The organism is Candidatus Kuenenia stuttgartiensis (assembly GCF_900232105.1).
In the GTDB taxonomy this organism is placed as follows: domain Bacteria; phylum Planctomycetota; class Brocadiia; order Brocadiales; family Brocadiaceae; genus Kuenenia; species Kuenenia stuttgartiensis_A.
Map to the genome: position 1 here is coordinate 1,672,170 of NZ_LT934425.1, position 115,343 is coordinate 1,787,512.

General features: G+C 41.8%; 106 protein-coding genes, 9 pseudogenes and 1 riboswitch (2 of these 116 cut by a window edge). Of the genes and pseudogenes, 61 read left to right on the forward strand and 54 right to left on the reverse strand.

From position 1 onward, the window contains the following. From KSMBR1_RS23275 to KSMBR1_RS07655, 3 genes and pseudogenes are all read right to left on the reverse strand, one after another. A pseudogene (locus KSMBR1_RS23275) lies at positions 1 to 220 on the reverse strand (glycine--tRNA ligase subunit alpha); it reaches 475 nt to the left of the window's first position. A gap of 583 nt (positions 221 to 803) precedes the next feature. Further along, entirely contained in the window at positions 804 to 935 is a 132-nt protein-coding gene (locus tag KSMBR1_RS22685) for a hypothetical protein (RefSeq protein WP_261341088.1), read from the reverse strand. 111 nt (positions 936 to 1,046) lie between these two features. After that, positions 1,047 to 1,247: a hypothetical protein gene (locus KSMBR1_RS07655; protein ID WP_157820451.1), complete on the reverse strand. Its 201-nt coding sequence runs from the start codon at positions 1,245 to 1,247 to the stop codon at positions 1,047 to 1,049. 843 nt (positions 1,248 to 2,090) lie between these two features. Between KSMBR1_RS07655 and KSMBR1_RS07660 the strand changes: the two genes are divergently transcribed. From KSMBR1_RS07660 to KSMBR1_RS20885, 5 genes and pseudogenes are all read left to right on the forward strand, one after another. Then, a complete protein-coding gene (locus KSMBR1_RS07660) occupies positions 2,091 to 2,441 on the forward strand; it encodes a hypothetical protein (RefSeq protein WP_099324791.1) in 351 nt (116 codons plus the stop codon). A gap of 10 nt (positions 2,442 to 2,451) precedes the next feature. Beyond that, complete coding sequence (locus KSMBR1_RS22690) at positions 2,452 to 2,742, forward strand: hypothetical protein (RefSeq protein WP_099324792.1); 291 nt, start codon at positions 2,452 to 2,454, stop codon at positions 2,740 to 2,742. 16 nt (positions 2,743 to 2,758) lie between these two features. After that, positions 2,759 to 2,932, forward strand: a complete 174-nt coding sequence (locus KSMBR1_RS23280) for a hypothetical protein (RefSeq protein ID WP_157820452.1) — start codon at positions 2,759 to 2,761, stop codon at positions 2,930 to 2,932. Next, positions 2,926 to 3,541: pseudogene (locus tag KSMBR1_RS22695) on the forward strand (hypothetical protein). The gene KSMBR1_RS23280 and the pseudogene KSMBR1_RS22695 overlap by 7 nt, the downstream one beginning before the upstream one ends. Continuing rightward, positions 3,538 to 3,714 (forward strand): hypothetical protein, encoded by a 177-nt coding sequence (locus KSMBR1_RS20885; RefSeq protein WP_157820453.1) that lies wholly within the window; start codon positions 3,538 to 3,540, stop codon positions 3,712 to 3,714. Before KSMBR1_RS22695 ends, KSMBR1_RS20885 begins: the two are co-directional and overlap by 4 nt. A gap of 349 nt (positions 3,715 to 4,063) precedes the next feature. Here KSMBR1_RS20885 and KSMBR1_RS23285 read toward each other — a convergent pair. After that, a pseudogene (locus tag KSMBR1_RS23285) lies at positions 4,064 to 4,906 on the reverse strand (tyrosine recombinase XerC). Positions 4,907 to 5,174: 268 nt separating this feature from the next. Between KSMBR1_RS23285 and KSMBR1_RS23290 the strand changes: the two are divergent. From KSMBR1_RS23290 to KSMBR1_RS07730, 8 genes and pseudogenes are all read left to right on the forward strand, one after another. Next, positions 5,175 to 5,588, forward strand: coding sequence for a hypothetical protein (locus KSMBR1_RS23290; RefSeq protein WP_099324797.1), 414 nt, complete (start codon positions 5,175 to 5,177; stop codon positions 5,586 to 5,588). Further along, the gene (locus tag KSMBR1_RS07700; protein ID WP_230408056.1) at positions 5,513 to 5,833 is read left to right on the forward strand and encodes a hypothetical protein; all 321 of its coding nucleotides are present in this window, start codon (positions 5,513 to 5,515) and stop codon (positions 5,831 to 5,833) included. The genes KSMBR1_RS23290 and KSMBR1_RS07700 overlap by 76 nt, the downstream gene beginning before the upstream one ends. A gap of 13 nt (positions 5,834 to 5,846) precedes the next feature. Continuing rightward, complete coding sequence (locus KSMBR1_RS22700; RefSeq protein ID WP_099324799.1) at positions 5,847 to 6,080, forward strand: chorismate-binding protein; 234 nt, start codon at positions 5,847 to 5,849, stop codon at positions 6,078 to 6,080. An 82-nt stretch (positions 6,081 to 6,162) separates the two neighbouring features. Beyond that, positions 6,163 to 6,372: pseudogene (locus KSMBR1_RS23295) on the forward strand (chorismate-binding protein); the annotation flags it as partial. Between the two features lie 2 nt (positions 6,373 to 6,374). Further along, a complete protein-coding gene (locus KSMBR1_RS22705; protein WP_261341094.1) occupies positions 6,375 to 6,542 on the forward strand; it encodes a chorismate-binding protein in 168 nt (55 codons plus the stop codon). A 79-nt stretch (positions 6,543 to 6,621) separates the two neighbouring features. Further along, a pseudogene (locus KSMBR1_RS23300) lies at positions 6,622 to 6,792 on the forward strand (aminotransferase class IV); the annotation flags it as partial. 397 nt (positions 6,793 to 7,189) lie between these two features. Beyond that, the gene (locus KSMBR1_RS07725; RefSeq protein WP_157820456.1) at positions 7,190 to 7,351 is read left to right on the forward strand and encodes a hypothetical protein; all 162 of its coding nucleotides are present in this window, start codon (positions 7,190 to 7,192) and stop codon (positions 7,349 to 7,351) included. Between the two features lie 514 nt (positions 7,352 to 7,865). Further along, positions 7,866 to 8,258, forward strand: a complete 393-nt coding sequence (locus tag KSMBR1_RS07730; protein ID WP_099324803.1) for an anaerobic ribonucleoside-triphosphate reductase — start codon at positions 7,866 to 7,868, stop codon at positions 8,256 to 8,258. Between the two features lie 187 nt (positions 8,259 to 8,445). Here the strand turns inward: KSMBR1_RS07730 and KSMBR1_RS07735 are convergent, their stop codons facing one another. Together KSMBR1_RS07735 and amrS are read right to left on the reverse strand one after the other, a co-directional pair. Beyond that, the gene (locus KSMBR1_RS07735; RefSeq protein WP_099324804.1) at positions 8,446 to 8,901 is read right to left on the reverse strand and encodes a universal stress protein; all 456 of its coding nucleotides are present in this window, start codon (positions 8,899 to 8,901) and stop codon (positions 8,446 to 8,448) included. A 127-nt stretch (positions 8,902 to 9,028) separates the two neighbouring features. Then, entirely contained in the window at positions 9,029 to 10,039 is a 1,011-nt protein-coding gene (amrS, locus tag KSMBR1_RS07740) for an AmmeMemoRadiSam system radical SAM enzyme (RefSeq protein WP_099324805.1), read from the reverse strand. A gap of 542 nt (positions 10,040 to 10,581) precedes the next feature. Here amrS and KSMBR1_RS07750 point away from each other — a divergent pair. Further along, a pseudogene (locus tag KSMBR1_RS07750) lies at positions 10,582 to 11,175 on the forward strand (DUF6444 domain-containing protein); the annotation flags it as partial. A gap of 34 nt (positions 11,176 to 11,209) precedes the next feature. Here KSMBR1_RS07750 and KSMBR1_RS23305 read toward each other — a convergent pair. Genes KSMBR1_RS23305 through KSMBR1_RS20890 form a run of 5 tightly spaced genes read right to left on the reverse strand, consistent with a single transcriptional unit; the run spans position 11,210 to position 14,189 of the window. Continuing rightward, complete coding sequence (locus KSMBR1_RS23305) at positions 11,210 to 11,512, reverse strand: CHC2 zinc finger domain-containing protein (RefSeq protein ID WP_099323524.1); 303 nt, start codon at positions 11,510 to 11,512, stop codon at positions 11,210 to 11,212. An 11-nt stretch (positions 11,513 to 11,523) separates the two neighbouring features. Further along, positions 11,524 to 12,315: an ExeA family protein gene (locus KSMBR1_RS07760; protein ID WP_099323525.1), complete on the reverse strand. Its 792-nt coding sequence runs from the start codon at positions 12,313 to 12,315 to the stop codon at positions 11,524 to 11,526. 2 nt (positions 12,316 to 12,317) lie between these two features. After that, a complete protein-coding gene (locus KSMBR1_RS07765) occupies positions 12,318 to 13,373 on the reverse strand; it encodes a Mu transposase C-terminal domain-containing protein (protein WP_230408029.1) in 1,056 nt (351 codons plus the stop codon). A 52-nt stretch (positions 13,374 to 13,425) separates the two neighbouring features. Then, on the reverse strand, positions 13,426 to 13,878 hold the full coding sequence (locus tag KSMBR1_RS23310) for a helix-turn-helix domain-containing protein (protein ID WP_164994994.1): 453 nt from the start codon (positions 13,876 to 13,878) through the stop codon (positions 13,426 to 13,428). Between the two features lie 38 nt (positions 13,879 to 13,916). After that, positions 13,917 to 14,189 (reverse strand): hypothetical protein, encoded by a 273-nt coding sequence (locus KSMBR1_RS20890; protein ID WP_131493604.1) that lies wholly within the window; start codon positions 14,187 to 14,189, stop codon positions 13,917 to 13,919. A gap of 105 nt (positions 14,190 to 14,294) precedes the next feature. On the opposite strand from KSMBR1_RS20890, the gene KSMBR1_RS07780 reads away from it, so the two are divergent. The 7 genes and pseudogenes from KSMBR1_RS07780 to KSMBR1_RS07805 all read left to right on the forward strand — a co-directional run bounded on the left by KSMBR1_RS07780 (position 14,295) and on the right by KSMBR1_RS07805 (position 20,046). Beyond that, positions 14,295 to 14,705 (forward strand): hypothetical protein, encoded by a 411-nt coding sequence (locus tag KSMBR1_RS07780; RefSeq protein WP_099323529.1) that lies wholly within the window; start codon positions 14,295 to 14,297, stop codon positions 14,703 to 14,705. Positions 14,706 to 14,962: 257 nt separating this feature from the next. After that, a pseudogene (locus KSMBR1_RS07785) lies at positions 14,963 to 15,370 on the forward strand (IS66 family transposase); the annotation flags it as partial. 136 nt (positions 15,371 to 15,506) lie between these two features. Further along, positions 15,507 to 15,600: riboswitch (cyclic di-GMP riboswitch) on the forward strand. A 379-nt stretch (positions 15,601 to 15,979) separates the two neighbouring features. Further along, positions 15,980 to 16,618: a type II secretion system protein gene (locus KSMBR1_RS07790; protein ID WP_099324808.1), complete on the forward strand. Its 639-nt coding sequence runs from the start codon at positions 15,980 to 15,982 to the stop codon at positions 16,616 to 16,618. 118 nt (positions 16,619 to 16,736) lie between these two features. After that, complete coding sequence (locus KSMBR1_RS07795; protein WP_099324809.1) at positions 16,737 to 17,207, forward strand: type II secretion system protein; 471 nt, start codon at positions 16,737 to 16,739, stop codon at positions 17,205 to 17,207. 33 nt (positions 17,208 to 17,240) lie between these two features. After that, positions 17,241 to 17,366 carry a hypothetical protein gene (locus tag KSMBR1_RS20895; RefSeq protein ID WP_157820457.1) on the forward strand — a complete coding sequence of 42 codons (126 nt, stop codon included), beginning with the start codon at positions 17,241 to 17,243 and terminating at the stop codon, positions 17,364 to 17,366. Between the two features lie 206 nt (positions 17,367 to 17,572). Next, positions 17,573 to 17,974, forward strand: a complete 402-nt coding sequence (locus KSMBR1_RS07800; RefSeq protein WP_157820458.1) for a hypothetical protein — start codon at positions 17,573 to 17,575, stop codon at positions 17,972 to 17,974. 335 nt (positions 17,975 to 18,309) lie between these two features. After that, positions 18,310 to 20,046 (forward strand): IS1634 family transposase, encoded by a 1,737-nt coding sequence (locus KSMBR1_RS07805; RefSeq protein ID WP_099323573.1) that lies wholly within the window; start codon positions 18,310 to 18,312, stop codon positions 20,044 to 20,046. A 447-nt stretch (positions 20,047 to 20,493) separates the two neighbouring features. Here KSMBR1_RS07805 and KSMBR1_RS07810 read toward each other — a convergent pair whose 3' ends face one another. Then, entirely contained in the window at positions 20,494 to 21,171 is a 678-nt protein-coding gene (locus tag KSMBR1_RS07810) for an IS1096 element passenger TnpR family protein (protein WP_099324811.1), read from the reverse strand. Between the two features lie 152 nt (positions 21,172 to 21,323). Between KSMBR1_RS07810 and KSMBR1_RS07815 the strand changes: the two genes are divergently transcribed. Further along, on the forward strand, positions 21,324 to 22,979 hold the full coding sequence (locus tag KSMBR1_RS07815) for an IS1634 family transposase (protein WP_420886551.1): 1,656 nt from the start codon (positions 21,324 to 21,326) through the stop codon (positions 22,977 to 22,979). 216 nt (positions 22,980 to 23,195) lie between these two features. Then, positions 23,196 to 23,360: a hypothetical protein gene (locus KSMBR1_RS20900; protein WP_157820459.1), complete on the forward strand. Its 165-nt coding sequence runs from the start codon at positions 23,196 to 23,198 to the stop codon at positions 23,358 to 23,360. A 124-nt stretch (positions 23,361 to 23,484) separates the two neighbouring features. Here KSMBR1_RS20900 and KSMBR1_RS07820 read toward each other — a convergent pair whose 3' ends face one another. The 3 genes from KSMBR1_RS07820 to nadD all read right to left on the reverse strand — a co-directional run bounded on the left by KSMBR1_RS07820 (position 23,485) and on the right by nadD (position 25,171). Further along, positions 23,485 to 23,859: a thiol-disulfide oxidoreductase DCC family protein gene (locus tag KSMBR1_RS07820; RefSeq protein WP_099324812.1), complete on the reverse strand. Its 375-nt coding sequence runs from the start codon at positions 23,857 to 23,859 to the stop codon at positions 23,485 to 23,487. Positions 23,860 to 24,007: 148 nt separating this feature from the next. Continuing rightward, positions 24,008 to 24,553, reverse strand: a complete 546-nt coding sequence (locus tag KSMBR1_RS07825; RefSeq protein ID WP_099324813.1) for a hypothetical protein — start codon at positions 24,551 to 24,553, stop codon at positions 24,008 to 24,010. Then, positions 24,554 to 25,171, reverse strand: coding sequence for a nicotinate-nucleotide adenylyltransferase (nadD, locus tag KSMBR1_RS07830; protein WP_099324814.1), 618 nt, complete (start codon positions 25,169 to 25,171; stop codon positions 24,554 to 24,556). 134 nt (positions 25,172 to 25,305) lie between these two features. Between nadD and larC the strand changes: the two genes are divergently transcribed. Genes larC through KSMBR1_RS07840 form a run of 3 tightly spaced genes read left to right on the forward strand, consistent with a single transcriptional unit; the run spans position 25,306 to position 28,436 of the window. Beyond that, positions 25,306 to 26,508: a nickel pincer cofactor biosynthesis protein LarC gene (larC, locus tag KSMBR1_RS07835; protein ID WP_099324815.1), complete on the forward strand. Its 1,203-nt coding sequence runs from the start codon at positions 25,306 to 25,308 to the stop codon at positions 26,506 to 26,508. 4 nt (positions 26,509 to 26,512) lie between these two features. Beyond that, on the forward strand, positions 26,513 to 27,694 hold the full coding sequence (locus KSMBR1_RS20905) for a hypothetical protein (RefSeq protein WP_157820461.1): 1,182 nt from the start codon (positions 26,513 to 26,515) through the stop codon (positions 27,692 to 27,694). Next, positions 27,669 to 28,436 carry a tetratricopeptide repeat protein gene (locus tag KSMBR1_RS07840; RefSeq protein ID WP_157820462.1) on the forward strand — a complete coding sequence of 256 codons (768 nt, stop codon included), beginning with the start codon at positions 27,669 to 27,671 and terminating at the stop codon, positions 28,434 to 28,436. Before KSMBR1_RS20905 ends, KSMBR1_RS07840 begins: the two co-directional genes overlap by 26 nt. Positions 28,437 to 28,465: 29 nt before the next feature. Here the strand turns inward: KSMBR1_RS07840 and KSMBR1_RS07845 are convergent, their stop codons facing one another. Continuing rightward, entirely contained in the window at positions 28,466 to 28,690 is a 225-nt protein-coding gene (locus KSMBR1_RS07845; RefSeq protein ID WP_099324817.1) for a hypothetical protein, read from the reverse strand. Between the two features lie 178 nt (positions 28,691 to 28,868). Between KSMBR1_RS07845 and KSMBR1_RS07850 the strand changes: the two genes are divergently transcribed. After that, positions 28,869 to 30,122, forward strand: a complete 1,254-nt coding sequence (locus KSMBR1_RS07850; RefSeq protein ID WP_099324818.1) for an MFS transporter — start codon at positions 28,869 to 28,871, stop codon at positions 30,120 to 30,122. On the opposite strand, the gene KSMBR1_RS23315 is transcribed toward KSMBR1_RS07850, so the two are convergent. Together KSMBR1_RS23315 and KSMBR1_RS22425 are read right to left on the reverse strand one after the other, a co-directional pair. After that, positions 30,100 to 30,255 carry a TRAM domain-containing protein gene (locus KSMBR1_RS23315; RefSeq protein WP_099327009.1) on the reverse strand — a complete coding sequence of 52 codons (156 nt, stop codon included), beginning with the start codon at positions 30,253 to 30,255 and terminating at the stop codon, positions 30,100 to 30,102. The genes KSMBR1_RS07850 and KSMBR1_RS23315 overlap by 23 nt on opposite strands. After that, positions 30,249 to 30,806: pseudogene (locus KSMBR1_RS22425) on the reverse strand (putative transposase); the annotation flags it as partial. The pseudogene KSMBR1_RS22425 and the gene KSMBR1_RS23315, both read right to left, overlap by 7 nt. 443 nt (positions 30,807 to 31,249) lie before the next feature. Here KSMBR1_RS22425 and KSMBR1_RS07860 point away from each other — a divergent pair. Beyond that, entirely contained in the window at positions 31,250 to 32,452 is a 1,203-nt protein-coding gene (locus KSMBR1_RS07860; RefSeq protein ID WP_099324819.1) for an efflux RND transporter periplasmic adaptor subunit, read from the forward strand. A gap of 62 nt (positions 32,453 to 32,514) precedes the next feature. After that, positions 32,515 to 35,859, forward strand: coding sequence for an efflux RND transporter permease subunit (locus tag KSMBR1_RS21935; protein WP_197705376.1), 3,345 nt, complete (start codon positions 32,515 to 32,517; stop codon positions 35,857 to 35,859). A 274-nt stretch (positions 35,860 to 36,133) separates the two neighbouring features. Here the strand turns inward: KSMBR1_RS21935 and KSMBR1_RS07875 are convergent, their stop codons facing one another. From KSMBR1_RS07875 to KSMBR1_RS07890, 5 genes and pseudogenes are all read right to left on the reverse strand, one after another. Then, positions 36,134 to 38,017, reverse strand: coding sequence for a DUF5069 domain-containing protein (locus KSMBR1_RS07875; RefSeq protein WP_099324820.1), 1,884 nt, complete (start codon positions 38,015 to 38,017; stop codon positions 36,134 to 36,136). Between the two features lie 207 nt (positions 38,018 to 38,224). Next, complete coding sequence (locus KSMBR1_RS07880; protein WP_099324821.1) at positions 38,225 to 39,439, reverse strand: ISAs1 family transposase; 1,215 nt, start codon at positions 39,437 to 39,439, stop codon at positions 38,225 to 38,227. A gap of 216 nt (positions 39,440 to 39,655) precedes the next feature. Continuing rightward, complete coding sequence (locus KSMBR1_RS07885) at positions 39,656 to 41,461, reverse strand: PA14 domain-containing protein (RefSeq protein ID WP_230408057.1); 1,806 nt, start codon at positions 41,459 to 41,461, stop codon at positions 39,656 to 39,658. A gap of 102 nt (positions 41,462 to 41,563) precedes the next feature. Beyond that, positions 41,564 to 42,637, reverse strand: a pseudogene (locus KSMBR1_RS23320) (ArnT family glycosyltransferase); the annotation flags it as partial. Positions 42,638 to 43,920: 1,283 nt separating this feature from the next. Next, positions 43,921 to 44,691, reverse strand: a complete 771-nt coding sequence (locus KSMBR1_RS07890; protein WP_099324823.1) for a DUF4159 domain-containing protein — start codon at positions 44,689 to 44,691, stop codon at positions 43,921 to 43,923. Positions 44,692 to 45,065: 374 nt separating this feature from the next. Here KSMBR1_RS07890 and KSMBR1_RS07895 point away from each other — a divergent pair, with 374 nt between their 5' ends. The 6 genes from KSMBR1_RS07895 to rsfS all read left to right on the forward strand — a co-directional run bounded on the left by KSMBR1_RS07895 (position 45,066) and on the right by rsfS (position 51,632). Continuing rightward, positions 45,066 to 45,914, forward strand: coding sequence for an ABC transporter ATP-binding protein (locus tag KSMBR1_RS07895; RefSeq protein WP_099324824.1), 849 nt, complete (start codon positions 45,066 to 45,068; stop codon positions 45,912 to 45,914). A gap of 21 nt (positions 45,915 to 45,935) precedes the next feature. Further along, positions 45,936 to 47,216, forward strand: coding sequence for an ABC transporter permease family protein (locus tag KSMBR1_RS07900; RefSeq protein ID WP_099324825.1), 1,281 nt, complete (start codon positions 45,936 to 45,938; stop codon positions 47,214 to 47,216). Between the two features lie 109 nt (positions 47,217 to 47,325). Then, positions 47,326 to 48,060, forward strand: a complete 735-nt coding sequence (locus KSMBR1_RS07905; protein WP_157820464.1) for a hypothetical protein — start codon at positions 47,326 to 47,328, stop codon at positions 48,058 to 48,060. Positions 48,061 to 48,340: 280 nt separating this feature from the next. After that, on the forward strand, positions 48,341 to 50,551 hold the full coding sequence (locus tag KSMBR1_RS07910; protein ID WP_099327011.1) for a sodium-translocating pyrophosphatase: 2,211 nt from the start codon (positions 48,341 to 48,343) through the stop codon (positions 50,549 to 50,551). Between the two features lie 446 nt (positions 50,552 to 50,997). Beyond that, on the forward strand, positions 50,998 to 51,240 hold the full coding sequence (locus tag KSMBR1_RS07915; protein WP_099324827.1) for a zinc ribbon domain-containing protein: 243 nt from the start codon (positions 50,998 to 51,000) through the stop codon (positions 51,238 to 51,240). A gap of 77 nt (positions 51,241 to 51,317) precedes the next feature. Then, on the forward strand, positions 51,318 to 51,632 hold the full coding sequence (gene rsfS / locus KSMBR1_RS07920) for a ribosome silencing factor (protein ID WP_197705413.1): 315 nt from the start codon (positions 51,318 to 51,320) through the stop codon (positions 51,630 to 51,632). Positions 51,633 to 51,644: 12 nt separating this feature from the next. On the opposite strand, the gene rpsU is transcribed toward rsfS, so the two are convergent. After that, positions 51,645 to 51,893 (reverse strand): 30S ribosomal protein S21, encoded by a 249-nt coding sequence (rpsU, locus tag KSMBR1_RS07925; protein ID WP_099324829.1) that lies wholly within the window; start codon positions 51,891 to 51,893, stop codon positions 51,645 to 51,647. Positions 51,894 to 52,184: 291 nt separating this feature from the next. On the opposite strand from rpsU, the gene trpD reads away from it, so the two are divergent. The 3 genes from trpD to argJ all read left to right on the forward strand — a co-directional run bounded on the left by trpD (position 52,185) and on the right by argJ (position 55,233). Then, positions 52,185 to 53,201 carry an anthranilate phosphoribosyltransferase gene (gene trpD / locus KSMBR1_RS07930; RefSeq protein WP_099327012.1) on the forward strand — a complete coding sequence of 339 codons (1,017 nt, stop codon included), beginning with the start codon at positions 52,185 to 52,187 and terminating at the stop codon, positions 53,199 to 53,201. 184 nt (positions 53,202 to 53,385) lie between these two features. Continuing rightward, on the forward strand, positions 53,386 to 53,928 hold the full coding sequence (locus tag KSMBR1_RS07935; protein ID WP_169703198.1) for a pyruvoyl-dependent arginine decarboxylase: 543 nt from the start codon (positions 53,386 to 53,388) through the stop codon (positions 53,926 to 53,928). A gap of 69 nt (positions 53,929 to 53,997) precedes the next feature. After that, positions 53,998 to 55,233: a bifunctional glutamate N-acetyltransferase/amino-acid acetyltransferase ArgJ gene (argJ, locus tag KSMBR1_RS07940; protein WP_099324830.1), complete on the forward strand. Its 1,236-nt coding sequence runs from the start codon at positions 53,998 to 54,000 to the stop codon at positions 55,231 to 55,233. A 475-nt stretch (positions 55,234 to 55,708) separates the two neighbouring features. Here argJ and miaB read toward each other — a convergent pair whose 3' ends face one another. Next, a complete protein-coding gene (gene miaB, locus KSMBR1_RS07950; protein ID WP_099324832.1) occupies positions 55,709 to 57,052 on the reverse strand; it encodes a tRNA (N6-isopentenyl adenosine(37)-C2)-methylthiotransferase MiaB in 1,344 nt (447 codons plus the stop codon). 227 nt (positions 57,053 to 57,279) lie between these two features. On the opposite strand from miaB, the gene KSMBR1_RS07955 reads away from it, so the two are divergent. After that, positions 57,280 to 57,822, forward strand: coding sequence for a cysteine hydrolase family protein (locus KSMBR1_RS07955; protein WP_230405728.1), 543 nt, complete (start codon positions 57,280 to 57,282; stop codon positions 57,820 to 57,822). A 40-nt stretch (positions 57,823 to 57,862) separates the two neighbouring features. Continuing rightward, complete coding sequence (locus tag KSMBR1_RS07960) at positions 57,863 to 58,999, forward strand: cation:proton antiporter (protein WP_099324834.1); 1,137 nt, start codon at positions 57,863 to 57,865, stop codon at positions 58,997 to 58,999. A gap of 177 nt (positions 59,000 to 59,176) precedes the next feature. Here KSMBR1_RS07960 and KSMBR1_RS07965 read toward each other — a convergent pair whose 3' ends face one another. From KSMBR1_RS07965 to mazG, 4 genes are all read right to left on the reverse strand, one after another. After that, on the reverse strand, positions 59,177 to 59,791 hold the full coding sequence (locus KSMBR1_RS07965) for a 3'-5' exonuclease (RefSeq protein WP_099324835.1): 615 nt from the start codon (positions 59,789 to 59,791) through the stop codon (positions 59,177 to 59,179). Between the two features lie 183 nt (positions 59,792 to 59,974). Further along, the gene (locus tag KSMBR1_RS21940; RefSeq protein WP_230405727.1) at positions 59,975 to 60,280 is read right to left on the reverse strand and encodes a solute carrier family 23 protein; all 306 of its coding nucleotides are present in this window, start codon (positions 60,278 to 60,280) and stop codon (positions 59,975 to 59,977) included. A 94-nt stretch (positions 60,281 to 60,374) separates the two neighbouring features. Beyond that, entirely contained in the window at positions 60,375 to 60,830 is a 456-nt protein-coding gene (locus KSMBR1_RS21945; protein WP_197705379.1) for a hypothetical protein, read from the reverse strand. Further along, a complete protein-coding gene (gene mazG / locus KSMBR1_RS07975) occupies positions 60,811 to 61,620 on the reverse strand; it encodes a nucleoside triphosphate pyrophosphohydrolase (protein ID WP_099327014.1) in 810 nt (269 codons plus the stop codon). The genes KSMBR1_RS21945 and mazG overlap by 20 nt, the downstream gene beginning before the upstream one ends. A 610-nt stretch (positions 61,621 to 62,230) precedes the next feature. Between mazG and KSMBR1_RS07985 the strand changes: the two genes are divergently transcribed. From KSMBR1_RS07985 to tyrS, 6 genes are all read left to right on the forward strand, one after another. Further along, a complete protein-coding gene (locus tag KSMBR1_RS07985) occupies positions 62,231 to 63,295 on the forward strand; it encodes a porin (protein ID WP_169703197.1) in 1,065 nt (354 codons plus the stop codon). Positions 63,296 to 63,478: 183 nt separating this feature from the next. Continuing rightward, on the forward strand, positions 63,479 to 65,053 hold the full coding sequence (locus KSMBR1_RS07990; protein WP_099324838.1) for a sensor histidine kinase: 1,575 nt from the start codon (positions 63,479 to 63,481) through the stop codon (positions 65,051 to 65,053). A 7-nt stretch (positions 65,054 to 65,060) separates the two neighbouring features. Further along, the gene (locus tag KSMBR1_RS07995; RefSeq protein ID WP_230408058.1) at positions 65,061 to 66,407 is read left to right on the forward strand and encodes a sigma-54-dependent transcriptional regulator; all 1,347 of its coding nucleotides are present in this window, start codon (positions 65,061 to 65,063) and stop codon (positions 66,405 to 66,407) included. A 319-nt stretch (positions 66,408 to 66,726) separates the two neighbouring features. Beyond that, complete coding sequence (locus KSMBR1_RS08000; protein ID WP_099324840.1) at positions 66,727 to 67,125, forward strand: secondary thiamine-phosphate synthase enzyme YjbQ; 399 nt, start codon at positions 66,727 to 66,729, stop codon at positions 67,123 to 67,125. Further along, positions 67,118 to 67,897, forward strand: coding sequence for a CPBP family intramembrane glutamic endopeptidase (locus KSMBR1_RS08005; RefSeq protein WP_157820465.1), 780 nt, complete (start codon positions 67,118 to 67,120; stop codon positions 67,895 to 67,897). The genes KSMBR1_RS08000 and KSMBR1_RS08005 overlap by 8 nt, the downstream gene beginning before the upstream one ends. A gap of 85 nt (positions 67,898 to 67,982) precedes the next feature. Further along, on the forward strand, positions 67,983 to 69,197 hold the full coding sequence (gene tyrS / locus KSMBR1_RS08010) for a tyrosine--tRNA ligase (RefSeq protein ID WP_099324842.1): 1,215 nt from the start codon (positions 67,983 to 67,985) through the stop codon (positions 69,195 to 69,197). Between the two features lie 203 nt (positions 69,198 to 69,400). Here the strand turns inward: tyrS and KSMBR1_RS08015 are convergent, their stop codons facing one another. The 8 genes from KSMBR1_RS08015 to KSMBR1_RS08050 form a co-directional block, all read right to left on the reverse strand. Then, positions 69,401 to 69,757, reverse strand: a complete 357-nt coding sequence (locus tag KSMBR1_RS08015; protein WP_099324843.1) for a DUF5615 family PIN-like protein — start codon at positions 69,755 to 69,757, stop codon at positions 69,401 to 69,403. After that, positions 69,757 to 69,996: a DUF433 domain-containing protein gene (locus tag KSMBR1_RS08020; RefSeq protein WP_099327015.1), complete on the reverse strand. Its 240-nt coding sequence runs from the start codon at positions 69,994 to 69,996 to the stop codon at positions 69,757 to 69,759. The genes KSMBR1_RS08015 and KSMBR1_RS08020 overlap by 1 nt, the downstream gene beginning before the upstream one ends. Positions 69,997 to 70,309: 313 nt before the next feature. Next, positions 70,310 to 70,813 (reverse strand): SH3 domain-containing protein, encoded by a 504-nt coding sequence (locus tag KSMBR1_RS08025; RefSeq protein ID WP_099324844.1) that lies wholly within the window; start codon positions 70,811 to 70,813, stop codon positions 70,310 to 70,312. 83 nt (positions 70,814 to 70,896) lie between these two features. Further along, positions 70,897 to 72,384 carry a restriction endonuclease gene (locus KSMBR1_RS08030; protein WP_157820466.1) on the reverse strand — a complete coding sequence of 496 codons (1,488 nt, stop codon included), beginning with the start codon at positions 72,382 to 72,384 and terminating at the stop codon, positions 70,897 to 70,899. Continuing rightward, positions 72,374 to 72,604 carry a hypothetical protein gene (locus tag KSMBR1_RS08035; RefSeq protein WP_099324846.1) on the reverse strand — a complete coding sequence of 77 codons (231 nt, stop codon included), beginning with the start codon at positions 72,602 to 72,604 and terminating at the stop codon, positions 72,374 to 72,376. Before KSMBR1_RS08035 ends, KSMBR1_RS08030 begins: the two co-directional genes overlap by 11 nt. A 109-nt stretch (positions 72,605 to 72,713) precedes the next feature. After that, a complete protein-coding gene (locus KSMBR1_RS08040) occupies positions 72,714 to 73,118 on the reverse strand; it encodes a hypothetical protein (RefSeq protein ID WP_099324847.1) in 405 nt (134 codons plus the stop codon). A gap of 121 nt (positions 73,119 to 73,239) precedes the next feature. Then, complete coding sequence (locus KSMBR1_RS08045; protein ID WP_099324848.1) at positions 73,240 to 73,671, reverse strand: hypothetical protein; 432 nt, start codon at positions 73,669 to 73,671, stop codon at positions 73,240 to 73,242. A gap of 437 nt (positions 73,672 to 74,108) precedes the next feature. After that, positions 74,109 to 76,253 carry a TonB-dependent receptor plug domain-containing protein gene (locus tag KSMBR1_RS08050; RefSeq protein ID WP_169703196.1) on the reverse strand — a complete coding sequence of 715 codons (2,145 nt, stop codon included), beginning with the start codon at positions 76,251 to 76,253 and terminating at the stop codon, positions 74,109 to 74,111. Between the two features lie 327 nt (positions 76,254 to 76,580). Between KSMBR1_RS08050 and KSMBR1_RS08060 the strand changes: the two genes are divergently transcribed. The 6 genes from KSMBR1_RS08060 to KSMBR1_RS08085 all read left to right on the forward strand — a co-directional run bounded on the left by KSMBR1_RS08060 (position 76,581) and on the right by KSMBR1_RS08085 (position 82,674). Continuing rightward, positions 76,581 to 77,456 (forward strand): PhnD/SsuA/transferrin family substrate-binding protein, encoded by an 876-nt coding sequence (locus tag KSMBR1_RS08060; RefSeq protein WP_157820467.1) that lies wholly within the window; start codon positions 76,581 to 76,583, stop codon positions 77,454 to 77,456. Further along, positions 77,453 to 78,448, forward strand: a complete 996-nt coding sequence (locus KSMBR1_RS08065; RefSeq protein WP_157820468.1) for an ABC transporter substrate-binding protein — start codon at positions 77,453 to 77,455, stop codon at positions 78,446 to 78,448. Before KSMBR1_RS08060 ends, KSMBR1_RS08065 begins: the two co-directional genes overlap by 4 nt. A gap of 391 nt (positions 78,449 to 78,839) precedes the next feature. After that, complete coding sequence (cmk, locus tag KSMBR1_RS08070) at positions 78,840 to 79,511, forward strand: (d)CMP kinase (RefSeq protein ID WP_099324853.1); 672 nt, start codon at positions 78,840 to 78,842, stop codon at positions 79,509 to 79,511. A 56-nt stretch (positions 79,512 to 79,567) separates the two neighbouring features. Next, on the forward strand, positions 79,568 to 81,322 hold the full coding sequence (locus tag KSMBR1_RS08075; RefSeq protein ID WP_099324854.1) for a 30S ribosomal protein S1: 1,755 nt from the start codon (positions 79,568 to 79,570) through the stop codon (positions 81,320 to 81,322). Beyond that, positions 81,323 to 82,159, forward strand: a complete 837-nt coding sequence (locus KSMBR1_RS08080) for a sigma-70 family RNA polymerase sigma factor (RefSeq protein WP_261341096.1) — start codon at positions 81,323 to 81,325, stop codon at positions 82,157 to 82,159. It abuts the gene before it with no gap. Beyond that, the gene (locus tag KSMBR1_RS08085; protein ID WP_099324856.1) at positions 82,159 to 82,674 is read left to right on the forward strand and encodes an adenine phosphoribosyltransferase; all 516 of its coding nucleotides are present in this window, start codon (positions 82,159 to 82,161) and stop codon (positions 82,672 to 82,674) included. Before KSMBR1_RS08080 ends, KSMBR1_RS08085 begins: the two co-directional genes overlap by 1 nt. Before the next feature lie 188 nt (positions 82,675 to 82,862). Here KSMBR1_RS08085 and KSMBR1_RS20910 read toward each other — a convergent pair whose 3' ends face one another. The 4 genes from KSMBR1_RS20910 to KSMBR1_RS08100 all read right to left on the reverse strand — a co-directional run bounded on the left by KSMBR1_RS20910 (position 82,863) and on the right by KSMBR1_RS08100 (position 87,461). Further along, the gene (locus KSMBR1_RS20910) at positions 82,863 to 83,021 is read right to left on the reverse strand and encodes a hypothetical protein (RefSeq protein WP_157820469.1); all 159 of its coding nucleotides are present in this window, start codon (positions 83,019 to 83,021) and stop codon (positions 82,863 to 82,865) included. Positions 83,022 to 83,121: 100 nt separating this feature from the next. Further along, positions 83,122 to 84,609, reverse strand: coding sequence for an anthranilate synthase component I (trpE, locus tag KSMBR1_RS08090; protein WP_099324857.1), 1,488 nt, complete (start codon positions 84,607 to 84,609; stop codon positions 83,122 to 83,124). 16 nt (positions 84,610 to 84,625) lie between these two features. Next, the gene (locus KSMBR1_RS08095; protein ID WP_099324858.1) at positions 84,626 to 85,606 is read right to left on the reverse strand and encodes a PD-(D/E)XK nuclease family protein; all 981 of its coding nucleotides are present in this window, start codon (positions 85,604 to 85,606) and stop codon (positions 84,626 to 84,628) included. 184 nt (positions 85,607 to 85,790) lie between these two features. Next, positions 85,791 to 87,461: an alginate export family protein gene (locus tag KSMBR1_RS08100; protein ID WP_099324859.1), complete on the reverse strand. Its 1,671-nt coding sequence runs from the start codon at positions 87,459 to 87,461 to the stop codon at positions 85,791 to 85,793. A gap of 1,016 nt (positions 87,462 to 88,477) precedes the next feature. Here KSMBR1_RS08100 and KSMBR1_RS08105 point away from each other — a divergent pair. Further along, on the forward strand, positions 88,478 to 89,662 hold the full coding sequence (locus tag KSMBR1_RS08105) for an SPFH domain-containing protein (RefSeq protein WP_099324860.1): 1,185 nt from the start codon (positions 88,478 to 88,480) through the stop codon (positions 89,660 to 89,662). A gap of 85 nt (positions 89,663 to 89,747) precedes the next feature. Then, positions 89,748 to 90,983 carry an SPFH domain-containing protein gene (locus KSMBR1_RS08110; protein WP_099324861.1) on the forward strand — a complete coding sequence of 412 codons (1,236 nt, stop codon included), beginning with the start codon at positions 89,748 to 89,750 and terminating at the stop codon, positions 90,981 to 90,983. 415 nt (positions 90,984 to 91,398) lie between these two features. On the opposite strand, the gene KSMBR1_RS08115 is transcribed toward KSMBR1_RS08110, so the two are convergent. Then, a complete protein-coding gene (locus KSMBR1_RS08115; RefSeq protein ID WP_099324862.1) occupies positions 91,399 to 92,190 on the reverse strand; it encodes a formylglycine-generating enzyme family protein in 792 nt (263 codons plus the stop codon). Position 92,191: 1 nt separating this feature from the next. Continuing rightward, a complete protein-coding gene (locus KSMBR1_RS08120; RefSeq protein WP_099324863.1) occupies positions 92,192 to 93,265 on the reverse strand; it encodes a coiled-coil domain-containing protein in 1,074 nt (357 codons plus the stop codon). A gap of 289 nt (positions 93,266 to 93,554) precedes the next feature. Between KSMBR1_RS08120 and serA the strand changes: the two genes are divergently transcribed. After that, entirely contained in the window at positions 93,555 to 95,135 is a 1,581-nt protein-coding gene (gene serA / locus KSMBR1_RS08125; RefSeq protein ID WP_099324864.1) for a phosphoglycerate dehydrogenase, read from the forward strand. A 134-nt stretch (positions 95,136 to 95,269) separates the two neighbouring features. Here serA and KSMBR1_RS08130 read toward each other — a convergent pair whose 3' ends face one another. Next, entirely contained in the window at positions 95,270 to 96,073 is an 804-nt protein-coding gene (locus KSMBR1_RS08130; RefSeq protein WP_099324865.1) for an ABC transporter permease, read from the reverse strand. 147 nt (positions 96,074 to 96,220) lie between these two features. Here KSMBR1_RS08130 and KSMBR1_RS08135 point away from each other — a divergent pair, with 147 nt between their 5' ends. Further along, positions 96,221 to 97,087: a ParB/RepB/Spo0J family partition protein gene (locus KSMBR1_RS08135; RefSeq protein WP_169703195.1), complete on the forward strand. Its 867-nt coding sequence runs from the start codon at positions 96,221 to 96,223 to the stop codon at positions 97,085 to 97,087. Between the two features lie 26 nt (positions 97,088 to 97,113). On the opposite strand, the gene KSMBR1_RS08140 is transcribed toward KSMBR1_RS08135, so the two are convergent. The 10 genes from KSMBR1_RS08140 to KSMBR1_RS08185 form a co-directional block, all read right to left on the reverse strand. Further along, positions 97,114 to 98,709, reverse strand: coding sequence for a CTP synthase (locus KSMBR1_RS08140; RefSeq protein ID WP_099324867.1), 1,596 nt, complete (start codon positions 98,707 to 98,709; stop codon positions 97,114 to 97,116). After that, entirely contained in the window at positions 98,702 to 99,460 is a 759-nt protein-coding gene (gene kdsB, locus KSMBR1_RS08145; protein WP_099324868.1) for a 3-deoxy-manno-octulosonate cytidylyltransferase, read from the reverse strand. Before kdsB ends, KSMBR1_RS08140 begins: the two co-directional genes overlap by 8 nt. A 188-nt stretch (positions 99,461 to 99,648) precedes the next feature. Continuing rightward, positions 99,649 to 101,520, reverse strand: a complete 1,872-nt coding sequence (locus KSMBR1_RS08150) for a TIGR03960 family B12-binding radical SAM protein (RefSeq protein WP_099324869.1) — start codon at positions 101,518 to 101,520, stop codon at positions 99,649 to 99,651. A 12-nt stretch (positions 101,521 to 101,532) separates the two neighbouring features. Continuing rightward, on the reverse strand, positions 101,533 to 102,624 hold the full coding sequence (rodA, locus tag KSMBR1_RS08155) for a rod shape-determining protein RodA (protein ID WP_099324870.1): 1,092 nt from the start codon (positions 102,622 to 102,624) through the stop codon (positions 101,533 to 101,535). 49 nt (positions 102,625 to 102,673) lie between these two features. Continuing rightward, the gene (mrdA, locus tag KSMBR1_RS08160) at positions 102,674 to 104,602 is read right to left on the reverse strand and encodes a penicillin-binding protein 2 (protein ID WP_099324871.1); all 1,929 of its coding nucleotides are present in this window, start codon (positions 104,600 to 104,602) and stop codon (positions 102,674 to 102,676) included. Positions 104,603 to 104,605: 3 nt separating this feature from the next. Then, on the reverse strand, positions 104,606 to 105,103 hold the full coding sequence (mreD, locus tag KSMBR1_RS23325) for a rod shape-determining protein MreD (protein WP_099324872.1): 498 nt from the start codon (positions 105,101 to 105,103) through the stop codon (positions 104,606 to 104,608). Positions 105,104 to 105,442: 339 nt separating this feature from the next. Next, entirely contained in the window at positions 105,443 to 106,150 is a 708-nt protein-coding gene (gene mreC / locus KSMBR1_RS08170) for a rod shape-determining protein MreC (protein WP_157820471.1), read from the reverse strand. A gap of 103 nt (positions 106,151 to 106,253) precedes the next feature. Then, the gene (gene mreB / locus KSMBR1_RS08175; protein ID WP_099324874.1) at positions 106,254 to 107,309 is read right to left on the reverse strand and encodes a rod shape-determining protein; all 1,056 of its coding nucleotides are present in this window, start codon (positions 107,307 to 107,309) and stop codon (positions 106,254 to 106,256) included. A gap of 109 nt (positions 107,310 to 107,418) precedes the next feature. Further along, positions 107,419 to 109,032 carry an apolipoprotein N-acyltransferase gene (lnt, locus tag KSMBR1_RS08180; RefSeq protein ID WP_099324875.1) on the reverse strand — a complete coding sequence of 538 codons (1,614 nt, stop codon included), beginning with the start codon at positions 109,030 to 109,032 and terminating at the stop codon, positions 107,419 to 107,421. Further along, positions 109,026 to 110,234 (reverse strand): molybdopterin molybdotransferase MoeA, encoded by a 1,209-nt coding sequence (locus KSMBR1_RS08185; protein ID WP_099324876.1) that lies wholly within the window; start codon positions 110,232 to 110,234, stop codon positions 109,026 to 109,028. Before KSMBR1_RS08185 ends, lnt begins: the two co-directional genes overlap by 7 nt. A gap of 400 nt (positions 110,235 to 110,634) precedes the next feature. Between KSMBR1_RS08185 and KSMBR1_RS08190 the strand changes: the two genes are divergently transcribed. From KSMBR1_RS08190 to KSMBR1_RS08210, 5 genes are all read left to right on the forward strand, one after another. Continuing rightward, positions 110,635 to 111,153 (forward strand): hypothetical protein, encoded by a 519-nt coding sequence (locus KSMBR1_RS08190; protein WP_099324877.1) that lies wholly within the window; start codon positions 110,635 to 110,637, stop codon positions 111,151 to 111,153. Between the two features lie 620 nt (positions 111,154 to 111,773). After that, a complete protein-coding gene (locus tag KSMBR1_RS08195) occupies positions 111,774 to 113,510 on the forward strand; it encodes an IS1634 family transposase (protein WP_099323573.1) in 1,737 nt (578 codons plus the stop codon). Between the two features lie 194 nt (positions 113,511 to 113,704). After that, on the forward strand, positions 113,705 to 114,028 hold the full coding sequence (locus KSMBR1_RS22890; RefSeq protein WP_157820472.1) for a Druantia anti-phage system protein DruA: 324 nt from the start codon (positions 113,705 to 113,707) through the stop codon (positions 114,026 to 114,028). Beyond that, positions 113,935 to 114,327, forward strand: a complete 393-nt coding sequence (locus KSMBR1_RS22895; RefSeq protein ID WP_099324879.1) for a Druantia anti-phage system protein DruA — start codon at positions 113,935 to 113,937, stop codon at positions 114,325 to 114,327. Before KSMBR1_RS22890 ends, KSMBR1_RS22895 begins: the two co-directional genes overlap by 94 nt. Continuing rightward, positions 114,324 to 115,343, forward strand: the 5' portion of a protein-coding gene (locus KSMBR1_RS08210; RefSeq protein ID WP_099324880.1) for an IS4 family transposase. It continues 405 nt past the right edge of the window; only the first 1,020 of its 1,425 coding nucleotides appear in the window; its start codon is at positions 114,324 to 114,326; the stop codon falls past the right edge of the window. The genes KSMBR1_RS22895 and KSMBR1_RS08210 overlap by 4 nt, the downstream gene beginning before the upstream one ends.

The following is a 115,343-nucleotide window of genomic DNA, read 5'->3' on the forward strand; positions in this document are numbered from 1 at the left end:
AGTAGTGTTGTAATCTGTTTGGGTTCTCTCCATATCTGCCGTCTGTCGGGCGCGGGAAGGTTCGACATAGGCGCATTTCCATGGTTCGCCGACCTAGTACCTTAAGGAACGTTGCGGGATTAAAGGTTCCCGCCCCTTTTCCGTATATATGGCTGCCAAAGATACACCCATAATCAGCCCAGTATTTTTGTAACGTTAAAATAATCTCTTGAAATGTCATTGCGTTCACGCATATTTTTAAGTGATGAAAATTATTGAAACTTCTCCCTGCTAAAACAGTTTTCGGAGTCTATCACCACACGTTTTCTTGTCAAGAAATTACCCTATCACCGAATTTTACAGTAATCCAAAACTCCTGAAGTACTTTTTTTGTCAAAAAATATTTAATTGAATGGTAACACCTTCATGAGGATGTAAAGCGGTGGTAGATGATATTTCAACATCAAATTCATAGCGCAGCAAAGCCGTAACCGAAAATGAAGAGGCCGTGCGTCTCTACTTTAACCACAAAGAAAAACTTACAAAAAAAAGAAGTTTTTACTGGGGAATACTATACGCAGGGACGAAGCATTGCAATAAACAGTTGTGCTCGTTCCTCTCTTGATATCTAAGCCACTAAATCATGCAGTGCGACGAGGTTCGTCGCACTACAAATGGCAATTTCCGGTTTCAAAAGACTAAAATGTTACAATATTTCAGTCTACTATCTTCCTCTTTTTTCTGCGTGATCATATAAACCATAAAGAACCGCATCAAGTCCCTTGTTATCCTGTTTCCATCCTGGTCATCGTAAAGAATGTTTTTTATGCGATACGCCGCGTCGACGGTTTTAGTGCAAAAACAATCAACCCTTGCACTTCTTCTTTGTTCCAGTCTGTAATTTGAGAGCGGTCCTGTGCTGCAGATATAATCGTCAATCGACAGGGTAAATCCATTATGGTAATTGCCTTGAAATGTGCCGGGTCTACTTTTATTGTCTTGTCAGTCTTGTTAATAAGCCAAACCCTTACGATTGCGGCGTGTTTTCCGGTATTCTATAAAAATCATCAGAACCAAGCAACTTCTTTCCCATAGTCAACAGAGGTTGAAATGTCTTTGATCACTATACCCAGCGTATCCCCGGTCTTATATGTTTTTGCCTTTTCCAGTTTAGCAGTTTGCCCAATTGCGGGTCTAATTGCAATAATAGGTATCGTAAGGTAAACGAGAGCAACAAATAAAATGAAAAATATCACATTAACTTTCACAAAATCTCCCCTATTAATATTTTTTTCGCGAATTTTCCCCAATATCAAGATGCTTGAGGGATAACAGAAACATCAAAAATTAACTTAGCGTTGCCTTAAGAAATGAGTCCATTGCTTATATTTGTAACTTTTTTCCCTTAGAGCACAATTTACTTTTTACAACAGGAATATCCCACAAGATCAACAATCAATTCGGTATATGAGAAAAAAGGGGACAAGCCAGTGTTCGGCTGTAATGTTTACGCTTAATAGTTACAAATTGCAAAGAGATAATTTTCAAGGTACTAAGCAATTTTGAGTTTTCCACCACATATTTTCATTGTCGGGAAATTACCATATCATTAAATCGTCAATAAGTTACGGTTTGCTTGACAATCTGAACAGCATGTGTTAGCTTTTATTACTATCAAAAGTAGGGGCGAAGCATTTGCCCGTTTAGGTATGAACTTATTTATGGCAATTTACAGCAAATGCTTCGCCCCTACAACGTGCGGCAAACATCGCTATTATTTGATTTTTTCAAAAAACAACATTATTACGCATAAATAATTAGTCAGATAGTTTATTCTTATAGGAGAGGTATATGGCAGAAGAGTCGAAAAAGAGAAGGCTTTGAATTTCAGGCGGAAATAAAAAAATTACTTAACATACTTTCACATCTTTTATACACGCACAAAGAAATATTCCTGCGGGAACTCATTTCCAATGCGTCAGACGCACTTACGAAGCAGCGCTTTCATTCGCTTACCAATGAAGATTACGAAGGAAAAGAGCTGCCACTCGAAATCAATATTGAGATGACGAACAAAACAAAACCCTTACCATAATCGATACCGGCATGGAATGACGAAGGATGAAGTGGTAAAGAACGTGGGAACCATTGCAAAATCAGGGTCACTGGAATTTATTACCAATTTATCCGAGGAGGCAAAAAAAGATTCAAACGTAATCGGACAGTTTGGAGTGGGTTTCTACTCTGTTTTTATGGTTGCCGATGAAGTACGGATCAGAACAAAGTCCTATAAAAAGGGAGAACCTGCTTATGAATGGAGATCTGACGGTACCGGGAAATATTCTGCATCAGATGAAAAGGAAAGGCGCGGTACGGAAATAATCGTCCATTTAAAGGAGGAAGAAAAAGAGTACACTGACAAACAAGGATTTCCTCCATCTCAGAATATTCAAACTTTGTAAGTTTTCCGATATGGTCTGCGGCGAAAAGGCAAATCAGGTCACCGCCCTGTGGAAAGAGCCAAAAAAAGATGTTACCGCGGAACAATACGAGGAGTTTTACAAATTCATTGCGAACGTTGAAGAAGCGCCTCTTTTCCATTTGCAACCTCCGCGAGGCGCCTATTCAGTTTACAGTATACTATATTGCCCGAAGGTAAATTATGAATCTGTTATTTTAAAAAAACTGGAACACGGCATTCAACTGTTTGCAATAAAATCCTCATACAGGCAGACTGCAAGGCGCTTTTGCCGGAATACATGAGATTTATTCGGCGGTAGTGGACTCTTCCGATATTCCATTGAATATTTCGAGGGAAACATTTCAGGACAACCGGGTTATCCAGAAGATGAAGAACATACTTATCAAACAGGTTCTGGGTCTTTTGCAGGATATCGCAAAAAACATAAGGAAAAGTATGAAATCTTCTGGAAGCAATTCGGAAGAATATTAAAGGAAGGGGTGCACTTTGATTTTGAGAACAGGGAAACAATTGCGCAATTAATGCGGTTTAATTCTTCGCAGTGCAAAGATGCCGGTGAGCTTGTTTCGCTGGGAGAATACACGGAAAGAATGAAACCCGAACAAAAAGAAATAACTATATTACCGCCGTAAGCCGGGACACTATCGAGAAAAGCCCTCATCTGGAAATATTCCGGAAGAAAGGCGTCGAGGTGTTGTACTTAACCGACCCCAACGATGAATTCTCCTTTCAGGCCTCGGAGAATTCGAAAAAAGACCCATCCGTTCAGCAGATCAGGCAAATTTAGACGTATTGAAAGATGCCGAAAGGGAATTGTCGATACGTCTTCAGAACCGCAAAACTATGACGCGATATTTAACCATCTTTAAAGACCAGAAGGTCTGCCTGGCAGACAATGTAACAGACGTCACGGAATCACACCGGTTGAGCGAAAGCCCATGTTGTCTGGTAAGTCCTGATACTTCGCCAAGCGTTCACGTCCAGAAACTCATCCACATGATGGACAAAAATTATCAAATGCCAAAAAAGATTATGGAAATTAACAGAAAAAACAAGATATTCAAAACCTGGCAAGGATGAACGAAATACCGGACAATCAGCAGATCGTCGGTAAAATAATCACACAGTTATACGAAAACGCGCTGATGCAGGACGGCGTAGTCTTTGACCACAGCGATGTACCACGGGTAAATGAACTCCTTGAAGAATTAACCAATGCAAAACTGGGAGAAGGGAAGAAGATTATTATTTAAACAAGCTTTGCAGTATACGCGTATAGGAATTGTATGGTAGAGACAACACCCTGCCAAATGCAGAGGGAATGAGGTAGTACCGCACTACCGACTACCTAACATGACTTAGCCAGGACCAAACAAGTCTGAGATAAAAAATACGATGCACGAAATCTGAAACAAATTCTAATGACAAAATGATTTGAAATTCTAAACAAGTGCATCTTTTGTATTTCGTGTTTCGGATTCCACAATTAAAGGTACCATACCCAATCAGACTGAAGCCAGCGGTTTCAGTTTGATTGGGTATATACATTATATTTATGCCCTTGGATGGTTTTATCATACACCTGTTTCAGGCGCTCCGTGGTTACATGGTGTAAATTTGTGTTGTAGAGAGGCTGCTGTGCCCTAAAAATTCCTGTACCGCCCGCAAGTCTGCGCCGTTATCCAGCAGATGGGTGGCAAAGCTGTGCCGGAAAGTGTGCGAGAAACGCGAAGATGCATGGCGGCTTTTTTCATGTACTTTTCGATCATTCTTGCAACACTACGTTCTGTAAGACGTCCGTGAAATTTATTTAAAAACAACGCCTCGTATCCGCCTTTCTTTTCTCCAATACAATTGTATTGCATTTAAAGCGTGATTTCCAACCGGGAGTATGCGTTCTTTACTTCCCTTGCCACGCACCTTTACTATCCCGCTGTGAAAATCTATGTCCGCAATATTAATTCCCACGAGTTCGCTAACCCGCATACCTGTGCTGTAAAAGGTTTCCATGATTGCTTTATCACGCAAGCCTGATAAATTGCAAGTGTCTGGCTGATTCAGGAGTATCTCTGTGTCGTTAACACTCATAAAACCGGGAAGTTTTTTATCTGTCTTCGGAGTCTTAATCTGTTCGACCGGATTATATTCTAAAATTCCGTGTTGACATAAAAATTTGTACAGAGAACGTATGGAGGCCAGTTTTCTTGCTACAGTAGTTTTGGAAGGATTCTTTTTTTTTAAAAAGCAAAGATACTTCCGTAATTGCAGGCGGGGAACACCGGCAAGGTCTGTACACCCCTCGCCTTTAAGAAATGAAAGATATTGGCCAAGATCGTTTCGGTAAGCCCGCAGTGTTTGCGGCGAATAGTTCCTGTCATTCTCAATATAGGCAAGATATCTGTCGATAAATCTTTGTATGTTATCGTTTGATGGCAACATTTTCATTTCCGTTAAAAAAAATTGTTCGAGATAGCGGCGATGTTAGCAAAGTCAGAATTGAATAACAAGGGCAAAAGGACGCCGTATTATGTCTGTGAATTGCCTTGACAAAAATTTCCAACCCCCCTAGAATTGCTTTTCCGGTGAAATATCGTGTTGTCACCCGTATTCTGCAATAGCTGCAAAAAATATACTCATGAGGTTCAAAGATAATTATCATGAAGTTGGATACATGCGTTACTGGCAAAGTTACTGCCTTTGAGGTGAAGGAGGCATGCGCTCCTCTGGAAGCGTTTTGCCGGTTTTTAAAAAACCCAAATGTTTTCTTCCTGACAGCGCATTGCCAACGGTGAGATTTCAAGGTATTCCTTCCTTGGTTTTAGCCCGTTTTAACAATAAAAACGAAACACCAAAAATACTTATAAAAGACAAAGATGGAAGTCAGGAGTGCGAGGGAAGTCCATTTGAATATCTTCGAAAAATATTGAACCGGTATTCTTTGGGAAATATCAGTAATTCCCTGCCTTTTCAGGGTGGGGCTGTAGGATATTTTGGGTATGACCTCTGTCATTACATAGAGAAATTGCCCAAAACTCTGTGGGTGACCTTGAATTGCCTGATATATATATGGGGTTTTACGATATTATTATCTCCTATGATAATCTTCTTGAAAAGTTCTTTGTGGTAGTAATTGACTTTGGCATGGATAATACATTGAATGACAGGATAGGGCAGATAACGGAAGTATTGTGCGGAAAATCTGAAGAGCCTGGAGAAGTGTTAATGACCGGATACGACAGGGTTGTTGCTACGGAATTAAGGTCTAACTTTACGAAAGACTCCTATATGAAAGCCCTCCGGCAAATAAAAAAGTATATTTCGGCGGGAGATGTGTATCAGGTAAACTTATCACAAAGGATTGAGGCGCGTTAAGACATGCCTGCGTATGAATTATTACAAAAGATTGCGCAAAATCAACCTGCTCCGTTTGCATGTTATCTTGGCTTTGATGACGTTCTATAATCAGCTCTTCTCCGAAAGATTTCTTCGTGTTTGTAATCGTCAGGTACAAACACGCCCGATAAAAGGCACACGGCCAAGAGGTAAGAACGCATTGGAAGATGAAGAGATGAAACAGGCCTTGCTGTCCAGCCAAAAAGACAATGCGGAGCTACCATGATAACAACCTTGAACGTAATGATCTCGGACGGGTCTGCAATTATGGTCTATTAAGGTCATAGAAGAAAAAGCGTTGGAAAACATATCCTACTGTTCATCATCTGGTATCAACGGTAATAGGAGAATTGCACGAGAGATACGACAATAATAGACCTGCTCAGGGCGACTTTTCCCGGGGATCTATTACCGGAGCCCCTAAGATCCGCGCCATGCAAATTATTGATGAACTTGAACCATACCAGAGAAGTGTATATACAGGCTCTATAGGGTATATTGGGTTTATGGAAATTTAGACCTGAATATTGCAATACGTACCTTTATTATGAAAGGAGAAACAGTGTATTTCCAGGTTGGCAGCGGCATTGTTGCAGACTCTGACGCAGAAGATGAATATGAAGAAACATTGCACAAGGCCAAAGCCTTGATTGAATCACTTAACCCATGCCTGACGCTATCTTCTTAAACGATACAATAGTTGATGCGACGAAAGGTGTTCTCAGCACCTTTGACCGGGGTTTCTTTACGGTGATGGCCTCTTCGAGACCATTCGGGCGTATAATAAAAACCCCTTTAAACTGGAAGAGCACATAGCCCGCCTTTCAGATTCGGCGCAATTTCTTTGCATACCTTTCCGATACACCTGCGATCAAATAAGGCATATTATCGGTCAGCTTCTTGCAAAAAATCATTTATCCGACAGTATATACGCTTAACACTCTCCCGCGGTTATAATGCCAATGGATTTATCCCCGTGCGCGAGACCAACCCTACTTTTGTAATTCATACAAAACACTTGGTCCCTTATCCGGCACTATGTATAAAACAGGGTTAAAAACTCATTGTTTCACAGACACGAAAAAATGCCAGTTGTCCTATTTCAAGGCATAAAACACTCAATTATTTAACACATTATCTCATCAGGAAAGAGGCATGGAAGCGGGGGCGCATGACGCACTGATTTTAACCACAGAAGGCAACGTGGCGGATGTTCCGTCAGCAATGTTTTTGTGTGGAAAGACCAGCGCAGTCTTTACCCTCAACTAATGCAAATATTTTGCCGGGCATTACCAGGCGGGTTGTTATTGATTTATGCAAGGAAACCGGCATTCAGTGACAGAAAAACTCTTTGATCTCCATGAAATAGCCACGGCAGATGAAGTCTTTATTACAAACTCTCTTATGGAGATCATGCCTGTTTCATCAATAAACGGAAATGTCTTCGGAGATGCTCTTCCCGGGGAAATTACCGGAATACTCTCGGCGAAAATATAAATGCTGACTAGCTGAAGACAGCCACGGCAAAACCCCATTTTAGTACTTAATTATTTTATCAATTGCAGTTACGACAATTTGTTGCGGTTGTCTTTTGTTATTTCTTCCTGTCTATTGAGTTGATTGCATAAAATGTCGGTTTAACCGCCACAATAAATTGATTTCTTTGAAATCTTAAAAAAAATCGTAAGTCCCTGTTAAAAAAAAGCTTATTTTTTTCAATATATTGTATAACACCGAAAACACAATACAATGTATTGTGTTTTCGCTTGACAATGCCTTTTTTTTTGGTACAAATATCCTTCTATCTGTCTGTGTACTGCACGCAGAAAGATTCAGTATGCTATTGAAGAGGGTTTTATCGTATTTTTATTTCAGGAATCTTCAAATGAGAGGAGGTGTAGCGGGCAAAATAAGAAATTTGTTATTTTGGGGGAGGGGGAATAAGTGAGTTTAAATGTATGGTATGATTGGAAAACGACAATTCTGGCTATGAACAAAGAAAGAGGGATAAATGACAACAGCAGTATTAGAAATACCTGAAGCAAAGCATGTTATATGCGATGGAGAAGAGGTACAATTAATAATAGAAGAAAAACTGAGTGCTTTTGATAAGGCGATTGAGCAGCATGACTTCCTGGAAATAGATGGCGACATAGAAGGCGATTCACCGGAAGAACATTCGATAAAGATTATCAACCACAGGGCAGAATGTGCATATTCAATCAGTATCGATGCGGTTATCAGACAAGATTTGGGCTATGTAATAGATTCACTCGAAACAGGAAATACCACGCGCCTTTACGGAATAACAAGAATTGTGGGGTATTACAGCCGTGTATCCAATTGGAATAAATCCAAAATCAGTGAATTACACGACAGGCATACGGGAAGTTATTCTGTATAAGTATTATCCTGGCATTCGCTGGCATCCCCAAACGGGAAGGAAGTTTAATGACGTTAAGCAAAAGTGTTAAATCTTCCTCTTGAAAGGCATCATTTTTTAAAAACCATTGCGGCAAAGAACGTATTCGTGTTCATGTGCTGCAATGGTTTTTTTATTCACAAGATCCTGCCACAGTAGGCATGCTTTTTCAAACAACGTTGGCGGATGGACGAATTCTTACCGTAAGCACGGGGCATGGCGCCTTGCGTACAACCTTTTCCGCCACACTTCCCATCATAACATGGGCGAGGCCGCTCCTGCCGTGAGTACCAATTACAATGATATCCATCTCCAGCTTTTCGCCCTTATTGACAATTTCGTTAAAAGGTATCCCCTTTTCAACAATTGTTTCCACTTCTAACAAATCGGTAGTGCCCTCCGGAAGACTTTTTAACAGATCGGCGTGAATTTTTGACATCGTTGCCTCATCAAGGTTGTACGGACTAAATTTGTATATTTCCGTATCATATGCACGGGTATCGATTACATGCATAATATACAACTTTGCTTCATCTTTTAATGCCAGAGAAACCGCATATTTTAAAGCAAGGTAAGAACATTCGGAATGATCTATAGGACATAATATATTTTTGAACTTTATCATACACTCTCCTGTTCTGTTTGAAAAAAAGAAGCAACACAAAAAATGAGTAACATTTTCACAAAATGATGTATCATTCACTATTTAAGGCATATACCGTATTACCTTCAGGGACTTTTTGCGTAAAACATCACATGCCAATACCGTCAATAACTGCACCACATTTCGAACACTTTGAATTGGTAATATTATTTTCAAGGATTTGGTAGCCATATCTTTTGATGAGCATTTTATTGCATTGATAACAATACGTATTTTCTCCCCCTTCGCCGGGGACATTGCCTTCGTAAACGTAACGCAGTCCCGCCTCCAAACCAATCGTACGCGCTCTTCTCAATGTTTCAACAGGAGTAGGCGGTGTATCGGGCAACCGGCATCTTGGATAAAAGCGACTAACATGCCAGGGGATTTCAGGTCCTACACTCCTGATAAATCCGGCAATCTGTTTTAATTCCGAGTCGGAGTCATTAATTCCGGGAATGATAAGGGTGGTTATTTCTATCCAGATGCCCAATTCTTTATAAGCACGAATACAATTCAGCACGGGTTCAAGTCTTGCCCCGCAAATCCTCTTATACGTTTCGTCGGAAAAACTTTTCAAATCGATATTTGCCGCATGAAGACAGGGTTGTATAGTTGACAAAGCCTCATACGTCGTGTATCCATTCGTTACGAACACGTTCATAATTGACCTTGAAGAGGCCAATTGTGCAATTTCATACGCATATTCAAAAAAAATAGTGGGCTCTGTATAGGTGTAGGCAATGCTTTTACAGTTATACTCCAGGGCGTCTTCAACAATCTTTTCCGGCGGCACCTCTTTGCCGGGTATCGTGTCTGAATCTTTGGGGAGTTGTGATATTTCATAATTTTGGCAATTAAGACATCTGAAGTTACACCCCGCCGTTGCTACAGAGTAAGAAGTTGACCCAGGATAGAAGTGAAAGAATGGTTTTTTTTCTATCGGGTCTATGTTTTCCGAAATAAGTTTTCCATACACGAGAGAATATAACGTCCCCCCGAAGTTTTGCCTGACATGGCAAATGCCTCTTTTGCCATCAGTAATCACACATGTATGATTACAAAGGTGGCATTTTACCTTACAATCGCCGAGTTTTTCATAAAACATTGCTTCACGCATGTTATATCAACCTCCCATACTTTATTATAGGGAATAAACGACTCTTTGTTTATTTGCAGTGTATATCTTATTACGAAAAAATTTCCAGCGATATTGTTTTTTCTTTATTGTGATAACGAAAAAAAGGCCTTTCTTCCCATTTACTTTTTGCATAAGTATAACAAAATACCTGCAATGGCATGAATATAAAATTAAATATAACAAAAGCTCCGCAACTCCGTAACCAAAAAGATTTTAACCATAATACACGAAAGGTTTATACACCGTAATAGGTAACTATTCAGCGAAAATAATTTAGAATTTACTTGACAGCAGAAATGTTACAAACAAGCAATTTACCTGGTAGTGTATGTATATGTTTGTAAATGCGTTAAAAACAGGCAGCAAGATGCCGTGCATAGAGACGTGTGTGGGGTCTGTTCAGTTATAGAATTTCGAGCCCTTGTGGTGTGTTATAGAGCGAAAGAAAAGGGTGAAAAAACCTGCAGTATAATAGATGCAGTAGATAATTTCAGGCTAATTATATATACAGGTATCATCCATTGACGATAGAGAATATAGACGTAGACGCAACACTCCAAAAAGTAGAGAAGCTGCTTTCAGAAGAGAAAGGGCTGTCACCGGCGGTGAGGTCAATGATAGAGTTGTTGGTATTATTGATAACACTGCTGGTAGGACGTCTGAACCGGAACAGCCGCAACAGCAGCAAGCCTCCCTCAAGCGATCCGAATCGCAAGAAAGAAAGCAAGGCGAAGGGTGAAAGGAAGGCAGGCGGGCAAAAGGGCCGTGATGGAGTAACGCTCAAAAAGGTAGACAATCCTGATGAGGTGGAAGTAATAAAAGTAGACCGGAGGAAGTATCCGCGCAGCAAATACAAGGTGGTAGGTTACGAAGCACGCCAGGTGTTTGATATAAAGATTTCGCGTGTAGTGACGGAGTATCGTGCAGAGGTAGTAGAGGATGCGAAAGGGAATCGGATTGTAGCGTCATTTCCGGAAGGGGTAACAAAGGCGGTGCAGTATGGTCCGGATTTGAAAGCACATGCAGTCTATATGTCGCAGTATCAATTGATACCCTACAAGAGGATACAGGAGTATTTTGAAGGGCAGATTGGGATACCGCTGAGTGAAGGTGCTAAGCCCCACAATAAATGAACCTGGAATTCTCAGATTAAGTGGAATTAATATATTGAGGTAAAACGGATTTTAGCAGATAGACAGCATCTGGGAAAGAGGAGTTGGAATCTACCATGACGATGTCGATGGTATTAAAGTTTTTTTTACAACGGAAACACCTGGCGAGGTTCGTATTTGGGTTGGTGGCGGAATTAAATTCAGAACAGAGAGGGCAGAGGAAGCGGAAATAGCCTTCGGAGTATTTATGAGGTATGGAGAGGACATCAGCGATGAGTCGATCGATGGGGATATCGTTTCGTAATGAGCGCAAGAGTTGAGGGGAAAAGAGACGGGCCATGGTAGACCTCCTTAAAAAGATTGAATTTCAGCAAGAGCCTGATGGAAGATATCCTGGGTAATTTTCTGTGATTGTCTGATGGAAGCGTTAATCAGGCAGGCGGTGGAAATGGCGTTGATTTGCCTTGGGATGCCGGCGGAGAACTCATGGATCAGGTCTTTGACGTCTGAGTCAAAGATTTTATCGGATGCGCCGGAAGATTTCAGATGGAAGTCTATGTATGCAGCGGTTTGAGTTTTAGTAAGGGGATGAATGTGGTAATGTACCGAGATGCGTTGTGCGAAGTCGGCATGGATGTCTCTTTTGAGGATATATTTGAGGTGTTCCTGTCCCGAGAGGATGATTTTGAGATGAGTGGAAGAATCAAGCGGAGAGCTGACAAGGAGTCTGAGGTCTGTGATGGCGTCGGTTTTCAGGAGATGAGCCTCGTCGATAACGATAATGGGAGTGAGATTTGAGCGCAAGGATTTATCCATAATTTGGAGGAAGAGCCGGTCTTTGGTGTGTTTTGGTATTTCACCGAGCTGGGAGACGATTAAGGAGAGAAGGCTGGATGATTTTAGGTGGGTAAAATGGAGGTAGATGGGGAGAAACAGGTTTTGGGGGATTTGTGAGAGGAAGAGTTTGAGGAGTGTGGATTTTCCGACTCCCGTCTGTCCGTAGAGGACGGCGATAGAGCCTGAGTGTAAGAGGTATTGGAGTCGTGCAAGCCCCTGGGTAAAGCGTTCGTCTTTCATGATAAGGCTGGTGTTGATTCTTTCAGAGAACGGCTGAGTAGTCATGGAAAAATGAGAAGTAAACATGGTTAAGAGACCTCCTTTTTCGAGTAAGCGATTTGTAATTCACGAATGATATAGGGTAAGGTTTTCACGGAGGCATTTTGGAATGCCTCCGTGAGCAATGATTCGTTGAGAGCGGGGATACGGTTGTAGCATTTTTTAAGCGATTCGAGTTCATGAGAGCTGAAGGCGGAGAGAGAGCCTTTGTGTCCCATGAGGAGTGCGAGTTTCTGGACGAATGCCATGAATGGCCAGGGTCGTTCGGAGATGATTTGGTGGTAATCAATGCCTTTGGCCTGAGCCTGGAGAATGGATTTGTGTTTCTGAGTGATAAGGTCGAGGTAATTATGTTTTGGTTTTGAAGGTGAGGCGGCTGGAGTTTCAGCGCCCTGGTCGCGCAGGTAGAGATTTCCCGAGCCGAGGTATTCACCGTTTGCGGAATAGATCAAGACCTTTTTGAGATCGCCGTATGGGTCGTAACGGACTTCTACTTTATCGCCTCTGAGTTTGGGGTCAACACGGTAAAAGCGGTTATCAATGCGGACATCGGCAAAGGTTCTGTCAACGGTTCTGGGGATGCGTTTCATGAAGAAGGCAAGAGCGGCGTCCATATCGACGTGTCGGATGACGGTAAGCCCCTCGTCGTAGCGTTGTTTTGGAGATTGATTGGTTTCGGAGTGGATTCTTGCGTGATAGACAACGGCAAGGTAAGCGGAGAAGGCCTGGTTAATGGCATCAAGGGTGATAATGTCGCCGGAGCGGACTTCCGACTCGAACTGTGTCTGGCTGGTGCCGAAGAAACGTTCGACCAGTCCGCCGGGAGCAGGGTCGCGTGGTGGTCTGTGGATGAGTTTAATGCCGAGGTTGTAACAGGCAGAGCGCAGGGCGTCAGAGTGGTAGACCTTGGCATTGTCGAGGTAGAGTTCTTTGGGCGAGCCGTGGATAGTCCAGGCCCTGATGAGAGAATCGATAAGGATATCGAGGGTTTGTTTGAGATAATACCGTTCTTCGACCACATAACGGCTGTAGCAGTCGATAAAGAGACAGAGGTTTGTGGGAAGCGCCTCGCCGTCAACGAGCACGAAAGGGCCTTCCTGGAAGTCGCCAATCCAGAGGTCGTGGGTATGCTCACGGCTAAGAGCGTATACGCACCTTTTGCTGTGAGACGCCGAGTTTGAGCCGGGTCGCCCCTGCGAGTCTGAGATGGCGGTAGAGGGTGGATTTGGGGATCGTTTTCCCATAGTATTTCTCAAGAAAGCGGTTGAGGCAATCGTCGCTGCGGCGTGGTTGTTCTTTTTTGAGTTCAACGGCTTTGTCGATAATTTCAGGAGAAAACCTTCTGGATGCGCCACGGTCGCTCCTCGCCTTTCTTGCAAGAGATTGAAATCCATCTTTGCGGTAGCGGTTGAGTTTTCTCCTGAGGGTAGAGATAGTGGGTCTTTTCCGCTTTCCGTTGGGGAATACGACCTCCTGAAGGCAGAGTTTTTTCAGAAAAAGGTTGGTCTGCTCCTTCTCAATCTCACCGAAGATGACAGGATGCAGAAGATTGCACCAGAATAAAGCCCATTTTTCGTCTTTCGATTTCATAATTCACCTCCTTTTTTAAGTGTGGAGGTGATTGTAACTCAAGACCAGCCGCTTTTTGTTGCCAGTTCGGGGAAAAATGAATGCCCAAAAATTCGGTGATATTCCGGCTCGGCGCTGAACAATTGAATCGATTGATCGAGGGAGGTTTTTCGTTGTTTGCTTTTATACTTTCCGTGGTAAATGGGAAACATTTGGCGAAAAACCGGAGAGTTGGGGTCGGCCTGCCTGATGAGGTCAAAGGCGTTGCGGAGTGTGTATTTCAGTGAGCCAAAGAAACGCAGCCACCTCCAAACGGTTGACCAGGCAAGCATGCGGTTGTCTATTTCCTGTGTTCGGGTAGTATATCCGATGGCAGAGGAGACACTCCGGTAGGTTTCTGTATCATCTTTGACATAAGCCTGACTGAAGGAGAGACAGTGATCCTTTACGTACCGCTTGTAAGGGAGCGCATACTCAGGATAGGAAGTAAACGTCTTCTTGCACAAGGAACATTTCCAACGTCCCAGGAAAGATTCTATCGTATGAACAAGGGAGTCGATAATAACGTGAAACAACCGATATCTGCATTCATGAAGGGTGAAATTGACATGGGTACTCTTGCACTTTGGACAAAAGCATGGCTTCTGTTTTGTCGCAATAAGCTTTTCATGCTTGTGGATTTTTTCTATAATATTCACGCACTGCCTCCTTTGTATAGGGGGGAAATGGGCAGGAGGATGAAGTTTCCCAACGTTCGGTCCTCCTGCCCTGAGTTTTTTATGTTCCGGAAAAATCTTACAAAACTTGTCCTCGTGAAAACGGGGAACTGGGAAGTAAACCGCCGTTAGGAAGTTTGGAAGTGGTTTTAACCTCTTCCAAACTATTTAATGAGGCTTTACTCCGCCTTACGGACGGAACTTCTTTCTAACGGGGTAAACGATGTATTTTTCTTAACGTGAACAAAAAATCAAGTGAAATACTTACGCAGGATAAAAAAAAGGCGGGGTAGCTGGGTAAGATTTTTCAAATCATTTGCTGGGTATTAGACTCAAATATTCTGAGACTAATTGGGCATTTTTGGAGCATTTATTCTAAGACGTAGCAGCTGGGAACTGATGAGTCAGAAAAATACCGGCAAAGGTATAGGAAGATACTCCAAAACGCAGAAGCCGAAAGCCCTCCTCCTGATGAAACGAACCGTAAGGGAAAAAGGGGGAGGGTAAAAAGGACAAAGGCACGGAATCTTCTGGAACGATTGAGGACGTATGAGGGTGATGTGTTGAGGTTTATGGACAATAAAAATGTTCCCTTTACGAACAATTTGGCAGAAAACGATATCAGGATGACGAAGGTTCAGCAGAAGATATCTGGCTGTTTTCGTTCTTTGGAGGGAGCGAAAATTTTCTGCCGCATTCGGAGTTATCTCTCGACCTGTCGAAAACAAGGTGTAAATTTGAGCCGGGCATTACAGATGCTATTCCGTGGCGAATTGCCTGATTTTGCTAGCTCGTAGCGACAGTGGGTGAAAATACGCTGAATAGATACCCGTAATAGTATAATACCGGGAAAAAATGTTTTTGCTCTATCTTAATGGAAATAATAATTGACATTTATTTTCTTTGTGGTACAGTACCGCCGAATATTTCATCGATTGAAAAAGGCAAACCAACCGCAAGTTTGGGACGCAAAGCCATGGGTCTTAAGCGTGAGTTCTTTATACGTAAAGATTGCCAGGTTGCCGAATTGAGATGTTCGCACTTTGCGAGAAGGATAAGAATTTTCGGGCCATTCATTACGCTTTCACCATATTGCAGAGATCACAAGTAGATTGTAGCGCATAATACTGAAAATGCTTAAGACTTATAGAAAATTATCGGGAAATCTTAACAAAGTGCTTCTGGTAAACGTGCATTATAATAAAGACCCAAGCCTTTTGCATTACTATGGTTTTGGGTCTTTTTTTTTGAATAAAGAAGGTAAAAAAACAGATTGAGATATACGAACGGTGGCATTTTTTTAACACAAAGATAAGGGATGAGTATATTTTTTACGTTTAGGCGCCAATTCGATGTATTTTGTGATGGTGTTGTCTTAAACAATTTTTTTTAATGGGAGAGTAAAAATGTTAAAACTTAGAAAGTGGGGGAATGCGGGTTTTACCCTGATTGAGCTGCTGGTGGTAATTGCCATTATCGGCATCCTTGCCGGTATACTGCTGCCGGTGCTTGGTAAGGCACGTGAATCGGCACGAAAGACGCAATGCGCATCAAATTTGAAACAGATTGGACTGGCGCTGAATATGTTTGCCAATGATAATGGTGAAGCTTTTCCCAATAAGGGTACAGGTATGACTTCCTTGGGACAATTGTTTAATACATATATTACTGACAGGAAAATATTTCGTTGCCCAAGTGATAGCGGTGTGACAGAGGAAAATAATTTAAAGTTAGCCGAGATGTCTGAAGGACCGCTAGTTGAGAACACTAACTTTACTATAGATAAATGTAGTTATGGTTACGATGGTAATCATACGGCAGCAGATGACCCAGGCGTAGTGTTGGCAGCAGATGCGCGAGGATCAAGTACCGCTGGCACTAATTCAGATAATCATAACCAAACCGGTCAAAATGTGCTTTACCTGGATGGACACGTGGAATGGAAAGGCACTGCCACATGCGGATATTATGAGGGTACAGCGTCAACGTATGATAATATTTACGCAGGAACAGGGGGCGGTACGGATACCGCAATATTACAATAATAATTTTTTTTCTTTCTCTTACTAAAAAGGGTGATATTCATAATGGATATTGCCCTTTTTTATTACTTGTTCAAGGGTGTCAATTACAATCCACCTTCATTTTCATGAGATACTTGCCATGTTCAAATTAAAAACCCGGGGGATTTCTGGTTTTACATTAATCGAATTGCTGGTAGTAATTGCAATTATTGGCATTCTGGTATCTATCCTCTTGCCGGTTTTGGGAAAGGCGCGGGAATCCGCACGTAGAACGCAGTGTGCATCAAACCTGAAGCATATTGGCCTGGCGCTTCGAATGTATGCTAATGATCATGATGGGGCGTTTCCTGCCGGAGGAAGCACGGGCATGGAATCGCTCGGCACATTATACAATAAATATATAATTGAGCGAAAAATCTTTCGTTGCCCAGGCGATAGCGACGTTAGCGAAGCGAATAATCTGAATCTGACGGCGGTATCGGACCTTTTGTCCCCAAATACTTCATTTACCACTGCCGGTTGCAGTTACGGCTATGACTACACCCACACACTGGAAGATGACCCGGGTGTAATCATAGCCGCAGATGCTCAGGGAACAAGCACTACCTGACGTTCAGACAATCATAATGAGACGGGACAGAATGTGTTATATTTAGATGGACATGTGGAATGGAAAGGCACTACCACCTGCGGATATTACAATGGTTCAACGTATGATGATATTTATTCCGGTACGGGGAATGGTACTGATACCTACATAGCACCGTAATGATTTTCCGGATTTTTCAGACGAAAAAAGAAAAGGATGCAATATTCTTTTTGAATAGTGCCCCCTTTTTTTGTTATAAAGAGAGAACGCTTACCATATTAAATTATAGGGGCGAAGCATTTGCCATAAATTGTCGCAAATGTATGCATACCCAAACTGACAAATGCTTCGTCCCTACTTTAAATTCGATTATCAAGAAAGGAGAAATGATGATACTTAATCCTGAAAAACACCTAAAAGACGCTAAACAAAGATTTTATAATTATATAGAGGAGGACGTTATCCTTTGGCTTAAAGAAAGAGGAATAAAGGCCAAGCCAGATGAGGTTGAATTTGTTTATGGCACAAAGGAACATTTTACTTCCACGGGATATACCGAAGGCTATTTTGCTGAATATTCAACAAAAGGGTGGAATAAGGTACAAGAGAATGAATTATCCGAAGAAGGATTAAAGGAATTAAAAAAAACAGGGGGATTGATCTGGCCAAATGTGTGGTATGCAGTCCGGCTGAAAGAAATAGATGAAATACTCCCAGTGGAATCCGGCGCAATAGAAGAAGCCATTTTAAGCGGTGGAATCCCGGAAAAATACCGGGTTAAACATTAACGGGAAAATCAAAAAACGACAGGATAATACAAAAAAATGTAACACTTTAGTTTTTTGAAAAAACACCGGCGGGTTCGTGTTTGCAACCCAATGTCATTAAGTTAAGCAATCTGCCAGAAAAGTCCCCCTTAAACTAGCGTGAGTTTATCACGAAATAAGGTGTAAGACAAAGACATCAAGTTGCAATCCAATGATTTGTATCGGGTTGCGACTTTTTTTGTCTAAAAAATTATGTATACACTGAATAATACTATATTTATATTGCATTATATGCCTGTATATACTATTATACACGGAGTATTAATCTATTACGTATACACTAACAACTAATAGCCATGGCTACCATTCAATCTAAAAACTCCAGAGGTTATAAATATTGGTATATTGTCGAATCGCGGCGCGTTAACGGCAAGCCCAGGCCCATCGTCCTGGCCTATCTTGGCAAGGCAGACGATTTATTAAAACAACTGCAAGGTCTTACCGAAAAATTACGGCTCAAATCTTATTCACATGGCGCGGTAGCCGCATTGCTAAGTGTGGCCAATGCCCTGGACGTCCCTTCCGTGATTAATAAATATATAAAGTCGCCACGGCAGTATTGTGCTAAAAAACCTGTTCGAAATAATCTGACCGCCGGAAGTACCCTCTTGTTGGGTGCCGTGGGGAGAGTGTGTGTGCCTACCAGCAAAAGAGGATGGTGGGATTGGGCAAAGACGACTACTGCCGAATACTTACTCAGACACAGCTTGAGTAAAATAGACAGTCAGCATTTCTGGGATTTGATGGATGCACTTCCTGAAGAATCCATTGCAGAAATCGAGCGCGAATTAATTGAAAAGACATTTAAAACATACAACCTTCAAAGCGACACACTGTTTTTTGATACAACCAATTTTTTCACGTATATCGACACAACTAATCTGCGATGCACTATTGCCCGGCGGGGGAAAAACAAACAAAAGCGATACGATCTCAGGCAGGTCGGGTTGGCGATGGTCGTTACACGTAACGACATGATACCGTTGTTTCACCATACCTATCAGGGGAACATGGCGGATGCAAAGGTGTTCAGCGCGGTTCTTGAGACGATAAAAGACAGGATGACCGGATTAGGTTTCGACAGCAAAAAGCACACTATTGTTTTTGATCGTGGAAACAATTCCATGGACAATATGGCTATTGTAGAGAGATTGGCATTGCATTACGTTGGAGCGCTTACACCGTATCATCACAAGCAGTTGGTAGGGGATGCCATGTGTAATTTCAGGGAATATGACGTTGACGGCAGTAAGATACAGGTGTACCATGACAAACGGGTTATTTGGGGGCAGGAAAGAACCGTTGTCGTATTTATTTCCGAGAAATTAAAGGTTGGGCAATTAAGGGGAATGTCTCAGTCTCTGGAAAAGGCAGAACATCAGTTAAAGCTCTTACAGCAGCATCTGTGTAATCCAAAGGGAAAGATGCGGGACAAAGAGGGTCTGGAGGATACGATAAGAAGTGTAGTGAAATGTCAATTTGCGAAGGATGTTATCGATTGGTCGTTAAAAGAGGTATCTGAAGGCAAGTTTCAATTGAATTTTTCAATCGACCAGAAAAAGCTCGAAGAAATAGAAGGGGAACTGGGGTTCAGGATTCTTATGACAGACCATCACGATTGGGATACCGCGGACATTATAAAAGCCTACTATGGGCAATCAAAAATTGAACATGCCTTTAGAAATCTCAAGAACCCCTATCACCTTGCTTTAAAACCGCAATTTCACTGGACGGATCAGAAAATCAGGGTGCATTTTTTTATTTGCGTCCTCGGATACCTAATGGCGGCGATTGTGTGGTATCAGGCAAAAGCGCACGCACAATTTAGTGGAACGTTAGATACCCTGTTAGACACCCTTAATAATATAAGGCTTTCTGCTATGCTTGAAGAAACAAAGGCCAGAGGGAGAGTTAAGGCTACCTACAAATTGGAAGAAATGTCCGACAAGGAATCTCTGTTGATGAATGCGTTAGGCATTATGGATTTCCACAAACATCGGCTGAAACTTCAAGGACTCAGTGTATACAATTGATGTTGTGCTTAACGCATTGACTGTATTTATGTTACGTTGCTTCATGCCTTATTTTGTGATAAACTCACGCTAGGGGGATAAAGGGGGTTGTTTTTAATCAAATATCCTTAACTTAATGACATTAGTTTGCAACCTGAATCTACGCGTTTATGCGTATAATGGAGCCGTGTACTGCGGTAAAATTCCAATGCCCAAAATCACAAAATCCATGTTTGGAATGGGAACATTCTCGATTTTTGGTTAACTACTTGTACATTGACCTCAAGCTGGATGCTTATGTTACTATTCTTCTCCTCCCCCGCTAATGGCATTTTACAAAAAATCTGGTATGCTCCCAATATTCGATATTCCTTGTTCTGCGGTTCGGTATTCTCTTAAAAAAACCGCCGAAGTCCTAATTTATTCGCTGAATAGTTATGATTCTTTTTAATAGCTACCTTTATATCCTTATCCCGTATATGCACACATCCCAACTCTCGGAGAGTTAACCACTGGCAGAAACATCTCCTCGCCGCACGCATGTTTGTCAGCGCACTTATCGCAAAGCCACCCTTCGCCTGAGTAGACACATTGTGAGCAGACTTGCGAAGCCGCCTCCCCGCATTCCATGCATTTTATTGAAGTAGCCTCATTCCTGGCCAGAAGCTGAATGGACTCACCCTTTGTTCCACCTTCCCGTTCAGACACAACTTTTAAAGTAAGATCCGTAGAGGTGCCGAAATCGTATTCATAATAAAATTTCATTCGGGCGACAAGTACCTTCCCCAGCGCAACATACATGTTTTTTCCTTCATGTTCTCCCATCGGACTTCGGGAGTATGTTGTTCCTCCTATTATAAATGCACTTAGGTGACTACAACACTCCAACCAGATATTTCTCAGGAAGCGATCTAAGCCTTCAAGCGTTGCATTCGCTGGTGCGGAAAGATGCATCCAATATTCAGGCGAGTAGCGTCCCTCAACCACAAGATGCAGTATTTTTGTTTTCTGCGGCTTCCGTTTTGCCGGTAATGTTTCCGATTCAACGTTTCTTTGCTTGCACGACGCCAGGTGCTTAGACATTGCCGACTTATCGAAGGTAGCATTGCAAAAACCACACGTTCCCTGCGAAACGGCCTTGTCCATTTTTCAACGGATGTTCACCCCTGCCAAAACGCATAAGTGCTTAATACATAGTTTGTTAAGGCTGTATTTTAATAAATATGTAGTCACTAATATATTGTTATTTACGACAATATACTTGACTGATAATGGTTGTTATCTGTACAATGGTGGACATGCATATTGTAGAGAACAAGTCAAAATCCGGTAAAAAAATCTATCGATCTACCCTTCTGCGGGAATCGTACCGTGAGGATGGGAAGGTCAAGAAACGCACCATTGCGAATCTGTCGAATTGCACTCCCCTGGAGATTGAAGCGATAAGACTTGCACTCGCACATAAAGACGATCTCTGTGCATTGGGCGCATTGTCAGAATCGGTGAAACTCCATGAGGGTTTGTCTGTGGGAGCAGCGTGGAGCGTGTACCAAGTGGCAAAGGAATTAGGGATAGAAGAGGCATTGGGAAAGGACTTTGAAGGAAAGCTGGCGCTTTGGCAAGTAATGGCAAGGGTAATAGGCCGGGGGTCAAGACTGTCTGCAGTAAGGCTGGCGCAGATACATGCTGCGGGTGACGTCCTGGATATGAAGCGTGGGTTTGACGAGAACAATCTGTACGATAATTTGTCATGGTTGTCAGAGAATCAGGCAAAGATAGAGCGAAAGCTGTTTGAGTTAAGACGAGGAGGCAATAAGCCGAAGTTGTTTTTGTATGACGTGACGAGCAGTTATTTAGAGGGGAAGTCGAATCATTTTGGTGAGTACGGGTATAATCGTGACGGCAAAAAGAGGAAAAAACAGATAGTGATCGGTATGCTTTGTGATGAATCCGGGGAGCCGGTATCAACAGAAGTATTTAGGGGCAACACCCAGGATCCGAAGACCTTTGAATCTCAGGTAAAGAAGGTATTAGAGCGGTTTGGATGCAAAGATGTAACGATTGTAGGAGATCGTGGGATGATCAAGACGGTGCAAATCGAAAGTTTACCGGAAGGGTTTCATTACATAACGGCGATAACCAAGCCGCAGATAGAGTCGTTGATAAATAAAGGGATACTGCAATTAGGATTGTTCGAAGAAAAGCTCTGCGAGATAAAGGATGATGAGGTTAGATATATTCTGAGGCGCAATCCGGTAAGGGCGGAAGAGATGTCAAAGACCCGTGTATCAAAATTACAGAGTATAGAGAAATACATCGTGAAGAAGAACAGTTATCTGAAGGAACATCCTAAGTCGTCAGTATCGAAGGCCCTGGAAACAACAAGGGAAAGGCTAACGAGATTGAAACTTGATGGGTGGGTGCAGATAAAAGAAGAGGATAGGACGCTAAAGATAGAGAGAGATGAGGAAGCATTAAAGGAGGCATCATACCTTGATGGTTGTTACGCAATCAAGACTGATCTTGAGGAGAACGAGGCGGATACCAATCTGGTACATGAACGATACAAGGATTTAACGGAAGTGGAGAAGGCGTTTCGGGACTGTAAGACGGTGAATTTGGAGGTTCGTCCGGTGTATGTAAGAAAGGAGGATAGTACACGGGGACATGTGTTTGTGGTAATGCTTGCGTACATGATAATTCGAAGGCTGCGCAGAGCGTGGAAGAATTTTGACTTGACGGTAGAGGAAGGTCTCGCACAATTGACGACCATTTGTTCGATGGAAGTAACAATCAAAGGCCAAAAAGCTAGTTGCCAGAAGATCCCGCGTCCGCGGCAACAATCACATGAATTATTAGAGGCATTACAGATAAAGTTGCCAGAAGTATTGCCAAGCCGGAACATACGGGTAGTCACTAGAAAAAAGCTTGCTGTTCGGCGTAAAAGCCAATAAATATAAGGCTTTTACGGCACTTTTGTTTTTTGACTTGGGGTGAACATCCGTTTCAACACCTCCTGATATACACAACAGCCTAATAACAACATGAATTCAGTACAAACAGAGTGAATACGCATTACTGAACAAAAATATTAAGAACAATTTCGAATTTCGAAACAACTCCTAACGCATTCGGCCACAAATCGGAAGAGTAGAGGGGGGAGGTCTATTTTGAATTCTATCGGTAAGGGGTGGTTTAGCGGATGGATGTCACAAGGAGGTGTGGCGCTCCTGAAAACAGGATTAATTATGGCTCTTGGCCTATGTCCTGACGCCCCAGGATTTCTCAACCTCTGTCCTGGTATTTGGACCAGTGATCATCCACCCAATAAATAGTATACTCATGCATTTTAAAGTGTCAAGTGTCTATTTTTAGAGCATTATTCTTCCTTTGATGTTTAGTTTTTTGAAAACGTAGGGGCGAAGCATTTGCCAGTTTGGGGTAACTATTCAGCGTAATTTACTCCGGAATCAGGGGCTTTATAAATTGTGAAATGATATACCTGTTATCAGCAAGTTTTCGATAGAGAGCAAATAAAACTGATTTTATAACGGGCAGTTTGAATAATACGCTTAATATCCTGTAACCTCTTAAACGGCTAATAATTTCCGGTATTACTTCGTCTCCCGCCAGGGTATGCCCATCGGGAAATATCAATTGCAAGGATTGCATGCATCTCTCTTCTGCCAGCCAGGGAAAGCGAAGTCTTCGTTCCTCAGACTGACACGAAACGAATTCAAAGATGCCTTTTCTTATTGCATGCAGTTCAATCCACTTCATACTTCCCCGGCATAAACTACATTTATCGTCATAAATTAGCGCAACGTTCTTCATTGCCGGTATCGATATTCTCTATTATAGTATTACCCTGTAAAAACTTCTTTTTTTTGTAAGTTTTTCTTTGTGTCCTTTGTGGTTAAAGGACAGACGCATGGCCGTGCGTCTCTACATTTCGGTTGCGGCCTTGCCGCGAGATGAATCATTATTGTTTCTCCGGAATCTCTATCTCGCATAATCTGATGCCGGATAAATTCGAAATATCTTTCACCGGCAATCTTCCGTCATAGAGGCTTTCCAAAATCGCATTACCGTTATTGTAGACTGTGACGGGAACATCGTTAATATTCCTCTGGAGTAAAAATGTATAATGAAACCTTGTTCTGTCCCCTGCATTTCTTGCCATGACGGCCACGATCCTGTTGTTTCCCTTTCTTAATTTATCTGATGCATCACAAAAACCTCTTTGCTGAAATGTTTCAGCTTTTTTTGTGTCGATAAAAATCAATGCCACTTTGTCGCCTTCGGATATTTCTTTAAGTTCAAACCCCAACCCTTCCAGACCGTCCGCTACAACAATTTTTAAAGGAGTCGTATGGGTAACCCTCTTCGTATCCTCCCATGCATTGGGGTTGTTTAAGAAATAGTCTACAATATTTTCACGTGCATAAGTGTCATTGCTTCCCGGAAAAGAAAGCATCATTATCACCATAAATAAAATTGCCATTTTTAAAAAGCCCATATTTGCCATTTACCTCTTTGCATAAAGTGAATGTTTCCTGATATAGTTTTCCACGCGCTCGGGAACTAAATATTTTATACTCAATCCTTTGCTTAACTTCTTCCTTATTTCCGTTGAAGATATATCCAGAGAAGGAATCTGAACCATTAATTTTTCAATTTCTGCCTTCTTTTCACCGGAAATAGCACTTTTCTTTATTATTTCGCCATTCAGCGTAATGGGAAACCTGTTGACAACGATAAAATGACACATGCAAGAAAGCTCCTCAATATCCTTCCATGTGTTGATTTCATTTATCATATCTGTGCCCAGGATGAGGAATAAATTAGACCCAGGTCCGTATGTCTCCCGGAGTATTTTAATCGTGTCAATGGTGTATGATTTTCCGGGACGCTTTATCTCGATATCCGATACCTCAAAATGCTCATTATCCCCGATTGCTTGTTTTACCATTTCATACCGGTGAAACGAGTCTATCAGGCCGCCTGATTCCTTATGCGGAGAAATCCCTGTGGGGATAAATAGTATTTTGGACAATTTCCTTTGTTGAAATACCTCTTCCGCAACAATTAAATGCCCAATGTGAATCGGATTAAATGACCCACCAAATATGCCTATATTCATCATGTGTTTTTAGCTTGATATTTACAGTGTTTCAATGGTAGAAGTTTGATAACATATAACAAATTAAATATCAGAACTATAGCAATTATTTCTTTGGGATAAAAGCATATTGCATAATTTTAGAGGGGCGGATGTAATTGAAGATTGCATACTTTGATTGTTTTTCGGGCGTTAGCGGAGATATGATCCTCGGGGCATTTGTGGATGCCGGACTCGAAATCCATTTGTTAATAACCGAACTGGAAAAACTCCATCTTCATGGATACGAACTCTCCTGTGAAAAGGTGAAACGCGCCGGTATTGCCGGCACAAAGGTGTATGTGAATATTCCCGAACGGCATGGGCATTCACATACCGCGGGCCACATGCACCATCTTACCTTTCCCGATATTCGTTTGATTATTGAAAAAAGCCGGCTCCATCAACAGATTAAGGATAATGGCATTAAAATATTTCATCGACTTGCTGCTGTTGAAGCAGAGATTCATGGTACTTCTATTGAGGAGGTACATTTTCATGAAGTGGGCGCGATAGACTCAATCGTTGACATTGTTGGTGCTGCCATAGGCCTGCATTTGCTTGGCATTGAAAAACTATATTTCTCACCAGTTCCCACCGGCAGCGGATACATAAAATGCGAACATGGCGTATTGCCGGTTCCCGCTCCCGCAACTGCCGGGCTTCTGAAAAATCAGCTACTGAAATCTGTGGCAATAGAAAAGGAATTAACCACCCCCACCGGCGCTGCGATTGTAACAACCCTGGGAGAAGGGCTTAAGACTATGCCGAAAATGAAGGTACTTACCATCGGTTATGGCGCCGGCAGCATTGATAATCCCGAAGTCCCGAATTTGTTGCGTATAGTAATCGGCGAAGATACGCAACGCCAGGAGTCTGATGAGGTGTGGGTCGTTGAGACCAATATTGATAACATGACGGGGGAGATCATGGGGTATGTAATGGATAGATTATTCAGCGCCGGGGCAGTTGACGCATATTTTACCCCGGTGCAAATGAAAAAAGGAAGGCCAGGAATTATTATCAGCGCGATAGTGCCGGAAAAACACCTTTTGTCCGTAGAGGCGGTCTTGTTTAATCAAACCACCACCTTCGGGATACGAAAATACAAAGCGGTTCGCAGCATATTATCAAGAGAGGTAAAAGAATACGAAAGCTCATTGGGGAAAATAAGGATGAAGATTGGCTCGCTTAACGGCGATATTAAAAATATTTCTCCTGAATATGAAGATTGCAAACGAATAGCGGAAGAAAGGCATATTCCCCTAAAACACGTCTATACTATTATCACCAAAGAACTTGATACATTTAATCACTTTTAGAAAAATGCTACGGGGAATTTCAGGGACAAGAACATCTTTTAATCTTATCATACCGGTTCTTATTATTGTATGTTTGTCACAATTTGTTTACTTAAATACATTATCAAACCAGTTTGTATATGATGATGAATTTATTATTACCAACAACTCCTTCATAAAAACATGGAACAATTTCCCCAAACTTTTCAATAGGGAATATTTTGAATATTCCGGAGAATTAAGCTACAGACCTGTCGCTACGGCTACGTATTTCATTGATCATGCCTTGTGGCGGCTTGCTCCCGCCGGTTATCACTTCACCAACAACTGCTTGCACACATTAAATGCGGCGCTGCTTTTCTTTTTGCTCCTGCATTTGTTCAGACACACGGGGGGCGCATTTGCCGGAGCGCTCCTTTTTGCGTGTCACCCTGTTTTATCCGAAACGGTAAATGCCGTTTGTTTTCGGGAGGATTTATTGGCATGCGCTTTCTTCCTCTCCTCTTTTCTGCTTTATTGTAAAACAAACGCACGTCGTTCGTATTTCCTCTATGCCGCCTCCTTAATATGCTATTTCTTTGGGATATTTTCGAAGGAAATAGCAATTACACTTCCGTTGCTCATTTTTCTCTACGATGTGCTTTTTACCGGAATGTGCAAAAAAACCCTGCATTATTATTCAGGATATGTCTTCGTGACGCTATTTTATCTTATAATCAGATTTGTCTTCCTGCATAATCCTGTGGAATCAACCGTATCATATCCGGAAAACAGTATTTGGGTAAATTGCCTAACAATGTCAAAGGTATGTGCTTATTATATAAAACTCCTTTTTCTTCCGGTAAAGCTTTGTTCAGACTACGTTATCCCACGTTCTTTTTCCCTCCGCGAACCTGCCGTTGCGGTATCATTATTTCTTATCGCCTCTGTTGCAGCCGTTGTTTACAAATTATTTATTCACCATAAGCACCTGGTATTTTCACCGGTATGGTTTTTTATCACGCTGCTGCCGGTTTTAAATATCATACCCATAGAAAATATCATGGCGGAGAGATACCTTTATCTGCCTGCGGTAAGTTTTTGTATACTGTGTGCCGGGTTTGATTGCGCACGACAGGCATACGAGTGTTTTTTTTGGAAAACAGTATGTAATTGCCGCCATTTTGAGTGGCACAGTAATATTGTTTTCAATAAAAACTTTAAATAGAAATAAAGTATGGGAAAGCCAGTCTGCCCTATGGGAGAATACGGCAAAGACATCGCCGGACAGCTTTAAGGCGCATAATAATCTGGGGAATTTTTACCGGGACTCTGGCAGGCTGGACGAGGCAATTGACGAATTTCACCATGCGCTGAGACTTTTTGAAAATTACGCGGAAGCGCATAACAATCTCGGCATAACGTACCGGAAAAAAGGCATGCATGAGGAAGCATACAATGAATACCAAAAGGCGTTGCAGCTTAATCCTGATTATCCCGATGTGCATAATAACCTCGGCGTTTTATATACAAAGATAAACAGATCTGACCTGGCAATGGAGGAATTCAAACGAGCCATAAAAAGCAAACAGATGTATTCCGACGCGCATAATAATCTGGGTATACTGTACGCTTATACCGGAGAATTGGACTTAGCCATCGAGTCATTTAAAAATGCGATTTCCAGCAGGCCTGACCATCCTGACGCCTATGCGAACCTTGGAACCGCATATTTAAAAAAGGGTATGTACGATGAGGCGATACAACAATTTCTTAAAGCAATTTCATATGACAACCAATACGTAAAAGCGTATTATTATCTAAGCACAGCATATTGGAATAAGGGACAATATGAGAAAGCCGCGGAAACGTGCAGAAGGATATTGTCTATCGACCCGACTCACGGGGACACGCTGACGTTGCTAAATACAATTGAACAAAGGCAGGGACGGACGCAGACAGCGCAGTAGCATGGAGATTTGGGTTGGTGTGTTACAGACTATTTCCTGAAGAATGCAAAAAGGATGGCCGTTAAGACGCCAACAACGGAAGCGAATTGTCCAATCCAGAATATAAACATCCACTTGATAATTTCCGCTTTTGCCTCGGCGAGATCTTTCTTTGTGGCAACTTCTTCAAGTAAAGCTGCATGGCTTGTTTCCAACGCAGTTTCGATTGCTTCAGCAATCCTGGCTGCCTGTTTTTCATCGAAAACAGAACGCAATGTTTCAAATACTTTTAGTGTATTGATGTATGCCGTGAACAGTCTCCCGTGGTAATTTATACGGATATGTGTGTTTATTTGTCGCGAGAGTAATTTGATTTTAACATTTTATTGTTTTTATACTCAAGGAGCATTTTGTTTCATCTTCTTATTTTTACCGTTTTTTTAAAGGATTTGTATGAACAGGCAAGAAAGAAACGCCGTCAGAAAAAGCCTTAATGTTTCAATCAGGGACGGCATTGCAGCCGCGGCGACATCGGGATTTGGAAACAACTATGTCAACCCCTTTGCCGTTGCCCTTGGCGGGACAAATATCCAGATAGGCGTATTAAATTCCATAATACACTTTATCCCCGCGCTTATGCAGCTTAAGGCAGCGGATATAACCGAATACTTCGGCAGCCGGAAAAAGATCATCGTAATTTCCGTTCTTTTACAGGCCAGCATGCTTATTCCCATTGCCTCCATTCCCTTTTTCCCGAAGCATTTCCGTATGATTGCGCTTATTTGTTTTTGTACCTTCTATATGTCTTTTGAGTCCCTTGCTACCCCTGCATGGGGATCACTTATGGCCAACCTTGTGCCCAAAAAAAGGCTGGGACGGTATTTCAGCAGACGTTCAAGGATTGTCAGCCTTGTCACTTTAGTAACAACATTTTTAGCAGGTTTTTTGCTGGATGTTTTCAATAATCCCTCACTTACTGGTTTTACGATTATATTTTTGCTTGCAATGATTTCCCGGTACATTTCGTGTTACTTTCTCAGCAGAATGTATGAGCCACCTCTGGAAATAAAGCGGGAACATTACTTTTCATTTGTGGATTTTCTAAAAAGATTAAACATTGGAAACTTCGGGAAATATGTGCTCTTTCAAAGTTCTTTTAATTTGTCAGTGCATATAGCATCGCCGTTTTTTGCCGTATATATGCTCCGCAATCTTGGCTTTTCGTACCTTACCTACACAATCGTCATAACAGTAGTACCCCTCGCGGCTATATTATCGATGAGTTACTGGGGACGATACGCCGATACGGCGGGGAATAGGAAGGTGCTTACCCTATGCAGTTTTATTATATCAAGCCTTCCTGCATGGTGGCTTATTTCGCATGATGTATTTTTTCTGATAGGGATTCAGGCGTTATCGGGATTTTTCTGGGGCGGTTTTAATTTATGTTCTTCAAATTTTATCTACGAATCGGCAATCCCGGAAAAACGCACTCGTTGCATTTCATACTTTAATACCATAAACGGTTTTGCAATATGCCTTGGAAACTTACTTGGCGGTTTTCTCGCAGTACATTTACCGCCGGTCTTCGGCCACCGATTGCTTGCCGTCTTTGCAATATCAGCTTTTCTGAGATTCCTTGCAGCGTTTGTTTTATTAAGACGGGTAAAGGCTGCCGGAAATGCTATATTGTGCCAAAAAGTGTAAGGTCTGTTGCTTCATTTATTGTTATATCCACAAGTGTGCCCACCAGCGCAGGTCGTCCTTTGAATACAACAATATTGTTCTGCCGCGTTCTGCCGGAGAGTTTGTTGGGGTCTGATTTGTGCCTGTGAATAATGTTTCAGAACTATTAAGAATATCGCATAATTGCTGAACATATCTGTTGTTCCCTGGGTTTGTCATGTTATGAATTGTTATCCTTAAGACGCCATTCTTTTCATCCGGCATTATATCTGCATCTGTCATAAAAATTTGACGTACCAGTGATCTTGCTTCATCTTTTTTAGAAATATATTCCTGCAATGTATTTGCCATTGCCGTCTCTGCCCGATAAGCAATCATTTTGATTGTGTCTACGAATTGCTTTCCGCTCTTCTTTAAATCCTGAAATTTCTTATCTTCCGGGAGTTTTGAAAACTCTATATGTTTCTCCGTATTATTTTTTGTAGCCCTGAGTTGTTCAATCTTTTCCTCCAGCGTATCTATCGATTCTCTTATTGTTGCTTTCTCCTGTACATACTTCCGGATATCGGGTTCTTCTCCTTCTGCTTTTAATACCAATGCACCATATTTTACCCGCTGCCTGTTTAACAGTGTAGTTTTGGTTTTTATCTGACTTTCCAATTCCCTGTAACGGGGATTCACCATCTTTGTCGTCTCACTTATTGCCTCCTGTTCGTACTAGATAAGTCTGTCTATACCATATTATTTATCAGTTTGCAGTCAGGGGAAAACAGGGGTAATACTAACTGTAGTATGAGTACCCTCCCTTCTTCCGAAAAAAAGGGATCATATCATTTTCCACCCACATATGGCAATACTATATATATACCTATCTCTACACAATTCAATAGCTTACATGCTTTTTAACTAAAAATGCACTTCCTGGGTTCTGAATTTCTACTTCATAAGAATTCACTTGAATCTGGTATAACGTTTCATTAAAATATCTACACTGATACCGTCATCGTAAGGAGTGGAGCGACGAAGTAATCTTAAGTCTTTTGGGAACAAGAGATTACTTCGTCGCTCCACTCCTCGCGATGACATTTTTTTACGTACACATTTTAACGAAACGATGTACTAGTTAATAATTTTACTAACCTTGAAAAATGCCTAAAAAGCAATCTCCTCTCATCCATCCATTCACTATTGGACGCACTATTTTACTTCTACTCATTCTCGCAGCCCATTCATTTCTGCTAATCGGATGCGAACGGCAGCAGACACAGGCACCACCGCCGCCTATAGTTACTGTGAGTAAGCCCGTGGTCGAGGAGGTCGTGGAGTGGGACGAGTATACGGGGCGGCTCGAAGCCGTGGATACGGTAGACGTGAGGGCGCGCGTAAGCGGTTATCTGGAATCCATACATTTTAAGGACGGCCAGATGGTGAAAAATGGTGACCTGCTCTTCGTAATAGACCCGAGACCCTATCGGGCAGAGCTGGACCGGGCTTTGGCCCAGTTAAAAATCTCAAAAGCCCGCCTTTCTCTTGCGGAGAAAGACCTCCGTCGCGCGAAGCACCTCCTGAGCGAGCTGGTAATTTCGGAAGAAGAGGCCGACACCAGGGTTTCCGACGAGCAGGTAGCTCGTGCATCAGTCGAGATGGCGCAGGCTGACGTTGACGCCGCCAGACTAAACGTAGAATTCACGCAGGTGAGGGCGCCCATCTACGGTTTGATCAGCAGAAAATACGTCACCGAAGGGAACCTCATTAACGGTGGTACCGGTGGTACACTCCTCACTACCATAGTTTCAACGGACCCGATTTATTGCTACTTAGAGGAAGACGAGCAGTCCTATCTCAGATACAGCCGTCTGGAGCGGGAGGGGATTATGCCTGGATCCGGGAAAGGAGAAAACCCGGCTTTTATGGAACTCTCGAACGAAACGGGTTATCCGCACAAGGGCTACATCGACTTCGTCGATAACAGGATGGACCCGAATACTGGGACTATCAGAGGAAGGGGCGTATTCCCCAACCCGGACAACACCCTCACACCGGGACTATTCGCCCGGATGAAGATCGCGGGCAGCGAGCAGTATAAGGCCATGCTCGTGCCCGACGAAGCTGTAGGAAGTGACCAGTCGCTGAAGTTCGTGTTTATAGTCAACCCTGAAAATACAGTTGAGTACCGTCAGGTTACGCTAGGCCCCAGGATGAACGGGCTCAGGATCGTAAGAGAAGGAGTGATGCCTGAGGACCGGGTAATAGTCAAAGGCCTGCAGAGAGTCCAGCCTGGGATCAAAGTAGATCCCGTCGAAGAAGACATAGTCGTTGATGAAATGAATTTCCTCATGCCCGGGTCCTGACGCTGGAAAAGGAGGGCGATTTTACACAAGAGCCCGATAGCAATATTGGAGGGTAATAGATAGTGTCCCGGTTTTTCATAGACAGGCCTATATTCGCTACAGTGATCTCGATCCTGATAGTAATCGTAGGTTTGATAGCGTATTTTACATTGCCCGTAAGCCAGTACCCGAAGGTCACTCCGCCTACCATAGTCGTTCGCGCGAGCTTTCCCGGCGCAAACCCTGAGGTCATAGCTGACACCGTAGCAACGCCGCTCGAGCAGGAGATAAACGGAGTTGAGGACATGCTCTATATGTCCTCGCAGTCGACGAGCAACGGCATGATGCAGCTCACGATAACGTTCGCGATCGGAACCGATATAGACAAGGCTCAGGTGCTTGTTGAAAACAGAATCGCCGTGGCCGAGCCCAGGTTGCCGGAGGAGGTTAGGCGGATAGGCATCACGGTGAGAAAAAGTTCTCCGGACATGTTGCTGGTAGTTCATCTCCTCTCGCCCGATAATACCTACGATCAGCTCTACATAAGCAACTACGCGTCGATCAGGGTTTACGACGTTCTTACTCGTATAGGGGGTGTCGGCAACGTGACCTTGTTCGGGGCGCGGGAATACAGCATGAGGGTATGGCTCGATCCCGAAAAGCTCTACTCGATGGGCATGACTGTAAATGACGTGGTGCAGTCGCTCCGTGAGCAGAACGTAGAGGTCGCGGCCGGCATCATTGGGCAGCCGCCCATGCCCCAGGGCAACGCCTTTCAGATCTCCGTTAACACACTTGGAAGGCTGGTCGAAGAAAAGCAGTTCGGCGACGTAATCATCAGGACTGGTGAAGACGGGCGTGTCACGCGGTTAAAGGACGTGGCGCGGATAGAGCTAGGAGCGAGGGATTACGGCGTCAACAGTTATCTCGACAGTAAGTCTGCGCAGGGGCTCGGTATATTTCAGCTCCCAGGGTCTAACGCACTGGCTACGGCAGAGGCCATAGAAAAAACGATGGCCCGGATCAGCAAGGACTTCCCCAAGGGTCTCGAATACAGGATTGTCTATAACCCGACGAAATTCGTGCAGCAATCCATAAACGAGGTGTACCACACTCTCTTCATTGCATTCATACTCGTTTTCATCGTTGTCATAATATTCCTTCAGGACTGGAAGGCCGCACTGCTGCCCATGATAGATGCAATAGTGTCGCTCGTCGGCACGTTCGCCGTCATGTCGGCCTTCGGATTCTCGCTCAACAACCTCACGCTGTTCGGCCTTGTGATCGCGATAGGCATCGTGGTGGACGACTCTATCGTCGTTGTTGAGAACATCAAGCGGTGGATGTCGAAGGGACTCGAGCCCAGGGAGGCCACCTTAAAAGCGATGGCTGAAATTACCGGCCCCGTGCTCGCGATTACCCTCGTACTTAGTTCGGTGTTTATACCCACTGCATTTCTCCCCGGGATAAGCGGCCAGTTCTACAGGCAGTTCGCGCTTACTATCGCGGTATCTACTATCCTGTCCGCCATAAACGCGCTTACTCTCGCACCAGCGAGGGCGGTGCAGCTAATCAAGCCGTATAGCGAGGCCGAAAAACAGGTGCCGCTGCCACGTGTTGGCATAGCCGTAATTGTCGGCTTTGCCACCTACTCGTTACTGACAGGCCCTCTCGCATCTATCCTGGGCGTTAATATTACCGGACAGGCTTACGATCACTCGTCACCTTCTCACAGCACGGTTGCCCCTTGGGCAATCCGCATAGGGCTTCTCGCTGCCGGATGCGCCATCGGATGGTTCGCGGGACATTATCTCAACATGGCTCTTAAAAAGGCGTTCGGCGTTTTTAACCGCTCTTTCGACCGCGTGACAAACCTTTACGGGAGGACTATCAGCAGGATTTTACGCTTCAGCATCATTGCCGTAATTGCCTATTGCGGACTCATCGGACTGACGTATATCGGATTCACGAAGGTATCCACTGGATTTATACCCGCGCAAGACCAGGGGTATCTCATAGTGGACGTCGCACTTCCGGACGGCGCCTCTCTCGAGAGGACTGACGCAGTCATCGCCCGCGCGACGAATATTATCCTGGGTACGCCGGGCATTGCCTATGCTGTAGGGCTTGCGGGGTTCTCGGGGGCGACATTCACGAACAGCTCGGACGCGGGCGTCATATTCACCCCGCTCGCACCATTCGACGAACGGGCCAAAAACGGTCCCGCGCTCGATCAGATAATAGCCGACCTTAGCAAGAGGCTCTCTGTTATACAGGAAGCCAGACTCCTGGTTATTTCTCCCCCGCCGGTCAGGGGATTGGGTACGTCAGGCGGGTTCAAGATGATGGTAGAAGACCGCGCCGGCATGGGCATAAAGGAGCTCGAGAAGGCGGCCTACGCCTTGATCGATGCAGCGAATCAGGAGCCAGGCCTGACTGGGGTGTATACCACGTTTAGCACGAAGACCCCGCAGATATACGTCGAGGTCGACAGGACAAAGGCAAAGAAGTTAGACGTCCCGCTGACTAATATCTTCGACGCGCTTCAGGTTTATCTGGGGTCGGTGTATGTGAACGACATCAACCTCTTTGGGAGGGTTTACAGAGTTACGGCGCAGGCGGAAGGAGGCTTCCGTCAGCAGGCCGAAGACATCGCGAAGTTAAGGACACGTAGCCTAAACGGGAATTCCATCCCTCTTGGCTCGTTTGTTGATATCAAGCACGAAACGGGACCTGACCGTGTTGTGCGCTATAACCTCTTCCCCGCGATCGAAGTGAGCGGCGCCACGCTGCCCGGATTCAGCTCTGGCCAGGCGATTGAAGCGATGGTGAGGTTAGCAGGCCGGATACTTCCCGTGGGCATGAGCTACGAATGGACGGAACTTGCATATCAAGAGGTCACGCAGGGAAACACGTCGCTGTATATATTCCCGGTATGTGTGTTGTTCGTATTCCTCATATTGTCTTCGCTCTATGAGAGCTGGTCACTCCCTCTGACGATCGTACTGATCGTGCCCATGTGCCTCCTTTCGGCGATATTTGGCATATGGCTTCGGGGCATGGACAACAATATCCTTTCACAGATAGGGTTCGTTGTGCTCGTGGGGCTCGCGTGTAAGAACGCGATTTTAATAGTGGAATTCGCCAAAGACTATCAGGATACGGGCAAGGGGTGCGAGGAGGCCGTGATCGAGGCCTCGCGCGTCAGGCTTCGTCCGATATTGATGACCTCGTTCGCTTTCATACTTGGGGTAATCCCCCTATTGATTGCCACAGGAGCCGGCGCCGAGATGCGTCAGGCGTTGGGAACCTCGGTATTCAGCGGCATGTTCGGGGTCACGTTCTTCGGCCTGTTTTTAACCCCTGTGTTCTACATCGTGATCAGGAAGATCACGGAATCCGGAAAAAACCGGAGTGTAAAAGTGTAATAGGATTCATATTTGTGGAAGGCGGTTGTTTAATCCTAAATCCCGCAGATAGTGATGTAGCCACGTTTCTGTGAAGCGCGGACCGGTCGCGTTACATCCTTTGCCCGTTGGGTGAGGCATGATTAAGTAAACAAGTTCCTTGTCAACGACCGCTTGCATCGGAAAACAAAAATTTAACTGCGGGATTTACGTGAACAGCTTGCCATCACTTTGATTGGCGAGGCAATCGGCAAGATTGCATCCATCCGTGGCACTCCATGGCTATCCCTGAAGTTCATGGAGCGTAGGTCCAATCTGGTTTCTTCTTTGTCTGCTTTTCGTCGTAGGAGAAATGGTGTTTCTCTTCATCATAATCCACGATTTTCGGGATCGGCCAAGGCTCGGACTGAGGCCGCTTGCCTTTCGCGTATGGCTCAAACTCCTCCCGAAATGACTGCACCAAACCGGGAATCAACTTCGCGCCCTGCGCCGGCAGAAAGCAGCGATTTGCCTGCGGTGCGGAATGTGCACCTTCCATGATCCAATCGAGGCCTGCCCGGTCATCATGGAGATGAAGGTGCTGGAGGAGTTCGTCGATGCCGTGCGAAGCGGTCCGTAAACCGGCTTTGCAAGCCGGACATTGATTGCAGGATTCGACATAGAGAAACCGAGCCACGGCCTGCGTTACCCGTGGAATGCTTGCGGCGTTGTCCAGCACGATGAAGCCCGCCGAGCCCAGCCCGGAGCCGATCATCTGGAATGCGTCAAATTCGGTTGGCGTGTCGAACCTGTCCGCGAGAATGACCCCGCAGGCCACGCCCGAGAGCGCCACCTTGAATTGCCGCCCCGTGTGCGGTCCGCCTGCGACATCGTAGAACAACTTGCGCAACGTAATGCCCGCTTCGCACTCATACACACCCGGGCGTTGTACGTCGCCGCATACGGTAAAGATCAAAGTGCCGGACGTATCGTGCGTGCCCAGCCGACGGAACGACGCCCCGCCGTGCCGCACGATGCTTGGGACATGCGCTAGCGTCTGTGCGTTGTCCAACAGGGCCGGGTTTGGGGAGTTGGGCGTAGCAAACAGTCCGATCTCGTACGGCGGACAGTACGCCTCGCGTGGCATGGGCGGGAATCCTTCGACTACGTTGAGCAACGCTTTCTCCTCGCCGAAGAGGTATTCTTCCGGGCCTTCCACGATTTTGATCTCGATCCCATCCATCAATCCTTTGGAGGCCATTTCGCTGATCGCCTGCCTGACGCGTTCGATGGACGGCCCGAAGCTTCGTTTGAGCGCGATGTAAATGCCCGCCGCATTGACTGCATGAGCCGCAATCAGCATCCCCTCAATCGTGGCGTACGGATTCTTGCGCAGAAGGTAGCGGTCCTTGAACGTGCCGGGCTCACCCTCTGCCGCATTGCAGACCACGTAACGGGTGGGACAGGTGTGTCGCACCAGTGTGCGCCACTTGACGCCGGTGGGAAATCCCGCCCCGCCCCGACCGCGCAACCCCGACGCCAACAACTCCGTCACGATCTGCTCCGGAGACATCGCGCGAGCCTTGTGCACGGCGTTCTCGCCGGTCGCGCACAGATATTCTTCGTACGAGAGGAACGGTTCCGACGGAATCAGCCAGTGCGTCTTCAGGCCGGTGGGCGTCGTGAGGGGAAATTTTCGGCGATGCCGGATCGCGGCCAGCACCGCTTCATCAGTCGGGCAATCGCGGATCAGTTCGAAGAACTCGACGCAGCCGATGCCCAGTTCCCGTAGCACGGCACGACTTTGGCTACAGGGAAAGAAAAGATCGTCCGCCAACCGACCTTCAAGTTTAGCCCGCGCCTTGTCAATGACGCGAGGTAATCCCGCGATATCGCCGAGCGTCGCCTCGGCCGGCCGGTAATCGGTTTTCAACGGTGGAGTTTTTCCGCCTTGCGCATGCAGAAAGTAATCACGACGAATCTCGTGCAGCCGCAAAATTTCGGCGTAGGCCGGTGCACCGTTGTTGAGCAGATCGTCGCACGCGTTGAATATTTCCTGCGGTTTGCTGCCGATCAAGCGAAGAAACTCGCGGTCGGCCTCGGAGAATATCCTGGCCGGGGTTCGCTCCCCGGCTGCCAGTTCCATCAGGACGTGTCCGCACAATAATTTGAATTCCAGTTTCCAATCGATCATGTTCATATCCTTCTTTTCTGGCCGGTTGCCTCGGGATGCACGACGGAATCCATGACCAGGCTGTTGAGTTGATAGTTGATAAGAAATCGCTTTTCCCCATGAGTTGTTCAGTATAGCAAAGGCGAAGAGGATTACAACTTTTTTTAGCAAAATATAAGAAACAATGCAAGGGAAAATAATGATATGGAATTACAGAAGAAATTGGGGGGATTATCATGTGATGTGTGCGGTTTCCTTTTGCGCATGTAAGGCATCGAAAGTAACGACACGGTCTTTTATGTCTAAATCATCAAACAATACCGGAACCATCGGTATTTCGTTTGTTTTGCAGTCTACCTGAGTTTGTGCGAGAACTATACCCTGTTTATGAAGAAAAGCGGCAAGCAAATGTACCTGTTTGCCGTCAGGCTGTCTTGCACCGCAAAGGGTTTTCCCGTCAACCGCAATGGGCAGGCTTTTATCACCTACAGATTGAAACCAACGCGAGAGGACTTTATCAACTGCTTCTGCATCCACCTGCTGTAAGAAACGCCTGATGGTAGGTTCACTCGGTGGTTCGTATCGTTTCGTTTTTGTATTATAACGGCAGGAGAGACGTTTTAGCATATTTTGCGGACAACGCTTTGCCCACTCTGCAATGGCGGCAAAGCTCCAGGCATTGCAGATGATAGCACAGATAGAAATTGCCAGGATAGAACGTTTCCTGTGGCGAACGCCTCTGGGCATGCGATGTTCAGGGATTTGCTGCAATAATTCGTCAAGAAATTCCGCATCTTTTAAAGATAATTTCATAGGCTTTGTCTCCTTTCTTAATTGTATGGTAAGATTAGGGTTATTAAGTTGTTTTTGGACTTGTGCTTTCAATGAGCGAACAAAGACCATCTTTGGCTTATTGTGCAGAAGATAGCCTTGTGATGATCTGGCAAAACCGGTTGAATGTCCTAAAAAAATCCATCCTGCGGCCTTATAGCAGACGCCTTTAAAAAAACGAGGGTCGACAAAGGTCTCCACAAGCCAGATTGGATGCCCATAGACCTTAGTCCAGTCTTGTGATAAGCGTTTAAGGTTAAGAGAAAGAATACGGGAGGCAAGGTTTGGTACGTGTATCTGAGGAAGGATCAGGAAACGTGAGTTGTTTGCTATGAGTTTCAGGCGTTGTGATTTTAAAAATGGCGGCCATCCAATCCACTTATCGCGAACGGTACATTTTAATGCTGCGGCAGCCCAGCCGATCAAGGCAAGCCATTGTCCCTGTGATTCCGCTACGTAGCGAATTGATTCTCCTACGAGAGAACGAAATCCAAGGTAATGATGCTGGCGCATCAGTGTGTCCCAATTTGCCTGGTCGTTTTGTGAAACAGGACGAACGGTAATTGAATGAAGTAGTTCGTTGTGTGTGTTATCGATTGGTGTTGTATGCTGGTTCATGCCCTATAATATAAAATATTTTAGGGGGAATGTCCACGTTTTTTTACATATCTTTGTATATTATGTGCTTATGGAAAACTTTGACAGCGCCATGGATTTTGGGAGAGAGGTTTATTCCTTGAAATAGGGGATTTTTGCCAATTCCCCAAAAAATTTTCGTATCCATAATTTCAGAACCCCTGATCCTTAGACAGGTCAATTGCATTATCTCTCTCCTTAAAGAAAACTGAGATGTGTTGATGGAACTAAAGATTTATTTATTGAAGAAGAACTCCATAATAATTTTATCCTCGCAGATTTGCCTACATCGTTATATTCTATAGATATCTTGTGCCATCCTTTTTTCATACTAATCTCAGATTTGTCCTCTGTTGCACTATGTTTAGTCCAATTATCAATGACAATATATCCATCAATTTTTAACCTGACACCATCGTCGCTCACTGTGTAGAATGTGTAATCACCACTTTCATCGATTCTGATTAATCCATCCCATCGCACAGAAAAATTATCTTCATTTATTCTCTGGCACGGTGAATTCAGTCCCCAATTAAAATCTATCTTCCTGTCCGTTCTTGAAAGCACGAATTTCTCAAAATTCTTGCCATTGAAATAGCTTCCCTTCAATCCTCCTGTAAACTCTGGTTTTACTTCAGAAAAAGGAATTACATCAATTTTTTCCCCATCCAGTTCTTCAATTTCATAGCCATCTTTAGACCAGCTAAGATTAGTTGATGGTACTAATGATTTATTCAGCGAAGAAGAACTCCATAATAGTCTTATTTTAGCATCATAACCTGTGTCGTTGTATTCTATAAAAATCCTGTGCCACCCTTTTCTAAGATATCTCTTTGCTTTATTCTCTTTTGATGTATGGCTGGTCCAATTATCAATAAGCATATCTCCATCAATCTTTAACCTGACACCATCATCACTCACGGTGTAAAATGTATAATCACCACTTTCATCGATTCTGATTAATCCATCCCACTGTACAGAAAAATTATCCTTATTTATTCCCTGGCACGGTGAATTGCGTTTCCAATTAAAATTTATCTTATTGTCCGTTCTTGAAAGCACGAATTTCTCAAAATTCTTGCCGTTGAAATAGCTGCCCTTTAATCCTCCTATTAATTCCGGCCTGACATCAGACAATGGAATCTCCTTAAATTTTCTTTCTCCGACTTCCTTTATTTCAATACCAGCCTTTCCGTCGGGAAAGTATATTGTTTGAATAGTCCTGAATGAGGCATATTCTCCCGCGTTAACAATTAAGACCTGTTTCCTGCCGACTAACCTGTTAATAGTATTGTACTTATATTTGTCAAATATTTTACTTTTTTGCCATTTTTGCGGGTCGTACTTTGTATGAAATAAAATGTAAATGTATTTATTACCCATATTCATAAAACTAACAGTATCGGTATTTTTCAATTTATCAGTTATCTGAATCGCCTCTTTTATGCCATAAGACCAGGCTCCGAACTTGGTTTCAGGGTATATCTTATAGTATCTCCAAAAGTAATTACTTACATTACAAATACTAAAAATTATAAAGGACCCCGTTAACACTATAAGCGGGTAGTTGATATATTTTTTAAACTGCTGGTGTTTTATACCAACGCTTCTTACGTAAGCAATAGTAGATACCAAGCCAACGGCGGCTATTATTTGAAAAACAGGTAATCCGTAAATCGATCTGATTGCATGAGGGATACTTTCATAAGTTAAGCTTGCAGATACCGGAAACAGCAAAAACCACCATAACAAAACTGCATTCCCCTTTTTCTTCCTTATGCACAATACAAGAAATATAATACCTAAAACAATGAGAATGCCTTCAAATTGAAAAAGTTGACCCATAGCCCCTATGTTATGCCTTGAATTTCCATCACCTCTGAAAAATAAAAAATTTGGGGACATATGAAGTGAATAATTCCTCAGGAATGAATACGGAATCAGAAAAGATTTATAGTCAACCAGGTCTTTAAAGAAAGGCAGAGACCAATATCTATCATTCAAGATACCGTTCTTAGTTGCATTTAATGAATGTTTCGTAAAAATGGATATAATATTATATCTCGTTTGGCCAGGACCGTTGAAGGTGAAATTCAAAAGAGGGAGCAAAAAGAAAAAACCTATTAAGAGAGACAAGAATAGCTCCGTTTTATGCTGGAAAAGCCGCCTGTAATTTATAATGAGGAAGACTAATAGAAAAAGCGGCACGAAAAGCTTGGCAGGAGCATACGTGTAAAGTGTTAAAGCAAAGATTGCCGCACTGAAAAGTAGATATTTACCATTTTTCAGGCCTTTTAGTAAGAAATAGTAACCAATTGTAAAAAGACAGGGAAGTGAAATCGCCTCAAAGGCTATCCTGCTAAATTGAATATGCCAGGGGGTAACAGCGAGGAAAAAGGCTGCCCACAAACCAACACGTTTATTAAATATCTCTTTGGCCAAAAGATAGGTAAAAAACACTGTCAGCATTCCAAACATAGCGGCAGTGAATCTGACAGCAAATACATTCAAACCAAATATTTTTATGAATGGGATAACGGCATAGATATAGACAGGATTTTTATATTCACCAAAGGCCTTAAAATAGAGTGGCAACAGTGTCCCATGTTCATCTTTACCCGTTTGTAAAACAGAATAAGCATTATAGCCAATGGATGCTTCGTCCGAATAAAAACCATTAGGATTTTCATGTAAATTAATCAGTCTTAAAAATATTGCAAGAAAAATGATGAATAACAGGTAAGCATTACTCGTTAGCCATAAACGGTTGATGCGCAATAGTTCTTTTTTTAATGAGGCGATATCAGGGGCATAATATTTCCATATATTTTCATTATACTTAATTGCCCAAATGATTAATGTAATTGCCAGAAGGAGAACTGATATTCCCATTAAAGGGAATTCAGGCAGGTTTCCTGTAATAGTTTTTCCTATATAATATTTAAAAGCCCAAATATTAAGAGAACAATACATAGTGCCATGCAAGGCTCCTATGGAGCAAATAATTATAGAAACACATCCCGATATAATGACGACTCTTTTAAAGAATTCTGTATTCAAGGTCTTTCTTAACAAACCTGAGTTCAAATCCGTCCAGTAGGGGCATAAACCTAAGATCAGGAACGGCAGGGTGGGAAGTAAATATCTTGGTCCATATTGACAATGACCAACGGTGCTCATATTGATTAAATATGAAATTAAAAATACAAATTGTAGTATTAAAAAAAGTTTCTCTCTGAAAAATTCCTTGCGGATAAAAAAAATACCGAAAAACGACAGGACAATTATTGGTGAAAAGGCATAAATACTTGTCTTTGGTGAGAGAAAATAAAAATGTATTTTTCCCAGAATGTTGTTGAGAGAAAAAGCAGGGTATGTATCGTTAAAATTACCAGCAATATTTGCAGGCAGGAAAGGACTCCCAAAAGCATAGTAATTGTAAAGGAATAAGGGGGAAACCGAAAAAGTAAATACAATTAAAAACAAAAACAGGTGCTTCCATTTTTTAAAAGTTAAAATGTATAATAGTAATCCTAATAAAATAAATACAGGAAGGGCTGATGTGAAAATAGATACACCTGCCGTTATACCGGAGACTACCGTGCAGAAGGTTTTATTTACCTGGGAGGAGTGGAAGCTTAAAAAAAGAAAATAAAATGAAGCAAATATTAAGAAAGTACCATAGATATCATGATGAGTAACCCCGCAGTATGGGAATGATATGGTGCCTAACCCATAAAATATTGCGACCAGGAAGCTAAATTTTTTGTTTTTGGTTAGGAAAACACCTATTTTAAAGAGCATAACGACTATTAATGAAGTCATTGCGCCCGAAGTAAACCAAGTGACCAGCGAGGATGTTAGCAAGTAACTATTTTCATAGGTTATGCCAATAATATACAATATGAAATAGATTATTGTGCCTATAAAGAATTGCCCTGGCTGTTTGGCTGCGTAAAGATGTCCTTCATGATTAAACACATCTCCAGGCCTTTTGAGTTTCGGGGTCGGGCTACCATCAACATACAGGGTTCCTCTTTCAGCAATAGCCTCTATTCCTGCTTGTTGCAAGGTGTATGAATTTTGATCATTGCTGTTGACAAATATCCCATAAATAAAGAAGATTGCACAAAACAACAGCACCGTATCACTGATCTTTTGAATATGAAATATTTTTTTAAAAAATTTAAATTGTATATAAATTTTCATTTTATCGGATGTTTTCCCCTGCCAAAATGTTACGAGGTATCAAAACAGGCAAACTAGCGACGAAACCAATGCCTGGCTGGGTGGATTTTCGCGCGTTCCGCTAAAAAGCTTGTTGTTTGACTTTTACAGGACATGTTTAAAAGAATGTGTGTGTTGCGGTTTTTACCGGCGGTTTGAAATACCCCGGCAATTACCGCATAAAAAATCAGACATGTTTTTCAGAAATGGCGGCTGCTCATTGTTCCTGATAGTTTTCACATCCTTCTTTTCATGATGAAGGGAAGGTGTACCTGGTCTTGTTTGTAATCCCCCGTCAGGGCATATATAATGATATTTATCCCGAGGCGAAAGGCCATTTCCCGCTGCCTCTCCCCTCCGGGAATCACTTCGTATTCCCACGTACCCAGAGGGTCTTTCGCCCATGCGCCGCCGAGGTCATTGTGTGAATAAATTATTACGGTACGATTCCCAAGTGTTATCCCTTCCAGAAACGTCTTTTCCATAATCCGGCCATATGCCCTGTTCAGCAGATAAAAGGATTTAAAGATGGTATGTTCTAATGAAAGAGGCTCTAACGATTTGTTTGGGAATATCCGCTTAATTTCCCGTTGTATGGATTTATCGAAACCGAAATTGTCCTTTCCAATGCAGTCGTCAATGAGCAAGGTTCCTCCGAACTCAAGGTACAACTTAAGATTACTAATTTCGCTATCACTAAAAGGGGGAAATTCACGGTCTCCCGACATGTAGGCAAAGGGATATTCAAATAACTCTTTATCGCCGGGCATGACGGATCTGGTCCCAATGCTTGCTTCCACGCTGGTTCTCTTCATCAGCTCCCACATGAGCCGGTTGCCGGTATTTGGCCGTGGGTTCCAATTGCCGTTGGAATACTCAATCTGTACAAAGGTAAACTTTGAGGCGTCACCCATTGCAAAAAGCGTGTTGAGGGAAGGGGATAAAATAGTGGCTACGAACAAAATAAATGAAAAGGAGATAGATAAATTGAAATGATTATGCTTCATTTTACCGGGAGTATTTTTAGACCAAAAGATTGTAAAACAAGAATATATTGCAATAATTATAAAATACTATATCTGTTTCGCAGCGATTTTCCAAGTGACAAATTTTAAAGCAATCGGCAGTATACAGTATACAGTCTACCGTCAGCAGATTGCAGATTGCAGATTGCAGATTGCCGACTGTAGACTGCCGACTGTTTTCGCGTCCAATCCAATGAATAGTTAAATCGTGTTTTTCCCTCATAAATTATTGCCTTAAATATTGTTTGACTAATTAAATGAATTTGATTAGAGTATCTACGCTTCCAGGCCATTACCGCCGTAATTCCCTTATATTATGTATAACGCCTGGTATTGTGTGGAAAAATTAAAACTGCGTGGATAGTTTTGCCGTTAAAATAGAAGGCCTTACTAAGGTTTACAAAGATTTTTGGAAACGGAAAAGTGTTCCCGCCCTGACAAATCTGAATCTTGAAATCAAACAGGGAGAAATATTTGGGCTTTTAGGTCCCAACGGATCGGGAAAGACTACTACTGTTAAATTACTCCTTGGATTTCTTCACCCCACCAGCGGCAGGTCCTGGTTATTGGGAAAACCTTCCGGCCATATACAAACCAAAAATAAGATCGGTTTTTTACCAGAAGAATCCTATTTATATACATTTTTGAATGCGGAAGAGATCCTGGATTTTTATGGAAAACTTTTCAATCTTTCCCGAAAAGAAAGAAAGGAAAGGATCGATAAATTAATCTACCTTGTAGGGTTGAACCCTTACCGAAAGCGCCTTTTGAGTAAATACTCAAAAGGGATGCTGAGGAGAATCGGCATTGCACAGGCGATAATAAATGACCCGGATTTGATTATACTGGACGAGCCTACCAGCGGGCTTGACCCAATAGGCCGCCGGGAAATAAAAGAGCTGATAAGTGAATTTAACAAACAGGGCAAAACCGTATTGCTCTGTTCTCATCTGTTGGCAGACGTGCAAAGTATTTGCAGCAGAATCGCGATTCTTAATAAAGGTGTTTTGCAAGTGTCAGGCAACGTGAAGGAATTGCTTTGCCGAAACGAAGTAATGGAGTTTCTGGTCAAAAACCTATCTGACGGCGATTTAGAATTGGTAAAAAAATTTATAGCGGAGAAAAACGGCGAAGTACTTTCTATGCATCCTCATCGTTCAACATTGGAGGAACTGTTTGTTAACATCATACAGCAGCACAATTAGAGTATTTTCTCATTCGGACTGATGGTACTAACTCTTGCCACTCATACATTACGAGAGGCTATTAGAAAAAAAATACCTCACATATTAATTGGCTCCGGCGCCATTATTTTGGCAATATCGCCGTTAATTTCATCGGCAAATGAACCCGACGCACTGCCAAAAATAATGCTGATATTGTTTTTTCAGGTAGTGACGGTTTTTTGCATAACCGGAATAATCATCTACTCCGCAATTTCGTTACCGTACGATATTGAAAAAAAAACCATTTTTAGTGTTCTTTCAAAACCTGTTTCTCCTTTTAAATTTGTTGCCGGCAAAACACTTGGTTTTTCATTGTTAGCGGCTTTTATCCTGGCCGTATTGGGTTTTGTCAATATTGTGTTTGTTTTTTGTGCCTCCTCTCACCGGCTATCGGAACAAAAAGGATTGTTCAAGGCCCGTAAAGAATTCAATGCTCAGCATTTTCATATTCAGGGGAATGTGCATCGTGAAAAAGAAAGGATTCGCTGGATCATGGGTGGGGGAGAAGGTGTCGCCGTATGGAACTTTCCCAATTTGCACGAAAAAGCCGAAAAAACCTTTCCCTTTGAAGTGGAACTTCATCTTAAATTGGATAGCAGCAGGGATATCGCAGATACGATCCCCCTTGCAATTGGAATCGAAGGCATTCACCCGGAAGAAAACAAGACAGAGGTTTTTTCTGCAAAGGCAGACGAAATATTAACGGTCAGCATAAACCCGGGAATCATAAAAACACACAACGATATTAAAATAACCGCTTTTCCGGTTCTTGTTACTGATTATATTGGCGCTACACAAAACAGTGTGAAGGTCTTCTCCCTGCAAAGAGGATTTGTATTCAACTATGCGAAGGCAATAGCCGTAACCTTTTTGAAATTTTTACTGATAATCGCGGTTGCCGTAATGGGTTCTGCATATCTCTCCGCGCCGGTCAGCATTTTATTGGCATTTACTGTCTTCCTATGCGGACATTTACTGGATTTCGTAAAAGACTTTTCATTATTATTGCATCATTCCGGCACACATGAACACGCATTACATGGGATGATAAAAAACCCAAATATCTTTATGATATATATGGAGTATTTCTCTAAAAAACCCTTAGAATGGGTTTCGTTTATTTTGCCTGATTTTAAAAGATTTGACAGCCTGGCATATCTTTTAAAGGGTATAAATATCCCTTTAGAAACCATTGGATTCTCTGTGCAATATACGGTAATATACGTACTAATTTGTACTCTTATTTCTTGCATACTATTAAAAAAGAGAGAATTCTTTTAAGTACGGAATGCTGCGAAAAAGGCGCTTATTTTTATATGCACTGCTATGTATCATCTTTTTTGTCAATATAGGTGTAATTTCTTACCGGAATAATTCAACAGCAACGCCAGTGAATTATTCTCCTGCCGAAACAATTCCTTTGCTTTTGTCCGGCGGGCTTCGTGGCATTGTCGTTGACCTTCTGTGGGTAAGGGCGCTTGCCAGGCACGAGGAGAAAAAATATTATGAATTGTTGACTATTAACAATCTCATATCTAAATTACAGCCTGATTTTCCTGCGGTTTGGATCTTTCAGGCATGGAATATGGCATATAATATCGCCCATGAATGGGATTCGCCGCAAAACAAATGGAAATGGGTCAGCGCTGGATTGCATTTCGCAAAGAAAGGGGCGTTGAAAAATCCCGGGAGCGGTGATCTTTTTTTTGAATTAGGGTTTATGTATGCGCATTTGTTTGATCAACGGTACTTTAAATATGCAACATTTAACAGGGAACAATTGAAAAAAGAAGATGGGGAAGACAATTACGAAGCCGCCCTTTTCTGGATGGGAAAATCTGTTGTAAACGCGCCAAAGCTGAGAAATATCGCTGCGATAGAAAGAACCATTTGCCATACCTTGTGGAAAGCGGCGCTATGTGCAGAAGAAGAGGGGAATTTTGGAAGTGCCCTTGATTATGTTGAAACTGCAATAAAGGAATGGAAAGAATATGGCGAAAAATACCCTGAAGATACGCTGGTAGAGGTAAAAACGTTTATCAAAAAGCTGGAAGAGAAAAAAATGGTTTTGTGCGATACAATAAATAAAGCCGACAATTCCGTCTTGCAAGACTGGGAGAAATAAATCTTTTAGTGAATGTGTTGTATTACTTTGCTTCGTTATATTTTTAAATTAAAGAAATGATTGGCAGAAAGGAGAATAATGTACGTCGATGAATAATTTTTTACGTATTTTTAATCTTATATTTAAAGTCAACCGTGTGAGTATCATAATGATACTTTTGATGTTGACCATTTTTATCTTTGGGGCGGTAAAGTCAGATATTTTTTCTCACAATGCCCAGGCTCAAACAGCCGCAAAGATAAGCACGGAGATGCCTGCGTTTGACATCGGGCACCCCCTAATGTCAACTAAAGGCACAGCAGAAGATAGTTCTCGCTCAATACCTATACTTTGGTGGATTGCCCCGTTTGGAGCAATATGCGGTCTTTTCTTCGCAATGAAATTTTACAGAGGCGTTATGAAATTTCCGGAGGGCAATGAAAAGATGATTTCCATTGCAATGCACGTACGGAAAGGCGCTTATGCATATCTAAAACAACAATATAAGGTAATCGGCATCTTTATTGTCGGTGCATTTCTCGTACTTCTTTTCATCTCCTACGGATTAAAACTCCAATCGACAGTAGTGCCTTTCGCGTTCCTGTCCAGCGCTTTTTTATCGGGATTTGCCGGATTTTTGGGGATGAAAACAGCAACAAATGCAAGTGCAAGAACCGCAGAAGGCGCAAGGAAATCGTTAAACCAGGGATTACAGATTGCTTTTAGAAGCGGCGCGGTGATGGGGCTTGTAGTTGTGGGAATGGGGCTTCTGGATATTTCCTTGTGGTTTTTTGTGTTTCGCAAATTTACCAATTTTACCTTGCTGGATATGGCGATGATGTTACCGTGTTTTGGCATAGGCGCAAGCTCTCAGGCACTATTTGCCAGGGTTGGCGGTGGAATATTCACCAAAGCCGCAGATGTCGGGGCCGACCTGGTAGGAAAAATAGAGGCGGGCATTCCTGAAGATGACCCGAGAAATCCTGCGACCATTGCGGATAACGTCGGCGACAATGTTGGCGACGTGGCAGGCATGGGAGCTGATTTGTATGAATCCTATTACAATTCAATGCTGGCATGCGCTGCATTGGCAATAACCGCAGGTTTAGGCATCGCCGGAATGGTTGTGCCCATGATATTGGCGGGAGTAGGTATTATTCTCTCCATTATAGGCATATATACGGTGAAGACAAAAGAAGAGGCGACGCAAAAAGAACTTTTGAAAGCCTTGGGGAAAGGAGTTAACATAAGTTCGATTCTGATACTGATAACATCGGCAATCGTTATTAAATTTATGCTGCCCCAAAACTTCGGTGTTTGGGGTTCCATATTTACCGGATTAATTGCCGGTATAATTATTGGCAAAGGTACAGAATATTATACCTCCTCAAATTATTCACCAACAAAAGGCATAGCGGGGCATGCGAAAACAGGCCCTGCGACGGTTATCATCGATGGCATTGCAACGGGCATGAAATCTACTATTATCCCTGTGGTAACAATTTCGGTTGCAATTTTATTAAGCTTTGGCTTTGCCGGTGGTTTCGCAAATACTTCACTCGGCCTGTATGGCATTGCCATTGCCGCAGTAAGCATGCTTTCCACGCTAGGCATTACTCTTGCTACCGATGCCTATGGGCCAATTGCGGACAATGCAGGCGGTAACGCGGAGATGAGCGGGCTTGAGCCGTACGTCAGGGAAAGAACAGATGCACTGGATGCCTTAGGAAACACAACGGCTGCCACAGGGAAAGGGTTTGCGATTGGGTCGGCCGCTTTAACCGCAATGGCATTGATTGCGTCATTTGTAGAGCAGGTAAAAATAGGATTGGAGCGTGCAGGAACACATGTCATACAGGTTGCCGGCATAAACATTGACATAGCAAAAGCAACCTTAGCCGACCTTATGGCCTCTATGAATATTACCTTAATTAATCCAAAGGTGTTGGTCGGTTTATTTATTGGGGGGTTAATCTCCTTTGTCTTTTGCGCATTGACAATGAAGGCTGTAGGGCGTGCCGCGGGTAGTATGGTAGAGGAGGTAAGAAGGCAATTCCGCGAAATTCCTGGTATTATGGAGGGGAAAAACCCGCCGGATTACGCCGCATGCGTCTCCATAAGCACTAAGGGCGCTCAGAGAGAAATGATACTTCCATCTGTACTTGCGCTTCTGACCCCAATTGCAACCGGTTTAATACTGGGGGTGCCTGGCATTGTGGGTCTCCTGGCGGGAAGCTTAACGACCGGATTTCTGCTGGCCGTTTTCATGGCAAACGCCGGCGGCGCATGGGATAACGCAAAAAAATATATCGAAGGCGGTGCATTTGGCGGAAAAGGCTCTGATGCGCATAAAGCAGCCGTAGTGGGAGATACGGTAGGGGATCCGTTCAAAGATACTTCTGGCCCGTCGTTAAATATTTTATTAAAGCTGATGTCAGTAGTATCAGTCGTCTTTGCAGGAATCACTCTTAAATATTCGGAACAAATCAGCGCTTTTTTACACCTTAATTAGCGGTAACTAAAGCATGGCGTTGAATTGAAACATTCAGCGCCATGCTTATATATACCTTACGAGTGCACAAATTGTGCTTTCAATTGTAGAGCGAAGAGTCTCTTCGCTTACTCTATATATTGGTATCAGCAAAGTGGTACTTCGCTCTACATTTCGTAATTTGTGCACTCGTAAGGTATAGTCAAACAAATAGTACACTTTAGTCTTTTGAAACTGGAAATAATGATTTGTAGTGCGACGAGGTTCGTCGCATTGTTTTGAGTAGACCCTATTCCTTATCGCACTGTTTTTTTTGGTGCGACGAACCTCGTCGCACTACATTGCTGGAATTTTTCAAAAAACTAAAGTGCTACAATAAACCTGTTTAACCGTGGCAGGTAGTAGTATTTTTTAACTGCAACAGTCCTTTACAAAATTGCGGTCGTTTAAAGAGAGGAGGTAAAATTATGGCGAATAATAGCCACGCGGAAGCAGAGTGCAAAATATGCCCTAATTCTCATTGCCAGTTTGATCATCATGCAAAAGGCGCAAATTTTTGTATTTTATGCGGAACGCTTTTGTATTACAGGTGCGATGATTGTGCATCCGTAAATCCCAAATACGCAAAGTTTTGTTTCTATTGCGGGAGCAACATTGCGGATGTCGAATCCTCAGCACACTATAATCCGGGTTTCGAAGATGCTTTGTAAACTCAATAAAAAAACTTTATGTTTTAAGGAGAGAAAAAACGTTAGATTCTAAAGAAAAGGCAATTATATTTGCCAGAATTGCAGACGATAAAAAAGCGGAAGAAATAGTAATATTGGAGGTAAAAGAGGTATCCTTTATTGCCGATTTCTTCGTTATTTGCAGTGGATTGAACAGCCGTCAGTTGCAGGGTATTGCAGATGAAGTTGAACTAAAAATGAAAGAGTATGGGATTTATCGTAGCGGCATAGAGGGATATGCGGAGGCGAAATGGATACTAATCGATTATGGAGATGTGGTGCTTCACCTTTTTTGCCAGGAAATGCGTCATTTTTATGACCTCGAGCTTTTATGGGGCGACGCACCAAAAATACCATGGAGAACACCTCTGTAAACGAGGCGTCCGCTAATTATTTCTGCCAGAACGGGTAAAGCTTGTGCGTGCAACCACTGTTTGTCCTGAAATGCCCAGCTTTTGAGCCCTTTTAATATTTTTTATACGACGGCTTTCTTCACGACGTTTTTTCTCCGAAGGTTTTTCAAAATACGCAATGCGTTTTGACTGGTTAATAATACCTTCTTTATCACACATTTTCTTGAACCTTCGAAGAGCATCTCTTATGTTTTCATCGGATGTAATCAATATTTTTGCCATAAATCTCCTTAAAGCCTTTCTATAATATTTGGTCTGTAAAAATTAAAGGATAATTGTAAAACTTATGTCATTATCCGTCAAGTAAAAAATTGACCTGAACGGTAAATATGTATCAAAATCTATGTCTGCTTCGGAAAAGAAGCCATGTAGGGCAGGCACTGCCTGCCGGAAGTTGGGATGTTACAAGGTACGGTTTACGAAGTGCGATTTAAAATCGTAAATCGTACATCTAATCTGTCTGTTTCTTGAAAGAGGAAAAAACAACCCTTTACTCTTTGAATGTTTAACGCCATGTTTAACAAGGAAATAATTTACAAACTAACAAACAGAAGGAATTTGAGCCAGGAAGAAAGCTTTGCCGCTATGACACAAATTATGGAAGGGTATGCGACAGAGTCTCAAATTGCCTCGTTTTTAACTGCCTTATGTATGAAAGGTGAAACCGTTGATGAAATAACAGGGTGTGCGCTGGCGATACGACAAAAAGCCTTACAGATAAACGCCGGTACAGGGATAATTGTTGACACCTGCGGAACAGGCGGTGACGCAAAAAACACATTCAATATTTCTACCGCGGCTGCATTTGTTATAGCGGGAGTGGGCATAAAAGTCGCAAAACACGGGAACAAAGCGGTTTCGGGTAATTGTGGCAGTGCGGATGTTTTGCAGCGGTTGGGTGTTAATATCGCGGCAGATGTAAAAACAGTAGAGAAGTGTATTGAGGCTGCGAATGTTGGATTTCTCTTTGCACCTCTTTTACACCAGGCAATGAAACATGCGGGCAAACCAAGAAAGGAAATAGGGATACGGACAATATTTAATCTTATCGGGCCTCTCGCAAATCCTGCAGGCGCTGTCCACCGTATTCTGGGGGTATATAATGAACACCTGACCTTTATCATTGCGGAAACCCTAAAGCGGTTAGGCGATAAACATGCTTTTGTTGTACACGGACTTGACGGTCTGGACGAAATCACCGTCACAGGAAAAACAAAAATCTGCGAACTTGCTGACGGCGCAATAAAAAGCTACTATATAGAACCTCAGGATTTTGGAATAAAAAAATCCAGCCTTTCAGATCTTATGGTAAATTCACCGGAAGAGAGTGCGCTGGCAATGAAAGAGGTATTCAACGGCGTCCGTAGCCCTAAAAGAGATATTGTCCTTATGAATGCCGCGGCCGCAATCATCACCGGAGGAAAGGCAAAAACCTTCGGAGAGGGAATAGACGTCGCCGGTCGGTCTATCGATGAAGGAAGGGCGAAAGAATCGCTCCGGAAATTAATCGATATAAGCTGGCAGCGCTAGAAGTTACGCCACAAAAAAACCACCTGTTTTATTTGTGATAATTATGTTGCTTTTCATACTGAAATTTGTTTCACTACCCGAATTCTTTTCATTTTATAAACTTTACACAATCAACCATTCTCGCCAGAATTCTTTTCATTTTATAAATCTTACACAATCAACCATTCTCGAAGGAATTATAATTATGATGATACCAAAGATGGTTTTCTTTACAAAAGGCGTTGGGAAACATAAAGACAAATTGCAATCCTTTGAACTTGCCTTAAGAAAAGCTGGTATAGAAAAATGTAATTTGGTACGCGTATCCAGTATATGTCCGCCAAATTGCAAGATAATCTCCAAGCCACAGGGAGTTCCCATGCTAAAGGCCGGGCAGGTCGTTTTCTGTGTAATGAGCGAAAATTCTACTTGCGAACCAAACAGGATGATAACCGCTTCCGTCGGTATGGCCATACCTTCAACCGTGGGTTATGGATATCTGAGCGAGCACCATGCCTTCGGAGAAACTGAGGAAAAATCCGGCGATTATGCTGAAGACCTTGCGGCTAGCATGTTAGCAAGCACCCTGGGTATCGAATTTGACCCTGAGAAAAACTACGATGAACGCAAAGAAATTTACCGGATGAGCGGGAAGATTGTAAAGACAAGGAATATTACTCAGGCGGCAAGAGGAGATAAGCACGGTTTATGGACAACCGTTGTAGCTGCCGCAGTGTTTGTTTTATAAGGAATTTTTCCCGTTTATTACGTTGAAAATATACTTCAAACTTCAGGCAATAAAACGTTCCCCTAATACATGAAAGAACACGTACCCGAATACTTACAAGAACTTCCTTCAGGGGGCATAGTCACTCCAAAAGAGTTTCAGGCTTCAGGAACTTATTGTGGAATAAAAACAGCAAAAGAGAGTCTTGACCTGGGCATAATTTTCTCAAAAACCTCTGCAACGGGAGCGGCTCTTTTCACAACAAACAAGATATGTGCTGCGCCTGTACTGCTGGGGAGAAAAAACACCCGGGGCGGAAAACTTCGTGCAGTAGTGGTAAACAGCGGCAATGCTAATGCATGCACAGGGGAGCGTGGTTACAAAGATGCTGAAGAGATGGCATTGATAACGTCAAAACTCCTCGCAATTCCTCCGGAAGAAATTTTGGTATCTTCCACAGGCATCATAGGCAAACACTTGCCAATGGATAAAATTTCCGCGGGGATTCAGCAGGCATCCGCCTCTTTAGGCAATACCCCTGCGCATGGAAGATCAATCGCGCAGGCGATTATGACCACGGATACAAGACCCAAAAGCATTGCGATTAAAATAAAAACACAAGGAAAAGAAGTGTTCATTGGAGGAATCTGCAAGGGGGCAGGAATGATCTCCCCAAACCTTGCCACAATGCTCTGTTTCTTAACGACCGATGCTAAAATTTCAGCAGACCTTTTGCATACGTGCCTTGTACATTCAGCAGAGCAATCTTTTAACCGTATCACGATTGACGGGCACATGAGTACAAACGACACCGCCGCCATTATTGCAAACGGGGCTTCCGGCGTTGAGGTGACGTCTGAAGGGGCCGAATTATCACTGTTTCAGAAAGGGCTCGACTACGTTGCCGGATGGCTGGCAAAAGCCATTATTCTGGACGGGGAAGGGGCAACAAAATTCATTCAAATCTTTGTAACGGGTGCAAAATCCCTCAATGACGCTACCAAAACCGCCAGAACCATCGGAGATTCACCTCTCGTAAAAACAGCAATGCACGGAAGCGACCCAAACTGGGGGCGTATCGTTTCTGCCGCCGGATATGCCGGGGTTGAGCTTGACGAAGCAAATACCACGCTTCATATCAATGATGTGCTTGTGTATGAAAAGGGAATGCCCGCCTCTTTTGATCATGCCACCCTAAAAACTTCTATGCAAGCGCGTGATATTTTTATCAAACTGCAAATAGGAACCGGAGATTACTCGGATACAATCCGGACGTGTGATTTATCAAAAGAATACGTCTCTATCAATGCCGATTATCACACCTAACCTGAACACGCCAACAGCCAGACAAACACAAAACGCCAAATACGAAAGTAGAACTACAAGTTACTTTGCGCAGCCTTTGGCCGCAACAAATTCAAATGACAAAAACCTCAATGCTCCAAACTTTACGCAAGCCTCATCCAATCAATGCTTCACGGTTATGCCTTTTGAAAAACGAGCATTAAAAACAAGAAGTTGCTGGATAGTAGTACAGATTAAAAAAATTGTAAAGTATAGAGGCAAAGCATTTGCTACAAAGCTGCTACGTCTCCGTTTATTTAGTACAAAATATCACATTATCTGAATATGGAATTTTTTGTTTCTTGTAAACATTACCCTGCTCAGTTGTTATATACTCAATCAGACTGAAACCACTGGTTTCAGTCTGATTGAGTATATCAATTTATAGCAACTAATTCGCCCCTACATGTAAAATCTGATTACCGGTTTTACGTGGGTTAGATAGTTAGGGGAAATGCTATATTGTGCCAAAAAGTGTAAGGTCTGTTGCTTCATTTATTGTTATATCCACAAGTGTGCCCACCAGCGCTGGTTGTCCCTTGAACACAACAATATTGTTCTGCCGCGTCCTGCCGGAGAGTTTGTTGGGGTCTGATTTGCTTGCGCCTTCGACAAGCACCTGCAGCTTCCTGCCAATCAGTTTTTTATTTTCTTCAAGGCTGATTTTCTTTTGCAAATCCAGTAGCGTTGTATTTCTTTTTTTCTTTATTTCATCAGGCACGTCGTCTGTCAGTTCTGCAGCCTTAGTGCCTGTGCGGGTTGAATACTTGAATATGAAGCTGTTTTGAAAGCGAATGTCTTCCATTAAACACACGGTTTCCTGAAAATCTTCTTCCGTTTCTCCCGGAAAACCTACAATGAAATCGCCTGCCACTTTAATAGTGGGCATGAGGTCCCTCGCGTATTGTATGAGTTCTCGGTAATAACCTGCCGTATAACCACGATGCATTTTTTTTAGTATCCGGTCTGATCCGGACTGTGCAGGCATGTGTAAATATTCACAGGCTTTATCAAGTTGGCTCATGGTGCGGATAAGGTCGCGGGACATGTCTTTTGGGTGTGAAGTTACAAATCGTAGCCGTTCGAGTTTTTCGATGCCATTCAATTCAATAAGGAGGTCTCCAAGGGTGATGTTCCCCGGCAAACTCTTTCCGTATGAATTTATGTTTTGCCCGAGTAGGGTAATTTCCCTGCAACCGTTTGAAACAAGCTCCAACACTTCTCGCTCAACGTCAGCAATTGTCCTGCTGACCTCCCTACCCCGTACATAGGGAACAATACAGTAGGAACAGTAATTATCGCATCCTCTCATAACGGTGACGAATGCCTGATAGACGTTTGGCCGGTATGCGGCAATTCTTTTTACATCAACAATTTCATCCTCATCTACAGCAAGAACGTGGTTGCCATGGTTCCTGATCTTCAAAAGTAATTCAGGCAGCCGGGTAAACATCCTGGTACCGCAGACCAGATCAACGTGGGGCATGCGTTTGAAAATAGATTGTGCGTCCTTTTGCGCCATGCAGCCAAGTACGCCTATGATTACATCGGGATGTTTTTTCTTGAGGGTTCTCAATGCGCCAAGATGTGAATATACCTTGTCCTCAGCGTGCTGGCGCACACTGCATGTATTGTATAAAATGACGTCCGCCTCTTCGACCTTGTCAACAATGCTGTAACCGTCTTCCTGTAAAAGCCCCAATGACAATTCCGCATCGAGTTTGTTCATCTGGCATCCAAATGTTTCAAAGAAAACAGTTTTATACTGCCGTTCGTTTTTATAATCGACCAGGTTAATCATGACAGATAAATAGTGTGCAAAATTGATTAAACGTATAAAAATTTCAAACCATTCTTGTAGGGGTGTATTGCAATACGCCCCTACGTCGGCAAAAACAAAAGTTGCGATTCAATTTTAACTAACTTTAAAAAGGAATCCAAACAGATTTCCCCCATTTCATTCATTCTGTTTGACTTTTATTCTTTCATTGGCGATAATCAGGCCAAATAATGGAACAGGAAAAGATATTGGTTAAAACAAAAAATCTTAACAGTGCTAATACTGCGCTGCTTATTTGTGATATGCTCAATGATTTCGTTAAAAAAGGCGCTTCGCTGGAAGTGCCGGCAGCAAGGGACATTATTCCCGGAATAAAAAAGGAAATACTGTCGGCGAGAAAATCAGGCATTCCGGTTATTTATTGTTGTGACGCTCACATAAAAAATGATCCGGAGTTTTCCTTATGGCCGGAACATGCCGTTGAAGGAACAGAAGGGGCGTGTATAGTTAAGGAACTGGCGCCGGGGAAAGATGATTTTCTCGTTACCAAGAAGCGCTACTCATGTTTTTACAAAACATCATTGCAAAAAGTATTAAAACAGTTTGGTGCAACGCATTTGATAATTACAGGGGTGGTTACTAATATTTGCGTATTGTACACAGTTTGTGATGCATATATGAGGGGCTACGCGGTGACTATTCCGCAAAATTGTGTAGCTGCGCTTACTAAAAAAGATCATGTATATGCACTGCAACAAATGAAGCGTATTTTTAACGCGAAGATACGATAATGTGTAACACTTGTAAATTAATTGCATAAAAACTAACACTATGGGAATGTTTAGCCTTATCGCAATCCTGATTAGCCTTGCAGCTATTTTCAGCTACATAAACTTTCGCCTCATAAAGCTTCCCACCACTATCGGTATTTTGCTGATAACAATTCTCACTTCTTTGGTCATTGTAATATTGGGGCTGTTCGGGTTGGGAGAAATCCATGTGAAAGCGGCATATGCTTTGAACCGGATTGACTTTAATAAAACGCTTATGAACGGCATGCTCAGTTTTCTCCTTTTTGCGGGGGCGTTACATGTCAACCTGGAAGACCTCTCAAAACATAAGTATATCATTATTATTCTGGCGACATTTGGAATTATAGCAAATACTTTTATTGTGGGCAGTCTGGCATGGCTGGTATTTGCGCTGGTGAATATCAAGTTATCCTACATTTACTGCCTTTTGTTTGGAGCGCTCATCGCCCCGACAGACCCTATCGCAGTTATTGGCATACTGAAGAAAGCGGGGGTTTCCAAGAGCCTTGAAACAAAAATCACAGGCGAGAGCCTTTTCAATGACGGAGTTGCGGTAGTTGTATTTTTAATCCTTTTGGAAATTGCAACCGGTGGGCACGAAGTGACCTTTCAGCACATCTCCTTTCTCTTTATCGAGGAAGCGGTCGGAGGAATCGTTTTTGGGTTTGTGACTGGCATGATCGCTTTTTTTATGCTTAAGGCAGTTGATAACTATCAGGTAGAGATACTTGTTACCCTTGCGATGAGCGAGAAAACACGCGGCCACCTGGACTCTTTTTGGGAGTTGATCGATGAAGTATTAAACGCGGTTCTTTTCCTCATGATCGGGATGGAAGTGCTGGTGGTTACCATAAAAATAAATTACCTGATTGCCGGGCTTATAATGATTCCTATCGTGTTGATAGCCCGTTTTATAAGTGTGGGTGTGCCGGTGACGCTCATGCGTTTTCTGAAAGAATTCAGTCCGAATGCCATAAAAATCCTCACATGGGGCGGATTGCGCGGCGGTATCTCCGTAGCGCTTGCCCTGTCGCTTCCTGCAGGGGAATCGAGGGAGGTCTTATTGACAATAACTTACATAATCGTCGTGTTTTCAATAGTAGCCCAGGGGTTAACCATCGGGCATTATGTATCTTCCCTGAAAACTACGGAGTAATTTTTAAAATGTCGGATGTGTAGAACCGTCGGAAATGTTCGTGCCTTCCCAGTAAGTTGAGGTAAACAGCCCCCCTGGTCTCCTTTATTAATGGGGAATACTGTACAGTCGGCAATCGGCAATCTACAGTCGGCAAACTGCAAATTGCGGACGGTGAAAGATAGTTGCGAATATTTGTTACTCTTTCTTAACACTCGAAATACTTACCTGTGGATTAAGTGTTGGTGTAAAATTGTCCGGGAGGAGGTATTTTTCGGGCAATTTTATTTTTTTTGCCAATTCTTCAAGATTATTCACGCCGAGTTCATTGTATGCATGGAGCAGGATTTTTGCACATGCCACGGCGTCTTCTTCTGCGTCATGGTGTTTGAACTCAATTTCAAGATATCGGGAAATTTTATTAAGTGCGTATCCAAGAAGCCCCGGCCAAACACGTTTGGCTATTGCAAGGGTGCAAAAATAATTGAGAGGCGGGTAAGGTATTTTGTACACATCGAGAATGCAGCACAATACACTCATATCAAAACTTGCATTATGGGCGACGAGATAACTGCCTTCCAGGAACGGAAATATTTCGTCCCACAATTGATAAAATTCCGGTTTGTCTTCTACATCTTTTGCTGAGATCCCGTGGATATATGTACTAAACGGATCAAAGTAAAGCTCCGGTGGCCTGATAAGCCATGACGTCCTTTTTACAATCGTTTGTTCTTCAATTATCGCCAATCCCAAAGAACAAACACTGGAACGCTTTGCATTTGCCGTCTCAAAATCTATCGCAACACATTTCATTTGTTTTCTAAAGAAGCAAAAATAGCACTGTATCCTTCAAACGGTTTTTATAAAAGATAAAATCATAACACACAACAGAATCAAAAATCTATTACGTTCTTAAAAAAAAGTATCTGGTAATAAATGTAGCGGACACCAAATGGATTGCCCAGTGGGTATTGCGTGCTTTTTCAGTAATGAGTTTTAAAATGGAATATGAAATAAAACCAATTGAATTCCAGCCGCGCTTTCAATATAGCTGGTGACTGTTGAAGTGCCTGGTATTGCGCCGCTTATTGTTCCCATTGCGTCCGATAGAAACACTCGTTTTATCCGTGGGATTTTTCCGTTTTTATAGAATCCCCCTTGTTCCCCAACTCCGACTACCGTTCCTACGGTATCAAAAAGGTCTAAAAAGAAAAAAACAAAAACGATGGAAATAAGCCCTGGGTGAGTCAGTATTTTAACGGGGTCGCATTTTAATAATGTCGGTTCTATTGAGGGTGGCATGCTGACAATACCCTGATAATGTACCAACCCGAGGGGGACCCCTATGAATGTCCATACAAGATTGCTCCCCGGATTTTAAGGGCCACCATTGTTCCTATTGCAATGACGCCAAACAGCGGTAACCACATTTCCGGCGATTTAGGGTCGCCGAGTCCAACAAGGACGCCAGGTTTATCCACAATAATTCCGCCATATCAAACCCTACCAGCGCAATCAACAATCCGATTCCAACGGCAATGGCGCTTTTTAACGAATCGGGTATGATAAATATTACCAGTTCACGCAATCCGAAAAACGACAGAATAAGTAATAAGTAATAAAACGCCGGCGGTATGGGATAATTGGCAAGAAGTGCCATGAGTATGCACGCAAATGCACTGGAAATGCACGTCGCCGTCATGACAGCACCAAAATCCATCCCGCAACCGGAAAGTACCGCAGGCTGGACGAATATGATGTATGACATTGTCAAAAACGTAGTCGAGCCTGCAACCGTCTCCGTGCTGGTGTTCGTGCCGTTTTGCCGGAGTTTAAATATTTTTCCGGGCATTCATTTTTACCTTGTTCCAGAGAGCATCCAATTCTTCTATCGAACACTGTTCAATATCTTTTCCGCAGGAAGCAAGTTCTTTTTCTATTTTTTTAAAGCGGTCTACAAATTTATATATGGTTTTATGAAGTATATTTTCTGTGTCAAACTGTAAAAAACGGGAAAGATTCACCACGGAAAACAAAAGATCTCCGATTTCTTCCTCCATGTCTTTTGTTTCTTTCTTTGCGATAGCCTCTTTAACTTCCTCCATTTCTTCTTCCACTTTTGCTATGACATCGTTTATATCTTTCCAGTCAAATCCCACTTTTGCCGCCTTCTTCTGTACTTTTTGCGCTTTTTGAAGCGCGGGAAGATGCTTTGGCAGTCCATCAACAGCAGATTTTCGTTCTTCGTATCCCTTCTCCTGTTTTTTAATCGCCTCCCACTGCTGAACCACTTCTTCTGAAGTAGATGCTGTCGAATCGCCAAAAACATGGGGATGGCGGCGCATCATTTTGTCCAGACATAATTTCATTACATCGTTGATATCAAACTCTTTTTTTTCCCTTGCAATTTGACAGTGGAAGATAATTTGCAGAAACAGGTCCGCCAGTTCCTCTTTAAGTTTGTCCGGTATGCCTGAATCTATTGCATCGATTACTTCGTATGTCTCTTCCACCAAATAGGGTTTTAAGGTTACATGGTTTTGTTCTTTATCCCACGGGCAGCCGTCCTTGCCGCGTAACCTTTCCATCAGTTCCACCATGTCATAGAATAAAGAAATAGAGGTATCCTTTTTCACTCTCATTTCATCCCTTCCGGAAATATTTGCAAAAACTCCATTTTTCAAGGTGGTTATAATAACCTTTTAATTAATGGATAGTCAAACAAATCGTTACATTTTAGTTTTTAGAAAAATGAATAGTAGGGACGAAGTATTTGCCCCTTACCCTTATATGCGAATATCTATAAGGGCTTCCGTAACAGGCGCTTTAGCCAAGATAGGGTATTTAATCACTCATGTTCTTCAAAGTTAATGTTTATTTGAAACATTGCTTGTCATATGGAAACAGCTTTACATTGTTCTATTGCCTTTTACAAGAAACGGGCTTTTTATTTAAACTTTTAATAAATAACACATATGTTGTGTATTTTTTTAGATAAAGAGCTAATTTGTCAATTAAATATAGTGAAAACCAGACAAATATCACCCAAAAAGCTTGAGAAATAAGGGTTGAGAACAGCATAAAATATGGTATCTTTGCAGAATCCTCGTGGATACCATACTTAATCTTTGAATATTCCAATTTTTTAGATGCCCCTTTTCTATGAAATTTTATTTGACTAAATTTTTCATAGTTCATTCCTTCATTTTCTTTGCCTGTATAGTCTATGCGGAAAGGGATGAAAAGGAAGTTATGCCGTCCGCGCCATTGAGTCTCCAGAAAGAAAGACGTAGCTTTTTCCCGCAGGATTTTTATTTTGACGTTGACGCCATTCTCCCGGAAAAAGATGACGAGAAGAAATTTGAGTTTCATGGTTTTTTTGCAATCACCACCCCAGTAAAAGGAAGAGATGATGATTCCCAGCAGCCTTCTTCAAAGTTTTTGGAGGGGAATGAACTCGTTCTCTGGCTTGGCAAACGTATAACAAAAAAACTCTCTTTTGTATCAGAACTTGAGATTGAAGAGGGATTCAATCAATTTGAATTGGAAACATTTCACTTTAATTATGAAATAGTAAGCGATGTACTGCAAATACGCGCAGGCAGGTTTTTGTATCCGTTTGGTATTGAGCGGTTTGCGGAAGAAGGCCCTTTTAACAAACTTGTGGACCGCCCTTTGCCTTCTATCAGGATTATTCCCGGAACATATTCAGACAATGGGGGAATGTTTTTTGGAACACTTCCTTTATTTTTAAATACACGGTTTAAATATGAATTCGCGATAACAAATGGACTCAAGGGCCCGGAACCAAATGATGTGCAGAAATTATGGGATAATAATAGCAGCAAGACCCTGGGGGGAAGAATCGCCTTCGAGTGTTTTCCGGGATTTGAAGTGGGCGGCTCATATTCAAGGGGAAAATATGATGAAAACAACAAACGGGATATAGATTTTTTAGGCGCTGATTTTCAGTTGAAAAGGGGAAATCTGGAAATCCGGGGGGAATATATTACAAGCAGGGTAGAACAAAAGGCAGAAGATGGGGGGAATTATCACAGAAACGGCTATTACGTTCAAACTACTTACCGGTATCCCTTCGATCTGGATTATTTAAAATATCTTGAAGGGGTTTTGCGTTTCGATTCAGTGGATCCAAACAAAGATATTACAGACGGAAACGAAGCCGACCGGATTGCATTTGGAATAAACTATTCACCCATAAAACAGGTAATATTTAAGTTTGAATATGAAGTTGAAAATGAGGCGGGAGAAGGTATTCATGGCAAATCTTTTGTTCAGGCAATAGTTAAATGGTAAGGACTGGTTAATCAGAGGTCAGATTTTTGAAACAGCAACCTTGCAATGAATTTTATTTAAAATGTATAAACCCTTATTATTCATCCTTCGAGAACCTTACCTGATTAACGATAATGACCCCGCGCTATTTTCTGGTCGCCTGTTCGTCCTTGCTTTACCTTTTTCCACCACATAAAATAAATTATGCCAAAATTTAAAAAAATATTACATCCTGAGAAATTTAATTTAATTTTATACTACACCCTCACAAGCTTTGTAATCATTGTCATATTGAGTTTTGTTATCGGAAAAGTATTTGCCAGACTTGAATCCCAGGAATTGGTTAAGCGAAGCGAAAAGTACGCACATAATTTTATCACACACATAAATTATGAACTTTATAAAGACTTTCTTATTCCCACCCTGAAAAAATCGGGGAAAATCGATTTGGAAAATAATCGAAGGCAATTGAGAAAATTAGACAATACCGTAAAAGAGAATTTGTACGGCTTAAATATAAAAAAACTGTATTTGTACGACCTTGAAGGAAATATTATTTATAGCACCCTATCGGAACATATCGGGTTTGCTATAAACCGGGGTGAAAATAAAAAATTAGATTCTGCCATTAACGGCATTCCGGCTTCCGCGCTGCGTCTCTCGGGCACCGTGGATTCAAAAGGCGCCTACGTTCCGGAAACCTTGCTTGAAAGTTATTACCCCTTTTATGAAATGGATGCGGAGGGAACGAAAAAGGCGCAGGTTGGGGTATTGGAAATCTACCAGGACATGTCCGCGTTAAAAAAGCAAATCGCAAAGGCACATCAAAAGGCCACCCTCATGACAGGTTCCGCAATGGGAGGGTTGTTCATAGCCCTCTATCTGATAGTTCTGAAGGCATCGAGAATTATTGATGCCAGAACACGGCAGTTAACAGAGGCACGCAATACCCTGGAACAGAACGTTGAAGAACGAACCCTTGAAATAAGAGAGGCATATAAAAAATTGCAGCATACGCAGCGCAGGTTAGTACAATCTGAAAAATTGGCAAGCATCGGAACTCTTGCCACAGGACTTGCCCATGAAATAAATAATCCGCTTGCTTCCGTTGCGGGTTGTGCGGAAGGACTGAACGAAAGACTTATCTCAATACTAAACCGTCCGGGAAAATATACTGAAAAAGAAGAACTGGAAATTTTCTCTGAATATTTAAAAATAATATCGAATGAAACATACCGTTGCAAATCGATAATCTCAAACTTACTAAATTTTTCCAGACAATCGGAACCTCATTTTGAGCGAATAGATATAAACAGTATTATCAAAAACACAATCGACTCCCTTCAGTATCACCAACCTGAAAACAAGGCAAAACAGAAAATCCAGGTCAATCTGTCGGAAATGCCTTGCGAAATAATCGGAGATCCCCAACAAATAAAACAGGTTTTTATAAACTTAATCACAAACTCCTTCCATGCAACAGAAGCCGGCGGTGAAATTATTATTGCAACCCTACAGAAAGAAACAACCGTACAGATACTCTTCAGGGATACCGGTGTTGGCATTAAGCCCGAATATTTGAACAGGATATTCGACCCTTTTTTTACCACCAAACCAACGGAAAAAGGCACAGGAATCGGATTATCCATATGTTATGGTATCGTCGATATGCATAACGGAAGAATTGATGTGTTCAGCGAAGGTGAGGGAAGAGGCGCCGTCTTTGAAATCACCTTTCCATTAGCGGGAAAGCAAGACAATGCAGAAAGGACAGGATAATTGCCCTATGAGTAAAAAACCTACTATTTTATTTACCGACGATGAAGGCACCTTTAGAAACATTATGTCCAAGGAACTCGACCGGATGGGATATAATGTGACGTGTTGCGCCAGTGGACAGGAAACGATAAAGAATATGCAGGAACGGGATTACGATGTGGCGATACTCGATATGAATATGCCTGTCATGAACGGCATTGAGACCTTAAAAAAAGTGAAAACCATTGAACCCACCACCGAAGTAATAATACTGACAGGACAAGGTTCTATTGAGAATGCCGTTCAGGCTATAAAGCTGGGCGCATATGACTACCTGACAAAACCATGCCAGCTCAAAGAGCTTGATTTATTATTGCAAAGGGCATTGGAAAAAAGAAAACTCAGCAGGGAAAATTTTCATCTCAAGACACTGGTACATGACGTACAAAAACCTTCTTCTATGATAGGAAACAGCCCGGCAATAAAAGCGGTATTTAAAATGATCGATAAAACTGCGCCATCTGACGTTACCGTGCTGATCCAAGGAGAAAGCGGCACGGGAAAAGAGCTTGCCGCAAAAATGATACACCAATACAGCAAAAGAGCGGACAAACCGTTTGTAATAGTAAATTGCGCCACCCTACAGGAATCCTTATTGGAAAGCGAACTCTTCGGGCACGTGAAAGGCGCTTTTACCGGTGCAGCGGAATCCAGGGTTGGATTATTCGAAATTGCAGAAGGGGGCACACTCTTCCTTGATGAAATCGGCGAATTAACCGTTAACACGCAGGCAAAACTGCTTCGTGTAATACAATCGGGTGAAATACGGCGTGTTGGTGATAATCGTGTTATCACCGTGGATGCAAGGATTATTGCTGCTACGCATAAAAATCTGCCCCTAGAGGTTAAGGAAGGCAGATTCAGAGAAGACTTGTATTTTCGTTTAAACGTTATCACCTTGCGCCTGCCTTCTTTACGCGAAAGGAAAGATGACTTAACGGCTTTAATTCAGCATTTTCTCCAAAAATTTTGCAAAGGGGAACGAACCATGGATATGCACCCGGAAGCGTTACACGCTATGACGCTCTACGACTGGCCGGGAAACATTCGGGAACTGGAAAATACTATTGAACGCACTGTTGTACTAGCAGACGGAAATATTATCAGCATAGAGGAATTGCCTGACAATATCCGCGGGAGGACATATGAACACTATGGTAAAAATGGGGAAATCGCGCTTTCTGAAGTGGAAAAGAATCATATTATACAAGTATTGAAAGAAAAAAACTGGCACAAACCCCTTGCGGCAAAAACGCTGGGCATCTCCCTGAAAACCTTATATAATAAAATGAAAATGTATAATATTGATTTATAAATCCCCTTTTTAAGCTACACTTTAGTTTTTTGAAAAATTCCAATAAAAACGATGTTTTGCCACACCGTGTAGTGAGCGAAGCATTCGCTGTAAATTGTCATAAATGCGTTCACACCCAAACGGGCAAATACTTCGCCCCTTTTTCAAAAACTAAAGTGTTACAGATTATTTAGATTTGACAAAATATTTCTCAGCTATTAGGATATATTGTTCCTTTAAAACGGCATGCCTTTTCCGATTTCTCCTTCGCACTCAGTAAAAAGAGTGATGGGAAAAACTTGCGAAATAGATTTTTTACCGGACAGCACTATAAATACAAATGAATACACTATCAGTAAAAACGCGGGCAAAAACAGAGTTTATCGATATCACCGGTGAAGTTCATGCCATTGTGCATAAAACGGGCATTATGGAAGGAATGTGTTTTGTTTACGTGCCGCACACTACCGCCGCTGTTACCATCAATGAAAACGCCGACCCCTCCGTAAGAAAAGATATTGTTGATGAGATAAATAAAATAGTACCATGGAATGATCACTACGCCCATTTGGAAGGGAATTCAGCCTCACATATCAAGGCATCCGTTTTCGGTGCAGCTTCCGCCATCCCTATTTCTCAGGGAAGGTTAGCGCTTGGGACATGGCAGGGGATTTACTTCTGTGAATTTGATGGCCCAAGGAACAGAGAGGTATTGGTACAAACGGTTAAAAGTGAGTAATATACAAACAAAACAAATAATCCCCCTGGAATACCGCTGGAACATAAAGGATGCTATTAAGGTACTCACAACCTACATGGTCTTTACGTTCGCCGGGATGCCGATACTCATCAGCTTTATTCAAACCGTTTTTGGTTTCGAGATACAAACCGCTTCCCCTTCATTTCGCACGATGATCTTGTTTGTCTCTTTCCTTGCCAACCTGTTAATATGTCTCTATATATGCTATATCGTTCGTTTTGAGTATGGACAATCTATTGTCAATTTAGGGCTAACGCTTGTCAATATCGCCGACAATATTAAAATAGGGTTGAAAAGATACCTTGTCACAATACCTGTAATAATGCTGGCCGGTTTTATCATAAACGCGGTGTTTAGTTATTATGGTATAATGCCGGAGATACAGGACGTGGTACAGTGGGTATTGGCCGAGGATTCGGCCATCGTTTTGGCATGTCTCATATTTTTTGGCATTATTGTCGCACCAATTATGGAAGAAATCATATTCCGTGGATTTTTAGTCCCTGCGCTGAAAAGTTACTTTGGAATACGATACGCCATTTTTATAAGCGCTGCCGTTTTTGCCGCGGTACACATGGATATGTTTGCGTTTTTGCAAATATTTATCCTTGGAGTTCTTTTGGGATATTTATATGAGAAAACACAATCCCTTGCCGCCTCCATAGTGGTACATATTTTACATAATTCCTTAACACTGGCTCTTTTGATGTACTTTAAGTTCTTTATGGACAGCAAAGTACCGGTGTTTTAAAAAATTATAACAAATTAATTTTATCGCTTAATTATACTGCCTGCAAAAAACGGCAGTATATTTTCCAATAGGAGACGCACCGCCTATGCCGAAAGACGTAAATGAACAAATGGAAATCTTGCTGCGCGGAACAGTAGATATTGTTTCTAAAGGTGAACTGATAAAAAAAATAGACCGCTCAATGCAGGAAAAAAGGCCGCTTCGCGTAAAACTGGGGCTTGACCCCACTGCGCCGGATATCCATATAGGGAATGCCATCCCAATTCACAAATTACGGGCGTTCCAGTCGCTGGGGCACACGGCCATTCTCATCATCGGCGACTATACGGCCGTCGTGGGCGACCCTTCGGGAGTAAACAAGACACGACCAATGATAACGCACGATAAGGTTCTGGAAAACGCGAAAACGTACCTTACCCAGGCTGGGAAAATACTCGATATGGATAAGACAGAGGTCGTTTATAACAGCAAATGGTTCAAATCAATGACCTTTAACGACGTCATCCAACTCGTCTCAAAAATGACCGTTGCGCGAATGATGGAACGGGACGACTTTTCGAAGCGTTATAAGGCAGGTTCTCCCATCAGTCTGCATGAATTTATCTATCCGCTGATGCAGGGATACGACTCCATTATGGTAAAGAACGACGTTGAACTTGGGGGTACCGATCAATTATTCAGTCTGCTTGTGGGAAGGGATTTACAGAAGGACGCCGGCATGGAACCGCAGGTAGTACTTACCACCTCGCTCCTGGAAGGAATCGATGGCAATAAGAAGATGAGTAAAAGCCTAAACAACTACATCGGCATCACCGAACCGCCGCGGGAAATGTTCGGCAAGGTAATGTCCATCCCCGATAATTTAATGCGCAAATACTTTGAGCTTGCGACGGATGTAAGCATTGAAGATATACAGCAGTTGCTTGACGAAAAAACCCATCCACGCACAGCAAAGGTTGCGCTTGCAAAGGCCATAGTAACTCGCTACCACAACCTCCAGGCAGCGGAAGCCGCCGCGGAAGAATTTGACCGTGTTTTTAAAGAAGGCGCACTTCCGGACGAAATACCCATTATCTCCATACCTGACGGCGAACTTGAAAACGGCAAAATATGGATCACGAAACTCATAGTAAGCTGTAAATTTGCCGCTACAAACGGCGAGGCGCGCCGGTTGATCCAACAAGGCGGTGTATCTGTAAACAGTGAAACCATTAATGACCCCACGCTAAATATAGAAATTACGCCGGGTATGACCCTTAAAGTGGGAAAACGCAGATTTGCAAAAATAGTGTTGCAATAGTAATTGCGCAGGGTGCATTCCCCCCGTTTTTCGGTAAAAACATTAAACGCAGAGGATTGAATGAGAGACAGAGGTTATAGGTTATATTATTTTCTATCAATCTTACTAAAGAAGGGTTCGCTTAAACAAAAACAATACAAGTATTATACAAAAATAGTAGCCGACCCTATTTTACTCCATAATGGGTGATTCCACTCATCTTCCTAATGTAATGTTCTTTGGCGGATACACCTTCTTTCTACAACTGTAAACTTATGCAATATTTGTAAACGGCCACTCCTAAGGATATCTAATAAAATTTGAGCAGGCTCTTCAGGTGTAAAAGGATCTAAACGGAAATATACAACGCCAACAGGAGTTACTGATCTATACTTATAGATCAATTCTCCATAATCTTTGTCAAACGTCAAAATTATCCGATTTTCCTCATAAGCACGCTTTAAAACATTGAAATCTTTGAGTCCAGGCGTATCTTCAATTACAGATGCTACATTATGACCGTTACCACGTAAGATTCGAATACTGACGCCCGGAAAATTTTCATTTGCCAAAAAATCCATCAATTTGTCCCTGAAGGAATTGTATATAATGCTTCTTCGCGCATGCACTCGGCTGAAAAGGCAAATACAGCACGCAAACTTTCCTTTGTTAATGTTGGATAGTTTTCAATTATTTGCCGCTCTGTCCAGCCGTTTGCAAAAAGACCCAGAATGAATTCCACGGATAATCTCGTTCCTTTTACCACTGGCTTACCAAGCAAAATTTCCGGATCTGAATGTATAAAATTTCTCCAATTAATCTCAGGCATTTTAACCCCCCTTTTTAATCCAAAAATAGTTGACCCTGCTTTTCCCCAGTTGGTCAACCCTACCCCGTTAGATAATAAACATCTAATGAAATTGACGTATTTTTTCAAATTGCGGACTTTGGCTTATTTATCAAGGTTTTACAAGTAATCCAAGTCTTTAGTGATAGCAAAACAAAAAACACGTCGCTAATCGTGTCTATTAGAATGTAATTTGTCAATTTGAAAGATTCGACCCCTTCGGCTTCTTACTTAATATTTAAGATGTGACCCTTTTACTCCTCGGTAAAACAGATAAAAACAAGACTTACTTCAACTCCTTTATCAAATAATATGTTACCCACCCACGTTTGCCATTTAAAGTTTCTACCAGTACACCATTGCCTTCACGCCTTATAAGCTTTACTCTATCGCCATGTTTAGCGGTTACAGAGATTCCCTTTGAACGGTTTTTATAATCATTCCAAAGATTTATATTATGTATAGTAATTGGTGGATTAGTGCCTGCATCATAACCATCCAGGGTAACATATTGTTCTTTTTGATTAGCAGACAGTTTTATAATTCCTTCTAACTTTTTATTCCTTTTGTCTCCCTGATTAAATATTGATCCGTATTTTTTTTCTATTGAAACATACGAGAATATAACCCACCCTATTACGAGAATTGATATTATTGCCAATAAAACAACAATCCAAATAGTTTGAGTTGATTTTTTTCCTTTATTCTCTGGATTCAAGAAATATTTTCTATTTTCTGATGGTGGAAAGCGATATCCGCATTCACAAGATTCTGCATCATCAGGACTCATTAATTTGCATGATGGGCACTGTAACATTTTTTCTCTATTTTTTATTCAATCTTGCTGTATTATTTAGGATTAGAATTGTTTTTCTACTTCTCTTGTTCTGCCAATATTTGCTTTGCTTCTTTTAAATCTATCTTTGCTTTATGACCGTGTTTCTCAAGTAAATGTAAAAGATTGCTGCCGTTTAGCAATGTAAGTGGTTTTCCTTTGGCAAATTCATATGCATCAGGACCATAGTCGGCAGTAGACACTAATATCCCTTTTGTTGCACCCTCATTCATGACAGTTCCAAAAAGATCACGAACGGCAGAAACACCGACAGTATTTGTATAACGTTTGGCTTGAATTACTATTTTGCCTCCTCTGATTGGATCGGGATCAAAAGCTACTGCATCAACCCCTGCATCTCTGCTGGATCGGGTAACTTTAACCTCTCCTCCAGATTGAGAAAATTCCTTTTCAAAAAGCTCTCTGATCAAATGTTCAAAATCTTCCCAATCCATTGCGGCGAGATTGTAAGTGTCGCCTAATTCGTCAACAACTTGGTAGGAAGATACAAATCTTTTGTCTTCACGACTAATCTGTAATATTGGTGCAATTGGTGTTAGACTGTGAAGTTTTGAACTGCCAATGCCTTTTAGTTTCTTAAAACAAGCCTTTGGGTCTACATGTTCTAAATTAATTGACAAAAATTCCTGTTTATTTGCTTGAACAGATACTATGCAGGCAGTTATTGTTTGTCCTGTGGCTTTATCTATTGACTCCACAATGCCATTAAAAATGATTGAGTCAATGGCATTTACAACATCAGATTCGTATAGTTCATGAATTGTTCTTAGTGTGATTTGATAAATAAGATCATCATAAAGGTTATTAACTGTTGAATCTGCAAGAAAACTTTCTGAAAACTCATCCCTCGTTTTGATATATTTTACTTCCTTTAATCTTGGGAGTGCATCAATGGGAGGTAATGAGTAATCTACAATCATTATTTTTGTTTCGGGGTTATAATCCAGGTCAAATTCCTGGGGGAAATAATATGGATAATCTGAGGTTGATAAAACATACTTACAATATTTAATTAAAGCATGAGGTTGTTTCTCAAAATATTGTTCTTTTATTCTATATATTTCAATATTTCTTTTTTGTTTTTCAAGAAATTCTCGTTCCTCTTTTTCCCATAGTTTTAGTTTGTCTTGATATAGTTTCTGAAGTTCTTCATTTTTTTTGGTAATTTCTTCTTTAGCTTCTAGCCACTCATTATAATTAATTTTAAATAAACGTTCCGCACGGTCTATTTTTTCTTGTTTACGCGAAGGGAATATTTTGTCCAAAAATTCAAATTTTGGCTGGTAATATTGATTAGTTCTCTTCGGCAGCTTAGAAATTTCTAATAGTTCTGGTAGTTGAGGTTTTTGCTTAAGGAATTTAGATTCATTCTTCAACGCTTCCCACTCAATTGTATAGTTTTTATTCAGCGCATGCTTTAGAATGACCTCTATTTCTTTTATAGCTTCTGTTGCTTCTTTGGTTTGTTCAATTGCCAATTTAGTTTTTAACTGTCTATTTTCCATTTTCAACTTTCCACATTTCATTCCATGCGACAATCTTAGTCTCAGCCATTTGTTCCACTACATCCCTGTCACGCCCACGAATAACGCGGTATTTATTTAAACCTTCATGTCTGATTTCTGCTTTCCACATAGTAGCTCCGCTACTCGAACCTCTCGTTTGGCTCCTTGATTCCATGCTTCTCAATACATTTCTGATCATCACATCATAATTTCTTGCCATACTTAATATTCCTTCATTTCAATAATGGAGTATAATAAACGGTTATTTTCCTATTTTCGGATTTTAAAGGTAATAGTCGCTAACCACGTTTTTCCATATCAAATCTTTTCTATTTTAATATCAGCCACCTTAATTCAAAATACAGTTCTGGAAATTCATAATCCTCATCTGAATTATTCCAGCATTCCCGGATGCATATAACTGCTTTGTCTGATTCTGAGTATGCCAAAGAAACAGTAAAATAATGTGCTGGGTTATCATACGTAGATGTAATAGGCAATTGCCTTTCATAACTACCATAATCACCACCAATATCTGCAAATCCCATAACACCTCTAATTTCAGATTCTATGTTACCAATTATAAATATTTGTGAGTCAAAACTACCTGCTCCAACCTCAATCGACTCAAACTCAACATCTACAATACCTTTATCATTAATTTTAACCCTATCTGCAAAAAGAGTTGTTGTGCTAACAAAAAGTACTGTTAAACAAATAAATATTTTATACATTTTTCATTCTCCTTCTTTGGCAATTAAAGTGACATCATATTAAATTTTAATTAAATGAATTAAGCAAGGTACTATCATAGAAATTTAAAAAAATGTTGTTCAATCAATTTTATGCTAACCTCTATTTATAACGTATTAATTTACATTTAATTTTTAAATTCCATGCGTAAGAATCTCTGTCTATAACATCATTATTAACAATGGTACGATAGAAAACAATTTTCCCCTTTTTCGTATTCGCAAATGCCACGTCCCAATATTCAATAATATTATCTGCTTTATCATCGGGTTCTAAATAAACAATTGCAGTGGTAGGAAGATTAAATATCCAGCTTCCAGATTCTACATTTGCCAATATTTGATGTGGAATTTTGTTTCCAAGTGTTTCAATATCATAACGTTCTGTTATGCCCTCACCAGCCTTAACGAGGACGCTTCCCAATTCTAAATCTTCTGTAATTCTATCAAACACCTCAATATCATCTGCAAAAACAATAGTTATAGGAATTGCAACTATTACCATCAATATTAAAAATATCATTATTTTTTTCATATCAATCCCTCCACAATTTTTAGAATAATGTTAAATGGCCTTTATAATAATCACTTTTCTTTCAACACAATCTCAATCTCCTTTTCCTCTCCTTCTTCAAGATTCACGCTATATTTTGATTAAAAAAATGCAAAAATAACAACTGTACCAATTTTGTACTAAAATCAACCCAAAAGGATAGAATTAATCGTAATGAATAAAATTGATATAACGCTTACAAACCCTTTATATTAAAGGCAAAACAGGAAATCGGTACAATATCAAGGACTTTAGAATTTTTACTATTTCATATTGCGAATCTGAACCTGCTCAGGGACATGAAGGGGTTGCAAAAAAAGAATGGAAATGTTCCAAATTAAGTATGGTGTCCCCTAAATCACCGGATTATTTATTTTCATCCCCGTTGCGACCAAATGCCCGTTGATGTTTCCTTTGTGTTAAAACTGATAACTTAATCCTACAAAATACGTCCTCCCCGGCCTTGGCAAATCCTCTGCTATGGAAACAGGCCCGGGGTCTTTATAGTCTTTATCAAACACATTAAATATCGTGCCCTGCACGTTCATTGTGCCAAAAAAATTTCTCCCGGTAACAGAAAGATTTACCAATGCATATGAGGGCATATCGTCCCTGCCGTCATCCTCCTCCCGGTATCGTTTCCCGCTAAAAAAGGCGCTTGCATTTGTGTTTATGTATCTGCATGGCTGCACATTGATCCCAATGTTGCCTTTATGCTTCGCCACAAAGGGCAGCTCATTTCCGTGATCATCCTCCGGATCCTGAAACGTATAATTAAAAAACACATAATTGCCAGGTGATACATTTATCTTCGTCTCTACCTCAAATCCCTGAACACGCGCATCACCGAAATTATCATACTGCCAGGTCTCACTGGCAGAATCCAGGGCGCGGAGCATTATAAGATTTTTGATATTATTGTTAAAGTAATTAATACTGCTCGTGACATGTTTGTTGAAGGTATACATCAATCCCATTTCCATTGTGCGGATAATCTCCGGGTCCAAATCCTCATTCCCCAATCTTGCAGGCTGATTCACGGTAAACATCTCAAGAAAGCTTGGTGCGCGAAATGCTTCGCCATATAAAAACTTCAACGTAGCGTTCTCCATAAACTTCCAGGTCAAACCGGAGCGGGGACTCGTCGCATTGCCAAAATCATTATATTCATCATGTCTGGCGCCTAAAGTAAGGCTTATATCCTCGGTAATATCCCAGGTATCCTGTATATAAACAGACCAGATATTCCTCGTCGTTTCTTTCAGAAAAGGATAGGTATCCGTAAAATCTTTCATCGATTCCAGCGGGTCCATGGTTAACGGGTCGAAATTTGCCGAATACCTGACGTCTGTTTGCTGAATACGCCGATATTCAAAACCCACTGTAATGATATTGCCGTCAAATAGTTCATAGTCGAAAGGCATCTCTGCGCCAATAATTCTCTGTATCACTTTCCCGTCGCCAACAAAGCCGTCGGGATATGTTTTAAAAGTATCATAGACGCCGTCGTTGTTTGTGTCAAAGGACAGGGTTGCGCCTTCCGGAAAAGATTCAACGTAGGAATCGTCGTCGAATTGATCGTAATAAACCCTCGGTTTTACGGTAAAGATATCTTCAAATGTTTTTTTGTATCCAACCTCGGCAAATACATAATTGCTCTCAATATCTGATTCATCGGCCAGTGCGTGCTGAGGGCCGATAAAAGGCCCCCGGTTTTTATTGTTATACCATCCCAGCAGATAAACATCCTTATACGCCATTTTTAAATGCAGACTATACTCCCTTCTCCAGTCCTCTACCTCTCCAGGGGCTTGCGATACGGCGGGAAATCCATAAGGGGACAACGATTTATCCAGCACAGACTGGCTGTCGCTTTCTACAATGCCGTCATAACCATTCGTATCTCTGTAATGCATCATGCCGGAAACTTCAATGTTTCCATATCGCTTGCCAAACACAATGTTTTCCTCCAACGTGTCATAGCTTCCAAAACCGCTGTCCACCAGTATGCCGTCTATATCTGCCCCGTTTTTTGTAATAATATTAATCACCGACAAAAAGGCATTTTCTCCGTACAATGCGGAACCCGGTCCGCGTATAATCTCTATTTTCTTAATATTTTTTAACGGGAAATCGTCAAAATTGCCAAAAGCGCTGCCGTCTAAGGGATTATTCACAAAGTGGCCATCAATCATTACCCGCACCCTGTTTGCGCCGTCAAGACCCCTCACCGCAGGAAATATTCCGCCAAAATTCCCCGATTTTAGTATTTCATAGCCCGGCACAGTCCGCAATAATTCAGAGAAGGTACGATATCCGGAATGGGAAATCTCCTCACCATTTAATACCGTTACTATGCCCGGCGCCTTGCTTATGCGCACCCCATGCCTGGTCGATATAGCAACTTCGGTTTCCGCCAGCAACCATCTGATCTCCTCATGAATTGCATTGGTAATTTCAACAGGTTCCGTATTTTCTTGGTAGGGGAAATCTTCCGCCAGGACAGGCATCATGGTGAAACTTGTGTAAATTGCGAAAAATGCTGTAATAATCAATCTTTTCATTTTAACGCCTGAATTTGCCAGAGAATGGCTATTAAGCATTTGCTATTAAGGATAAAAAAAATTGCGCAGAAAAAATGCAAGGCACATTGTCTCATCTTTATGAGCCGGGCAGGTTTTTATTCTCAACGTGAAAATTTCCGGGATTATACAAATAAGATTTTCTCAAAGCAACTCCATAAACCTTATTCGTTCATAAAAATGCTTGACACGCACAGATATTCATATATATTTTTCGTGCATATTGTTTATTTGTAATTTATTTGCGACAACCTTCTCGTCTCTTTCTTTATAATGTGTATGGGGATATACAGAAAAATAAAATGTATCTTGTCGCATACCTTTAACCATACAATTCCGTATTTTTATAAATCAGTTTTTTACAAAAGATGCACGCATGCAATATGGTTTCCCGCCTTTCTCTGCCTCTTTTTATTCACGAATAGCCTGGCGCCATGCGCTGAATATAAATACACCATCTATTTCTATAATCCGGAAACCAATATCAACAATTTTGCCTCACTCAAAAAGGAGTTCGATCTCTACCTTGCCAGATTTGGCGGGTATCAATTTCAACCGTTTAGTGAACGCGAAATATTTGAAAAACTTATCTCCGAGAAAAAAGACGGTATCTTCATTATTTCAAGCTGGCATTATAAACAACTAAAAGAAAATATTTCTATCGAACCAATCCTGGTTGCCGTATCCAAAAATAAATCTACGTGCAGGAGAATTTTTTCAACAAGCAGGATTATTAACGACATAAGCATGTTAAGTGGCATGAACGTAGCTTCCGCCAGCAGTGAAGATTACACGAAAAACGTCCTTATTCAAATGTTCGGGGAAAACAAAGGTGCTGTTGCTTCCTCTATAAAAATACTCTCTGTTCCGAAAGAAATAGACGCATTGATGTCCGTAGGTTTTGGAATGGCAGACGCTGCTGTTACCACAGATAGCAGCCTTGCAAAGCTTTCCGTAATAAACAGGAAACTGTACGACACATTAAAGCAATTATTGATCAGCAACGAAACATTGCTTCCTATTGTAGCGGTACCAAAACCCCAGGACGAAAATCACAAAAAACTGGCAAAAATAATTAAAGATATGGAAGCCGCCGTGGAAGGGAAAAACAAACTCAGTATGCTTGGGTTTGACGGATGGAAAATACTCAACGCATCGGAAAAGGAATACCTGGAAAAACAATGATTAAATACAAAAACAATCTAATAAATAACATCCCGATGCTTGCCGCTATCATGCGCGAACAAGGCAGAAATCGTACATTCATGGCATTCTTTTTAATACTATTTTCCTTTCTGTCAGGCTACACAAATACGTCATACCCGGATACCACTGAAAATGTACTCATTATAAATTCAGACATATCCATCAAAAACTACTCCCTGGCGCATACGGGATTCAAATCCGTCATTCCACACCCGAAAGGCGAAATAAACCTTGGCAATAAATGGAAAGAGAGGTCCGAAACAGAGAAAATTATTCGGGAATCTGGTCCGGCTATCATATATTGCATTGGAATTAAGGCATATCTCTTCGCACAGGAAGTGACGAACGATGCCACTGTAATATTTTCTTCAATCATAAATTGGAGACGTCTCACCATAAAAGAAAACACCTATGGCATATCCTCCGAACTGCTTCCGAGTATGCAATTGACGATGTACCGTTACCTCTTCCCGAAAACAAACAAAATCGGCGTTCTTTATAGTAAGGAATATAATGAAGAATGGATGCAGCAGGCAAGGGAAGACGCCAAAGATATTGGAATCTGCCTTGTTGGAATATCCATAAACAAAAGGACAAACATAACATCTGCCCTGAAAAAACTTCTTAAAAATGTCGACGCCATTTGGCTAACTTCAGACCCGGTTGTGCTATCAAAAACAGATGCCGTCAGCAATATATTCCAGCAATGCAATGCGGCAAATATTCCTGTGTTTACATACAGCGAGGCATTTATTGATGCGGGAGCGACTCTGGTTATTTCTGCTGACATTCCCACTACCGGCAAACAAGCCGCAAGGTTGACGCTCGACCTGCTCTCCCGGCAAGAAAAGATCGAAAAGGTTAACACCCCTGCCGGTTCACACATAAGCATCAACTTAAAAAAAGTTGCAGAAAATAAATTGATTTTAAACGCAGATGCATTAGATTCAGTGAATCAGATTATTCAATAAAACAGGGATTTTGCGGTGAATGCAACCCCTTTGTTTTTAAAAAATCCATCCATGCGTTAACCTCACGCTGACGTCGGTTTTTTACGAATGTCTCCGAACTAAATCAGAGACACACGGCTATGGGTCTGTATAATGGATGTGAAACGTGTTCCCGGCGCAGGATCAGGAATGTGTGTTCTAATCATAAAAATTGAAATTTTTTTAAAAAGACTAAAATGTTACTAAAAATCGTATTTTCTTATGCATGGTGATCCGCTTTTAATACGTCTTCAGCGTTACCTGATACCACAATAAAACACTTGCAATAAAATTCATAGTTTAGTATATTTGAAATTTCTCACCTTATGAGAATCGACATGGAGATTTCAGTGAATATACCGGGGAGGTTCGCTTGATAATAGCGATTGACGGGCCTGCCGGATCCGGCAAAAGTACGGTTGCAAAGACATTGGCAAAACACCTGGGTATTCGTTATCTTGACACGGGCGCCATGTATCGGGCATTAACATGGAAGGCTATGCAACATAATGTAAACCTCGATGATGAAAATGCTTTATGCAGGATTATGGAACAGACACAGATTTATTTTGAGAGTGAAGAAAAAGGGTTACAGGTATTTGTAGATGGCAGAAATGTAACCAAAGAAATTCGCTCACCATCGGTTACAAACAACACGCATCATATATCAGGCAAACCTGGCGTTAGGGCGATGCTGGTAAATCTGCAGAGAAAAATTGCCTCAAAAGGAAATACCGTTGCGGAGGGAAGAGACATCGGAACGGTTGTATTTCCTCAAGCGGAAAAAAAGTTTTTTCTTGACGCCAGAATAGAAATACGGGCCAAAAGACGTTTTCGCGAGAGAGAAACGCCGGACAACGAAAACTCGCTCGATAGTGTAATAAGAGAAATAGCATTACGCGACCAGCGTGACACAACAAGAAAGGATTCTCCTTTAAAAATCAGCGACGATTCAATTTACATTGATACGACAAATTTAACGTTAAACGAGGTGATTCACAGAATTATAAAAGAAGTGAATCCCCTTATAAAAAATAAAGTGTGATTTATTTTATTTCTTTTGTCCCTTTTTCATTTTTATTTCGGAGAAGTTATTAAATTATGGGTCTTGAAACTTTAAAACGTGATTATTTAAAGGAATATAATGTTAATGTAGCAGATATAGAAAATGACGTGGAATCAGTAATGGCAACAGAAGATGCCATGGAGAACGTACAGTCCGCTTATTATGATTCTGTCCTGCATTTTGAGGTCAACTCGATTCTAAAAGGCCGCATCATCAGTTCTATCGGCGATAACGTAATCATAGATTGCGGTTATAAATCCGAGGGCATGGTGCCCAAATACGAGTTCGACGACCCTTCCGAAATAAGAATTGGCGAAGAAATTGAAGTTTTATTAGAAGCAGTTGAAGACGATTCCGGACTCATAAAATTATCAAAACGCAAGGCCGACCGCATTCGTGGCTGGGAAACAGTTATTGCAAAATATAAAGAAGGGGACATTATTACCGGGCGTATTATTCGTAAGATAAAAGGAGGGCTGCTTGTAGATATTGGGGTACCTATTTTCCTGCCTGCCTCGCAAATTGACGTAAAACCACCGGGAGATATAGCACAATATGTTGGACAGGAACTTACCTGCAGAATTCTTAAAATTGACGAAGAACGGCAAAATATCGTTGTTTCACGAAGGAAACTGATTGAAGAAGAGCGGGAGAAAAAGAAAAAACTATTATTAATGGAAATAGAAGCAGGACAGACAAGAAAGGGCGTTGTGAAGAACATTGCCGATTTCGGCGCTTTTATCGATTTGGGTGGCATGGATGGACTGCTACATATTACGGACATGAGCTGGGGCAGGATAAGCCATCCATCAGAAATGCTTGCGATTGACGATGAAGTTGAGGTAAAAATACTCGATGTTGACAAAGAAAAGGAAAAAGTGGCTTTAGGGCTAAAACAAAAAACCGATAATCCATGGTTTAACATAGAGGAAAAATATCCAGTTGGTTCCAGGGTAAAAGGCCAGGTAGTTAATATCATGTCCTATGGGGCATTTGTTAAATTGGAGACTGGAATAGAAGGTCTTGTACATATTTCAGAAATGTCGTGGACACGTCGTATCAACCATCCTTCTGAGATTGTTGCCATCGGGGACATGGTAGAGGTAGTAGTGCTTAAAATCGATAGAGAAAAAGAAGAAATATCTTTAAGCATTAAACAAACAGAGGTCAATCCATGGACAATAATCGAGGAAAAATACCCGGCAGGAACGAAGATTAAAGGGCGGGTACGTAATCTGACAAACTATGGGGCATTTATAGAAATTGAAGAAGGCGTTGACGGTTTATTGCACATTTCCGATATGTCTTGGGCTAAAAAGGTGGCACATCCTTCAGAAATTGTTAAAAAGGGCGACAAAATAGAGGCGGTTGTTCTCTCTGTCGACAGGGAAAAGAAACGTGTTGCGCTTGGATTAAAGCAACTGCAAGACGATCCGTGGGAGAAAGAAATTCCTGAAAAATATAAGGTTGGCGATATTGTGAAAGGACACGTAACGAAACTCGCAAATTTTGGAGCCTTTTTAGAACTAGGACAAGGAATTGAAGGATTATTACATGTTTCCGAATTTTCAGATAAAAAAATCAGCAACCCTGCCGATGCGGTAAATGTAGGAGACGAACTAGAGGTGAAAGTAATTCGCATTGAGCCTGAAGCAAGAAAAATCGGTCTTAGTTTGAAGAAAATAGCGGCGCATCCTGAGGAAAAAAATAACTCTTCCGATAACTCTTCATCAGAAAAAGTAGTTCAAGAAGAAAAGGCGGAACCTTCCAGTGTCGTTGAATCCATTTAAATACAAGGAGATGGCACTACGGACTCTGCATTACAAGCCTACTTAAAAGAAATACAGAATATCCCTTTGCTTACTTTTGAAGAGGAACTGGAAATTGCCAGGAAAGTAGCAAAGGGCGATGCAGAAGCGCGGGAAAAACTAATAAAGGCAAACTTACGGCTGGTGGTAAGCATTGCAAAGGAATTTGTGAATCGCGGGTTTTCCTTTCTTGACCTCATAGAAGAAGGCAATCTGGGACTTATACGCGCCGTTGAGGATTTTGATATAACAACTGGCAATAGGTTCAGCACTTACGCTACTTGGTGGATTAAACAGGCAATTCGACGAGCTATTGCAAACAAGGCACGTATAATACGCATTCCCTCTTATATGCTGCAAAGAATTTCACAGATGAAACATGCCTCTTCCGGTTTGCTGAAAAAACACGAAAGATCGCCAAGCGAGCAAGAAATAGCAGCGGAAATTGACATCACTGCGCAAAATGTGAAAAACATCGAACTTTCCCTCCAGTCGATGACTTCTCTCGATGCTCCACTCGTTTCCGGCGCTGACATTATCTGGGCGTTAAGCGATATTACCCCAAACGGGAAAACGCTTCCTCCGGAAGAAGGACTGGAGGAGACGTATGAAAAAGAAACACTTAAAAAACTTTTGGATACCCTTGATAAACGTGCGGCAACGGTCATAACAATGCGCTACGGACTGGTTGACGGAGAGTCAAGAACACTGGAAGACATAAGCAAAATACTTAAAATAAGCCGGGAGCGTGTACGGCAGATCGAAAAAGAAACGATTCAAAAATTACACTATCTCATAACAAAAGAGGAAGATTCATAATGGAATATTTAAAAAAATTAATTCGCGATGTACCGGATTTCCCGAAAGTGGGAGTACTATTTAAAGACATAACGCCTCTTCTTCAAGACGCAAAGGGTTTGAAAGATTCGATAGCGTGTATTGCCAGCTACGTTGAAAACAAAAAAATAGATATTGTTGTCGGCGCGGAGGCGAGAGGCTTCATACTAGCGACAACGGTTGCTTTTTCAATCGGTACAGGTTTTGTTCCCATCAGAAAACCAGGGAAGCTTCCCTATGAAAAAGCAAGCATGACGTACAACCTTGAATACGGGACAGATACACTGGAAATACACAAAGATGGTATTAAAAAGGGACAACAGGTTCTCATGGTAGATGATCTTTTGGCTACTGGTGGCACAATGAATGCATGTTGCAAGCTGGTTGAGTCGCTTGGCGGCAATATTGTTGGTTGTGCTTTTTTAATTGAATTAGGTTTTTTGAACGGAAGGGATATCTTGAGTAAATATGACCTGTTTTCATTAATAAAATACTGATATCATTACAATTGATTTGCGTACAAAGCCGCAACCCGACGTAATTTAACAGTAAAATAGTTTCATGCCAGTGTACGTGAAAATTACCGGCAAAGAATTGCATTGCCGGAAAAGCCTTGCAATAAGTTATAATTTAAAACTTATATACAAATTTATATTTCTAAAATCAAATGCAGTGACTATAACAGTTAGCGCTTGCTTCCCGACAACCTGCCAAAATAAAACATTACGACCCCGATAAACAGCATAATCATTTCCATTTTCATAGAATCTTTTACTATTCCAAAATAAAGTGCATGTAATGCCACAATAATTCCTGCTATCTGCAAAATCCTTGAAAAATCCATTCTAACGGTCTCCGTGCTAAGTGTCACCAAACACATCTAAACTATTACCTGCAATACCTCCACGAAATGAACAAATGTTTTTTATTAAGCACACCACGCCTTACTTCATATTTTCCGCTATTTCAATCGCCAGCATCATCCCCTTTGCCTTATTTACCGTTTCATCAAACTCCTTTTCCGGTATTGAATCTGCAACGATTCCTGCTCCAGCCTGAATATACGCATGTTTATTCTTTAACACTATCGTTCGGATTGTAATGCATGTATTTATATTACCGAAGAAATCAAAATACCCTACAGCGCCACCATACGGCCCTCTTTTAGTAGGTTCCAGTTCGTCGATAATCTGCATTGCCCTAATCTTCGGAGCGCCGGAAAGTGTCCCCGCCGGCAAGCATGTCCTTAAAGCATCAAATGCACTTTTACTATCGTCTAGTTCGCCGCAAATACTCGAGGTAATGTGCATTACATGTGAATATTTCTCGATGACCATTTTTTCTTCGATGCGAACAGTATTGTAACGGGAAACTCTCCCAACATCATTCCTTCCTAAATCAAGAAGCATTATATGCTCCGCTCTTTCTTTGGGATCTTCAATTAATTCACCAGCAAGCTTCTCATCTTCATCATCAGACAGTCCTCTTTTTCTGGTACCTGCAATAGGCCGTACGATAACTTTTTTACCATCTACCTTTACCATTACTTCGGGAGAAGACCCTATAAAATATAAATCATCCATTTTAAAATAAAACATATATGGAGAAGGATTGATTACCCGCAACACCCTGTAAATATTAAAAGGTTCCGCCTCGGTCTCAGTCTTAAATCTCTGTGAAATTACCACTTGAAAAATATCTCCTGCACGAATGTATTCTTTGCATCGGTCAACTACAGATAAAAAATCTTTTCTTTCAAAATTTGAACAAAAAGACCGGCTCGTTTCTTTATCAGTCGTTATATCATCGCTTAACGACATGACAGGCGTTCTCAGCTTTTCAATAACACAATCAATTCTCTTGATAGATTCTTTATACAAATCTTCCAACTCGTTATTATCTACATATGCAGAACAGACAATCTTTATTGTTTTTGTCAAATGGTCAAAAACAATAATTGTGTCATAAAATAAAATCCTGATATCTGCCAGAAAAAGATCATCTTTAGGCATATCGGGCAAGGTTTCATAATAACGAATCACATCGTAACCGATGTATCCCACTGCACAGCAAAAGAAATCAGGAAGTTCTTTTATTTTTACAGGACGTAACCTACTCATCTCTCCTTCAAGAATAGCCAGGGGGTCTGTTGTTTGAATTTTTTCATTATTTCCATTTTTCCTCAAAATTTCTACATTCGTACCCATCGAAGTAAATTCAAGAAATGGGTCAGACCCAAGGATGGAATATCTCGAAATTTTTTCTCCGCCGGCAGCACTTTCAAGTAAAAAGGCATGTTTAGAATCTGATAATTTTTGAAATGCAGAAACAGGGGTAAGTGCGTCCGCAAACAGTTGTCTGTATACCGGCACAATATTGTTGGCCGAGGCAAGTTGTTTAAACTCTTCCAGGGAAGGATAGTAATTATTCATGTATTAAAAATTCTAGTTAAACAGAAAAAATCTCCGACTCTATATCTTCAACATAACTGTAAACTAATATACCTGAGTCTTTTGCAAATTCCATAGCCTTTTTATCTACCATTGGCGAGATCACAATAAGCTTCCGGGCCTTTCTGTTATGTTTTTTCTGATAGAAATCTACTTTTTTCTGAAATATATACATATCTGATTTGCTAATAGATGACTTTATCTCACATATCATAAAATGCCCGTTTTTTATCACTAAATCTAATTCTATCTGTTCAGGACGTCCAAAAATTATCCCTTCCTCATCATATTCAATGACATTAATTACATCTAATCCGGAAACCTCTCTCAATATTCCCTTCAAGGCATTCCTGAATGATTGTTCAGTCCTTAATCCCCACCGGGCGCCTAATGCGCCGATAGTGCTGTCATATTTCCGGTCCATCTTTTTGATAGATTCCATGATATCGCGAATAACCTTCTGGTTTTCTTCCCATTTACTTTCCTGTTTGTCCCACCGTTCAGCCTGCTCCTGCCAGCGCTGATCTTGTTTTTTCCACTTCTCTATCTGTTCCTGCCAGCGCTTATCTTGCTCTTCCCACTTCTCAGCCTGCTCCCACCAGCGTTTATCTTGTTCCTTCCGCTGCTCAGTCTGTTCCTGCCAGCGTTTATCTTGCTCTTCCCACTTCTCAGCCTGTTCCCACCAGCGTTTATCTTGTTCCTTCCGCTGCTCAGTCTGTTCCTGCCAGCGTTTGTCTTGTTCTTTCCACTTCTCAGCCTGCTCCCACCACCGATTGGTATCCTCCAACCATTTCCTGTTTTGTGTCTCTCTGTCTTCTGCAAGCTCTCTCAGTATCTTGTCAAACCGGTCTTCTGTCGTATCTTTGCCAGCAAAACATTCTTTAGAAATATGCAAGATAAAATCTTGTATCTCTTTGTCATGTTTAATAATATCCGGCAGTTCTTTGAGGATTATCTCGCGGATTTCTTTGGTTTTCATAATAAATACTCAAAATATTAGTTAACTCATTTGACTTACAGAAAATTTAAAGTTGTAGTAACGGTTAAATAAAAGTTTAACGGATTTTTGACCTTTTTCCATGCAAAAAAAATGGGTGTTGCCTCAGCAACACCCATTTCCAACCTATTTCATCAATACAAATATTCAAGCAAACACTACAGTATTAGAATGTAACAGTTGTTTGTAAATAGCCCCAATGTGTATCAAAATCACCGGCGTTCTTCTCGATCCAGTCCTCAGCGCCGAACCATGAATATCCAGCAAGGATACCTACATTTTTATACAATTGATAGCTTACCGTAAAATCAACCTCCTGCGCCAGATTGTCATCGTTAGAATAACCGCCGGCTGGACGTGCAGCAACAAGACCGGCAGCTGCGTTATACCAACCATCTTCTTCCTCGGCCAGCAGGAAGTAGTGATAATCCACCTGCATCATTAATTTATCGGTTGGGTTAACCTTTAAACTAGGCCTGAAGTCATGCATATTCTGCCATGAAACCAAATCGATAAAACCGTAGTTGCCCTGCATGTGGTTTGTGGGATAGAGATTATCAAAGGTCTCGTGATCCCCATCTGTTGGATCATCGTCACCCGAAGCAAAGGCATATTCAAACCCTATGCGAGGAGTCCATGCCACATCCTTAAAGGTATATCCAACCCTGCCTGCAAATGCCCATGCCTCATGGTCAAGATCACCGACATCACCGGTCTGACCGTGGGATTCCAATGTATAATCTACGGCATCCATGTTTGGCAATTTACCGTCAATCCTTACGCCGAAATCATGAATAATGGTGTTTCCCTTCCCAGCCCCTGTATGAGCACTAACAGCAGCGGTTTCGTCCTGATTATTCTTTTGTATATACATAAGCTCAATCAAAGCACCCGGCAAGAGCTTTTTAAACGATAACATACCAGCATATACATTTTCATCAGAATTCCCGCTGCCATCCACGGCGTAGGAAAGGTAACCATCCTCATCTACTCTCATTGCGAAGGCTTCTGCATGGATAGCATCCGTATCCCACATAACCCTGCCGCCATCAAATACACGCCCCTGATTAGACCAGACTAAGTTACCGATAACCCTGTGATCGCCCCAGATAATTTCCTGGCGTCCCACTCTTACCGTTAACGGAAGGTCGAAAAGATTCTTTAGGTCAAAATAACCCTGGTGGATATCGATACGGTTATTTGCCCCATCAGTGGCAAATCCAACAGTCGTACCTTCCACACCAAAAGCCCTGGAATCCTGAAGCTGGATAAATATCCTGAGATGCTCGTTTACATCCGCATCTGCCCATAGCCTAGTCTGGTTTAACACGTAATCATCATCTATAGACGATTTGGGTCTTGTCCCTGTAGCAGCACCACCAACTGGTATGGTAGGAGGGTTAAAACCAGGTAATGTCACATCCCCTGGAAAACTGTAGTAACCATTAGCATATTCCGCCCTGGTCCTGATCGACCCACCCAGTGTTACCTTCTTTGCAAATTCTGAATAAACATTTCCTGCAATATCCTCCGCTTTTAGCTCTTCTGCCTGTGCTGCGGTCTGAAACTCTCCTTTTAAGAAGTTTACTTCGCTCCTTAACGCCTCTAATTCTCCTTTTTCGCTTTCGCCCAAAGGAGCAGACGAAACAGCTTGGCCACCCCTTACTGTTTCTATTTGTTCCGTCAAGTTAGAAACAGAGGCCCTCAAGGCATTCAATTCTCTTTCCATGTCTTCCAGCGAGGAAGAACCAGCCCCATGCGCAAAGGGAGCAGCCGCAAAACAGAAGACAGCAGCAGCTACGCCACTAAAACACGTCTTCAAAAATTTATTTCTCATATACACCTCCCAATCATTAATAAACAGACCTCAAACTAAAACAGAATCACAACTAAATACACAAACAAAATTTAAAACCCGTATGTTAACGTAACCTTATAATATAACGCCTCCTTTCTCCTCCTCCTAGATTTGTTATACTCTCTAAAAAATTTAGCCGAACAAACAGCTACATGGCTAAGCGATAAAGATAACCTTGACGGAAACCATTGTAGCCTCAATTCTCAAATTGTCAAACAATTTTTTGCACATAGTATACATATCGCACCTGAATACTGGCGGACCATTCATGAAACTGCAATTACATTTGGCAGTAATAAAGCATTACACATCCCCTCCGGTTGCTATTTCTGGTGAAGTAAAGGACACATAAGATACCTCAATCTTACCGATTACAATAACAAGCGCAGACCATTTCTTACCACAAATACTTTAATGCTTATAATAAAAAGGGAATACCTCACATCAAAATCAAACGACTTGTATATAGCAAGCAAGAGAGAACATTTGAAGCCACATATCCGAACATAACCCCTTTAACGTTCGACCCGTTTTTGGATGACAGCCTCTTAATTTGCTTAGTTCAATCGGGACGCCAGAATTTGTCAGTACATCAAAAATCCAAAGATTCATTATACGTCACAAATCGCAAGCCAAATGTTACATTTTACGAAAAACGCCTTTATAATACACTGTAATATTAAAGAGACAGGCGATAGGGCAACATGCCCATCACTACAAAGCAATTTATTGAATACTTGTACAAGCGGAGATGGTCTTTTCAAACCTAAATAAGCCGTTGCAAAGTGAAATACACTTTCCGAATTACGATTTTACTCTTAACCAAAGAACCACTTAACGCGCTTTTCAGAAAGTCCTTTTTTTTAAATTTTTTGTTGACTCCCAAAGACCTGCCCTTATAATTATACACTTTGCAGCAAATCAATGCAACATTCGCTTAAATAGCTTAACAACAATAAATTAAATAGCTTTTCGTTAAAAAGGTACTCTTTACTATGGACAAAGACTTCAAACCAAAAAGTAAAAAATTCCACCTCTACAGGAAGACTTTTGTATCGGTACTTGTTCTGGCTTTTATCGCTGGAGGTATTTACGGCGGCAAAGAGCTAAGCTGGAAAGAACTTGCGCCAGACGAAGTAGCCGTAATCGTAAACAATTTAACTGGCAGCATAAAGCAAATTAATCGTGCAGGTGCGATTGTTTATTACCCTTTTATTCAGGATATTTATATATTAGACAAGCGTGAGCTGGTATTGAAGATGACGGCCGCTGAGATCAATGAAAAGCAACCACAGGGAAACCCTCTTATAATAAAAACTATTGACGGTGGTGAAGTTGTGTTGGATTTACAGATACAATATATCCTGAATCCGGAGTACGCTTCACACATAATTCAAAACACCGGCATTGGCGATGTTTACAAACAAAAATGGGTTTATGATTATGCACGCACCATTTGTTATTACTGTTACGGAGAGCTAGGTATAGATGAATTCCCAAGCGCTTCAAAACGCGATGCAAAAGCAGACAAAGCACGACTCGAAATTAATACTTTTTTAGAGCCGCATGGTTTTTTTCTTACTTCGATAAACCTCACAGATTATCGCTACTATAGAGAATACGCCGAAAAAATACAAGAGAGACGATTGGCTGACAAAGAAGTGGAAGAACAAAAAACCAGGGCAAAGGCGGCAATGGAAAACCAGAGGAGGGTAATCGTCGAAGAGACAAAAAAGAAAGAGGTGCGTGTGGCCAGATTCAGGGGTGATTGTGATAAAAGAATCATGGATGCAAGAGGTACTGCAGAGGCCAAGAAACAAGAGGCGGAAGCTTATTTAATAAAAGCAACATTTGAGGCAGAAGCCGATTTTGAGCGCTTGTCACAGGAAGCGCATGCCGTACTTGTAACGGTGAAGTCAGAGGCCGAAGGACTTGCCGCGTTAAGGGACGCTTTTGAAGGAAACGGAAGCCGCAATCTGGTCAGACTTGAATATGCAAAACGTCTGAAAAATGCCATTGTACGCGGTGTTCCGATTGTCAGAAGCGGGATCGAAGTACCGCAATCGATACAACGTTTCAAGTATATCGAAGACGCTCCCAAGATTGATTACTCACGCCCGGAACCTCCAGACGCGCCGATGGTTAGCCCGATGCAACCAGGTCCTCAAAAATCAGATTAATGGCCGCTGTAACGGTCAATAGACACTTTTTACTGCGTATTGATATCATAATTTAACGACTCATTTTTAGAATGTAGAGGCAAAAATGCACCTGGGAAAATTGACGGCAAAATATATCATTCCTATTGCGGTACTTGCGGTTATTGCGATCTCTATCGTCAGTATTAAATTCTTCGTCATAAAGGTTGGCGCTGATCAGGTGGGAGTGAGAACCCGTGTTTGGGGTGTAAGCAGGGGTATTGTGCAAAAGGATTATGGACCTGGCTGGCACAGGGCGATTTCGACAATAGACCAGTGGGACCTCTATGATATCACAGTGCAAACACTGGAAATGGCAAAGGAAAATTCGGGATTAGGGCACGATGAGAGAAAGCACGTTGCGATAAGAACCGCAGATGACTACGATGTGGAGGTTGATTTGGTTATTAAATACCAAATAAAAAGAGGTTCTGCCTGGAAACTCCGACAAGATCTTGGTGTCGGGGAGAGGTACAAGATAATCGTCGAGAATGAAACAAGAGACGTTGCACGTAGTGTCTTTGGAAAAATGGTGGAAAGAGATTTATACAACCCTGAAGAAAAACGCAAAAGAGCGGAAGAATGCAGAACAAGACTCAGGGAGCGCTTAGAGTCACGATACATAGAAATTATAGATGTTTTGATTTTAGAATTCCGGTTTGACCAGCAGCTAGACCGCAAAATTAAGAATATCAAGGTTGCGGAATTAGACTACGTATTGAATCAGTCAAAAGCATTGGCCGCGGAACAAAGAGGTATTACTCAAACAATCGAGGCTGACACGGAAGCCGTAGCACAGAAAATCTCCGCCGATAAAGAACGAGAGGTTACCGTTTTGGATGCTGAGACTACAAAAATGGTAATTGAATATCTTGCAGAGGCGGACAAATATCTTATTGAAAAAAGGGCAGAGGGGGACAAATACAAACAGCAGCGAAAAGCGGAGGGGGAATTGTTGATTAAATTGGCTAGGGCTGAAGGGGAAAAATTGAGACGAGAGGCCATTAAAGGATTTGGCGGTGACATTATAGTTGCAATGGAGGCAGCAAGAAATTTCAATCTTGCAGATATAAATGTTTCTACCATGGATCTGAATTTGCTAAATGTTGATGAGATGGCAACACGGCTTGGAGTTTCAGATGAAAGGGGCAAAATTCAAGTAGACACGACAACATTTGAAGAAATAAAGCAACTGTTGAAAATGACAAAAGAAGGTGTGGGCAAGTTAGACCCAAAGAGTGAGCAATGGTTGAAAGACTTTGAAAAAAGTAGAGAAAATGCGACTCTAAAGTTTGGAAATTAGCTTAATATAGCCAATCAAATCTGATTTTAGAAATTTGGCGATAAAATGACTTTCTGAAAAATAGATTTATTTGACTAAGCATACTATCAAACAACTCCTAAATCTCCTCTTGATAGAGGGGATTTCTAATCTCCCCTATAAAAGCCGAGGGTGTATAAATTTTTCGAAAAACCTTATTTGTTTGATAATAAATATATGCGTAATGCATTTACTTTTATCGTATAAGTATGATTAATACAAATTTTTTGCGGGTATTTTCCCACTATTATTTAATACGCTGAAAATAAGTACTTTAGCAATTCAAATTTTTTTTGTAATAAATTTATAATTTATTAAGTACCAATTTAGCAATAACTTAAATACTGTGAACCGTTACGCTTTGCGATCTACTATATAATAGTTCAAGTTTTTGTAATTACTCTACGGATTTTGCGCAGCGAAAACCAATCTGTGGTGTTTCTGCATGGGGAAGGACACGATACCTTGCTGCACATCGGGCGAAGTGTCCGAAATAATGCCAGCTACCTCCACGAATAACTTTTTGTTGCCCAGATTCCGGACCCTTTGGGTTTTCACGAGGAAAAGAATAATAGTAATTTTGATCATACCAATCAGTACACCATTCCCAGACATTACCCGACATATCATAGCAACCGTAGGGGCTTTTGCCCTGTTTATAACTTCCGACAGGAGATGTCTGCATTTTCTTTGTTTCCCAAACATTGCATCTTTCCGCATCAAATATCTCATTCCCCCAAGGCCACAAACGCCTGTCACTGCCACGCGCTGCTTTTTCCCACTCTGCCTCTGTAGGCAAACGTTTGCCGGCCCACTCTGCGTAAGCAACCGCATCCTCCCATCTGACGCCAACAACAGGCTTGTCCGGAGTATTAAACCTTTCATCAAACCAGCAGTACGGAATACGATGCCCTGTTTCTTCTATAAATTTTGCATACTGTTCGTTTGTTACCTCATATTTATCAATGTAATAGCTGTCCAGATACACAATATGCTCCGGCCCATCATATATGTTAAATGCCAACATAAACGTCCAATCGTAATATTTATCTTCCCCCATATAGAACTCACCCGCAGGGACATAAACCATACCCGGATACTGTTCGCCTTCTTCCGCAGCAAGTAATCCTTTTAAAAAAAATACCATAACAAAAGCGAACAAAACAATCCATCTTTTGACAATCCACATATCAGTATCTCCTCTTCGCCAACACCTCGTACCTTGCAATATCTACCGGCGAATAACCGGTAATAATTTCGTTAAACTTTCTGATAGCTTCATTCTTAAAAGATCTTATTGAAAAATCCTGCATGAACAAAACCAAATCCTTTTTGTCGTATACCTTTATTTCAAAATTAGCAATACTTTGATCTTTTCCGGACAAATTTTTTATCTCCCCCTCGATTTGTGCGGAAGATCCAAAAGGAAGCAGTTTTACATTCCTCACATAAAACCCCTCTCCTGCCTCATTAAAACCTTCTTCTTCGGGAGACGGCTCGCGCGCAACCGGTTCTTCCTTTGCGGCCACAACCGTTTCCGTACCTACGGCTTCAGCCACCGGCGTCACCTTGACTTCCGGAGATGCCACCACGACCGCCGCCGTAGCAGTACCAGAAGAAACAACTCCCCGTCTCTCCAAATTTTTCACCCTTCGGTCAAACTCTTCAAAAATTTTTATTTGTTGATCCAGCGCCTCTGTACGTGTTTTTATATTTACCTCTGCGGCGGCAAGGATTTTTTCCTGCTCTGCAAATTTATCGGTAACCAGTTTATTTATGTCTTCAAGCGCCTTTTTAAAAGGGGCTAATGGTGTTTCGGCTTCTTGATATTTTTTTTCAAGAACAGTTGTTTTCACCTCCTGGTCTTCAACTCTTTTCTTTAAATCAGAAAACAGTTTTTTAAAGACATCAAATGTTTTGCCAAAAGAATCAAGTGTATTTTTCACATCTTCAATAGAGGTCACTTGTTCCACCTTTTCCAGTCTTGAAACAATTTTATTCATTTTTCCTTCAAGATCTTTTATGATTTTGCTGGATTCTTTCAGGGGAGCGATGGTCTCCTTTACGTCTTTATTCAGTTCAGAGAACTGTGCGCTAAGGTTATCAATATTGCGCATCCAGTCCCTCAGTGATTTTTGAAAATCCGTCAGCTTATCAAAAACTTCCTGTCCGCTTGTTTGTCCTATAGCACTTTTTTGCACAAATAAAACCACAGGTAAATATATAAATACCAGCAAAACAGCAATATAAACCCAGTGCTTCATGAATCGTACTCCAACTTGAATTGATTTCTGAATAAAAACACCGTGTAGAGTTTAACAAAAACCCCGTCTTACCGCAAATATTATCCCCTTTACTACTAAATGGTGCGAATGCGGGTCTTATTTTTAAACTATTGCATTTTTCTATGCATGAAAGTTTAAATTTGATTTCATAGGATTAAAAGGTTATCATATTCCCGTTATTATTGCATTTGCCCTGATAAAACACAACGTAACGTCTTATATTTACATATTCGCAAAAACATTGTTATTTTTTTGGAAAGGCAGTGTCATGTTAGTCTTAATCGCAGACGATCTTCCTGACGTATGTAACGAAATACTACAAAATGCCGGGGTTGAAGTTTTAAAGAAAACCGGTTTAAAACCGCCTGAATTAGATGCTGTTATAAAAATGTGCGATGGCGTTATCGTGAGAAGCAATACAAAACTCACCGCTCCTGTGCTCGAAAAAAGTGAAAAGCTGAAAGCCATTTGCCGTGCGGGCGTGGGCGTCGACAATATAGATGTTCCTGCCGCTACAAAAAAAGGCATTGTCGTCATGAATACCCCCGCAGGCAATATCATTTCAACGGCAGAACATACCATTGCCTTGCTTTGTTCTCTCTCGCGTTTCGTTCCCCAGGCATGTGCGTCGGTGAAGGAAGGGAAGTGGGAGAAAAAGAAATTTACAGGTCAGCAGCTCACCGGAAAAACATTTGGCATCATAGGACTAGGCAGGGTGGGCAGACAAGTGGCAAAACGGGCGGCTGCCTTAGAGATGAAAGTAATTGGCTATGATCCTTTTATAACCACTGAAATTTCATCACAGTATAACATACATATTGTAAAAAACCTTAGAGATCTTTTGGCACAGGCAGACTATATCACGATTCACGTTACGCTTAACAAAGAAACGAAGAACCTTATAACAAGCAAAGAATTTTCACTCATGAAGAAAGGCGTCCAAATAATAAATTGCGCAAGAGGCGGCGTTATTTGCGAAGAAGATCTTTATAACGCCATTAAAACAGGACAGGTTGCCGGCGCGGCCCTGGACGTATTTGAAGAAGAACCTCCAAAGGATAATAAGTTACTACAACTGGAAGAGGTCATTGCGACGCCACATTTAGGAGCATCCACCGAAGAAGCGCAATATGCGGTTGCGATTGAGGCAGCGGAACAGATGGCCGCAGCCCTTACCGGAAAAGGATATAAAAACGCCGTGAACCTTTCTCCCTATAGTCCGGAAGAGTATGCCAGCCTGAAGTCCTATCTTGCCCTTGCAGAAAAAATGGGATCTTTTTTAACACAAATAAATAATGCGGGCATTCAGACATTAGATATTGTTTATACGGGAGAGATTTCTCATAAAAATATTCGAATCGTTACCGATAGCCTTATAGTAGGGTTGCTCAAGCCGAGCCTTGAAGAAGGCGTAAATCTTGTAAGCGCTCCGACCTTGCTCGCAGAACGTGGCATCAAGGTAAATGTCACGACCAGCAGCAATGCCTGTGATTTTAGCAGTCTTGTTGCCGCAAAAATTACTACTTCAAACGGAGAAACCTGTATTTCCGGAACCGTATTTGGCAAAAACGAACCAAGGCTGGTAGACATTAATGGTTATGGAGTTGAGGCCATTCTCAATGAACAGATACTCGTTCTGTTTGGCAGGGATAAGCCGGGTTTCATTGGACAGGTCGGCTCTCTTCTTGGCAACAAAAACATAAACATCGCACATATGACCTTCGGCAGGAAAGAAGTAGGGGGAAACACCATCAGTATTCTAAATATAGATGCGGTGCCGCCGCAAGATTGTCTAAATGAAATTAAACAACTAAACCACATTGATGCGGCATTTTTGGTACAACTCTAAAAAAGTTTTAGAAAAATGAATAATAAGGGTGACACGGACAAAGCCTGCTTGTACGTGTCACCAACTCTACGAGGGAGAAAAATTTCGGCAGCGGCACATTTCTTTCTTGTTAAAGATGCATCATTTCATGCAGATCAGCAACATTCTTTTCTTTCAAACATTTCAAATGCTATGTGAATAATAAGCGTTGTATACGCAATGGCATAAACGACCATAAGCAAAATATAACGAACGTCAATCCCTTCCGAAGGATAACCCATGCTTATAGCACTCACCCCTTCCAGATTCGGGAAAATTGTGTACAAAAATGCAAACAGCCACAAGAAATGGCGCTCATTCGCATTGAAAAGGTTTTGAACAAGACCTAGCAGGTTTCCAACAATATAGACAAACACACAACAACTCAAATTAGCCGACACTGACAAATAAACAGACCCCGCGATTGCTATTGCACACATTATTTCTATCTGTAAAAATGTATAGAAAAGCGGGAGAAAGGTAGTGCTCACGAAGTGTATAATGGAGGGGAAAAGTGCCACGCCAAGATCTATCAGATTTTTCAAAGACAGGGAAGCAACTAAAAAAGCCCCTAATATTAAATATTCCACGGTCGCCACTATCAATATACCAAAAAACTTTCCGAGGACAACATCACGACTACGCACTGGTTTTGCCAACAGCGTCAAAATAGTGCCACTTTCTCTCTCTTTTGATAGAGCATTTGCCGCAGACATGGAAACCAATACGAGACAACACACCGTAATGGTAGAAATGCCCATGTCTTTCATCAGCCGGATCTCTTCACCAAAGGCAAACAGAGTAAAAAAAAGGGACAAAAACGTTAAAAACATGCCAACGCCGGTAATTACATAAAATAAGGGCTGCCGAAAAACATCCCTTGATGTATTAATTGCGAGACAAAACAGAGCGCCATTCATAAAAAACCCTTGAATTTAACCAGAAAACCCATAGACTCTATTAAAAATGTTTCACGTGAAACATTTCAGGACGGACAATCGGCCGGATCCCAACACCTACAGAAAAATATTTCAATGGAAAAACATTCAAAAAAAAGGACGAAACCCATGGCCAAAAACGAAGGACTTAGCAAAGGGCTGCAATCTCTCCTGGGAGGCGTCATTGGTATAGAATCCCAACAGGAAGAGGGCGTAATCATACAATTGAATCCCAACGACATAAAACCGAATAGCATGCAACCCCGCAACCTTTTTAAGGAAGCAGAAATGCATGATCTTATGGCATCTATCAAAAAACACGGTATTTTGCAGCCTATCATCGTGACACCCACTGCCCACGGCTATATGCTTATTGCAGGGGAACGGCGTTGGAGGGCGGCAAAGGAACTCGGCATGAAAAAAGTACCCGCAATTGTACGCAAGACTGATGATGAAAGCCTCCTCGAAATCGCTTTAATAGAAAACATCCAAAGAGAAGACCTTAATCCGATCGAAAAGGCCCTTGGGTTCCGTGAGTTGGTAAAAAAATTCGGATTCACGCAGGAACAAGTCGCCCATGCAATGGGAAAAGACCGCAGTTCAGTAGCAAATTATCTCCGGCTTCTCGAACTTCCCGATGAAATCCAGGGACATGTTTCACGTGGAACAATCTCCATGGGGCATGCCCGGGCGTTGCTTTCTCTTCATGAAAAAGAAATGCAGATAAAATACTGCACCATCATCATTAAGGAAGGTCTCTCCGTAAGGGATGTTGAATCCATGGTTGCCGGAGAAAAAAATCTTCGCAAGCCAGAGAAACGACCCGAGAGAAAATTACCCACGCCGCATATTGCCGACATTGAGGATCGCTTTCGAAAGCATTTTGGGGCAAAAGTAAAGATACGCGAACGACATGGTAGGGGGCAAATAACTATTGCCTTTAACAACAATGAAGAGTTCGAGCGGATTGCCAATAAAAGCGGGATTAGTCTTTAAAATAGATATTCACTTTCCCCGCAAATTCATTTTTTTAACGTTGCCCGTATAAATTCTCTAAACAATGGGTGTGCTTTTGTTGGCTTTGATTTAAATTCCGGATGAAACTGCACACAGACAAACCACGGATGATTTATAATTTCCATGATCTCGACCAGCCGGTCTTCCTGTGAATGTCCACTAAATCTCATTCCATTTGCTAAAAATCTCTCTTTATACGCATCATTGAATTCATATCGATGTCGATGCCTTTCGGAAACCATGGCCTTTTTATATGCTTCATACGCCTTTGTACCTTCTTCAACAAAACAGGCTTGAGCCCCTAATCGCATTGTTCCGCCTTTTTTTGTTATATTTTGCTGTTCTTCGAGTAGGCTTATTACGGGATGCGGGGTAGCAGGATCAAATTCGGTGCTGTTTGCGTCGGCAAGATTACAGACATTTCTTGCAAACTCTATAGAGGCGCACTGCATTCCGAGGCAAATGCCAAAAAAGGGGATGTTGTTTTCCCTCGCGTATTGAATTGCCATTACTTTTCCCTCAACACCCCTCGCACCAAATCCACCGGGCGCCAATATTCCATTTACCCCTTTTAAGCATGCTTCTGCCCCGAACCTTTCTACATCCTCAGATTCAATTCTGCGTTCTTTTACTCGTGCATTGTTTTCTATTCCGCCGTGTATTAACGACTCATAAATAGATTCATACGCCGATTGATGCCCTATATATTTTCCAACAATAGCTATTTCTGTCGTATACTTCGGATTTCTCAGTATCTCTAATATTGATAACCACTTATCTATATTCCCATTATTTGTTTTCAGTTGGAGTTTTTGTATGATCAACTTGTCCAGCCCCTGTTCCATAAGTATAAGAGGTATTTCATACAAATATGGTTTTACATCCTTCTCCTCTATAATTGCGTTTTTATCAACATTACAAAAAAGCGATATCTTTTCTTTTATCTCTTCGCTCAAATGTTTCTCTGTCCTGCATATAATAATATCCGGCTGCACACCAGCCTGCCGTAACATACCAACACTGTGTTGTGTAGGTTTTGTCTTTATTTCGTCTGCCGCACTTAAATATGGCACAAGTGTTAAATGAATGTAGAGTACGTTTCCCCTGCCTATCGTTTGCCCGAATTGTCTGATTGCTTCAAGAAACAACTGGCTTTCGATATCGCCCACAATGCCGCCAATCTCAGAAATTACCACATCAGTGTCCGGTCCATCCAGCTTTTTAATGCATTCTATAACCTCATTCGTAATATGAGGGATGACCTGCACCGTCTTTCCCAAATATTCGCCATTCCGCTCCTTCATAATAACGGAATAGTAAATAGACCCTGTAGTAAAGTTACAGTATTTGTTTGTTTCTGCATTGGTAAATCTTTCATAATGCCCGAGGTCCAGATCCGTTTCCGCGCCATCTTCAGTTACATATACTTCTCCATGTTCATACGGGCTCATCGTTCCCGGATCAACGTTGACATACGGATCAAATTTCTGCAATCGCACCTTTAATCCTCTGCTCTCCAGTAACATCCCTATAGAAGCAGAATTTAAGCCCTTCCCGAGTGACGATACTACTCCGCCCGTAACAAAAATATGTTTAGTCATTTTTATGTCTTTCTATAAATTCCATCAAATCATTTTTAGTATTTATACCACACGATACATACTCAGTAATTGCCACTTTTATTTTATATCCATTTGAAAGCGCCCTAAGTTGTTCAAGTTTTTCCGCCATCTCTAATTTCGATGGCAATAAATTACGGTACTTCAGCAAAAAGTCCCTGCGATATCCATATATTCCAAGGTGTCTTAAAAATTCTCTGCCATTTCCTTGTTCATCATTATCCCGCACATATGGTATTTGAGAACGGGAAAAGTAGAGTGCATATCCGTTATTATCCAATACCACCTTTACACAGTTTGGATCTCTTAATGCCTCCGCATTTTCTATTCTGTTTGCAAGGGTTGACATTACCGCGTTATCATCTTTCTCCAGCACATCAATAACTAAATCGACCATTGCACCGTTCATTTCCGGCTCATCTCCCTGCACGTTTACGATAAAATCCGCATCTATCCTTTCAGCAATTTCAGAGATCCTATCTGTGCCGGAATGATACTCCCCTGAAGTCATTTCTGCCACACCCCCAAAACCCTTTACGATATCAAAAATCTGCCTGCTGTCCGTTGCAACAATTACCTTTTCAATACCCCTGGCGGATTTCACATTTTGATACACATGCTCTATTATATACCTCCCCGTAATATCTTTTACTTCCTGTAAAATCAATTTCCCCTGTAATCGTGAAGAATCATATCTTGCAGGAATTATTACCACCGATTTATGCTTATTCATATAGTATCCAAATGTGTATTTTTACTCTATGCACGATAAGAGCTTAATTCTATTAAAGTGTATGGCATATTCAAATGTTTTTTAAAAGATTCTTTTGCAGAAAAACTCCCAGTAGTACCTTATCGGTATCAGATCGGCGACGGCAAATTGCAAATTGCAGATTGAGGACTGAGGACTGAGGACTATTTTCATGCTTGCTGAACACTGGCTTTGCCAGCGTAGGGTAAAAAATGTTGCGACCTGGTACAGCTTCCACATTCAGGGCACCTGTCCAGCCTGCAATCCTGCGTTATTTCTTTTCGTGATGATCGTTCCGACTCCTGCAGGAGAAACGGCCTCACTACCCCACAATTTATGTGTTCCCACGGCAAGATTTCATCCGTTTCTCTGGTACGATGGATGTAAAAATGCCAATCTATTCCTGCCCTATGAAACACATCCATCCACTTTTCAAATTGAAAATGCTCTTCCCATGCATCAAACTTACACCCATGCATCCACGCAGTATAAATAACCTTCCCGAGTCTTCTGTCTCCACGGGCAAAGATTCCTTCCAGAATACTACGCTCCGCCTTATGAAATTTTATGCGAATGTTTTTCCTTTTTATTCTCTGGTAGAGTCTTTCTCTTATTTCCTTAATCCTATCCATGGAAACCATCGGCTGCCACTGGTAGGGAGTATGGGCCTTCGGGATAAAAGGGGCAATGCTTATATTCACTTGGCCATAATGGCCTCTCACCTTTTTCATTACATCAGAAACGTCATAAGCCAATGCTGCAATTGCCTCAATGTCATCATCTGTTTCTGTGGGAAGACCTATCATGAAATACAGCTTTACCGCATTCCATCCCTGCCTGAACGCCTCTTCAATGCCTCTGAAAAAATCCTCATTCGTAATGTTTTTGTTTATTACTCTCCTGAGAGAAGGTTTCGCCGCTTCCAACGCTATCGTTAACCCTGATTTTCGTACCGTATTCAACATGGAAGGCAATAAAGCAAGCTGTTCATTCACCCTGAGAGAAGGAAACGCAATGTTTACATGCCTTGGTGCAAAAACATGATTCATTTTACCCATCAGTTGCTCTAAATGCGGATAATCGCTCACCGAAAGGGACATTAATGATATTTCATTATACCCTGTATTCGCATAAGATTCTTCCGCCAACCGCAGGATGTTCTCAACCGTCCGCGGGCGGGTCGGACGCTTGCTCATCCCCGCCTGGCAAAACCTGCAACCCTGTGTACACCCTCGCATGATCTCAATACTAATACGGTCGTGAATTATTTTTACAAAAGGAATAACCGGTTTCGTTGGGTGGTATGCTGCGTTTAAATCCTCAATTGCGGCAGATCGGACAGAGGACGGTACGCCGGGGATTTTGGGGCGTATTTCTTTTATTGTATTGTCACTATTATAAAATACATCGTATTGTGAAGGCACATATGCATTTCTCATTTTTGTGCTAATAAGAAAAAGTTTTTCCTGCCGGGAAAGTTTTTGTTGTTTCATTTCTTTAAATAATTCAACAAATTGCGGTAAACTTTCCTCTCCATCGCCAACAAGAAAAACATCAATAAACTCCGCTAATGGTTCCGGCGAAATCGCTATTGCGCCACCCGCTATAACAAGGGGGTCTTCTTCTCCGCGAGCAGTGGATAAAACAGGAATGTTCGATAGATCCAGCATATTGAGAATATTCGTATATGACAACTCGTACTGAACAGAAAATCCCAAAATATCAAACTCATGTAACGGCGTATATGTTTCCAACGAAAATAAAGGTTTCTTATGTGCTCTTAAAAGAGCCTCCATGTCGGTCAACGGTGCAAATGCCCTTTCACAGACAGTATCTTTGCGGTCGTTTAGCAATCCATACAGGATTTGCATCCCCGCATGGGACATTCCAATGCTGTAGGTATCCGGGAACGCCAGGGCTATCTTCACAGCAACATCGGAATGGTTTTTTACAATAACATTGCATTCTTTTCCAATATATTGTCCGGGCATTTCTACCTTTGGCAATATGTTTTCTACGATATATTTTCTAAGAGAATTCATACGTGTCCTTAATTATTCAGAGGCAAGATCGATCTTTGAACGGCTTTTTACATTAAACACAATAGAGAGGGCAATAAAAGAGGCAAGCATTGAAGATCCTCCATAGCTAATAAACGGCAGTGTCATCCCAACAATCGGAGCTATCCCTAAATTCATCGCGATATTAACGACAACCTGTGTCGCAAACATGGTGAACACTCCAACAACAACAAGGCGCCCGAATGGCTCCCTGGTATTCCTGGCAATGCCGAGCCCGCACATAAAAAAAACCACATAAAGAAATAAAATAAAACACGCCCTCAAAAACCCCCACTCTTCAGCAATAACGGCAAAAATAAAATCCGTATGCCTTTCGGGGAGAAATTTCAGTCTGTTTTGAGAGCCATTTCCCCATCCTGCTCCCAGCAACCCCCCTGAACCGACAGCAATAAGGGATTGAAGCCGATGATACCCTGCGCCCCAATCTGACGTCTTTTCAGGCCAAAGAACGCCAAGAATCCTCATCTTCTGATAGGGGTGCATCACAAAAAACCAAAGAAGTGGAGAGACGGCAAGCGACATACAAAACATTGATATGAGGTAAAAAATACGAATCCCGGCAACATACAACATGGCGATTAATACCGGAACCAATATAAGTGCTGTACCTAAATCAGGTTGTTTTATGATAAGGGCCATGGGAATTATAGTTAAAAGAATTGCAATCCCGACATCACACAACCCGAGCCCGTATTTTTTATACCTTAGAAATCTCGCAAGCGCAAGAATTAAGGTTATTTTCATAAACTCCGCCGGTTGTATCGAAAAGGAACCTATCGAAAACCATCGGCGTGTTCCTTTTACAGAATCTCCAAGAATCAACAACAAAACCAGAAGACAAAGTACGCAGACATAAATGATGTAGGAATAATACGCAAACAATAAATAATCAAAAGAAAGAAGAATGAAAAAAAATATAAATCCCATCCCAATCCATACAAATTGCTTCATTACAAATTTTTCATTTGATGCGCTTAAAATAAAAAACACCCCAATTATCAGCAGAATGCATATTACCGGGAAAATAATCCAATCAAAATTTTTTGTCCTGATATCACCAATCATCTTGCTTTAACACTCTTTAAAAATAGTTCTGTTTTTCACCTTTTCATCCTTAAGACGATTGCGCCAATTCCGGATATAAAAAAGATAATAACTCCTTTGCAATGGGAACTGCAATTGCACCGCCATGTTCAGAGGTATGTTCTACCAGTACGAGAAAAACGTATTGAGGCTTATCGTGCGGTGCATAGCCGGCAAACCATGCATGATTATCACCTGGACGGCCCGTTTCTGCCGTCCCGGTTTTGCCTGCTGCCTTGTAAACCTCCAAACCTTTATTTTGCGCCGTACCGCGGAGGACAACATCGTGGAGGGATTCACGTATAACGTTTAAAATTTCAGGACGAATATTGATTTTTTTCTCCTTGCTATGAGTGAAAGTTTTCACGGTTTCCCCATTTTTGTTTGTTATTTTCAGCATTACATGCGGCTGTACAAGTGTACCGCCATTCGCAATAGCAGCATACGCCCGAACCATCTGGAGGGGCGTGGTTAACAGTGCTCCCTGACCTATTGAAAAATTCATGGCAGTCGCCGTTGTCTGAATCTCCGGGAGGTTTCCAGCTTTTTCGAACAGAAGATCTATGCCCGTTTCCTCGCCTATGCCAAATTTTTTTGCCCCGTCGTACAATAATTTTTTCTCGAGTCTTTTGGCCGTTTCAAAAAAGAAGACATTGCACGAAAAGGGAAGGGCATCTTCTATGGTTATCAACCCATGCCCGCTTTTCTGCCAGCACCGGAAAATGATATTTTTATAATTAGTATAGCCATTGCACTCATAACCAGTATGCGCATGTATATTGTTTTCATTCATTGCCGTTATTGCGGTAATTGCTTTAAAAATAGAACCCGGAGGCAAAGCGCCCTGTATCGCCCTGTCAAGCAATGGTTTTGCACTATCCTTATTAAGACGGGCAAAATCCTTATTCAATGTGTTGGGATTAAACCGGGGATTATTTACCATGGCGATTACTTCTCCCGTCCATGGTTCCATAACAATAATTACGCCACGGTTTTTCCCCAATGCCTTTTCCGCATGCGCCTGTATTTTGCTGTCAATCGTTAAATAAATATCATTACCCGGAACGGGCGGCCTTTCCAATACAATTTTTTCTATTTGAGTATTTTTGCAAATAATTTCTTCAAACCTTTTTCCCCGCATACCACGCAACTCTTCCTCATATTTCGCTTCAACGCCCGCCCTGCCAATAAGGTCGTCTTTCGCGTATCCTTCATAAAGCAACAAGGGATTTTCATCTGCTGAACGACCGGAATCTAAAACAAAATTATCCCATTTTTTACTGTATTCCTGCCATTCCTTACCGGTGAGTTTTCCCAAATATCCGAGTACATGAGAAGCAATCTCCTGCTTCGGATATACCCTCTTTGACCTTGGTGTAACACGCACTTCCGGGAATGTATCCTTTTCAACCTCAATCTGAATGGCCTTTTCTATCGGTACGTCATAAACGACAGGATAATATCCGTTCTCTTCTTTGATGAGGACAGGCTTTCCGAATTTTTTCTCCATGTTCTTTTTCAACTTTTCTACTTTCATAACCGCCTTTTTGGAATCTCTCAATAATTTATCACGTGAAGTATTTAATACACGGGACAAATTATCCATCCACGCCTCCATGTCTGCATGACATTCCTTGCATGATTTATCTGTATCTTTGTGCACCTTTAACTCCGCAACCCGTGGAACAGTATTGTTACCGTATACGATAGAACTATAGAGTAATTTCTTATATTTTACCGAGATATCGAAGGCATGGTGATCAATCGCCAAAACATCTCCTTGCCGGTCAAAAATGGTTCCCCGAACCGCCTCCAACGGATAGCTTCTGATTCTGCGTGTTTTGGATATTCCCTTGTATTTACTGGTTTCAATAATCTGCAAATAAAAAAGCCTTCCCGCAATACAAAAAATACAGAGTAAAAATAGTATTAAAATATGTTTATTCCGGTTAAAGTACATGGGTTATTCTCCCGTGGATCTGAAATTTTTGGCAGGTTGCAGCTTATTAAAGAGATAAAACAAAAATGGAGTAACGGCCGCCGTGTACGAAGAACAAATAAAGATCATCCATATCGTTGAAGAAATGTCTGCAGACCGGCAGGATATTGCAGTATGTAAGGCATAGAGTACATTATAGAGAAGAGAAAAAATAAATGTGACCAATATTTTAGTCACTAAATGTCCCCGAAATAACACTCCCCTTATTGACCATATAAAAAAACCGACTGCAACAAAAAAAATAGCATTAACCCCCAAGGTGCCTTCAGATAATAAATCTTTTGATATCCCAATAAACCAGCTCGTAACCACATTTCGTTTCACATCAATAAAAAAAGAATAAAAAACCACTAATGAAAAATAAAGATCGGGCGTTGCAGTGCCAATATTAATCCAATTCATCAATGTTGATTGAAAAAGGGAAATACATAGTAGTATGCAAAAAAAGGTTATCCAGCGCATGGCAATGTTTTAAAAATATTCAATCGTATCCTTGCAGAAAGATGCAGGGTGCTTTCCCCTGCAATGTTCATCGTTCACTCTAAGCTGGCATAGCCGGAAATAAAAAATACGAAACAAATTCTAATGACAAAATGATTTGAAATTCTAAACAAATGCATCTTTCGTATCTCGCATTTCATGCTTCATATTGTTGTATGTTTTGGATTTGTTTTGAATTTTATACTTTGTTATTAGAATTTGTTTCGTATTTCCGGCTTGTCCATGCGGGGGAATTGTAATTTACTGTAACACTTTCGTCTGGGGAACGAGCAGCAACCGTTTATATCAAATGTTTCTCCCCTACTCCTTTATTACCAAAACATTTTCAATCCTTGATATATTTACCAGGGGCAATGCTTTTACGCTTTGAAAAATAGCGCCGCCTTTCGTCTCATTCGCTATCACTGTAGCAATTGGCAGGGATGCTATATAAAATGATCCTACGTCAGAAGTTACGACTTTATCCGATTTTTTTAACGTCGTCCACCGCGGCACATATTTTAACTGACAATAAGGAGATGCATTACCTTCTATTATAACCTGGTCCCTTGTCCGGAGTATTCTTCCCGGAATACGTGATGCGGGATCGGTAATCAACCGAACCTGACTGGTTCTGGCTCCTGCAACAGAAATCACCCCGACTAGCGCATTTTTTGCCACTACAACATTATTGTCTTTAACGCCATGTTTTATGCCGACGTTAATAGTGATGCTTCTTCTGAAAATGGAGGTATCGTATCCAATAATGTCGGCCGGAATGATGTGAGATTTTGTTTTTTTTTGTTCTTTATGAAATTCAGAAACTGCGCTTAATTTATCTTGTAATTTGTAATTAGTATCCTGCAATTCAATAATTTTATTTTTAAGCTCTGCAACTTCATTTTCCCGTTCCGTATTTGTCTCATTTTCCGCCCAAATATATGCAATTCTATGGAAAAAATCACTTGCCGTATTGCTGGATAAACACGTCGCCCACTGAAATGGCCTGACTGGCATTACACATGCCATTTTTATTCCATTTGAAACGTTAAGAGGCAGGAATAATAGTAGTAAGGAAATGGTAAGAACGAGGGTTGTAATAGTGAATGGACGAGATAAGATCTCGTTAAAATTAGGTTTGGAGGTCCTCATCATATAAAACAGCTTTAAATAAATCCAGATTTTCAAGGAGGTATCCTGTACCCTTTGCAACAGCAGTTAAGGGATCGTCAGCGACTCTCACCGGCAGGCCGGTTTCTTCCGCCAGCAGTGTATCCAGCCTTTTAATTAAAGCACCACCCCCTACCAATACTAAACCATTGGTTAGTAAGTCGGATGCAAGTTCCGGGGCAGTTTTTTCCAGGGTGGCCTTCACAGCATGCACTATCTTATCAATGGGTTCTTTTAACGCCTCACGGATCTCTTCGGAACCAATATTCGTGGCCCTTGGCAACCCGGCAATTGCATCCCTTCCGCGAACTTCCATTTTCAATTCTTCTTCCAGCGGGTAGGCAGACCCTATCAATATCTTTATTTGTTCCGCCGTTCGATGCCCTATGTCAAGGTTGTAAGTCTTCCTCACATACTGAACAATCGCCTCATCCAGCTCGTCTCCCGCAATTCTAAGGCTTTCGTGAGTAAATATATCGCCAAGGCAAAGCACAGCAACCTCTGTTGTGCCTCCCCCTATATCAACAACCATACTTGCTTCCGGTTCCCCGACGGGAAGTCCCACTCCAATTGCGGCGGCCTTTGGTTCTGAAACAAGGTACACTTCGCGTGCTCCGGCCCTTTCCGCCGAATTCACCACCGCTCGTTTTTCTACCGCAGTGATCCCGGACGGTATCGCAATCAATATCCTTGGCCGTACGCCCCATTTGCGCTTGTGAACCTTTGTGATAAAGTATTTCAGCATTGCTTCCGTAATATCGAAATCCGCAATTACGCCATTTTTAAGCGGACGAATAACGGAAATGCTGCTCGGCGCTTTTTCCAGCATAGATTTTGCGACAATCCCTACCGCCCTGCCGTTCAAAAGAACTTTGTTTGTACCGGGCTTTACCGCCACCACGGAGGGTTCCGACAATACAATGCCATGACCGGGTATGCAAACAAGTGTGTTTGCAGTACCAAGATCAATCCCCATATCTGTTGAAACAAAGCCCAAAATAAAGTCTAACGGATGCATTTTTATTCTCTGGAAATGTACCCCCGCAGCAGTGCTTATTTTCTGCAAGTATAATAAATATAATAGTTAACAATTAAATCAGGATTATACGTTTATTATTTACAGAATGTCAAGTGTAAAGTCTTTTAAAAAAAGAGGATAAAACCATGCCCCCGGTCACTGTTAAACAAACAAGGGGAAACCAATCTCCGTATAGCGTATAATAAGTATTATCGCTTTTAACCAGTTTAATCCGGTTTAACAGAACGCCGCTTATCTCTTTTTGCCTCCCTTCGGAGTCGGTTAGTTTACTATATATATTCCCGTCAGGACTCACAAATGCCGATATCCCCGTATTTGCCGCACGCGCCATGCCTGTACGATTTTCTACTGCTCTAAATACCATTATTGCAAGATGTTGCTCCAATTCCGCGCTATCATGAAACCATCCATCATTTGTCACGTTAAATATAAAATCCACTCCTTGCTTTTTCAGGTTCCTTAGCAAGGCGGAAACCGTGTCTTCATAGCAAATAGATGCTCCAAAACGAAAGGTTTGATTTTGCAACGTCTTAAGATGAAATAAGGTGGGGGCTTTCCCGGGCGACAACCCAACAGAATAAGGCACTAGTTTCGCTAAAAAAGGAAAATATTTTTTCAGCGGAGTAAATTCACCAAAAGGCACCAGGTGGATCTTGTCGTATCTGTCCAGCAGTTTTCCGTTTATTCCATAAAAATAAACGCTGTTAAAATATCGTTGATCATCTTCCGAAAGAACCAGTGAAATACCGCCCAGGAGGAGGTTTGCATTCAATTCCTGCGCCAGTTGAACTACCGTAAGCTGCGACAGATAATCAATTTTTCTTCCCGTAAGGTCAGGGTTGATATTAAGTATCCCCGGCACCATCGTTTCCGGCCAGACGACAATATCTACCGGTTCCCCTTTAACGCGTACAGATAAATCATAATATTTTCTTAACGTATCAACTTCTTCCTCTTCCGACGGCGCTGCTTTCACGTCCTGCGGGATATTCCCCTGCACCAGACACACAACAGGTCCGTCATACGGCTTATAACCTTTAAGCCAATGCACGCCATACCATAACGCCCCAATAACAAATAGCGGCGGTAAAATATACGATAAATAAATAAACTCGTGTTTTCTTCCAACCCAAAGGGCTATTTCATCATTTTTTTCATTTCCCTTCTCTTTAAGAAAACAATGTGCGATTAACCACGCAATATACGCATTCACCATAATAATAATAAACGATACGCCGGAGACTCCTGTAATGTCACATATTTGTATTACCGGCAAACAGCGGTATTGAGTGTGGCCTGCGAAAAACCAGGGAAACCCAGAGAAGAGATAGGATCGTATATATTCCAAAGCTATCCACACACATGGGGCCACAAAAACGATGGGTAACTTTAGTTTTAAAACGGCCCTTCGAATGCAAAAAGCAAAGCAGAGGAAATAGAGCGCACAATAAAGACTTAATAACAACCACGCCGCATAGGTAACATGCCGCAGCCATGAAAGCTCTGTGAAAAAAAAGAGCAACCCTACAAGATATGAAGAAAGAAGGACATGCTTCTTTCCCCGGATAATAAGGATAAACCACGGTACAAGTGCAAACCAGGCAAAATACCCTAAATCTGCAGGAGGAAAGGAAAGGCAGAAAAAAAGGATGGTTAAAAAGGAAAGGCCTGTAATTTGAATAATTTCTTTATTTCTCAACACAGGTTATCGAGAAGAATAATATCAATCAATTGTCCTTTGGAAAGTGTTTCTGCTTCTTCAGGAATAATAAGAAGGCAATTCGCCTTTGTCGTTGCCAATAAGTCAGCGGAACCATGCCATTCAACAGGAGAAACAGACCATGTGTTTTCTTTCCATTGACACCGTGCAGGGCGAAACTCGCGGCGTCTTCTTTTCGTGGAAATATCCGTTTCCAACAATGCCGCTACCGTTGTTCTGCTCAAAGAAGAAAAACCCATTAATTTCCGTATCGCCGGATAGATAAACAATTCGAACGTAACCAGTGAAGCAACAGGGTTCCCGGGCAGTGCAAAAATCAATGTTTTGTCCTTTTTCCCGAAGATAACGGGTTTTCCCGGCCGTAACGCCACCTTTTCAAAATAAATGCGCACCCCTGCTTCTTTCAAAACATCTCCGACAAGATCATATTCTCCCATTGAAACCCCGCCGGAAAGAATCAGGACATCCTTCTGCAGCCCCCGCGTCATTATCTCCACAATGTCTTCTTTCCTATCTCCGGCAATGCCCAGTATTTCAACCCCGGCATTCATTCGCCTTGCCTGTGCTGCCAGGGAATAACTGTTGCTGTTTCTTATTTGTACAGGAGACGGTTTTTCATCAACGTTTACCAGTTCATTCCCTGTAGAAATGATGCCAACGGCAGGGGCAGGATATACTTTTACAACAGACTTTCCCACTGTTGCGAGTATCCCTATTTCCTGTGGACGAATCTGCATCCCTGCATGAAGAACTATTTGCCCGATTTGTATATCCTCGCCACGGTTGGAAATATTGGCTCCGGTTTTAACAGATTTCGATATTTTTACCCGGTCTTCTTCCCCGGTATCGTCCGTATCCTCAAACCTGACTACCGCATCCGCACCTTCCGGAACGGATGCGCCGGTCATAATTTTAGAAACACACCCCTGCGATACCTTCTTTGCAGGCATATCTCCCGCCGCAATATTCTCAATGATTTTTAATACGACGGGCGCGGTTTTCGTATCTTCCGCAATCACAGCGTATCCGTCCATGGCAGAACGATTGAAGGGGGGCATGTCGATGTCGGACCTTACGTCTTCGGCAAGACAAAAACCCCGTGCGTCCTCAAAGTACACCTCTGTGGGCGCTAAAGGGCTTACATTTTCAATAATAATTTTCTTTGCTTCATCTACTGAAATCATAGTTTGCTATGTTAAATAAACAACAATGGTAAGTCAAGTATTGTTACGCTGACGAAAATAAACAAGCGCTTCCGATACCGTTGTATCAACACTATTTACAGACTTATTGTGACAGCGCCTCACCGCTTTACAAATGAATAGTAAAAGTGGCGGTTGTCTGCTAAAATGTAAGGACATTTTTTTGTTAATGGTATGCGGTTCTTATTGGTGGATTCGTCGCTAAAAAGCCGCGCCTTAATCCGCATTCTACACAGGTTTGCAAACCGAACCCGTAGTTAGCCTTTGGGTGGAATTAAAATTTTGAATTTATTTCGGATTTTACCATTAAATATTTTGACAAAAGTGCGAAGAAATACCTTTTAGGGTACTAACTCTTTGCCCTCTGTGAAAGGAGGACGCGTTGAATCATTCCGTAGTAAAATATCCCATCTTCTGCTGGTTCATGTTGTTTTTTCCCCTTTGTTTTTACGGATGCGCCTCGTTAAGCAACAAAGACCATCCTTTTCATTTTGATAGACAACATGCAATACTTTCGCAGAGAGAAGGGTGGCAAGTCCTTCAGGATGAAAAGGAGGGTATCATTCTATGGAATGAAGAGCACCTTGCCGCAATTGTCATGCTTTATAGTCCTTCCGGCAATAAAAAACTCACACCCGATCTGCTCAATCATCAACTGTTTATTGGCATAAGGAACAAGGATATTGTATTGAAAGAACCGTTAATCATTGACGGCAAGGACGCACTGCATTCATTATTATTGGGGGAACTCGACAGCAGAAAATTTAAATTTGACTCCTATACTATAAAAGGAGAGGGCATTGTTTGCGACATCGTCTATTTTGCACCTCCCGATTTTTTTGACGCCAAGCATGAAGACTTCCTTACATTAATACAAACATTCAAATTCCCAGCACAATAACATATCTGCCGGGTATTGTAATGGGTCTGGTTTCTACCCTGTCTTGAGTGTTAAAATCTACAGGCAATCCGTCTTTCTCCTCCCAAAGAATTTCGTCTCATGCATTGAAGGCAAAAAACTCTCTGTGCAAAAAAAAATGTCTTGAAGCGGCTGTTTTTTATCACAAGTAATGTTCTATTAACCGGATAAACAAACGGTAACCACAAATTAGTAAGTAAATTTGGTAACACTTTAGTTTTTTGAAAAAGTAGATGCGAAGCATTTGCCACCTTTGGGTTTGAATGCATTTATGACAATTTACGGTAAATGCTTCGCCCCTACAATGCGATTATTGGAATTTTCAAAAAACTAAAGTGTTACTAAATTTGAGAAAACAGGATATTATAACCTTATGTTTATACACATCTTTTTCGTTTCCCTAGCGTGAGTTTATCACGAAATAAGGTGTAAGACAAAGACATCAAGTTGCAATCCAATGATTTGTATCGGGTTGCGACTTTTTTTGTCTAAAAAATTATGTATACACTGAATAATACTATATTTATATTGCATTATATGCCTGTATATACTATTATACACGGAGTATTAATCTATTACGTATACACTAACAACTAATAGCCATGGCTACCATTCAATCTAAAAACTCCAGAGGTTATAAATATTGGTATATTGTCGAATCGCGGCGCGTTAACGGCAAGCCCAGGCCCATCGTCCTGGCCTATCTTGGCAAGGCAGACGATTTATTAAAACAACTGCAAGGTCTTACCGAAAAATTACGGCTCAAATCTTATTCACATGGCGCGGTAGCCGCATTGCTAAGTGTGGCCAATGCCCTGGACGTCCCTTCCGTGATTAATAAATATATAAAGTCGCCACGGCAGTATTGTGCTAAAAAACCTGTTCGAAATAATCTGACCGCCGGAAGTACCCTCTTGTTGGGTGCCGTGGGGAGAGTGTGTGTGCCTACCAGCAAAAGAGGATGGTGGGATTGGGCAAAGACGACTACTGCCGAATACTTACTCAGACACAGCTTGAGTAAAATAGACAGTCAGCATTTCTGGGATTTGATGGATGCACTTCCTGAAGAATCCATTGCAGAAATCGAGCGCGAATTAATTGAAAAGACATTTAAAACATACAACCTTCAAAGCGACACACTGTTTTTTGATACAACCAATTTTTTCACGTATATCGACACAACTAATCTGCGATGCACTATTGCCCGGCGGGGGAAAAACAAACAAAAGCGATACGATCTCAGGCAGGTCGGGTTGGCGATGGTCGTTACACGTAACGACATGATACCGTTGTTTCACCATACCTATCAGGGGAACATGGCGGATGCAAAGGTGTTCAGCGCGGTTCTTGAGACGATAAAAGACAGGATGACCGGATTAGGTTTCGACAGCAAAAAGCACACTATTGTTTTTGATCGTGGAAACAATTCCATGGACAATATGGCTATTGTAGAGAGATTGGCATTGCATTACGTTGGAGCGCTTACACCGTATCATCACAAGCAGTTGGTAGGGGATGCCATGTGTAATTTCAGGGAATATGACGTTGACGGCAGTAAGATACAGGTGTACCATGACAAACGGGTTATTTGGGGGCAGGAAAGAACCGTTGTCGTATTTATTTCCGAGAAATTAAAGGTTGGGCAATTAAGGGGAATGTCTCAGTCTCTGGAAAAGGCAGAACATCAGTTAAAGCTCTTACAGCAGCATCTGTGTAATCCAAAGGGAAAGATGCGGGACAAAGAGGGTCTGGAGGATACGATAAGAAGTGTAGTGAAATGTCAATTTGCGAAGGATGTTATCGATTGGTCGTTAAAAGAGGTATCTGAAGGCAAGTTTCAATTGAATTTTTCAATCGACCAGAAAAAGCTCGAAGAAATAGAAGGGGAACTGGGGTTCAGGATTCTTATGACAGACCATCACGATTGGGATACCGCGGACATTATAAAAGCCTACTATGGGCAATCAAAAATTGAACATGCCTTTAGAAATCTCAAGAACCCCTATCACCTTGCTTTAAAACCGCAATTTCACTGGACGGATCAGAAAATCAGGGTGCATTTTTTTATTTGCGTCCTCGGATACCTAATGGCGGCGATTGTGTGGTATCAGGCAAAAGCGCACGCACAATTTAGTGGAACGTTAGATACCCTGTTAGACACCCTTAATAATATAAGGCTTTCTGCTATGCTTGAAGAAACAAAGGCCAGAGGGAGAGTTAAGGCTACCTACAAATTGGAAGAAATGTCCGACAAGGAATCTCTGTTGATGAATGCGTTAGGCATTATGGATTTCCACAAACATCGGCTGAAACTTCAAGGACTCAGTGTATACAATTGATGTTGTGCTTAACGCATTGACTGTATTTATGTTACGTTGCTTCATGCCTTATTTTGTGATAAACTCACGCTAGAGTTATTGTGGCAAGGGAGAAGATACATTAAGAAATTTAGCTGAACACAGAAACACTGAATAATTATAATTATCTCTTTGAGTAAATACAAACTGTATTACATGGGAATGGCCAAGGACTGGTGCGGCAAAAAGCAAAGCTTCCGCTGCTAAGCGTATTGGAGACAGACATTCAAAGCCTGACCGGATTGCGATTGGATAGGGTACGCAGTCGGGAAGAGTCTGCATATTGGAATAGCTTGATTGATGAGTATCATTATCTGGGCTACAAGCCACTTCCTGGGGCGCAGGCAAGGTATTTGATTAGGTGGGACGGTGGAGATTTGGGGGCGATAGGTTTTTCCGCAGCGGCATGGAAAGTGGGAGTACGAGACCGGTGGATAGGGTGGGATGCGTTGACCCGCGAGAAGGGTTTACGCATGATTGTGAACAACGCGCGATTTTAGTATTGCAAAATATCCGGGTGAAGAATTTGGCATCCCGTGTGCTTTCCCTTTGCGCGAGGCGAATACGAGTTGATTTTTTAGAGCCCTATAACTATGAACCGGTTCTTTTCGAGACATTTGTGGAAAAGGGTAGGTATTCAGGAGTCTGTTATCGCGCTGCGAATTGGCTTTACCTGGGAGATACAAAGGGAAGAGGGAAGTTAGACCGTTACCATATGCAGGGTGTTCCGGTCAAGGCCGTTTTTGTGTACCCGCTTGTTTGCAATCCCCGTCAGAGTTTGGCGGAGGTGGTGCAATGAGCGACTGGGGAAACGAGGAAACTGCAACGGCGGATTTTTCAGATGAGCGATTGAATAAACGGATGCGAGCGTTGCTGGATCGATTGGGTAGCAAGCCCGGAGCAAGTGTGCCAGCGGCCTGCAAGGGGTGGGATGAGACCATAGCCGCGTATCGTTTTTTAGATAATGAAAAAGTAACCGACCAAAAAGTATTATCATCACACAGGGACGCAACGCACAAGCGAATGGCGGGGCGTAAAGTGGTTCTCTGTGTTCAAGGCACGACGGAAATGGATTTTACGGGACGCAAACTCAAGGGGGCAGGGCCGCTCAGTATTCAGGAACGGATTGGTTTTTTCAACCACGTGACTCTGGCTGTTACGCCAGAGCGCCTTTGTCTGGGCGTGTTAGACGCAGAACTGTGGGTGCGCGACTTTGAAGACCGCAATAAAAATGACAAGCGCAAACAAAAGCCTATCGAGGAAAAGGAGAGTCATCGTTGGCTGGAAGGTTACCGTAGAGTCTGTGAGTTAAGCGAACAACTCCCCGGCACAATGCTCGTAAGTATTTCAGATCGGAAAGGTGATATCTACGAATGTTTTTGGGAGTCTGTGCGCATGGATGAGGGTAAGCGGGCGGAGTTTATAATTCGTGGTTGCCATGACCGAAGATTGCCGGAGAAGCTGGAAGATGGATGCTATAAAAAGTTGATGGAGGAGGTATCGGGAAAACCCATTTTGGGAGAGGTGGAATTCAAAATTCCCAAAACAGAGAACCGTTCCGCCCGAAGGGTGGTACAGTCGGTGAAGGCTTGCCGTGTTCGACTCAAGCCTCCATATCGCAAAGGAGAAATGATGCCTGAAGTGGAAATCAATGTGGTGTTCGTCGAAGAGATCAATCCTCCAGGAGGAGGAGAGCCGATCGCATGGTTGCTGCTCACCAGCCTCCCCATAGACACCTTCGGGCAAGCGTGTCTCGTGGTGGAATATTACCTTTGCCGATGGCAGATAGAGATGTATTTTAAAGTATTAAAGAGC

Coding starts and splice junctions, on each gene's coding strand:
- KSMBR1_RS22685 (WP_261341088.1), bottom strand. CDS start 935: ATGGATTTACCCTGTCGATTGACGATTATATCTGCAGCACAGGACCGC.
- KSMBR1_RS07660 (WP_099324791.1), top strand. CDS start 2,091: ATGACGAAGGATGAAGTGGTAAAGAACGTGGGAACCATTGCAAAATCA.
- KSMBR1_RS22690 (WP_099324792.1), top strand. CDS start 2,452: ATGGTCTGCGGCGAAAAGGCAAATCAGGTCACCGCCCTGTGGAAAGAG.
- KSMBR1_RS20885 (WP_157820453.1), top strand. CDS start 3,538: ATGAACGAAATACCGGACAATCAGCAGATCGTCGGTAAAATAATCACA.
- KSMBR1_RS23290 (WP_099324797.1), top strand. CDS start 5,175: ATGCGCTCCTCTGGAAGCGTTTTGCCGGTTTTTAAAAAACCCAAATGT.
- KSMBR1_RS22700 (WP_099324799.1), top strand. CDS start 5,847: ATGAATTATTACAAAAGATTGCGCAAAATCAACCTGCTCCGTTTGCAT.
- KSMBR1_RS07730 (WP_099324803.1), top strand. CDS start 7,866: ATGACAACAGCAGTATTAGAAATACCTGAAGCAAAGCATGTTATATGC.
- KSMBR1_RS07735 (WP_099324804.1), bottom strand. CDS start 8,901: ATGATAAAGTTCAAAAATATATTATGTCCTATAGATCATTCCGAATGT.
- amrS (WP_099324805.1), bottom strand. CDS start 10,039: ATGCGTGAAGCAATGTTTTATGAAAAACTCGGCGATTGTAAGGTAAAA.
- KSMBR1_RS23305 (WP_099323524.1), bottom strand. CDS start 11,512: ATGGCCCGTCTCTTTTCCCCTCAACTCTTGCGCTCATTACGAAACGAT.
- KSMBR1_RS07760 (WP_099323525.1), bottom strand. CDS start 12,315: ATGTTTACTTCTCATTTTTCCATGACTACTCAGCCGTTCTCTGAAAGA.
- KSMBR1_RS23310 (WP_164994994.1), bottom strand. CDS start 13,878: ATGAAATCGAAAGACGAAAAATGGGCTTTATTCTGGTGCAATCTTCTG.
- KSMBR1_RS20890 (WP_131493604.1), bottom strand. CDS start 14,189: ATGCTTGCCTGGTCAACCGTTTGGAGGTGGCTGCGTTTCTTTGGCTCA.
- KSMBR1_RS07790 (WP_099324808.1), top strand. CDS start 15,980: ATGTTAAAACTTAGAAAGTGGGGGAATGCGGGTTTTACCCTGATTGAG.
- KSMBR1_RS07795 (WP_099324809.1), top strand. CDS start 16,737: ATGTTCAAATTAAAAACCCGGGGGATTTCTGGTTTTACATTAATCGAA.
- KSMBR1_RS07800 (WP_157820458.1), top strand. CDS start 17,573: ATGATGATACTTAATCCTGAAAAACACCTAAAAGACGCTAAACAAAGA.
- KSMBR1_RS07805 (WP_099323573.1), top strand. CDS start 18,310: ATGGCTACCATTCAATCTAAAAACTCCAGAGGTTATAAATATTGGTAT.
- KSMBR1_RS07810 (WP_099324811.1), bottom strand. CDS start 21,171: ATGGACAAGGCCGTTTCGCAGGGAACGTGTGGTTTTTGCAATGCTACC.
- KSMBR1_RS07815 (WP_420886551.1), top strand. CDS start 21,324: ATGCATATTGTAGAGAACAAGTCAAAATCCGGTAAAAAAATCTATCGA.
- KSMBR1_RS07820 (WP_099324812.1), bottom strand. CDS start 23,859: ATGAAGAACGTTGCGCTAATTTATGACGATAAATGTAGTTTATGCCGG.
- KSMBR1_RS07825 (WP_099324813.1), bottom strand. CDS start 24,553: ATGGCAAATATGGGCTTTTTAAAAATGGCAATTTTATTTATGGTGATA.
- nadD (WP_099324814.1), bottom strand. CDS start 25,171: ATGATGAATATAGGCATATTTGGTGGGTCATTTAATCCGATTCACATT.
- KSMBR1_RS20905 (WP_157820461.1), top strand. CDS start 26,513: ATGCTACGGGGAATTTCAGGGACAAGAACATCTTTTAATCTTATCATA.
- KSMBR1_RS07850 (WP_099324818.1), top strand. CDS start 28,869: ATGAACAGGCAAGAAAGAAACGCCGTCAGAAAAAGCCTTAATGTTTCA.
- KSMBR1_RS07860 (WP_099324819.1), top strand. CDS start 31,250: ATGCCTAAAAAGCAATCTCCTCTCATCCATCCATTCACTATTGGACGC.
- KSMBR1_RS07875 (WP_099324820.1), bottom strand. CDS start 38,017: ATGAACATGATCGATTGGAAACTGGAATTCAAATTATTGTGCGGACAC.
- KSMBR1_RS07880 (WP_099324821.1), bottom strand. CDS start 39,439: ATGAACCAGCATACAACACCAATCGATAACACACACAACGAACTACTT.
- KSMBR1_RS07890 (WP_099324823.1), bottom strand. CDS start 44,691: ATGAAGCATAATCATTTCAATTTATCTATCTCCTTTTCATTTATTTTG.
- KSMBR1_RS07900 (WP_099324825.1), top strand. CDS start 45,936: ATGGTACTAACTCTTGCCACTCATACATTACGAGAGGCTATTAGAAAA.
- KSMBR1_RS07910 (WP_099327011.1), top strand. CDS start 48,341: ATGTCAACTAAAGGCACAGCAGAAGATAGTTCTCGCTCAATACCTATA.
- KSMBR1_RS07915 (WP_099324827.1), top strand. CDS start 50,998: ATGGCGAATAATAGCCACGCGGAAGCAGAGTGCAAAATATGCCCTAAT.
- rpsU (WP_099324829.1), bottom strand. CDS start 51,893: ATGGCAAAAATATTGATTACATCCGATGAAAACATAAGAGATGCTCTT.
- trpD (WP_099327012.1), top strand. CDS start 52,185: ATGTTTAACAAGGAAATAATTTACAAACTAACAAACAGAAGGAATTTG.
- KSMBR1_RS07935 (WP_169703198.1), top strand. CDS start 53,386: ATGATGATACCAAAGATGGTTTTCTTTACAAAAGGCGTTGGGAAACAT.
- argJ (WP_099324830.1), top strand. CDS start 53,998: ATGAAAGAACACGTACCCGAATACTTACAAGAACTTCCTTCAGGGGGC.
- miaB (WP_099324832.1), bottom strand. CDS start 57,052: ATGATTAACCTGGTCGATTATAAAAACGAACGGCAGTATAAAACTGTT.
- KSMBR1_RS07960 (WP_099324834.1), top strand. CDS start 57,863: ATGGGAATGTTTAGCCTTATCGCAATCCTGATTAGCCTTGCAGCTATT.
- KSMBR1_RS07965 (WP_099324835.1), bottom strand. CDS start 59,791: ATGAAATGTGTTGCGATAGATTTTGAGACGGCAAATGCAAAGCGTTCC.
- KSMBR1_RS21940 (WP_230405727.1), bottom strand. CDS start 60,280: ATGCCACCCTCAATAGAACCGACATTATTAAAATGCGACCCCGTTAAA.
- KSMBR1_RS21945 (WP_197705379.1), bottom strand. CDS start 60,830: ATGCCCGGAAAAATATTTAAACTCCGGCAAAACGGCACGAACACCAGC.
- mazG (WP_099327014.1), bottom strand. CDS start 61,620: ATGAGAGTGAAAAAGGATACCTCTATTTCTTTATTCTATGACATGGTG.
- KSMBR1_RS07985 (WP_169703197.1), top strand. CDS start 62,231: ATGCCGTCCGCGCCATTGAGTCTCCAGAAAGAAAGACGTAGCTTTTTC.
- KSMBR1_RS07990 (WP_099324838.1), top strand. CDS start 63,479: ATGCCAAAATTTAAAAAAATATTACATCCTGAGAAATTTAATTTAATT.
- KSMBR1_RS07995 (WP_230408058.1), top strand. CDS start 65,061: ATGAGTAAAAAACCTACTATTTTATTTACCGACGATGAAGGCACCTTT.
- KSMBR1_RS08000 (WP_099324840.1), top strand. CDS start 66,727: ATGAATACACTATCAGTAAAAACGCGGGCAAAAACAGAGTTTATCGAT.
- tyrS (WP_099324842.1), top strand. CDS start 67,983: ATGCCGAAAGACGTAAATGAACAAATGGAAATCTTGCTGCGCGGAACA.
- KSMBR1_RS08015 (WP_099324843.1), bottom strand. CDS start 69,757: ATGGATTTTTTGGCAAATGAAAATTTTCCGGGCGTCAGTATTCGAATC.
- KSMBR1_RS08025 (WP_099324844.1), bottom strand. CDS start 70,813: ATGAGTCCTGATGATGCAGAATCTTGTGAATGCGGATATCGCTTTCCA.
- KSMBR1_RS08030 (WP_157820466.1), bottom strand. CDS start 72,384: ATGGAAAATAGACAGTTAAAAACTAAATTGGCAATTGAACAAACCAAA.
- KSMBR1_RS08035 (WP_099324846.1), bottom strand. CDS start 72,604: ATGGCAAGAAATTATGATGTGATGATCAGAAATGTATTGAGAAGCATG.
- KSMBR1_RS08040 (WP_099324847.1), bottom strand. CDS start 73,118: ATGTATAAAATATTTATTTGTTTAACAGTACTTTTTGTTAGCACAACA.
- KSMBR1_RS08045 (WP_099324848.1), bottom strand. CDS start 73,671: ATGAAAAAAATAATGATATTTTTAATATTGATGGTAATAGTTGCAATT.
- KSMBR1_RS08050 (WP_169703196.1), bottom strand. CDS start 76,253: ATGAAAAGATTGATTATTACAGCATTTTTCGCAATTTACACAAGTTTC.
- KSMBR1_RS08065 (WP_157820468.1), top strand. CDS start 77,453: ATGATTAAATACAAAAACAATCTAATAAATAACATCCCGATGCTTGCC.
- KSMBR1_RS08075 (WP_099324854.1), top strand. CDS start 79,568: ATGGGTCTTGAAACTTTAAAACGTGATTATTTAAAGGAATATAATGTT.
- KSMBR1_RS08085 (WP_099324856.1), top strand. CDS start 82,159: ATGGAATATTTAAAAAAATTAATTCGCGATGTACCGGATTTCCCGAAA.
- KSMBR1_RS20910 (WP_157820469.1), bottom strand. CDS start 83,021: ATGGATTTTTCAAGGATTTTGCAGATAGCAGGAATTATTGTGGCATTA.
- trpE (WP_099324857.1), bottom strand. CDS start 84,609: ATGAATAATTACTATCCTTCCCTGGAAGAGTTTAAACAACTTGCCTCG.
- KSMBR1_RS08095 (WP_099324858.1), bottom strand. CDS start 85,606: ATGAAAACCAAAGAAATCCGCGAGATAATCCTCAAAGAACTGCCGGAT.
- KSMBR1_RS08100 (WP_099324859.1), bottom strand. CDS start 87,461: ATGAGAAATAAATTTTTGAAGACGTGTTTTAGTGGCGTAGCTGCTGCT.
- KSMBR1_RS08105 (WP_099324860.1), top strand. CDS start 88,478: ATGGACAAAGACTTCAAACCAAAAAGTAAAAAATTCCACCTCTACAGG.
- KSMBR1_RS08110 (WP_099324861.1), top strand. CDS start 89,748: ATGCACCTGGGAAAATTGACGGCAAAATATATCATTCCTATTGCGGTA.
- KSMBR1_RS08115 (WP_099324862.1), bottom strand. CDS start 92,190: ATGTGGATTGTCAAAAGATGGATTGTTTTGTTCGCTTTTGTTATGGTA.
- KSMBR1_RS08120 (WP_099324863.1), bottom strand. CDS start 93,265: ATGAAGCACTGGGTTTATATTGCTGTTTTGCTGGTATTTATATATTTA.
- serA (WP_099324864.1), top strand. CDS start 93,555: ATGTTAGTCTTAATCGCAGACGATCTTCCTGACGTATGTAACGAAATA.
- KSMBR1_RS08130 (WP_099324865.1), bottom strand. CDS start 96,073: ATGAATGGCGCTCTGTTTTGTCTCGCAATTAATACATCAAGGGATGTT.
- KSMBR1_RS08135 (WP_169703195.1), top strand. CDS start 96,221: ATGGCCAAAAACGAAGGACTTAGCAAAGGGCTGCAATCTCTCCTGGGA.
- KSMBR1_RS08140 (WP_099324867.1), bottom strand. CDS start 98,709: ATGACTAAACATATTTTTGTTACGGGCGGAGTAGTATCGTCACTCGGG.
- kdsB (WP_099324868.1), bottom strand. CDS start 99,460: ATGAATAAGCATAAATCGGTGGTAATAATTCCTGCAAGATATGATTCT.
- KSMBR1_RS08150 (WP_099324869.1), bottom strand. CDS start 101,520: ATGAATTCTCTTAGAAAATATATCGTAGAAAACATATTGCCAAAGGTA.
- rodA (WP_099324870.1), bottom strand. CDS start 102,624: ATGATTGGTGATATCAGGACAAAAAATTTTGATTGGATTATTTTCCCG.
- mrdA (WP_099324871.1), bottom strand. CDS start 104,602: ATGTACTTTAACCGGAATAAACATATTTTAATACTATTTTTACTCTGT.
- mreD (WP_099324872.1), bottom strand. CDS start 105,103: ATGCGCTGGATAACCTTTTTTTGCATACTACTATGTATTTCCCTTTTT.
- mreC (WP_157820471.1), bottom strand. CDS start 106,150: ATGGCATGTGTAATGCCAGTCAGGCCATTTCAGTGGGCGACGTGTTTA.
- mreB (WP_099324874.1), bottom strand. CDS start 107,309: ATGCATCCGTTAGACTTTATTTTGGGCTTTGTTTCAACAGATATGGGG.
- KSMBR1_RS08185 (WP_099324876.1), bottom strand. CDS start 110,234: ATGATTTCAGTAGATGAAGCAAAGAAAATTATTATTGAAAATGTAAGC.
- KSMBR1_RS08195 (WP_099323573.1), top strand. CDS start 111,774: ATGGCTACCATTCAATCTAAAAACTCCAGAGGTTATAAATATTGGTAT.
- KSMBR1_RS22895 (WP_099324879.1), top strand. CDS start 113,935: ATGGAAAGTGGGAGTACGAGACCGGTGGATAGGGTGGGATGCGTTGAC.